At 62.5% G+C, this 113,025-nt stretch carries 110 protein-coding genes, 3 tRNA genes and 1 pseudogene (1 of these 114 cut by a window edge); 52 read left to right on the top strand and 62 right to left on the bottom strand.

The genetic code is table 11. The annotated features are described in order from the left end of the window. Positions 1–218 precede the first annotated feature (218 nt). A tRNA-Met gene (locus ACLIIZ_RS06400) sits at positions 219–295 on the bottom strand. A gap of 65 nt (positions 296–360) precedes the next feature. Continuing rightward, positions 361–1,083, bottom strand: a complete 723-nt coding sequence (locus ACLIIZ_RS06395; RefSeq protein ID WP_416691287.1) for a nucleotide-binding protein — start codon at positions 1,081–1,083, stop codon at positions 361–363. Between ACLIIZ_RS06395 and ACLIIZ_RS06390 the strand changes: the two genes are divergently transcribed. After that, positions 1,076–1,876, top strand: a complete 801-nt coding sequence (locus ACLIIZ_RS06390; RefSeq protein WP_416691286.1) for an IclR family transcriptional regulator — start codon at positions 1,076–1,078, stop codon at positions 1,874–1,876. The two genes, ACLIIZ_RS06395 and ACLIIZ_RS06390, sit on opposite strands and share 8 nt — an antisense overlap. Positions 1,877–1,879: 3 nt before the next feature. On the opposite strand, the gene ACLIIZ_RS06385 is transcribed toward ACLIIZ_RS06390, so the two are convergent. Further along, positions 1,880–1,953 (bottom strand) — tRNA-Thr (locus tag ACLIIZ_RS06385). A gap of 42 nt (positions 1,954–1,995) precedes the next feature. Between ACLIIZ_RS06385 and ACLIIZ_RS06380 the strand changes: the two genes are divergently transcribed. The 20 genes from ACLIIZ_RS06380 to ACLIIZ_RS06285 all read left to right on the top strand — a co-directional run bounded on the left by ACLIIZ_RS06380 (position 1,996) and on the right by ACLIIZ_RS06285 (position 25,953). Beyond that, on the top strand, positions 1,996–3,783 hold the full coding sequence (locus ACLIIZ_RS06380) for a GGDEF domain-containing protein (RefSeq protein ID WP_416691285.1): 1,788 nt from the start codon (positions 1,996–1,998) through the stop codon (positions 3,781–3,783). Next, the gene (locus ACLIIZ_RS06375; protein WP_416691284.1) at positions 3,780–5,252 is read left to right on the top strand and encodes an NDP-hexose 2,3-dehydratase family protein; all 1,473 of its coding nucleotides are present in this window, start codon (positions 3,780–3,782) and stop codon (positions 5,250–5,252) included. Before ACLIIZ_RS06380 ends, ACLIIZ_RS06375 begins: the two co-directional genes overlap by 4 nt. Positions 5,253–5,259: 7 nt before the next feature. Next, positions 5,260–6,246, top strand: a complete 987-nt coding sequence (locus ACLIIZ_RS06370; RefSeq protein WP_416691283.1) for a Gfo/Idh/MocA family protein — start codon at positions 5,260–5,262, stop codon at positions 6,244–6,246. Further along, on the top strand, positions 6,203–7,318 hold the full coding sequence (locus ACLIIZ_RS06365) for a DegT/DnrJ/EryC1/StrS family aminotransferase (RefSeq protein ID WP_416691282.1): 1,116 nt from the start codon (positions 6,203–6,205) through the stop codon (positions 7,316–7,318). Before ACLIIZ_RS06370 ends, ACLIIZ_RS06365 begins: the two co-directional genes overlap by 44 nt. Continuing rightward, positions 7,315–7,986, top strand: coding sequence for an acetyltransferase (locus ACLIIZ_RS06360; RefSeq protein ID WP_416691281.1), 672 nt, complete (start codon positions 7,315–7,317; stop codon positions 7,984–7,986). Before ACLIIZ_RS06365 ends, ACLIIZ_RS06360 begins: the two co-directional genes overlap by 4 nt. Positions 7,987–8,003: 17 nt before the next feature. Next, complete coding sequence (locus tag ACLIIZ_RS06355) at positions 8,004–8,243, top strand: acyl carrier protein (protein WP_416691280.1); 240 nt, start codon at positions 8,004–8,006, stop codon at positions 8,241–8,243. A gap of 16 nt (positions 8,244–8,259) precedes the next feature. Continuing rightward, the gene (locus ACLIIZ_RS06350; protein ID WP_416691279.1) at positions 8,260–9,690 is read left to right on the top strand and encodes an AMP-binding protein; all 1,431 of its coding nucleotides are present in this window, start codon (positions 8,260–8,262) and stop codon (positions 9,688–9,690) included. After that, positions 9,687–10,787, top strand: coding sequence for a LuxE/PaaK family acyltransferase (locus ACLIIZ_RS06345; protein WP_416691278.1), 1,101 nt, complete (start codon positions 9,687–9,689; stop codon positions 10,785–10,787). Before ACLIIZ_RS06350 ends, ACLIIZ_RS06345 begins: the two co-directional genes overlap by 4 nt. Next, positions 10,780–11,997, top strand: coding sequence for an acyl-CoA reductase (locus ACLIIZ_RS06340; RefSeq protein ID WP_416691277.1), 1,218 nt, complete (start codon positions 10,780–10,782; stop codon positions 11,995–11,997). The genes ACLIIZ_RS06345 and ACLIIZ_RS06340 overlap by 8 nt, the downstream gene beginning before the upstream one ends. Before the next feature lie 34 nt (positions 11,998–12,031). Next, entirely contained in the window at positions 12,032–12,805 is a 774-nt protein-coding gene (locus ACLIIZ_RS06335; protein WP_416691276.1) for an SDR family NAD(P)-dependent oxidoreductase, read from the top strand. 81 nt (positions 12,806–12,886) lie between these two features. After that, positions 12,887–15,760, top strand: coding sequence for a glycosyltransferase (locus ACLIIZ_RS06330; RefSeq protein WP_416691275.1), 2,874 nt, complete (start codon positions 12,887–12,889; stop codon positions 15,758–15,760). Further along, complete coding sequence (locus tag ACLIIZ_RS06325) at positions 15,757–19,389, top strand: glycosyltransferase (RefSeq protein WP_416691274.1); 3,633 nt, start codon at positions 15,757–15,759, stop codon at positions 19,387–19,389. The genes ACLIIZ_RS06330 and ACLIIZ_RS06325 overlap by 4 nt, the downstream gene beginning before the upstream one ends. A 158-nt stretch (positions 19,390–19,547) precedes the next feature. After that, positions 19,548–20,222, top strand: a complete 675-nt coding sequence (locus ACLIIZ_RS06320) for a flagellin (RefSeq protein ID WP_416691273.1) — start codon at positions 19,548–19,550, stop codon at positions 20,220–20,222. Between the two features lie 80 nt (positions 20,223–20,302). Continuing rightward, positions 20,303–20,728: a flagellar protein FlaG gene (locus ACLIIZ_RS06315; RefSeq protein ID WP_416691272.1), complete on the top strand. Its 426-nt coding sequence runs from the start codon at positions 20,303–20,305 to the stop codon at positions 20,726–20,728. A 29-nt stretch (positions 20,729–20,757) separates the two neighbouring features. After that, a complete protein-coding gene (gene fliD / locus ACLIIZ_RS06310) occupies positions 20,758–22,113 on the top strand; it encodes a flagellar filament capping protein FliD (protein ID WP_416691271.1) in 1,356 nt (451 codons plus the stop codon). 45 nt (positions 22,114–22,158) lie between these two features. After that, positions 22,159–22,578, top strand: a complete 420-nt coding sequence (gene fliS / locus ACLIIZ_RS06305; protein ID WP_416691270.1) for a flagellar export chaperone FliS — start codon at positions 22,159–22,161, stop codon at positions 22,576–22,578. A gap of 59 nt (positions 22,579–22,637) precedes the next feature. Further along, positions 22,638–22,883 carry a hypothetical protein gene (locus ACLIIZ_RS06300; protein ID WP_416691269.1) on the top strand — a complete coding sequence of 82 codons (246 nt, stop codon included), beginning with the start codon at positions 22,638–22,640 and terminating at the stop codon, positions 22,881–22,883. After that, positions 22,880–24,877, top strand: a complete 1,998-nt coding sequence (fliK, locus tag ACLIIZ_RS06295; protein WP_416691268.1) for a flagellar hook-length control protein FliK — start codon at positions 22,880–22,882, stop codon at positions 24,875–24,877. Before ACLIIZ_RS06300 ends, fliK begins: the two co-directional genes overlap by 4 nt. Next, on the top strand, positions 24,843–25,139 hold the full coding sequence (locus ACLIIZ_RS06290) for an EscU/YscU/HrcU family type III secretion system export apparatus switch protein (protein ID WP_416691267.1): 297 nt from the start codon (positions 24,843–24,845) through the stop codon (positions 25,137–25,139). Before fliK ends, ACLIIZ_RS06290 begins: the two co-directional genes overlap by 35 nt. A 22-nt stretch (positions 25,140–25,161) precedes the next feature. Further along, positions 25,162–25,953 (top strand): flagellar brake protein, encoded by a 792-nt coding sequence (locus ACLIIZ_RS06285; RefSeq protein WP_416691266.1) that lies wholly within the window; start codon positions 25,162–25,164, stop codon positions 25,951–25,953. An 11-nt stretch (positions 25,954–25,964) separates the two neighbouring features. Here the strand turns inward: ACLIIZ_RS06285 and fliE are convergent, their stop codons facing one another. Genes fliE through ACLIIZ_RS06270 form a run of 3 tightly spaced genes read right to left on the bottom strand, consistent with a single transcriptional unit; the run spans position 25,965 to position 28,882 of the window. Beyond that, the gene (gene fliE / locus ACLIIZ_RS06280; RefSeq protein ID WP_416691265.1) at positions 25,965–26,291 is read right to left on the bottom strand and encodes a flagellar hook-basal body complex protein FliE; all 327 of its coding nucleotides are present in this window, start codon (positions 26,289–26,291) and stop codon (positions 25,965–25,967) included. Positions 26,292–26,338: 47 nt separating this feature from the next. Then, complete coding sequence (locus ACLIIZ_RS06275; RefSeq protein ID WP_416691264.1) at positions 26,339–27,694, bottom strand: sigma-54-dependent transcriptional regulator; 1,356 nt, start codon at positions 27,692–27,694, stop codon at positions 26,339–26,341. A gap of 15 nt (positions 27,695–27,709) precedes the next feature. Continuing rightward, positions 27,710–28,882, bottom strand: coding sequence for a sensor histidine kinase (locus ACLIIZ_RS06270; RefSeq protein WP_416691263.1), 1,173 nt, complete (start codon positions 28,880–28,882; stop codon positions 27,710–27,712). 107 nt (positions 28,883–28,989) lie between these two features. On the opposite strand from ACLIIZ_RS06270, the gene fliF reads away from it, so the two are divergent. The 13 genes from fliF to fliR all read left to right on the top strand — a co-directional run bounded on the left by fliF (position 28,990) and on the right by fliR (position 40,820). Beyond that, the gene (gene fliF, locus ACLIIZ_RS06265) at positions 28,990–30,729 is read left to right on the top strand and encodes a flagellar basal-body MS-ring/collar protein FliF (protein WP_416691262.1); all 1,740 of its coding nucleotides are present in this window, start codon (positions 28,990–28,992) and stop codon (positions 30,727–30,729) included. Next, a complete protein-coding gene (gene fliG, locus ACLIIZ_RS06260) occupies positions 30,719–31,717 on the top strand; it encodes a flagellar motor switch protein FliG (protein ID WP_416691261.1) in 999 nt (332 codons plus the stop codon). Before fliF ends, fliG begins: the two co-directional genes overlap by 11 nt. Before the next feature lie 3 nt (positions 31,718–31,720). Further along, positions 31,721–32,434, top strand: a complete 714-nt coding sequence (locus tag ACLIIZ_RS06255; protein ID WP_416691260.1) for a flagellar assembly protein FliH — start codon at positions 31,721–31,723, stop codon at positions 32,432–32,434. Further along, positions 32,419–33,837, top strand: coding sequence for a flagellar protein export ATPase FliI (gene fliI / locus ACLIIZ_RS06250; protein ID WP_416691259.1), 1,419 nt, complete (start codon positions 32,419–32,421; stop codon positions 33,835–33,837). Before ACLIIZ_RS06255 ends, fliI begins: the two co-directional genes overlap by 16 nt. A 3-nt stretch (positions 33,838–33,840) precedes the next feature. Continuing rightward, positions 33,841–34,299 (top strand): flagellar export protein FliJ, encoded by a 459-nt coding sequence (fliJ, locus tag ACLIIZ_RS06245; protein WP_416691258.1) that lies wholly within the window; start codon positions 33,841–33,843, stop codon positions 34,297–34,299. Positions 34,300–34,404: 105 nt separating this feature from the next. Continuing rightward, positions 34,405–36,465: a flagellar hook-length control protein FliK gene (locus ACLIIZ_RS06240; protein ID WP_416691257.1), complete on the top strand. Its 2,061-nt coding sequence runs from the start codon at positions 34,405–34,407 to the stop codon at positions 36,463–36,465. 36 nt (positions 36,466–36,501) lie between these two features. Next, positions 36,502–37,071, top strand: a complete 570-nt coding sequence (locus tag ACLIIZ_RS06235) for a flagellar basal body-associated FliL family protein (protein ID WP_416691256.1) — start codon at positions 36,502–36,504, stop codon at positions 37,069–37,071. A 6-nt stretch (positions 37,072–37,077) separates the two neighbouring features. Then, positions 37,078–38,091: a flagellar motor switch protein FliM gene (gene fliM / locus ACLIIZ_RS06230; RefSeq protein ID WP_416691255.1), complete on the top strand. Its 1,014-nt coding sequence runs from the start codon at positions 37,078–37,080 to the stop codon at positions 38,089–38,091. A 19-nt stretch (positions 38,092–38,110) separates the two neighbouring features. After that, a complete protein-coding gene (gene fliN / locus ACLIIZ_RS06225) occupies positions 38,111–38,524 on the top strand; it encodes a flagellar motor switch protein FliN (protein WP_416691290.1) in 414 nt (137 codons plus the stop codon). 89 nt (positions 38,525–38,613) lie between these two features. Further along, positions 38,614–39,033, top strand: a complete 420-nt coding sequence (gene fliO / locus ACLIIZ_RS06220; protein WP_416691254.1) for a flagellar biosynthetic protein FliO — start codon at positions 38,614–38,616, stop codon at positions 39,031–39,033. Beyond that, positions 39,023–39,766 (top strand): flagellar type III secretion system pore protein FliP, encoded by a 744-nt coding sequence (gene fliP / locus ACLIIZ_RS06215; protein WP_416691253.1) that lies wholly within the window; start codon positions 39,023–39,025, stop codon positions 39,764–39,766. Before fliO ends, fliP begins: the two co-directional genes overlap by 11 nt. Then, the gene (fliQ, locus tag ACLIIZ_RS06210; protein ID WP_416691252.1) at positions 39,763–40,032 is read left to right on the top strand and encodes a flagellar biosynthesis protein FliQ; all 270 of its coding nucleotides are present in this window, start codon (positions 39,763–39,765) and stop codon (positions 40,030–40,032) included. The genes fliP and fliQ overlap by 4 nt, the downstream gene beginning before the upstream one ends. 2 nt (positions 40,033–40,034) lie before the next feature. Then, entirely contained in the window at positions 40,035–40,820 is a 786-nt protein-coding gene (gene fliR / locus ACLIIZ_RS06205) for a flagellar biosynthetic protein FliR (protein WP_416691251.1), read from the top strand. On the opposite strand, the gene ACLIIZ_RS06200 is transcribed toward fliR, so the two are convergent. The 12 genes from ACLIIZ_RS06200 to flgB are packed head-to-tail and all read right to left on the bottom strand — an operon-like array spanning position 40,814 to position 51,371. Continuing rightward, positions 40,814–41,257: a hypothetical protein gene (locus ACLIIZ_RS06200; RefSeq protein ID WP_416691250.1), complete on the bottom strand. Its 444-nt coding sequence runs from the start codon at positions 41,255–41,257 to the stop codon at positions 40,814–40,816. The two genes, fliR and ACLIIZ_RS06200, sit on opposite strands and share 7 nt — an antisense overlap. Then, the gene (flgL, locus tag ACLIIZ_RS06195) at positions 41,254–42,174 is read right to left on the bottom strand and encodes a flagellar hook-associated protein FlgL (RefSeq protein WP_416691249.1); all 921 of its coding nucleotides are present in this window, start codon (positions 42,172–42,174) and stop codon (positions 41,254–41,256) included. The genes ACLIIZ_RS06200 and flgL overlap by 4 nt, the downstream gene beginning before the upstream one ends. Positions 42,175–42,185: 11 nt before the next feature. After that, positions 42,186–44,198 (bottom strand): flagellar hook-associated protein FlgK, encoded by a 2,013-nt coding sequence (flgK, locus tag ACLIIZ_RS06190; RefSeq protein WP_416691248.1) that lies wholly within the window; start codon positions 44,196–44,198, stop codon positions 42,186–42,188. Between the two features lie 53 nt (positions 44,199–44,251). Continuing rightward, entirely contained in the window at positions 44,252–45,214 is a 963-nt protein-coding gene (gene flgJ / locus ACLIIZ_RS06185) for a flagellar assembly peptidoglycan hydrolase FlgJ (protein WP_416691247.1), read from the bottom strand. Between the two features lie 9 nt (positions 45,215–45,223). Beyond that, positions 45,224–46,312 (bottom strand): flagellar basal body P-ring protein FlgI, encoded by a 1,089-nt coding sequence (locus ACLIIZ_RS06180; protein WP_416691246.1) that lies wholly within the window; start codon positions 46,310–46,312, stop codon positions 45,224–45,226. Between the two features lie 24 nt (positions 46,313–46,336). After that, the gene (locus tag ACLIIZ_RS06175) at positions 46,337–46,993 is read right to left on the bottom strand and encodes a flagellar basal body L-ring protein FlgH (protein ID WP_416691245.1); all 657 of its coding nucleotides are present in this window, start codon (positions 46,991–46,993) and stop codon (positions 46,337–46,339) included. A gap of 9 nt (positions 46,994–47,002) precedes the next feature. Continuing rightward, on the bottom strand, positions 47,003–47,785 hold the full coding sequence (gene flgG / locus ACLIIZ_RS06170; protein ID WP_416691244.1) for a flagellar basal-body rod protein FlgG: 783 nt from the start codon (positions 47,783–47,785) through the stop codon (positions 47,003–47,005). A 12-nt stretch (positions 47,786–47,797) separates the two neighbouring features. Further along, positions 47,798–48,541, bottom strand: coding sequence for a flagellar basal-body rod protein FlgF (gene flgF, locus ACLIIZ_RS06165; RefSeq protein WP_416691243.1), 744 nt, complete (start codon positions 48,539–48,541; stop codon positions 47,798–47,800). Positions 48,542–48,575: 34 nt separating this feature from the next. Beyond that, complete coding sequence (gene flgE, locus ACLIIZ_RS06160) at positions 48,576–49,832, bottom strand: flagellar hook protein FlgE (protein ID WP_416691242.1); 1,257 nt, start codon at positions 49,830–49,832, stop codon at positions 48,576–48,578. Positions 49,833–49,845: 13 nt separating this feature from the next. Further along, entirely contained in the window at positions 49,846–50,517 is a 672-nt protein-coding gene (locus ACLIIZ_RS06155) for a flagellar hook assembly protein FlgD (RefSeq protein WP_416691241.1), read from the bottom strand. Between the two features lie 12 nt (positions 50,518–50,529). Further along, positions 50,530–50,946, bottom strand: coding sequence for a flagellar basal body rod protein FlgC (gene flgC, locus ACLIIZ_RS06150; protein ID WP_416691240.1), 417 nt, complete (start codon positions 50,944–50,946; stop codon positions 50,530–50,532). Positions 50,947–50,960: 14 nt separating this feature from the next. Continuing rightward, entirely contained in the window at positions 50,961–51,371 is a 411-nt protein-coding gene (gene flgB / locus ACLIIZ_RS06145) for a flagellar basal body rod protein FlgB (protein WP_416691239.1), read from the bottom strand. A 93-nt stretch (positions 51,372–51,464) separates the two neighbouring features. Here flgB and flgA point away from each other — a divergent pair, with 93 nt between their 5' ends. From flgA to ACLIIZ_RS06130, 3 genes are all read left to right on the top strand, one after another. Beyond that, entirely contained in the window at positions 51,465–52,139 is a 675-nt protein-coding gene (gene flgA, locus ACLIIZ_RS06140; protein WP_416691238.1) for a flagellar basal body P-ring formation chaperone FlgA, read from the top strand. A 63-nt stretch (positions 52,140–52,202) separates the two neighbouring features. Beyond that, the gene (gene flgM, locus ACLIIZ_RS06135) at positions 52,203–52,481 is read left to right on the top strand and encodes a flagellar biosynthesis anti-sigma factor FlgM (protein WP_416691237.1); all 279 of its coding nucleotides are present in this window, start codon (positions 52,203–52,205) and stop codon (positions 52,479–52,481) included. Beyond that, positions 52,481–52,945, top strand: a complete 465-nt coding sequence (locus ACLIIZ_RS06130; protein ID WP_416691236.1) for a flagella synthesis protein FlgN — start codon at positions 52,481–52,483, stop codon at positions 52,943–52,945. The genes flgM and ACLIIZ_RS06130 overlap by 1 nt, the downstream gene beginning before the upstream one ends. A 29-nt stretch (positions 52,946–52,974) precedes the next feature. On the opposite strand, the gene motD is transcribed toward ACLIIZ_RS06130, so the two are convergent. The 23 genes from motD to motA form a co-directional block, all read right to left on the bottom strand. After that, positions 52,975–53,769: a flagellar motor protein MotD gene (gene motD, locus ACLIIZ_RS06125; RefSeq protein WP_416691235.1), complete on the bottom strand. Its 795-nt coding sequence runs from the start codon at positions 53,767–53,769 to the stop codon at positions 52,975–52,977. After that, positions 53,769–54,509, bottom strand: coding sequence for a flagellar motor protein (locus ACLIIZ_RS06120; RefSeq protein WP_416691234.1), 741 nt, complete (start codon positions 54,507–54,509; stop codon positions 53,769–53,771). The genes motD and ACLIIZ_RS06120 overlap by 1 nt, the downstream gene beginning before the upstream one ends. Then, positions 54,502–55,257 (bottom strand): RNA polymerase sigma factor FliA, encoded by a 756-nt coding sequence (locus tag ACLIIZ_RS06115; protein WP_416691233.1) that lies wholly within the window; start codon positions 55,255–55,257, stop codon positions 54,502–54,504. The genes ACLIIZ_RS06120 and ACLIIZ_RS06115 overlap by 8 nt, the downstream gene beginning before the upstream one ends. Continuing rightward, positions 55,257–56,144, bottom strand: a complete 888-nt coding sequence (locus ACLIIZ_RS06110) for a MinD/ParA family ATP-binding protein (RefSeq protein WP_416691232.1) — start codon at positions 56,142–56,144, stop codon at positions 55,257–55,259. Before ACLIIZ_RS06110 ends, ACLIIZ_RS06115 begins: the two co-directional genes overlap by 1 nt. After that, positions 56,137–57,576: a flagellar biosynthesis protein FlhF gene (gene flhF, locus ACLIIZ_RS06105; protein WP_416691231.1), complete on the bottom strand. Its 1,440-nt coding sequence runs from the start codon at positions 57,574–57,576 to the stop codon at positions 56,137–56,139. Before flhF ends, ACLIIZ_RS06110 begins: the two co-directional genes overlap by 8 nt. Next, positions 57,573–59,657 carry a flagellar biosynthesis protein FlhA gene (flhA, locus tag ACLIIZ_RS06100; protein WP_416691230.1) on the bottom strand — a complete coding sequence of 695 codons (2,085 nt, stop codon included), beginning with the start codon at positions 59,655–59,657 and terminating at the stop codon, positions 57,573–57,575. Before flhA ends, flhF begins: the two co-directional genes overlap by 4 nt. Next, positions 59,658–60,791, bottom strand: coding sequence for a flagellar biosynthesis protein FlhB (gene flhB / locus ACLIIZ_RS06095; RefSeq protein ID WP_416691229.1), 1,134 nt, complete (start codon positions 60,789–60,791; stop codon positions 59,658–59,660). A gap of 183 nt (positions 60,792–60,974) precedes the next feature. Beyond that, positions 60,975–62,870 (bottom strand): chemotaxis protein CheA, encoded by a 1,896-nt coding sequence (locus ACLIIZ_RS06090; protein WP_416691228.1) that lies wholly within the window; start codon positions 62,868–62,870, stop codon positions 60,975–60,977. 12 nt (positions 62,871–62,882) lie between these two features. Then, complete coding sequence (gene cheZ, locus ACLIIZ_RS06085; RefSeq protein ID WP_416691227.1) at positions 62,883–63,713, bottom strand: protein phosphatase CheZ; 831 nt, start codon at positions 63,711–63,713, stop codon at positions 62,883–62,885. A gap of 10 nt (positions 63,714–63,723) precedes the next feature. Then, positions 63,724–64,119 carry a chemotaxis response regulator CheY gene (gene cheY, locus ACLIIZ_RS06080; protein WP_416691226.1) on the bottom strand — a complete coding sequence of 132 codons (396 nt, stop codon included), beginning with the start codon at positions 64,117–64,119 and terminating at the stop codon, positions 63,724–63,726. 23 nt (positions 64,120–64,142) lie between these two features. After that, complete coding sequence (locus ACLIIZ_RS06075; protein ID WP_416691225.1) at positions 64,143–65,081, bottom strand: chemotaxis protein; 939 nt, start codon at positions 65,079–65,081, stop codon at positions 64,143–64,145. Between the two features lie 17 nt (positions 65,082–65,098). Next, entirely contained in the window at positions 65,099–66,079 is a 981-nt protein-coding gene (locus ACLIIZ_RS06070; protein WP_416691224.1) for a chemotaxis protein, read from the bottom strand. A 129-nt stretch (positions 66,080–66,208) separates the two neighbouring features. Continuing rightward, positions 66,209–66,517 (bottom strand): STAS domain-containing protein, encoded by a 309-nt coding sequence (locus ACLIIZ_RS06065; RefSeq protein ID WP_416691223.1) that lies wholly within the window; start codon positions 66,515–66,517, stop codon positions 66,209–66,211. A 70-nt stretch (positions 66,518–66,587) separates the two neighbouring features. After that, complete coding sequence (locus ACLIIZ_RS06060) at positions 66,588–67,661, bottom strand: protein-glutamate methylesterase/protein-glutamine glutaminase (protein WP_416691222.1); 1,074 nt, start codon at positions 67,659–67,661, stop codon at positions 66,588–66,590. Between the two features lie 28 nt (positions 67,662–67,689). Next, positions 67,690–68,298: a chemoreceptor glutamine deamidase CheD gene (cheD, locus tag ACLIIZ_RS06055; RefSeq protein WP_416691221.1), complete on the bottom strand. Its 609-nt coding sequence runs from the start codon at positions 68,296–68,298 to the stop codon at positions 67,690–67,692. Then, the gene (locus ACLIIZ_RS06050) at positions 68,295–69,209 is read right to left on the bottom strand and encodes a CheR family methyltransferase (protein ID WP_416691220.1); all 915 of its coding nucleotides are present in this window, start codon (positions 69,207–69,209) and stop codon (positions 68,295–68,297) included. The genes cheD and ACLIIZ_RS06050 overlap by 4 nt, the downstream gene beginning before the upstream one ends. Position 69,210: 1 nt before the next feature. Next, positions 69,211–72,024, bottom strand: a complete 2,814-nt coding sequence (locus ACLIIZ_RS06045) for a methyl-accepting chemotaxis protein (RefSeq protein WP_416691219.1) — start codon at positions 72,022–72,024, stop codon at positions 69,211–69,213. A 24-nt stretch (positions 72,025–72,048) separates the two neighbouring features. Beyond that, a complete protein-coding gene (locus ACLIIZ_RS06040) occupies positions 72,049–74,406 on the bottom strand; it encodes a methyl-accepting chemotaxis protein (RefSeq protein WP_416691218.1) in 2,358 nt (785 codons plus the stop codon). A 65-nt stretch (positions 74,407–74,471) separates the two neighbouring features. Next, positions 74,472–74,972 carry a chemotaxis protein CheW gene (locus tag ACLIIZ_RS06035; RefSeq protein WP_416691217.1) on the bottom strand — a complete coding sequence of 167 codons (501 nt, stop codon included), beginning with the start codon at positions 74,970–74,972 and terminating at the stop codon, positions 74,472–74,474. Further along, positions 74,972–77,209: a chemotaxis protein CheW gene (locus ACLIIZ_RS06030; protein WP_416691216.1), complete on the bottom strand. Its 2,238-nt coding sequence runs from the start codon at positions 77,207–77,209 to the stop codon at positions 74,972–74,974. Before ACLIIZ_RS06030 ends, ACLIIZ_RS06035 begins: the two co-directional genes overlap by 1 nt. An 82-nt stretch (positions 77,210–77,291) precedes the next feature. After that, positions 77,292–77,657, bottom strand: coding sequence for a response regulator (locus ACLIIZ_RS06025; RefSeq protein WP_416691215.1), 366 nt, complete (start codon positions 77,655–77,657; stop codon positions 77,292–77,294). 84 nt (positions 77,658–77,741) lie between these two features. Then, positions 77,742–78,683, bottom strand: a complete 942-nt coding sequence (gene motB / locus ACLIIZ_RS06020; protein ID WP_416691214.1) for a flagellar motor protein MotB — start codon at positions 78,681–78,683, stop codon at positions 77,742–77,744. A 26-nt stretch (positions 78,684–78,709) separates the two neighbouring features. Beyond that, positions 78,710–79,567 carry a flagellar motor stator protein MotA gene (gene motA, locus ACLIIZ_RS06015; RefSeq protein WP_416691213.1) on the bottom strand — a complete coding sequence of 286 codons (858 nt, stop codon included), beginning with the start codon at positions 79,565–79,567 and terminating at the stop codon, positions 78,710–78,712. 177 nt (positions 79,568–79,744) lie between these two features. Here motA and ACLIIZ_RS06010 point away from each other — a divergent pair, with 177 nt between their 5' ends. Continuing rightward, the gene (locus tag ACLIIZ_RS06010) at positions 79,745–80,275 is read left to right on the top strand and encodes an NUDIX hydrolase (RefSeq protein WP_416691212.1); all 531 of its coding nucleotides are present in this window, start codon (positions 79,745–79,747) and stop codon (positions 80,273–80,275) included. Positions 80,276–80,356: 81 nt separating this feature from the next. Here the strand turns inward: ACLIIZ_RS06010 and ACLIIZ_RS06005 are convergent, their stop codons facing one another. The 10 genes from ACLIIZ_RS06005 to ACLIIZ_RS05960 form a co-directional block, all read right to left on the bottom strand. After that, positions 80,357–80,497, bottom strand: coding sequence for a DUF3149 domain-containing protein (locus ACLIIZ_RS06005; RefSeq protein WP_416691211.1), 141 nt, complete (start codon positions 80,495–80,497; stop codon positions 80,357–80,359). A 26-nt stretch (positions 80,498–80,523) separates the two neighbouring features. Continuing rightward, positions 80,524–81,030, bottom strand: coding sequence for a FixH family protein (locus ACLIIZ_RS06000; RefSeq protein WP_416691210.1), 507 nt, complete (start codon positions 81,028–81,030; stop codon positions 80,524–80,526). A gap of 13 nt (positions 81,031–81,043) precedes the next feature. Next, positions 81,044–82,456 carry a cytochrome c oxidase accessory protein CcoG gene (ccoG, locus tag ACLIIZ_RS05995; RefSeq protein ID WP_416691209.1) on the bottom strand — a complete coding sequence of 471 codons (1,413 nt, stop codon included), beginning with the start codon at positions 82,454–82,456 and terminating at the stop codon, positions 81,044–81,046. A gap of 111 nt (positions 82,457–82,567) precedes the next feature. Further along, positions 82,568–83,461 carry a cytochrome-c oxidase, cbb3-type subunit III gene (gene ccoP / locus ACLIIZ_RS05990; protein ID WP_416691208.1) on the bottom strand — a complete coding sequence of 298 codons (894 nt, stop codon included), beginning with the start codon at positions 83,459–83,461 and terminating at the stop codon, positions 82,568–82,570. A gap of 15 nt (positions 83,462–83,476) precedes the next feature. Further along, on the bottom strand, positions 83,477–83,653 hold the full coding sequence (locus tag ACLIIZ_RS05985; protein WP_416691207.1) for a cbb3-type cytochrome oxidase subunit 3: 177 nt from the start codon (positions 83,651–83,653) through the stop codon (positions 83,477–83,479). A 5-nt stretch (positions 83,654–83,658) separates the two neighbouring features. Then, on the bottom strand, positions 83,659–84,300 hold the full coding sequence (gene ccoO, locus ACLIIZ_RS05980; protein WP_465221438.1) for a cytochrome-c oxidase, cbb3-type subunit II: 642 nt from the start codon (positions 84,298–84,300) through the stop codon (positions 83,659–83,661). A 10-nt stretch (positions 84,301–84,310) separates the two neighbouring features. Further along, positions 84,311–85,738 (bottom strand): cytochrome-c oxidase, cbb3-type subunit I, encoded by a 1,428-nt coding sequence (ccoN, locus tag ACLIIZ_RS05975; protein ID WP_416691206.1) that lies wholly within the window; start codon positions 85,736–85,738, stop codon positions 84,311–84,313. Positions 85,739–86,123: 385 nt separating this feature from the next. Then, positions 86,124–86,315: a cbb3-type cytochrome oxidase assembly protein CcoS gene (gene ccoS / locus ACLIIZ_RS05970; RefSeq protein WP_416691205.1), complete on the bottom strand. Its 192-nt coding sequence runs from the start codon at positions 86,313–86,315 to the stop codon at positions 86,124–86,126. Further along, positions 86,315–88,753 (bottom strand): heavy metal translocating P-type ATPase, encoded by a 2,439-nt coding sequence (locus tag ACLIIZ_RS05965; protein WP_416691204.1) that lies wholly within the window; start codon positions 88,751–88,753, stop codon positions 86,315–86,317. Before ACLIIZ_RS05965 ends, ccoS begins: the two co-directional genes overlap by 1 nt. Before the next feature lie 56 nt (positions 88,754–88,809). Continuing rightward, on the bottom strand, positions 88,810–89,577 hold the full coding sequence (locus ACLIIZ_RS05960; protein ID WP_416691203.1) for a 3-hydroxyacyl-CoA dehydrogenase: 768 nt from the start codon (positions 89,575–89,577) through the stop codon (positions 88,810–88,812). Between the two features lie 158 nt (positions 89,578–89,735). On the opposite strand from ACLIIZ_RS05960, the gene ACLIIZ_RS05955 reads away from it, so the two are divergent. Continuing rightward, on the top strand, positions 89,736–90,713 hold the full coding sequence (locus ACLIIZ_RS05955) for a diguanylate cyclase (protein WP_416691202.1): 978 nt from the start codon (positions 89,736–89,738) through the stop codon (positions 90,711–90,713). On the opposite strand, the gene ACLIIZ_RS05950 is transcribed toward ACLIIZ_RS05955, so the two are convergent. Next, entirely contained in the window at positions 90,706–91,605 is a 900-nt protein-coding gene (locus ACLIIZ_RS05950; protein ID WP_416691201.1) for a S8 family serine peptidase, read from the bottom strand. The genes ACLIIZ_RS05955 and ACLIIZ_RS05950 overlap by 8 nt on opposite strands. Beyond that, entirely contained in the window at positions 91,605–92,057 is a 453-nt protein-coding gene (locus ACLIIZ_RS05945; RefSeq protein ID WP_416691200.1) for a hypothetical protein, read from the bottom strand. The genes ACLIIZ_RS05950 and ACLIIZ_RS05945 overlap by 1 nt, the downstream gene beginning before the upstream one ends. A 207-nt stretch (positions 92,058–92,264) precedes the next feature. Between ACLIIZ_RS05945 and ACLIIZ_RS05940 the strand changes: the two are divergent. After that, positions 92,265–92,650: pseudogene (locus ACLIIZ_RS05940) on the top strand (transposase); the annotation flags it as partial. Beyond that, positions 92,611–92,928, top strand: coding sequence for a hypothetical protein (locus ACLIIZ_RS05935; protein WP_416691291.1), 318 nt, complete (start codon positions 92,611–92,613; stop codon positions 92,926–92,928). The pseudogene ACLIIZ_RS05940 and the gene ACLIIZ_RS05935, both read left to right, overlap by 40 nt. 174 nt (positions 92,929–93,102) lie before the next feature. On the opposite strand, the gene ACLIIZ_RS05930 is transcribed toward ACLIIZ_RS05935, so the two are convergent. Beyond that, positions 93,103–93,483, bottom strand: coding sequence for a lasso peptide biosynthesis PqqD family chaperone (locus tag ACLIIZ_RS05930; protein WP_416691199.1), 381 nt, complete (start codon positions 93,481–93,483; stop codon positions 93,103–93,105). Here ACLIIZ_RS05930 and ACLIIZ_RS05925 point away from each other — a divergent pair. After that, positions 93,482–95,176: an asparagine synthase-related protein gene (locus ACLIIZ_RS05925; RefSeq protein WP_416691198.1), complete on the top strand. Its 1,695-nt coding sequence runs from the start codon at positions 93,482–93,484 to the stop codon at positions 95,174–95,176. The genes ACLIIZ_RS05930 and ACLIIZ_RS05925 overlap by 2 nt on opposite strands. A 145-nt stretch (positions 95,177–95,321) precedes the next feature. On the opposite strand, the gene ACLIIZ_RS05920 is transcribed toward ACLIIZ_RS05925, so the two are convergent. From ACLIIZ_RS05920 to ACLIIZ_RS05895, 6 genes are all read right to left on the bottom strand, one after another. Next, the gene (locus ACLIIZ_RS05920; RefSeq protein ID WP_416691197.1) at positions 95,322–95,600 is read right to left on the bottom strand and encodes a helix-turn-helix domain-containing protein; all 279 of its coding nucleotides are present in this window, start codon (positions 95,598–95,600) and stop codon (positions 95,322–95,324) included. 393 nt (positions 95,601–95,993) lie between these two features. Continuing rightward, positions 95,994–97,010: an ATP-grasp domain-containing protein gene (locus ACLIIZ_RS05915; protein WP_416691196.1), complete on the bottom strand. Its 1,017-nt coding sequence runs from the start codon at positions 97,008–97,010 to the stop codon at positions 95,994–95,996. A 286-nt stretch (positions 97,011–97,296) separates the two neighbouring features. Further along, positions 97,297–98,151: a sulfotransferase domain-containing protein gene (locus ACLIIZ_RS05910; RefSeq protein WP_416691195.1), complete on the bottom strand. Its 855-nt coding sequence runs from the start codon at positions 98,149–98,151 to the stop codon at positions 97,297–97,299. A gap of 2 nt (positions 98,152–98,153) precedes the next feature. Next, a complete protein-coding gene (locus tag ACLIIZ_RS05905; RefSeq protein WP_416691194.1) occupies positions 98,154–99,044 on the bottom strand; it encodes a hypothetical protein in 891 nt (296 codons plus the stop codon). A gap of 30 nt (positions 99,045–99,074) precedes the next feature. After that, the gene (gene cysC / locus ACLIIZ_RS05900) at positions 99,075–99,671 is read right to left on the bottom strand and encodes an adenylyl-sulfate kinase (RefSeq protein ID WP_416691193.1); all 597 of its coding nucleotides are present in this window, start codon (positions 99,669–99,671) and stop codon (positions 99,075–99,077) included. A gap of 171 nt (positions 99,672–99,842) precedes the next feature. Beyond that, positions 99,843–99,919, bottom strand: a tRNA-Met gene (locus tag ACLIIZ_RS05895). Between the two features lie 121 nt (positions 99,920–100,040). Here ACLIIZ_RS05895 and miaB point away from each other — a divergent pair. The 6 genes from miaB to lnt are packed head-to-tail and all read left to right on the top strand — an operon-like array spanning position 100,041 to position 106,142. Continuing rightward, positions 100,041–101,378 (top strand): tRNA (N6-isopentenyl adenosine(37)-C2)-methylthiotransferase MiaB, encoded by a 1,338-nt coding sequence (gene miaB / locus ACLIIZ_RS05890; RefSeq protein WP_416691192.1) that lies wholly within the window; start codon positions 100,041–100,043, stop codon positions 101,376–101,378. A gap of 21 nt (positions 101,379–101,399) precedes the next feature. Beyond that, complete coding sequence (locus ACLIIZ_RS05885) at positions 101,400–102,446, top strand: hypothetical protein (RefSeq protein WP_416691191.1); 1,047 nt, start codon at positions 101,400–101,402, stop codon at positions 102,444–102,446. Then, positions 102,443–103,423, top strand: coding sequence for a PhoH family protein (locus ACLIIZ_RS05880; RefSeq protein WP_416691190.1), 981 nt, complete (start codon positions 102,443–102,445; stop codon positions 103,421–103,423). The genes ACLIIZ_RS05885 and ACLIIZ_RS05880 overlap by 4 nt, the downstream gene beginning before the upstream one ends. Next, positions 103,398–103,844, top strand: coding sequence for an rRNA maturation RNase YbeY (gene ybeY, locus ACLIIZ_RS05875; RefSeq protein ID WP_416691189.1), 447 nt, complete (start codon positions 103,398–103,400; stop codon positions 103,842–103,844). Before ACLIIZ_RS05880 ends, ybeY begins: the two co-directional genes overlap by 26 nt. A gap of 5 nt (positions 103,845–103,849) precedes the next feature. Beyond that, on the top strand, positions 103,850–104,698 hold the full coding sequence (locus tag ACLIIZ_RS05870; RefSeq protein WP_416691188.1) for an HlyC/CorC family transporter: 849 nt from the start codon (positions 103,850–103,852) through the stop codon (positions 104,696–104,698). Beyond that, entirely contained in the window at positions 104,685–106,142 is a 1,458-nt protein-coding gene (gene lnt / locus ACLIIZ_RS05865; protein ID WP_416691187.1) for an apolipoprotein N-acyltransferase, read from the top strand. Before ACLIIZ_RS05870 ends, lnt begins: the two co-directional genes overlap by 14 nt. A gap of 4 nt (positions 106,143–106,146) precedes the next feature. Here lnt and ACLIIZ_RS05860 read toward each other — a convergent pair whose 3' ends face one another. Next, on the bottom strand, positions 106,147–107,670 hold the full coding sequence (locus tag ACLIIZ_RS05860) for a YiiX/YebB-like N1pC/P60 family cysteine hydrolase (RefSeq protein ID WP_416691186.1): 1,524 nt from the start codon (positions 107,668–107,670) through the stop codon (positions 106,147–106,149). 61 nt (positions 107,671–107,731) lie between these two features. Continuing rightward, positions 107,732–108,433 carry a transglycosylase SLT domain-containing protein gene (locus ACLIIZ_RS05855; RefSeq protein ID WP_416691185.1) on the bottom strand — a complete coding sequence of 234 codons (702 nt, stop codon included), beginning with the start codon at positions 108,431–108,433 and terminating at the stop codon, positions 107,732–107,734. Positions 108,434–108,808: 375 nt separating this feature from the next. Between ACLIIZ_RS05855 and glyQ the strand changes: the two genes are divergently transcribed. The 4 genes in view from glyQ to ACLIIZ_RS05835 are tightly spaced (at most 6 nt apart) and all read left to right on the top strand, a layout consistent with a single transcriptional unit that may run on beyond the window. Continuing rightward, positions 108,809–109,780, top strand: coding sequence for a glycine--tRNA ligase subunit alpha (glyQ, locus tag ACLIIZ_RS05850; protein WP_416691184.1), 972 nt, complete (start codon positions 108,809–108,811; stop codon positions 109,778–109,780). A 1-nt stretch (position 109,781) separates the two neighbouring features. Then, on the top strand, positions 109,782–111,890 hold the full coding sequence (gene glyS / locus ACLIIZ_RS05845) for a glycine--tRNA ligase subunit beta (RefSeq protein ID WP_416691183.1): 2,109 nt from the start codon (positions 109,782–109,784) through the stop codon (positions 111,888–111,890). 6 nt (positions 111,891–111,896) lie between these two features. Beyond that, on the top strand, positions 111,897–112,457 hold the full coding sequence (gene gmhB, locus ACLIIZ_RS05840) for a D-glycero-beta-D-manno-heptose 1,7-bisphosphate 7-phosphatase (RefSeq protein WP_416691182.1): 561 nt from the start codon (positions 111,897–111,899) through the stop codon (positions 112,455–112,457). After that, positions 112,454–113,025: the 5' portion of a lysophospholipid acyltransferase family protein gene (locus tag ACLIIZ_RS05835; RefSeq protein ID WP_416691181.1), read on the top strand. 178 nt of this gene lie beyond the right edge of the window; only the first 572 of its 750 coding nucleotides appear in the window; it begins with the start codon at positions 112,454–112,456; its stop codon lies beyond the right edge, outside the window. The genes gmhB and ACLIIZ_RS05835 overlap by 4 nt, the downstream gene beginning before the upstream one ends.

Raw genomic sequence — 113,025 nt, 5'->3', positions numbered from 1 at the left:
TCGCACCAAGACACCCACACCTATCGGTTGTCCTAACTTTTAAAGATCAATCCCGCCGCGCCGTCGCTTTCACTTCGTCATCAGCAGAGAAGCGAGATTATGAAGCAACTTCTCACTTCCGTCAAGCGTTTTGAAAAATAATTTTCAACTCACTTTTAAAACCAACTCTTTCAAACCCCAGAAACAAAACACCTGGATTTACCAAGCGCCTTACTTACTGGTTGCGGGGGCAGGATTTGAACCTGCGACCTTCGGGTTATGAGCCCGACGAGCTGCCAGACTGCTCCACCCCGCGTCCGTCAGAGAGGCCGAATTATGCCCAGCCACCGGACACTCGTCAACCCCTTTCCGCAAATTCTTTTACTCTGACAGCCAATCAAGCAGTGGAGTCCATTGTTCGACATCCCTTTTATGCCTGGCTTTTGGCGGATCGAACACCGTTCCCCCGGCAGCGGCGACGTTAACGTAATTTTGGGTATTGCGCAGATAAGCGACGATGGGAATGTCAAAATGGCGCAGGAATTCCTCCAGCATTGCTGCTGCGCGCGTCCGGGGATCAACCCGCATGGCAACGATACCAACCTTGGCGCGCGTGCCACGGATTTCACTCCTGATGGAATTCAGAAAGTCTTCCGTCGCGGCCATATCGAATACGGAAGGAACCAGCGGCACCACGACCTTATCTACAGCACGAATGTAGTCGCTCAACTTGTACCCCTGTAGGCCAGCCGGCGCATCAACAACAACCCAATCGGCGTCTCGCGGCAGGCTGAGCGTAATCTGGTTGCCACCAAAATAACCGGTAACCGGCGACAAGGACTGATCCCGGAATGCCATCCAGCGCAAAGCCGACTGCTGCCGGTCCAGATCACAAAGCGTGGTCACCTTGCCCTGGTTGGCAAAATACCCTGATAGATTGGTCGCCAGGGTGGTCTTGCCAGCCCCTCCCTTTGGATTCGCCACAAGCACAGCACGCATCTGAAACTCCCTGTTTGATTTGAGCATGATTATATTGCTCGCACCAGACGCGTCATAGATGCATAAAATAAGCACTTCACCAACCTGAAACTGCAAAATGATCACGAAAGTCGCCGGCGAACGCCAGGGTATCCAGTCCATCGAGGTCGGTTTCCGACTGCTTGACGTGCTGGCCAAGAACAACCGTCCCATGATGCTGCGCGATATTGCGAAGGGGGCTGGCATGGCGGCGGCCAAAGCCCACCGCTATCTGGTCAGCTTCATGCGTATCGGTATCGTCGAACAGGATGCCGGAACCGGGCGCTACGATCTGGGGGCTTACGCTCTGGAACTGGGGCTTTCCGGACTCGGTCGTCTCGACCCGGTCAGACTGGCCGGCCCGATCCTCGACAATCTTTGCGAGGACATCCATGAAACCGTCGCCCTCGCTGTCTGGGGAACACATGGCGCCACCATCGTCCGCATCGTCGACGCCGGCAGCCCGATCACCATCACCCTGCGCCCCGGGACGGTTCTTTCCCTGACCCGCTCGGCAACCGGACGCGCTTTCGCCGCGTTCTGTCGTTCGCCTTTCCTGAAGAAGATGATCGACAAGGAACTCCGCGAACAGGCTGACAGCAGCAAGACCGCCATCACGACCTGCCGGCGACAACTGGAAACGACGCTTACCGAAATCCGCGAGCGCGGGCTTTCACGCGCCAGCGGCAGCCTGACGCCCGGCATCAACGGCTTCAGCGCGCCGGTATACGATCACAGTGGCCGCATGGTTGCCGCCATTACTTCTTTGGGGACGATTGGCGAATTCGACGTCGAGTGGGAGAGCGATACGGCGAAACGCATGCTCGCAGCCGCAGCAGAACTATCGCATCGACTAGGCTACGGCAGTATTCAGGAATAGTGCTGGTGCCCCCGGTCGGAATCGAACCAACGCCTGATGATTACAAATCAACTGCACGACCTTCATGCTACGGGGGCTGACGCAGGGCCGGGATTATAGCCGATCGACAGAGTTCATTGATGACCACGCCGACCAATCCGTTTGAAATTGCCCGCGACACGCTCAAGCAACTGGCGCAAAAGCGTATCCCGCCGACGCCGGACAATTATCAGACCCTGTATCACGATATCGCCGGAACCAAACCCGCCAATTCGACTTTTCCCGAGCGGCAATTGCGCTCCCTGACGGAGGCCCTGCCCAGAAGCTCGCCTGATCAGCTACGTTTGGCGAGACAGCTTGACGAGGCGATCAAGCGCGCCGACTGGGATGCCTATCAGAAATGCCTGAGCACTTTCGTCGCCGGATTGGTCGAATCGCAGAAGTTGGCCTGGGGCGAACTGATCAGCGATCTGCTCCGGCAATGGGAAGCCAAGCACCAGGGACTCACCTCCGCCCGCAAACGCGAATCGCTCGAACATGTCCTGACCAGCAGCGCCAGCAACCCGGACAATCTATTCTCCCGCCTGCAGAACCTTCTGCGTTCGTGGGGCAACGGGCGGGAACACGAGGCCGGCGGTGGTCTGCCGGAAGTCTCCGAACTCGTCTCAGCGGCTCCAGCCGAAACAAAACCGCCGGCCAGTGCCAACGAACACAAGGAAATGCTGTATCAGCTCAGGGAGCTTTTCGCATTTACGCTGGAAACCGCGATCGCCACCCAATTGCTCGAGAGCCCCTCGCTTTCCAGCGATGCAAAACAACTGGCCCAGGCCATCAGACAGGCGAGAAACACGGAGGAAACGCAGGACTTCCTGGTCCGCCTCAAACGTTTTGCCTTCAAGCTCGAACTGCTCGCCGAAGACCAGCAGGAATTGCGCAAGAGCTTGCTCGGCCTGCTCCGGCTGCTGGTGGAAAACATGACCGAACTGGTCATCGACGACCGCTGGCTGCACGGACAGATCGAAGTCGTCCGCGAGATCATCGACAAGCCGCTGTCGCAGCGCAGCATCGACGATGCCGAACGCCGCCTCAAGGAAGTGCTGTTCAAGCAGAGCCAGTTGAAGGCGAGCCTGTTTGAAACCCGCGAGGCGATCAAGCAGATGCTGACCGGTTTCGTTGATCATCTGGCCAACTTTGCCGATGCCACCTCGGATTACCACGACCAGATTGAAGGCTTCGCCAACAAGATCAGTTCGGCGAACAACATTTCGGCGCTGGAAAACGTCCTCGCTGAAGTAATGCGGGAAACCCGCAGCATACAGGGCAATGCCAAGCGCTCGCGTGACGAACTGCTGGCAACCCAGCAGCGTGTCCGCGAAGCCGAAGCCCGCATCAGCGAACTGGAAAACGAACTCGCCAAGACCAGCGACCTGGTCCGCCACGACCAACTGACCGGCGCCCTCAACCGACATGGCCTCGAAGAGATGTTCGACAAGGAGCTGGCTCGTGCCAGACGCCACGATACCCTGCTCTGTGTCGCGCTGCTCGACATCGACAATTTCAAGAAGCTGAACGACTCGCTCGGTCACGACGTCGGCGACCAGGCGCTGGTCCATCTCGCTGCCGTCTGCCGCGAAACCCTGCGCCCGCAGGACACGATCGCCCGCTACGGCGGCGAGGAATTCGTCATCCTGCTCCCGGAAACCCGCCTCGACGACGCCGCCAACGCGCTGGCCCGGTTGCAGCGCGAACTGACCAAGCGCTTTTTCCTGCACGACAACGACAAGGTCCTGATCACCTTCAGCGCCGGCGTCACCCAGATGACCGCCAACGACGACCAAGGCAGCGTGATCAAGCGTGCCGACGAGGCGATGTATGTCGCCAAGCAGACCGGCAAGAACCGGGTTGTGACGAAACAGTGGACCCCATGACGGAGAGCCGCCTCGTGCCGGAAAGGAAATCGCCGCTCGCCAGCCGCCAGCATGTTCCGCTGCGCTTCCTCAAATCGTCGCTCGTCGTCGACAGCGAACTGACGCCCAACGGCGAAATCGCCGGCTGGCTGGAAGAAGAACGTCGCTCGGCCGGACTGTCGCTCGAACGCGTCCCCCTGGACCAGCTGGAAAACTGGGCGTTCACCGAAAACGGTCGCATCGCCCACCGCAGCGGCCGCTTCTTCGCGATCCAGGGCATCGAGGTGAGCACCGACTGGGGCGAGGTCCCGAACTGGGACCAGCCGATCATCGACCAACCGGAAGTCGGCTTCCTCGGCCTGATCGCCCGTGAATTCGGCGGCGTCCTGCATTTCCTGATGCAGGCCAAGGTCGAGCCCGGCAATCTCAACGCGGTCCAGATCTCGCCGACCCTGCAGGCGACCAAGAGCAATTATTCGCGCGCCCATGGCGGCAACGCGCCGCGCTACCTGGAATACTTCATCGACGCCCGGCCCGACGAAATCCTGCTCGATCAGTTGCAGTCCGAGCAGGGCGCCCGCTTCCTGGCCAAGCGCAACCGCAACATCATCATCGAGCCCGAGGGCGAACTGGCGCTTACTCCCAGCTTCAGGTGGCTGACGCTGGGCCAGATCAAGCACCTGCTGCGCCAGCCGAACCTCATCAACATGGATACCCGGACGGTCATTTCCGGGATTTCCTACGGCGAGTTCGACGATCGCGCCGAGTACTACTTCGACCTCTTCGCGCGCCACTTCTCGAGCAGCAACCTGCCCGCCATTTCGCTCCTCAGGTCTTTCCTCCACGCCGGCGACAGCCTGCACAGCATGGAAGAAATCCTGTCCTGGGTGACGCACCTGCGCTCGCGCTACGAACTGCACATCACCCGCAAGCCGCTTTCCGAACTGCGCCAGTGGCGGATCGAGCGGGATTGCATCCGCCACGAAACCAACCGCTTCTTCAAGGTGATCGGCACCCGCATCGAGCTGCACGGCCGGGAAGTGCGCAGCTGGTGCCAGCCGCTCATCGAGAGCGCCCAGGAAGGCCTGCTCGCCTTCATCATCAAGCCGATCAACGGCGTCTATCACTTCCTGGTCCAGGCCAAACTGGAGCCGGGCAATTTCGACATCATCGAGTTCGCGCCGACCGTCCAGTGCCTGACCGGCAATTTCCGCGACAACGAACCCGGGCAGCGGCCGCCCTATCTCGACTACGTGCTGTCCGCGGCACCCGAGCAGCGCCTGGTCGACACCATGCAGTCCGAAGAAGGCGGGCGTTTCTTCCAGGAACAGAACCGCAACCTGCTGGTTCTGGCCGACGACGAATTCCCGCTGGCGACCTCCGAAAACTACCGCTGGATGACCCTGAACCAGATCAAGCAGTTCATCCGCTTCAACAATTACCTGAACATCCAGGCACGCAGCCTGATTTCCGCCATTTCCTTCGCGTGATCAAGGCATGAGCATCCGCTTCGGCATCCTCGGCTGCGCCAGCATCGCCCGCCGCATGTTCGCGCCGGCCATCGCCCAGGTCGAGGAGGCAACATTGGTCGCCGTCGCCTCCCGCGATCCCGCTCGCGCCGCGCAGTTCGCCGCCGATTTCGCTTGCGCGGCGGCCAGCGACTACCACGCCCTGCTCGCCCGCGACGACATCGACGCCGTCTATCTGCCGCTACCGCCGGCCCTGCACGAAATCTGGGCCGTTCACGCGCTGGCGGCAGGCAAGCACGTCCTCTGCGAGAAGCCGCTGGCCACCGACCTTGCCGCGACCAGCCGCCTGGTCGAGGCGGCGCGCCGCGCCGGCAAGGTCCTGGAGGAAAACTGGATGTTCCTCCACCACCGCCAACTGCAGTTCATCAAGGACCGGCTCGCCAGCGGCCAACTGGGCGAAATCCGCCTGCTCCGGGCCAGCTTCGGCTTCCCGCCGCTGCCGCCGGACAACTTCCGTTACCGCGCGGCGCTGGGCGGCGGCGCACTGCTCGATGCCGGCGGTTACACCCTGCGCATCGCCCGCGAACTGCTCGGCGACCCGCTGACGCTGCTCGGCAGCCACTTGCAGACGCCGCCGGACAGCGAGGTCGACCGCTTCGGCAGCGCCCTGCTGCTATCGTCCCGGGGCATCACCGCCCAGCTCGCCTTCGGGTTCGACAGCCACTACCGCTGCGAGCTGGAAATCTGGACCGCCAACGCCAGACTGACCGCCCCCAGAATCTTCACCGCGCCACCGGGATTCAGCCCGCCGGTCCGGATCGAAACCGGACAAGGCGGCGAAGAACACACGATCGCCGCCGACAACCACTTTGCCAACGCCCTGCGCCACTTCATCCGCCGCATCGCCCGCCACGACACGGCGTGCGACGGACTGCTGCGCCAGGCCACGCTCACCGAAGCCCTGAGAACCCATGTCCGCCATCCATGTCACCAAACCGGCCCTGGCGCCGCTTGACGCTTTCGCCCGCAAGCTCGAGTCCGCCTGGGAAAGCGGCGTCCTGACGCACAACGGCCCGCTCGTTCGCGAACTCGAAGCCCGGCTCTGCGACTACCTGGCGCTGCCCCGGCTCGCCGCCGTCACCAACGGGACCATCGCCCTGCAACTGGCGATCCGCGCCCTCGGCCTGCGCGGCGAAATCATCACCACGCCGTTTTCCTGGGTCGCCACCGCCAGCGCCATCGTCTACGAAGGCTGCCGGCCGGTCTTCGTCGACATCGATCCGGAAACGCTGAACATCGACCCGGCGCAGATCGAAGCCCGCATCACCCGCCACACCAGCGCCATCCTGCCCGTCCATGTCTTCAGCAACCCGTGCGCCACCGGGCAGATCGGCGAAATCGCCGCCCGCCACCGGCTCAAGGTCATCTACGACGGCGCCCACGCCTTCAACGTCAGGCTGGGCGGCCAGCCGCTGGCGCTGGCCGGCGACGTCACCGCCCTCAGCTTCCACGCGACCAAGCTGTTCAACACCGGCGAGGGCGGCGCCTGCGTCACAGCCGACCCGGAACTCGACGCGCGCATCCGCCGCCTGCGCTTCTTCGGCCACGACGACGCGCGCAACATCGTCGACGACGGCACCAACGGCAAGATGACCGAGATCCATGCCGCGCTGGGCCTGGTCAACCTCGAATTCGCCGCCCCCGTCGAACGCAAGCGCCGTAGCGATTACGCGCACTACCTGGCCTGTCTCGGCAGCGCGCCGGCACTGCGCTTCCAGCGCATCGACCCGGAAGCCTGCAACCACAGCTACCTGCCGGTCATTTTCCCGGACGAAGACAGCCTGCTCGCCGCCGAGCAGGCGCTGCTCGCCGAGTCTGTCGTCGCCCGGCGCTACTTCTACCCGGCGCTCAACACCCTCGACCGTCTCTTTCCCTACCAGCCCTTCCCGGTCGCCGAAAGCATCTCCCGGCGCATCCTCTGCCTGCCGCTGTATTTCGAGCTCGGCATTGCCGACATCGAACGGATCAGCGGCATCGTCGTCGATTCGCTGGCCCGGCATTCCTCGGCAAAGCGCGCAACACCATGAGCCTTCCCCATCTCTTCATCTATGGCGCCGGCGCCTTCGGCAAGGAAATCCGCGATATCGCGCGACGCGCCAACCGGCAGGAACAGACCTGGGACAAGATCTTCTTCATCGACGATTTCGCACCGCCGGGCACCTGGTTCGGCGACTGCCAGTCCTTCCCGTTCACCTCGGTGCTGGAAGATTTCGACAGCGCCGCCATCGAGGTGGTGATCGCCCAGGGCGAACCGGTGCACCGCGAGACCCTGTACGGCAAACTGAGCCAATGCGGCATCCGCCTGGGCCGGGTCGTCGACCCCTCGGCGATCGTCTCGCCTTACGCCAGCGTCGGCGAAGGCGTTGTGCTGACGGCCTTCTGCAGCGTCGCCGCGGATGCTAAAGTCGGGAATAATGTCGCCGTTAATGTCCAGGCCATCATCGGTCACGACGTCGTCGTCGGCGACCATACGGTGATCTCGACGATGGTCAATCTGGGCGGCGGCACCCGCGTCGGGACCGCCACCTATATCGGCATGGGGTCGCAGGTGAAGGAACAACTGCGCATTGGCGACCGCAGCATCGTCGGCATGGGGTCGGTCGTTCACCATGACCTCGGCGACGACCTGATCGCCCTGGGCAATCCGGCGCGGGCCATGCGAAAAAACGAAACCCGCCGGGTTTTCAACAAGTAAGGAAAGGCACTCGCTCGATGAGCAATCAGGAAAAATACCAGCAGGTCTTCATCGAATGCTTCGGCGTCGCCGCCGATGCCCTCGGCGACAAATTCACCTACCAATGCGTTCCGGCCTGGGATTCGGTCGGCCACATGGGCATGATCGCGGCGCTGGAAGATACCTTCGGGATCATGATGGAGACCGACGACATCGTCGATTTCTCGTCCTACACCAAGGGAATGGAACTGCTCGGCAAGTACGGCGTGACCTTCTGAGGCAGTTGGCGTCGGCATGGACTTCATCGCCCGTCTAACCGAGTTCGCCGACCGGCCGCTGATCCAGGCCGACGACGCGAGCGTCCATCGCTACGCCAGCGTGCTCGAACTGGCGGCCGCCTTCGAACGGGCCGGCTGCGCCAGGCAACTGGTCTTCTGCCTGGCCGGCAACACGCCGGGCGCGCTGCTCGGCTACCTGGCGCTGCTGCGCTGCGGGGCGGTACCGCTGATGCTCAACAGCAGCCTGCCCGCCCCCCAGTTGAACGCGCTGATCGCCGCCTACCGGCCGGCCTTCCACTGGCTGGAGCGGCAGCGCGCCGCGGAACTGGCCGGCACCCGGGAAGCCGCCGCCCATGCCGACCATGTCCTGCTCGGCAGCGCAACGCCGGCCGACTACGCGATCCACCCGGACCTCGCCCTGCTGGTCGCCACCTCCGGCAGCACCGGCAGCCCGATGTTCGTCCGCCAGTCCCGGCGCAACCTCGCCGCCAACGCCGCGGCGATCGCCGAATATCTCGCCATCGGTCCCGACGAGCGGCCGATCACCACCTTGCCGCTGTCCTACACCTACGGCCTGTCGATCATCCACAGCCATGTCCTGCACGGCTGCCCGATCGCCCTCACCGGCAAGAGCTTCTTCGACCGCGGCTTCTGGGACTTCTTCCGGGAAGTCGCGCCGACCTCGTTCGGCGGCGTTCCCTATCACTATGAAATGCTGCGCAAGCTGCGTTTCTGGCGCATGACGCTGCCCGGCCTGCGCACGCTGACCCAGGCCGGCGGTCGCATGGCGCCGGAAATCGCCCTCGAAATGGCGGTCGAAGCCCGCCAGCGGGGCCTGCGCTACTACACGATGTACGGCCAGGCCGAGGCGACGGCGCGCATGTCCTACCTCGAACCGGAAATGAGCATCGAGAAGGCGGGCAGCATCGGCCGCGCCATTCCCGGCGGCAGTTTCAGCATGGAAGACGAGGCGGGGAACGAACTGAGCGACGCCGAAGCCAGCGGGCAACTGGTCTATCGCGGCGACAACGTCAGCCTCGGCTACGCGACGGGTTACGCCGACCTGGCGCGCGGCGACGACAACCAGGGCTGCCTGCGCACCGGCGACCTCGCCCGCCGCGACAGCGATGGCTATTACTACATCACCGGCCGCCTGAAGCGCTTCCTCAAGCTGTTCGGCCACCGCATCAACCTGCAGGACGTAGAGGACATGCTGCGCACCCGGGGCCACGACGCGGCCTGCGGCGGCGAAGACGATCATCTGGTGATCTACCTGAACGAAGCCGACGGCGCCGACGCCGGCGACCTCAAGCGCCAGCTTGCCGAGACCCTGCGCGCGCCGCCTTCGGCCATCGCCGTCGTCGGCGTAACGGCGCTGCCGCGCAACGACGCCGGCAAGCTGCGCTATGCCGAACTGGCCGGCCTGGCCGGAAAAACCCTGGCATGACGGCGGACGACTACCTGGCCGAGCTGGCGCAGTGGCTGGAAATTCCGCCCTTCGCGCTGGCCGCTTGTGACAAGACGCCCCGTCTCGCCGGCGCCCTGGCCCGCCTGACGCAACACCATCGCCGCCACTGCCCGGCCTACGCGCGCCTGCTCGACATCTTCGGCGATGACGCGACAGCCGCCGCTGGCCTTGCCGACATTCCCTTCCTGCCGGTCCGGCTGTTCAAGGAATACGAACTGGCCAGCGTCGCTCCCGACCAGGTGTTCAAGACGATGACCTCGTCCGGCACCAGCGGCCAGGCGGTTTCCCGGATCTTCCTCGACCGCGCGACGGCAGCCGGACAGAGCAAGGTGCTGGCCCGGCTGATGGCCGAGCTGATCGGCCGCCAGCGGCTGCCCATGCTGATCGTCGACGCGCCCGGCGTGCTCAGGGACCGCCAGCGCTTCTCAGCGCGCGGCGCGGCAATCCTCGGCTTCTCGCTGTTCGGCCGCGACCTCACCTATGCGCTGGACGACGACCTGCAGCCCGACCTGCCGGCGATCGAAGCCTTCCTCGCCCGCCATGCCGGCGCGCCGATTCTGGTCTTCGGTTTCACCTTCCTGGTCTGGCAGCACCTCTACCTCGGCCTGCGCGCCCTGGGCCGGCGGCTGGCGCTCGACAACGCGCTGCTCCTGCACGGCGGCGGCTGGAAAAAGCTGCAGGAGCAGGCCGTCGGCAACGCCGAGTTCAAGGCCGGGCTCAAGGCGCAGACCGGCATCGAGCGCGTCGTCAACTACTACGGCATGGTCGAGCAGACCGGCTCGATCTATCTCGAATGCCCGGCCGGCCACCTCCACGCCTCGCTGTTTTCCGACGTCCTGATCCGCAACCCGGCCGACTTCTCGGTCCTGCCGGCGGGCCAGAGCGGGCTGATCGAAACCCTCTCGCTCCTGCCCTTCAGCTACCCGGGGCACGCCCTGCTCACCGAGGATCTCGGCGTCCTGCTCGGCGAGGACGATTGCCCCTGCGGCTGGCGGGGCAAGTACTTCACCGTGACCGGCCGCGCCCCGAGCGCCGAACTGCGCGGCTGCAGCGATGTCCGGGCGAGCCATGAGTAAACGCCCGCTGCCCGCCGACCTGCCGCTGACGTACCACGCCGGTGCCGGCATCGCCGACATCGACTGCCGTCCGCTGCCGCCCTACGCGCCGCCGACGCTGGCCTTCCTCGCCGACCTTTCGCGCCGCCTGCTCGCCGACAGCGCCTGCCGGACCTTCCCCGACATCGCCGCCTTCGGCTACTGGTGCCGGCCGGCCAACCTGGCCCGCCTGGCCGCCGCGGCCGCCGGCCCGCAGCGGCGTCTCGGCCGCGGACTGGCGCTGCACATCGCGCCCGCCAACGTGCCGGTCAACTTCGCCTTCAGCCTCGCCTTCGGCATGCTCGCCGGCAACGCCAACATCGTGCGGGTACCGGCCGCGCCCAAGGAGCAGACCTTGATCCTGTGCGCCGCACTGCGCGAGCTGTTCGCCGAACCGGTGCATGCCCGCCTCGCGGCGATGAACCGCGTCGTCGGCTACCCGCGCGACGACGCCATCACCGCCGCCCTCTCGGCCTGCTGCGACGCCCGCGTGCTGTGGGGCGGCGACCGCAGCATCGCCCAGCTGCGGCAACTGCCGATGCCGCCGCGCTGCGTCGAGATCGCCTTCGCCGACCGCTACTCGCTGTGCCTGCTCGACGCGGCGAGCGTCGCGGCAAGCGACGCAGCAGCCTTGGCAAAGCTGGCCGGCGATTTCTACAACGACGCCTACCTGCTCGACCAGAACGCCTGCTCGTCGCCGCACCTGGTGCTCTGGCTTGGCGACGAGGCAACCGCCGCGCGCGCCCAGGCGGTTTTCTGGCCGGCACTGGCCGAGGTCGTCCGGGACAAGTACCCGCTGAGCGCGGTGCAGGCCGTGGACAAGCTGAGCGACCTCTGCCGGATCGCCCTCGAGCTGCCCGCCGCCGTCGCCAGCACGCGGCATGGCAACGCCATCTACCGCATCCGGCTGGCCGCGCTGCCCCCGGACATCGAACGCGTACGCGGCCGGCACGGCCTGTTCCTCGAATACGTCAGCCCGGACAGCGACTGCCTCGACGCCATCGTCGACGAGAAAACCCAGACCCTGACCTGTTACGGCGTCGACCGCGAACAGCTTGCCCAGACGATCGTCGACCGCGGCCTGCGCGGCATCGACCGCATCGTTCCCGTCGGCCGCGCGCTCGACATCGGTCCCGTCTGGGACGGTTACGATGTCGTCGGCGCGCTGTCGCGCATCGTCCATACGAAATAACAACCCAAATCAATGGATGCAGGAAAATCGATCAATGAACCCAATCCACAATCTCGTCAGTCTAGAAGGAAAGACCTGCCTCATTACCGGTGCGACAAGAGGTATTGGGCTCGCAACCGCTAGGCTGTTCGCAGAATGCGGGGCCACCGTGCTCCTCGCTGGACGCCAAGTCGAGAAGCTTCACGAAATTCGTGACGCTCTCAGAGCAAATCACGGCCCGGCACGGGCGGAAAGTTACGTTTGCGATATCAGCACTGAAAAGAATGTCAAGGCAATGTTCCAAGCGATTTTCAGCCGGGAGGGCCACCGTTTAGATGTTTTGGTTGCCAATGCAGGAATTCTCGAGGATGCACTCATCGGCATGGTGACATCTGAGCAAGTGGAACGGGTGTTTTCCACCAACGCCTTTGCCCTGATTTATTGTGCCCAATACGCCAGTCGTTTGATGGCAAAAACCGGGAACGGCGGTAGCATCATCAACATATCTTCAATCATCGGCCGCTATGGCAACGCAGGGCAAACGGTCTACAGCGGTAGCAAAGCAGCAGTAATCGGCATCACGAAATCTCTGGCCAAGGAACTTGCCCCAAAGAACATTAGAGTAAATGCGATCGCTCCGGGATTCATTGATACCGACATGGCCCGGAATCTGCCAGAAGCCAAATTCAATGAAAGGCTCGCCAACATCCGCTTGGGAAGAATTGGCAACCCGGTGGAAATTGCCTCAGCTGCGTTGTTCTTTGCCTCCGGGCTTTCAAGCTACGTTACAGGGCAGGTTCTTGGCGTCGATGGCGGTATGATTATTTGAATGGCTGCACCTCTCGTTCCTACCCTTGATCAACACGCGGTATTCCGGCGAACCGAAGTGCCAAATCAACCGGAGCAATTCATGAGCGACATTACCCACGCGGACTCACTGGTCTTGTGCGCCCCCACGGAAACTGCAGAAATTCCGACGTTTTCCCTCTCGGCAATCGGCAAAGCCCCCCTAGGACGCACCCCATATGCAAATAACTCGATTTCAAAAATATTCATTCCCTTGCTCCCGACCGACTTCACCAAAGCGGACACCCTTCGCGTTCTGCGCGAATGCCGGAGAATACTGAAACCTAAAGGAAAACTGCTGCTGTGCCATGAAGCCGTATCGACGTTGGCACTACGGGCGCAGCAATTGGATTTGCAAGAGCAGGCACACGATTGCGGGCTTGAGATATATCTTGAGGATAGCGAGCGACTGCCATTGCAGATAGCTCGAGTAAATGCGGCACATTATCTGTGCTTCGCAAAACCCCAAAAAAAACTACCCCCTCCTCGGGTCTCGATTGTAATTCCAGCCTTTCGTGTCACCTATCTTGAGAACTGTCTTGCCTCATGTTTGGCTCAGACCTACCAAGACCTCGAAATCATCGTACTCGATGATAGCCCAGACCGGGCAATCGAAACGCTTGTCGGTGACTTCATGGCCCGCGACAAGCGCATTTCCTATATGCGCAACACCCCACCATTGGGTGAAGCCGAAAATCTGACACGCGGCATACGACTAGCTTGCGGCGAATTGATCAAACCGCTGTGCGACGACGATGAACTCTACCCGCAAGCTGTGGAACGCCTGCTCGCAGCGTTTCTCAGTACGCCCGATTGCACACTGGCCAGCGGAAAGCGCCAACCCATCGATGCTAGCGGGAATTCACTGAGCCAGTACCCGATTGAAGGCCCTGCCGAAAACAGCAGCTGCATCGACGGCCGGGAGATCATCCTCAAAATCGGCGAATCGGGCATAAACTGTCTAGGGGAACCCTCGGCAATGATGTTCCGGCGTAGCGACATCCTCGCCATCCGGGAACGAAACATAATGTCCCTAGAAGGGAAAGCCTGCATCGGGCTCGGTGATGCCTGTACTGCGACCCACCTACTGTCGCGTGGCGACCTAGCCTTTGTCGCCGAACCCGTGTGCCGCTTCCGGGTACATGTCGGGCAAACACAGCGCCAGAAAGACACCCTGCGGGAATCGGAAAACACCTGGCGGCACTTCCGGGAGAGCATTGCAGCGCTTGGCTTCATGGCCGAAGGCGAGGCATTGCCGCCTCGTTCGGAACTCGAGTCGGGTATTGCCCATTTCCAAGCCGGGAATTTCGAAGCTGCGCTACACTCACTCTCTCGCTGCATTGTTACCAATCCCGACGAAGTCGAAGCCTATTTCTATCTTGCGCTGATCTGCGCGGCGCAGGGAATGATGCCGGAAAGCGCATCGTTCATTCACGAAGCCCTGATGCTGGCGCCGGAACGCAGCGATCTCCAGGCGCAGTTGGGAGAGTACTGTCTGGAGAAAGGGCATATCGAAGCGGGCCGGCAACACCTGGCCGAAGCCGTCGCCCGCCAAGCAGACCTGTTTCCCGCCTATCCCGGCCTGGCCGAAGCAATGCGTCAAAGCGGGCAACTGGCCGAAGCCGCCAAACTTCTGGAAAGCGTAGCCTCCTATCCCGGACCGGCACAATCCGCCATCGTTGCCAAACTGCTGGAGGTGCTCACACAGCAAGGTAACCTGGAGCGCATCGTGGCATGCTGCAACCGCGCCCGACAGGATCTGGCCCTGCAGGGGCTTGGTATCCGGCTGCAAACCCGGAGCGGAATCGACGCTCAGCATCTGCGCCAGGCACTGGAGCGCCTGCATAGCCGCCTCTGCCCGCCATCGCTACAAACTCCCGCGAGAAAACCGAAAGGTAACGGCTCGGTAAGAATCGCCTTTGTCCTCAGCGATTTTCAGCGCACCACGGCCGCACGACATCTCGAGCTTCTGTTGCGCCGTCTTCCCGTAAAAGACTTCCTTACCATCCTGGTCGACAACGACCCGAACACCCCTGGCAACGAACTGGCTGAACGTAGTGCGCTACTCGCTGACCGTTACATTCCCGCCAGCATGCTCGACGACGATGCCCTGGCTCAATCCCTGAACGATGCGGCACCAGACATCCTCGTCGACTTCGACGGTCCGGGCGCCCGCCAGCGACTGGCCGCCATCTGTCGTGTGAATGCACCGTTGAAGCTGTCGTGGAGCGACCTGCCCCCCTGGGGCCTAACGGGCCTGCGCCAGATGTGCGGGGAATGGCTCCAGCCGACGGAGAATGGTGGCGTGCCCCCGTTGGCACTTGACGGGCTGGGTGAGTTCCTCGAACTCCCTGCGACAGAAATTGTCCGCGCTGCCCACGAAGCCCCGCGATTCGCCTGCCTGACCCCATCCATCCGAGTCAGCGAAGATAGCTGGGACTGCTTTGCCTCCTTGCTGAAGCGCCTGCCGGACGCCCTTCTGGTCGTCAATCTGGGCGAACTGGCGGGCCCAGCCCAGCAGCGGATCGTTGACATCTTCGCCCGACGCGAAATCAATGCTGATCGGCTGCATTTCATCCGTGCTAACGACACCGAAGCACTCTGTGCAATCTGGAACGAAGTCGACGTCGGCCTCGCTCCACTGCACGGTGATGGCGACGACGCGCTGCCAACCTGCCTGTGGATGGAAAGGCCCTATGTTGCGCTGGACTCACCTCATTCCTGGTCCCGGCGCCCTGCAGCGCTACTACAACTCGCTGGCCTTGGCCATCTGGTTGCGGTCGACCGCGAAAATTATCAGAAAATCGCCGAACAGCTGATTCACACACCGCTTGCTGCGCCCGGGCGTGAGTGGCTCCGCAGATCACCGCTGACCGACGCTTCCCATTTTGTCGCCGACTTTGCCACCCGCCTTGCCAAGGCACTCATCGCATCATGAACAGTCTTCCCCGCATTTCAGTCATCATCTGCAGCATCGATGCCGGCAAGTTCGCTCAGGCCAGCCAGGGCTATCGCCAATTACTGGCGGAGTTCCCGCACGAAATCATCGGCATCCATGATGCGCGCTCACTGGCAGAAGGCTACAACCGTGGCATGCAGCGGGCAACGGGCGACATCTTCATTTTCTCCCACGATGACATCCTGATTCTCGACCGCCAGTTTGCTCGCAAGATCGTCGCCAGGCTCGAGGAATACGACCTCCTGGGTTTTGCTGGTGCCGACCGGATCATTGACGGCGCCTGGGCAATGGTTGATCTACCCTACCTGCACGGTGCCATCGCCCACGCCCCACCGGGCAGGCAGTTGCTCACGCTGACCCTGTTTGGTGCGCAGCAATGGCCGGTTGCTGCAAACATCAAGGCCATCGATGGACTGTGCATGATCGCCAGACGCGATGTCGCGCTGAACGTTGGATTCGATGCCGACACCTTTGATGGTTTTCATCTCTACGACATCGACTTCAGTTTTTCGGCCCACCGCGCCGGCTACCGGGTAGGTGTCTGTTGCGACATCCCGCTCATCCACTATTCGGAAGGCTCGTTTGATGCGGAGCAGGAGCGCTTTTCACGCCGTTTCGTCGAAAAGCATGCAGATCATCTCGATTCCGCGGCTTACGCGCGGGACAGCACAAGAAAACTGCTCGCGGCATCATTCAGCGACCCCGAGGCGCTGAAGCGTACCTGGTGCGAAGAAACCTTCAGGCGTAGTACGATTGCCATGCTGCGACGGGCAAACCTCCCCGTCCTCATGGCGAACGAAATGCCCGCCGTCGCTGCGCATGACGGAGATAACCGGCAAACGGAAACAGTACTGGAAAGCGATGCCAGCCTGCCAAACCGGCCGGAAACACAACCTACGGAAAGCCCGACGCCCCCGCCCGAGGAAGCCTATCAGCGCTGGATCGCCGCGCGCACGCTGACACCGGATGACCTCCGGCAACTGTTGCCGGTGGACGGTAGAAGTGAAATCACGACGACCACCTTCCAGATACTCCTCCAGCTTCCCCTTGGGGGCGACTCCTTGCTGGCCGACACCCTGGACAGTCTGGCCGCTCAACACACCGGCAACTGGCGGCTCGACGTGATTACAAGCCTGCCCGCCCCGGCGGGCATCGAGGAAATACCCAACATCGGCTGGCACGAAGTGGCCGCTGGCCAGCCGGTCGACATGGCAGCATTGGTGGAGGCGGCCGCCGCCGACTGGGTCCTGGAACTCCCGCCCGGCGCACGCCTCGACTCCCTGTACCTGTGGCGGATCGCCACGGAAGCCGCCCGCTCGCCCGCCACCCAGGCCTTTTTCGTCGACGACGACTGCACCGACCCGGCCGGCCAGCGCCAGGCGCCGCGTTTCAAACCGGGCTGCAACCCGTCGCGGCTGCTTGCCAGCGACCTCGCCGGCCCGCTCTGCGTGCGCCGCCCGGCCTATCTCGCCAGCGCAGCCGGTGCGCCACCGGCCGGCAGCCCCTGGTTCAGACAGCTGCTCGCCATTGCCGAACAGCACGGCTGGGCAAGCATCGGACACGTTGCCGACGTCCTGCTCACCTACCCGCAGGCCTTCCCCAGCGACACCGAGGCCTGCCTGCACGCCCTGCTCGATTTCCTCGGCCGGCAAGCGCCTGGCGCGGAAATCGTGCCGGTCACCGGCCAGGCCTGGAACATCCGCTATCCGCTGCCGTCGCCCCCGCCCAAGGTGTGCATCGCCCTGCTCTCGCAAGGGCAGCTCGACCTGCTGGCGCGCTGCCTGAACACCATCCTCAAGCTGACGCATTATCCGGACTACGAAATCCTGCTCGTCGTCGATGCCATGGCCGGCGACAGCGAACTCGACGACTGGCTGAGCAGCGACGCCACCGCCGGCGTGCCAGGGCGAATCCGCGTCCTCCGCCCGTCGTCGCCAGGCAACCACGCGACGCGCTGCAACCAGGCGATGGCGGCGAGCGACGCCGACTACGTCGTGCTGCTGCGCGAGGAAGCCGCCATCGTCCAGGAACAGTGGCTCGACGAATTGCTCCGGCCACTTCTGCAGCCCGCCGTCGTCGCCGTTGCCCCGCTGCTGATCACCCCCGGCAAGGCGGAAATCTGGGCCGCCGGCTGCGTGCTGGGCCTGATGGGCAGCCGCGGCTATCCCGAGCAACAGAAGATCACGCTCGGCCAGCCGGGTTATCTCGAACACGCCAGCGCGCCGCGCGACACCAGCACCCTGTCTTCCGGCTGCGTGCTGTGGCGGCGCGCCGACTACCTCGAGGCCGGCGGCATGGACGAGGCAGTTTTCGGCGACCATCAGGCAGATGCCGACGTCTTCCTCAAGCTGCGCGCCAGACAACGCCGGCTGCTCTTCCAGCCGGCTTCGGTCGTCGTCTTCAACGGTCCGGAAAGTCCGACACTCGATTACGATCCCGCCTACAAGGCACAGGCGGCGATCGCCGGCGAACGGGCGGAGCACGAACTCAATGCACGCTGGGGCCGCGCCGTCGCCGTCGACCCCTTGTGGAACCCCAACCTGTCGCTGACCACGACAAGCCTGCTGCCGGAAACCAAGTACCGGGCGCAATGGCAGTTCCTGCCCAGCGACCGGCCACGCATCTTTGCCTGCCCGATCCCCAACGGCCAGGGCGACTACCGCATCACCTCGCCGCTGAAAGCCGCCCGCAAACTCGGCCTGGCGAGCCAGTGCGTGTGGATGCAGAGCACCAAGAACCCGAACTACCTGACCGTCCCGGAGCTGCTTCGTCTCGCACCGGACACGGCCATCGTCCAGAACTACATCTTCGACCGTCCGCTCGCCGCGCTCGATCGCTGGCACCGGGCGCCCGGCCGACCATTCACCGTCTACGCGCTGGACGACCTGATCACCGGCCTCGACCCGAGCAATCCGTTCTTCAAGAACATCCCGGCCAACGCCCGCGCCCGCCTGCAATACGCGCTCGACCGCTGCGACCGGATGGTCGTCTCCACCGATTTCCTGGCCGACCGCTACAGCAGCTTCATCCGCGACATCCGCGTCGCGCCCAACTGTCTCGAACAGGAAATCTGGCTGCCGCTGCGCAGCCAGAAGCGCACCGGCAAACGGCCACGCATCGGCTGGGCCGGCGGTTCGACGCACCACGCCGACCTGCTGCTGCTCCGCGAAATCATCGAACGCACCCGCCACGAAGCCGACTGGGTCTTCTTCGGCATGTGCCCGCGCGAAGTCCTGCCGCTGCTCGCCGAATTCCACGACACCATCGCTTTCGAGGACTACCCGGCCTATCTCGCGTCGCTGAATTTCGACATCGCCGTCGCGCCGCTGGCGCAGACCGAGTTCAACCGCGGCAAGAGCAACCTGCGCCTGCTCGAATACGGCATTCTCGGCATCCCGGTGGTGTGTACCGACATCGACCCCTACCGCGACAGCCCGGCTTGCCGCGTTCCCAACATCGCCGACGCCTGGGTCGAAGCCCTGCGCGCCCGCATCCACGATGCCGATGCGCGCGAACGCGAAGGGGTCGCCATGCGCGACTGGGTCTGTCAGAATTACCTGCTGGAGAATCGCGTGAATGACTGGCTGGCCGCCCATCTTCCGGACTGATTTCCCGACATCGAAAGTTTTTTTGAAAATGCACTAAAGAAGTTCCGAGCCACGTCGTTAATCAACCTGTCAGCGGAACGATCTCCGCATCGGCGGGGTGTTAAAGGCCAAATCGAAACAGGGCCGACCCAGAAGATCAATTTTTCAGGAGAAAGAAAATGTCGCAAATCAACACCAACACCTACTCGCTCAATGCCCAGAAGAACCTGGCCAACAACTCGCGTGGTCTGGCTTCCGCTCTCGAGCGTCTCTCCTCCGGTCTGCGCGTCAATTCCGCCAAGGACGACGCGACGGGTCTGGCCTCCGGCATGAAGATCGATGCCTCCGCCCGCCTGACCGCCGTTGAAATCCGCCAGCAGTCCGACACCATTTCGTCGGCGCAAATCGCTGACGGCGCGCTGTCGGTAGTCGGCGATATCATGGCCCGCGTCATCGAGCTGAACAAAATGGGTGGCGGATCGGCCGAAATCGCCAAGCTGACCGCCCAGGCTTCCACCATCCAGAGCGACGCCAACGCCGCCATCCAGACCTTCGGTGGCACCACCTTCACGACCGTCGCCGTGGCCGGTACGGAAACGGCAGCCTCGGCACTGACTGCGGTTTCGTCGGAACGGACCAATCACGGCGCGACGATGAACAACGCCGAATTCGCCATCCAGGCCAAGCGCGCCGCCTACGAAAATCAGCAGGCCGCCCGTAGCCGGATCATGGATGCCGACTTCGCCGAAGAAACCTCGCGTCTGTCCCGCTTCCAGGTGCTGCAACAGGCTGGTACGGCGATGATCGCTCAAGCCAACGCGCTCCCGCAAAACGTACTTTCCCTGCTCCGCTAACTAGTTCGGGTCAGTAGTTTTGAGGTGTGGTGGCTTGCAAAAGCCCCACACCTCTTTGTGCTTTAACTCGGGAGCATGAAATGACGATCGAATCCATCAGTACCAACGTCGCGGCGCCGCCCATCTCCGGAGCGATGGGCAGTGCAGGCGCAGCCGTCAGACAGGCGCCCGCGCAGACGTCGGGTACAAGCGCCCAGACCCGGTCGGCGCAAACGGCAAATGCCAGTAGCCAGACGACGCAGAGTGTTGCGCAAGCACAGGATCGCAAACCGCAGAGTCTCAGCGACACGCCGCTCGAAGACGCCGTGAAGAAACTCACCGACTTCGTTTCGACCATCCACTCGGAGATCAGCTTCTCGGTAGACGAAGCCTCGGGAACGCGCGTAGTCAAGGTTCTCGACAGCCAGTCCAAGGAAGTGATCCGGCAAATCCCCTCCGAGGAAGCGATCCAGCTGGCCCAGGCACTGGACAAGCTGCAAGGCCTCTTCGTTCGCGATAAAGCCTGACCCGTCCGATCTTTTCGGAGTAAAACATCATGGCAAGCTATAGCTCACTCGGTATCGGCGCGGGGGTTGACCTGCAAAGCATGCTGACCAAGATCATGGACGCGGAAAGAATTCCGTTGAACATGCTGGAAAGCAAGATCACGACGACCGAAACCAAGCTTTCGGCGTGGGGAACGCTGAAGTCGAAACTGTCGACGCTGGAAACCAGCAGCACCACGCTCAGTTTCGAGTCCAGCCTGCAACGCCGTTCGGCCACCGCAGCCGACACCTCGATCGTTTCGGCCAGCGCCTCCTACAACGCTGCAGTGGGCAGTTACGGGATCGAGGTTACGCAACTTGCCAGCGCCCAGAAAAGTTTCACCAACGAGTATGCCGCTGGAACGACCTTCGGCCAAGGCGACCTCAACTTCACGATCGCCGGCCAGGCCAAATCGATCAGTCTGACCGGGCAATCAAGCTACACCCTCGAAGAAGTCGCCAACCAGATCAATGAAAACAAGATCGGCGTAACGGCTACCGTCATCACCACCGCCTCCGGTACACAACGCATGGTGCTCAGCGGCGACGACACAGGCGCCAGCAACGCCTTCAGCCTGGACTCGACGATGACAGCGTCCGGCGGTCAGTCCTCCCTTGGCAGCTTCGATACGAGCACCGTCGGTCTGGCCCGCACCGACGCCCAGAACGCGCTGATGAAAATTGACGGCATTGATGTCAGTTCGAGCACCAACAGCTTTTCCAGTTCGATTACCGGATTGACCATCAACGCCACCAAGGTCGGCAGCACGACGCTGACCGTGGCCACCAACAAGGACAGCATCGTCTCGTCGGTTCAGTCCTTTGTCGATGCATTCAATGCGGTCGTAGACGACATCAAGGGCAACTCCACCTACGATGCGACGACCAAGGTCGGAGGTGCATTTTCGGGAGACAGCGCGGCGCGCGGCATTCTGTCCAGCCTGAACGAGGCCAGGACCACCGAACCGGCCGGGGTCGCCGACAGCAGCTTCAAGACGCTGTCCGATCTCGGAATTTCCATCCAGTCGAACGGCAAGCTGTCGCTGGATAGCACAGCGCTACAGGAAGCACTGAGTGAGAATTCCGGCGATGTCATCAAGACACTGAACGCCTACGGCAACGCCTTTGGCGATGTTCTCGCCGACTTCCAGGGAAGCGACGGCATCGTCAGCAACCGGGTCAACGGTCTGACCTCCGCCTCGGCAAAGTTCGCCGACGACAAGGAAGCCATGGAATTGCGCCTTGAACTGATCGAAAAACGCTACCGCGCGCAATTCACCGCGCTGGACACATTGGTATCGTCGATGAGCACGACCAGCAGTTATCTGACGCAAACATTCGCGGCCCTGAGTTCATCGAGCAGCTAACTCTCGCTATACTGTCGCAACCCTGCTTCAATGAGCCAGTAACCCATGTTTGCCAGTTCCCCCAACGCCTACAAACAGATCGGGCAGGATGCCGATATTCTGGGCGCCGATCCGCACCGTCTGATCGTCCTGCTGTTTGACGGCGCCGACGCCGCCTTGCTCAAAGCCAGGGCCTGTCTCGAACAGAAGGATATCCGCGGCCGCTCGGACGCACTGATCAAGGCCATCGACATCATTTCCCATGGTTTGGCGGACAGTCTCAACCTTGAGCATGGCGGCGATCTCGCCAAGAACCTGAGCGCACTTTACGAATACATGGTCAGCCGCCTGATCTATGCCAATATCCACCAGGACGAGCGCGCCATCACCGAGGTGCAGAAGCTGCTTGGAGAAATTGGCGGCGCCTGGCGCGAAATGGGCGACAACCTGAGAAAGCAGGCTGCGGCTGGAGGACCCAAGCCCTGAACGAAAAAACCCCGCAAGGGAACACCGCCTTCAGCGACCTGTCGGCAGCGCTGGACGCCTTGCTCAACCTGCTCCGCCAAGGCAACTGGGAAGCCATCGCCGACCAGCAGACGGCTCTCTTGCCGGCGCTCGAAGCCGTCAGAAACCCGGCCCTGGCTCGGGAAAAGGCCATCTCTCCCGTTCAATTGGCCAGTTTGCAGGAAAAGCTTCAGCAAGCCATCGGCGAATGCCGCGAACGTCAGGCGCAAATCGCGCCTTTGGTAGAAGCCTTCACGAAAAACCGCCCGCCGCAATCTAGCTCATGATTCCGCCGGATGTCGCCAGTTCGCTACGCTCGGTATTGACCGAGTCGCAGAACGCGACCCAACAGCCCCAGCAAACCCAACCTGTCGCGGCGATCCAGCGCATTGCCGACGTTCTCGGCAACCTCGTGCCAGGACAGCGGATCATGGCCGAAATCCAGGGCATGCAGGCCAACGGCACCTACCGGGCGATGGTCGGCCAGCGGGAAATCACCCTTTCCCTGCCGTTTTCGGCCAAAGCCGGCGACAGCCTGGAACTCGAAGTCACCGAATCCGACGGCAAGCTGGCTCTCGCCTTCGTCGCCAATCGTGGCGAACCCGCCGCCAAAGGACAGCCGGTTTCGGTTGCCACTTCGCTGAGCAATACCGGCCGCATGATCGGCGATCTGCTGCAGGAACTGACGGTGGACGGCAAGCGGGCACCGGCCGCGCCGCTCAACGGCAACCAGGCGCTGGTACAGAGCATGCCGAAAGATGCCGCACAACTGGTTCCCGTACTGAGACAGGCCCTGACGCAAAGCGGCATGTTCTACGAAGCCCACCAGGCGCGCTGGGCCTCTGGTCGGCTGCCGACCGAGCAATTGCGCCAAGAGCCGCAAGGCCGGCTCCCCGCACCGGCCAATCCGCAAAATCAGGGAAGCAGTCCCGCGCCGACCGCTTCGCCCCCTCAGCCCGCAGGCGGACCAAGCCCGGCGGCGCCAGGCCTCCCCGGCGGGGCTGCGATGAACAGCGCCCCCACCCTTCCCGGTTCTAACGGAGCCGCGCCCCCTGCCCCCGGCGGCAGCGCCCCGGCCGTCAGCGGCATCCCAACTCCGACGGCGCCTCCCCTCGCCGACAGCACGCCCCCCACGGCCAGCGCCAACCCGGCCAACCAAGCCCAGCCATCCCTGCCCCCGGAGCGCCCGCAGACATCCCCAACACCCCCTCAGCAAGCTCAGGCGCTTGCCGGCCAGACGGCAACGCCACCCGAAGCGCCATCCAGCGCTGCAAGCCCCCCGCAAACATCGACAGCGGCGCCTTCTACCCCAGCCAATCCGGGGTCAGGCTCAGTTCCCGCGAACAGCGCTACGCCAACCGCACCGAATCAAGCCCCACCTACTCAGGCCGCACCTGTTCAGACCGCAGCTGCTCAGGCGGCGCCACCAGCCAGCACCACCCCGACATCAGCGGCAATAGCAAGCGGCCCCAGCCAGACCCCGCCCTCTAGCCCGCGAACGAGCTTGCCCGAAAATACCCGAGCAACCCCCGCCCCCTTGCCGCCACCGCTAATCAGGCAAGGCAATCTGACCTACGAAGCGTTTCCGCCACGAAACGCCTGGCTGCCCCAGGGGGCTGAAACGCAGATGCCGGCCACTGCGTCCGCAACCACACCACCTCCTCCCCAGCCATCGCCGCCTCCCGCCAATGCCCAGCGCGCCGAGGCTGGTCAGCCGAGCCTGGCATCGCCGGCTACCCCCCCGCAGGACGAAGCGGCACCTGTCAAAACAGGCAGCAGCCCCGCCAGCCCTGCCGAGATCAGCCGGGACACCGGTCGAACTCCGATCGTCTCCACCGCAGGCACGGAGAAAGCCCTAGCACCAAGCCCGCCGGCTGGCCCGGCAGGCATTCCGCGTGACATCGCACCGCTCGTCCAGCAACAGCTCGACGGCCTGGCCAACCAGAATTACGCCTGGCAAGGCCAGATCTGGCCGGGGCAAAACCTGTGGTGGGAAATCGGCGAAGATCCGGAAAGCCGCGGCGGCGGCGACGAGGAAGGCAAACGCTGGCAAACCCGCCTGAAACTGACACTCCCCGTTCTCGGTGAGGTTGACGCCAGTATCTCGCTGCAAGGCTCGGGGCAGATCAGCCTGCGCCTGGCCGCCGGCGATGCGGCAAGCGCGACGCAGTTGCAGGAACGCCTCGCCGAGTTGCGTCGGCAATTTGAAACCGCCGGTCTGTCGATTGGCCAGATGCGTGTCGATCATGAGCCCCACCGCGAAGCCGAACCCGCTGCGTGAAGCGGTTGCACTGGCCTACAGCCAGACCGAAGCCGCGCCCCGCGTTGTCGCCAAGGGCAAGGGGCTGATCGCCGAGCAGATCATCGCCAAAGCCAGGGAACACGGGGTTTACGTCCACGAATCGGCCGAACTGGTCGCCTTGCTGACCCAGGTCGATATTGACGAACACATCCCGCCGCAGTTATACATGGCCGTCGCCGAACTACTGGCCTGGCTGTACCGGATCGAACAAGGCGAGCATCCGGAACCACCCAAGGTCTAACCCGATCGAGCAAAGCGCCACCATGCCCACCGTCAGCAACACCGCTTCCACGACCTTATTCGAAATCGACCAACCGGACCAGTTCGGCCAGTTCATCCAGAGCAACCCGCTGGAAATCCTGCGCAATCTGCACGCGCTGACCAGACAGGGGGGATTCGTCAGTGTTTACTTTGATCGCGGTGAAAAATTTTTCCTGAGCACGATACTGGCCGTCGACGAAAGTCGACGCAGCATCGTGATCGATGCCCCACGCCAAGCGGAAGTCCTGCAGCAAGCGATGCACGCCGACATCGCTACCCTGTGCGCCAATCTGGAACGGATCAAGATTCAGTTCCATCTGCAGCGTCTGCAGCCAAATACCTGGGAAGACCGCGAAGCGCTGATCAGCCCCCTGCCGGAAAAAATGCTGCGCCTGCAGCGCCGCGAATTCTTCCGTATCCAGACACCGCTACTCAATCCCCTGCGCTGCCGCCTGATTCGCCAGCACGGCGATGGCCGTAGCGAGGTTTTCGAGTTCCCGCTGCACGACATCAGCGGCGGCGGCGTCTGTCTGATCGCACCGATAGAGATGGCGGAAAAATTTTCCCTGGGCGAACTGTTTGCCGATTGCCGCCTGGACATTCCCGGCGAAAGCGTGCTCTCGGTCAATCTCCGGGTGCGCGAACTGGCCCAGCTGGAAATGCACGACGGTCAGCCGCAGCTAAGACTGGGGTGCGAGTTCTTCAACCTGCCGGGCACCCGACTAAGCCTGATCGAGCGCTACATCACCCGGCAGGAACGCGAGAACAAAGCCCGACTCAACGGCTACGTCTGATCGGCCAGCGCTCAGACCTGCATGTTCATCACGTCCTGATAGGCCGTGACGAGCTTGTTGCGGACCTGAACCATCTCCTGGAACGAGACACTGGCGCTCTGCAGGGCGATCATCACTTCGTGCAGATTCTGGTTGCTGTCACCGGCGGCAAGTTTTTCCGCCATCTGGTTGGCCGATTTCTGGGCCTCGTTGACCTTGTCGATGGAGTTTTTCAGCACCTCGGCAAAATCGGTCACGCCGGCCGTCGTGCCGGAATTCCCGGCAGCGGGCAGGCCAGAGGCCTGCGCGGCGGTTGCCCGCAACGTGCTCAACATCTGTTCGATACCCTTGGTGTCCATCTGTCACTCCTTTTCGCAGGCAATTCAGAGCAAGAAGCAGGCCAATATCAGTCCTGATAGTGACCTTCCTCGCGATACTGCTGCAACTTGTAGCGCAAGGTCCGCTCGGAAATCCCCAGACGCTCGATCGCCAGCTTGCGCGAACCGCCGACTTCGGCCAGCGTCTGCAGGATGTGCTCGCGTTCGAGATCCTTGATGTTTCTATTATCGCCGTTTTTCGCGGCGACCGGCTGCCCGGCGCCAACCGCCGTCGTCGCCGCCGGCACCACCGCGTTAGCCGGCAAGTTCAAATGTTCCGCCGCGATTTCCTGCCCCGGCGCCAGGATCAGCGCGCGCTGGATGACGTTTTCCAGCTCCCGGACGTTGCCCGGCCAGGCGTGCACAGTGAGCGCCCGCTCCGCCGCCGGCGACAGGCGCATGCCGGTGCGTCCGAAACGACTGCCATGCTCGGCGATGAAATGGCGGGCGATCGGCACGATATCGAGCGGCCGCTGGCGCAAGGCCGGAATCGCCACCGGGAAGACGTTGAGCCGGTAGTAGAGGTCTTCGCGAAAGACCCCGCGAGCCACCGCTTCCGCCATGTCGCGGTTGGACGTGGCGACGATGCGGATGTTGAGCGCCACCGGCTTCTTGCCGCCGACCCGCTCGACTTCCCTTTCCTGCAGCACCCGCAGCAGCTTGGCCTGCAGCCCCAGCGGCATTTCCGTGACTTCGTCAAGTAGCAGGGTACCGTCCTGCGCCTGCTCGAACTTGCCGGCCTGGGCCTGCTGCGCCCCGGTGAAGGCGCCTTTCTCGTAGCCGAACAAGGTCGCCTCGAGCAGACTGTCGGGGATCGCCGCACAGTTGATGGCGACGAAAGGCCCGTCGCGCCGGGCCGAGTTCCGATGAATGAAGCGAGCGACCACTTCCTTGCCAACCCCGGATTCTCCGGTAAGCAAAACCGTCGCATCGGTCTGGGCGACGCGCCCGGCGATGGCAAACAGGTCGCGACTGGCCGGGTCTTCGGCGATCACCCCGGCATCACCGCGGGCGGCCGCCAGCTCGTACTTGTTGATATGCGCGAGCAGCGCCTGCGGCTCGAAGGGCTTGAGCAGGAAATCGCAGGCACCGGAGCGCATCGCATCGACCGCCTTGTCCACTTCCGCGTAGGCAGTCATCAGGAGCACCGGCAGGTGCGGCAGGTGGGCGCGGATTTCCTTGAGCAGGGTGATACCGTCCATCGGCATCATGCGCACGTCGCTGACGACGATCGAGAAGGCCTGTTCGTCGAGCGCGCGCAAGGCCGCCTCGCCGCCATCGACGGCGCGATAGCTGCGGCCGGCAAGTTCCAGCGTGTCGCCGATCGCCTCGCGCAGGCTGGGATCGTCCTCGACGACGAGAACCGGCAGGTTATGTTCGCTCATTGCTTCACTTTCATTTCAGTCTGCCGCCACCGGCAAGGTCATCACGAACTCGGCACCCTCGCCGCTCGCCGGCGCGATCTCTATCGTCCCGCCATGCGCGCGCGCGACACCGAGGGCGATGGCCAGGCCAAGACCGGTGCCTTGGCCCTTGGTCGTATAAAACGGCTCGAAGATCCGCCCCCGCTTCTCCGGCGCAATACCCGGCCCGGCATCGCGCACCGACAAGCTCAGCCAGTCCTTGCAAAAATTGCCGGTCAGGCAAATTTTGCCGCCCGCCGGCGTCGCCTGCAGTGCATTTTCCAGCAGGTTGACCAGGGCGCCGAACAGCGCCTTGCGGCTGCCGACGATTCTCGCATCGCCACATTCGTCGACCAATACAAATTCGATGCCATGTTCGCGCATCAGGGCGTCCATGGTCTGCGCCGCGTCCGCCAGCAGTTCGCCAGCCGGGATGATGTCGTGACCGATGCTCTCGCCGCGCGCGAAAAGCAGGACATCCTGGATCAGCCGTTCAAGTCGTCGCAACTGGCCGGTCGCCTTCTCCGAAAAACGGCTGCGCGCCTCGTCGCTGATCCCCGGCTGGCCCAGGTTGGAAGCGTGCAGCAGTGCCGCCGCCAGCGGCGTGCGCAACTGGTGCGCCAGCGATGCCGCCATTTCGCCCATTGCCGCCAGGCGCTGGCTGCGTTCCAGTTCTTCCTTCATCCGCTGCGCCGAGGTGATGTCGTGGATCAGCAGCAACTTGCCGTCGCCGGAAGGCAGCGTACTTTCGGCGATCGACACGCGCGCCTCGCCGAGCAGCCATTCACCGACGGTCAGCGTCGGCGCCAGCGACTGGCTGACCACGTCGCCCCAGTGCTGCCCCACCACCGCCTCGCCGAACATGGCGATGGCGGCGGGATTGACCGCGGTGACCCGGGCGCCCTGGTCAAGCAGGACGACCCCCGCCGGCAAAGCGTCGAGCAAAGAGGACAGGCGCTCCGACAAAGCCTCCTTTTCCCGGTACTGGCGACGTAATTCGCCATTGGCGACGGCCAATTCCTCGGTCAGCGAAGTCACCCGCGACTGCAGGGCTTCATAGGCCTGGGTCAGCTCCGCCGAGACCTGGTTGAACATGGCGAATGCCCGCTGCAATTCGGCGGCTTTATCGGCCGCAACGGGTTCGGCGGCCTGGCTTGGAGGGTTTGTCATTAAAATGATCGGGTGCATTCGGCGCCGGTAATAGTAGAATATTTCTAGGAAAATTTGGCTTCCCGATTGATTCTTCTTCTGTTTCTCTTTGATCGACCCGGCACTTGATGGCAGCAACCACCGATACCACCGCAGGAAATGCACCCCCTGAAAACCAGGTGCAGCGCCTGCGCGAGGCCTTCAACCGCCTCAGCGAGCGGCAGAAGATCGGGCTGGCCGTCGCCATCGCGGCGATCGTCGCGCTGATCGTCGGCTCCATCCTGTGGAGCCGTCAGCCGGACTACAAGGTTCTTTTCTCCAACCTCGACGAGCGCGACGGCGGCAACATCGTCGCCACGCTGGAACAGCAGAACATCCCGCACCGCATGTCGAGCACTGGCGCCATCATGGTGCCGGCCGAGCGCGTGCACGAAGTGCGCCTGAAGCTCGCCTCGCAAGGCCTGCCGCGCGGCGGCATGATCGGCTTCGAGCTGATGGAAAACCAGAAGTTCGGGATCAGCCAGTTTGCCGAGCAGGTCAATTACCAGCGCGGGCTGGAAGGCGAACTGGCGCGCACCATCATGTCGATCGGCTCAGTGCAGGCGGCGCGCGTGCACCTGGCGATCCCCAAACCCTCGGTTTTCGTCCGCGAAGAGCAGAAGCCGACCGCCTCGGTGATGCTCAGCCTCTATCCTGGCCGCACCCTCGACAGCGCCCAGGTCGCCGGCATCACGCATCTCGTCTCGTCGAGCGTGCCGCAACTGCAGCCGGGCAACGTCAGCATCCTCGACCAGAACGGCAGCCTGCTGTCGACGCTGAAGAACAAGCTGACCGAAGCCGGACTCGACGCCACCCAATTGAAGTATGTCCGCGAAGTCGAGAACGGCATCGTCGCCCGCATCGAGGACATCCTGAAGCCGGTGCTCGGCCCCGACAACTTCAAGGTCCAGGTAGCGGCCGACATCGACTTCTCGCAAAGCGAACAGACCGCCGAAACCTACCGCCCGAACGCGACACCGGAGACGACCGCGATCCGCAGCCGGCAGAACAACGAGACCGCCAGCGTCAACGAAGCCACCGGCGGCGTGCCCGGCGCGCTGACCAACCAGCCGCCGGTCCCCGCCACCGCGCCGCTGACCGCCCCGGCCACTGGCAACACTGCCGCCGCCGGCCAGCGTCCCGGCAATATCCCGGGCAACATCGACGCCGCCGGCATCACGGCGCCGATCAACGCCGCCGGCCAGCCGATCAGCACGGCCAAGAACTCGACCGTCAATTTCGAACTCGACCGCACCATCCGTCACACCAAGCAGGGCATGGGCGCGGTGCGCCGCCTGACCGCGGCCGTCGTCGTCAACCATCGCAAGGATGTCGACGCCAAGACCGGCAAGGAGATCACCAAACCGCTCGCCGACGCCGAGATGAAACAGATCAACGAACTGGTCCGGGAAGCGATGGGCTTCAGCCAGGAACGCGGTGATTCGATCTCGGTCGCCAACGCGCCGTTTACCGCCGTCGAGAAGGAAGAAATCAGCCTGCCGGTCTGGAAGGATCCGGAAATGCTGGGCGTCGGCAAGGAAATGCTGCAATACCTGTTGATCGTCGGCATCATCGCCTTCCTCTACTTCAAGATCATCCAGCCGGCGCTCCAGACCATGTTCCCGCCCCCGCCGAAGGCTGCCGAAGCCGCCGCCACCGCTGGCGCGGCCGGCCACCTGGGCGCCGCTGGCGAGACAGGCGAGGAAGAGGAAAACGTGGAAATCGACCACTACGCGATCAAGGTACAGAAGGCCCGCGACCTGGCGCAGAACGACGCCAAGGCGGTAGCCAACATCATCAAGGAATGGATGGGCGCCAATGCCAGCTGACGACGGACTGGAAAAGAGCGCGACCCTGCTCATCGCGCTGGGCGAGGACCACGCCGCCGAAGTGCTCAAGCACCTCGGCCCGCGCGAGGTGCAAAAGCTCGGCCATGCGATGGCCGCCCTCAAGTCTGTGCCGCGGACCACGGTCGAGGCCGTGCTCGACAACTTTCACAAGGACATCGAGGAACATTCGGCCGTCCATGTAGACACCGATAACTACATCCGCTCGGTGCTGACCAAGGCGCTCGGCGACGACAAGGCCTCCAACCTGATCTCGCGCATCCTGCAGGGCGGCGAAACCTCGGGCATCGAAGGCCTGAAGTGGATGGACGCACAGACCGTCGCCGACCTGATCAAGAACGAGCACCCGCAGATCATCGCCACCATCCTCGTCCACCTCGAACACGACCACGCCAGCGAAATCCTCAACCACTTCACCGAGCGCCTGCGCAACGACGTGGTGCTGCGCATCGCCACCCTGGAAGGTATCCAGCCTTCGGCGCTGCGCGAGTTGAACGAGGCGATGCTGCGCATCCTCTCCGGCTCGGCCAGCATCAAACGGACGGCGATGGGCGGCGTGCGCACCGTCGCCGAAATCCTCAACTTCATCGGCACCGCCAACGAAACCTCGGTGGTTGACGCGATCCGCGAGTACGACCCCGACCTGGCGCAGAAGATCCTCGACGAGATGTTCGTCTTCGAAAACCTGATGGACATCGACGACCGCTCGATCCAGATGATCCTGCGCGAAGTCCAGTCCGACTCGCTGGTGCTGGCGCTGAAGGGCGCCTCGCCGGAACTGCGCGAAAAGATCTTCAAGAACATGTCGCAGCGCGCCGCCGAAATGCTGCGCGAGGATCTCGAATCGAAGGGTCCGGTCCGCCTCTCCGAAGTCGAGGCGGAACAGAAGGAAATCCTCAAGGTGGTCCGCCGACTGGCCGACGAAGGACAGATCGTCCTCGGCGGCGCCGGCGGCGAGCAGATGATCTAAGGCATGGCCGGCGTCATTCCCAAGGAACAGTTGGCGGCGTACCAGCGCTGGCAGGCCAACGCCTTCGACGCTCCGGCCGCGCCGCCGGCGGCGCCCGCGCGCGAAGCGGAAGCGGCGCCGGGCGCAACGCTGCCGGAAGCGGAAGTCGAAAGCGTCAGCGCTGCCGCCTTCGCCCTGCCGACCGCCGACGAAATCGAGCAGATGCACGAACAGGCCCATGACGAGGGCTACCGCGCCGGTTACGAAGAAGGCCTGCAAGCCGCCCAGGCGGCAACGCTCGCCGCGCGCGAGCAGGAGGTCGCCCGCCTGGCGGCGATGACCGGCGCCCTGCGCGAGGCGCTGAACCGCCTCGACCAGGAAGTCGCCGAGCAATTGCTCGACCTGGCGCTGGAAGTAGCCGCGCAGGTCGTCGGCAGCAGCCTGAAAACCCAGCGCGAGCTGCTGCTGCCGGTGATCCGCGAAGCGCTGCAGGCGTTGCCGCTGCATCACGGCAGCATCGCCCTGCACGCCAACCCGGACGACCTTGACCACCTGCGCGACGCGCTCGACGAGCTGGTCGCGCAGAGCAATCTGAAGCTGGTGCCGGACAGCGGCATCGCCCCCGGCGGCTGCCTGCTCAAGGCCGGCCACAGCGAAGTCGATGCCAGCCTGGCGACGCGCTGGAAGCGGGTGCTCGAAGCGATCGGCGTCGATCCCGACAAATGGCTGCTGCGTTGAACGAAACCCCGATCGACCACGGCGGACGCTGGCAGAAATTCCTCGACGGCTGCCGGCTCGCCGCCGGCAATGCGCAGCCACTCTGGCCAAGCGGCCGCCTGACCCGGATCAACGGCCTGGTCATGGAGGCCTCCGGGCTCAAACTGCCGCTCGGCAGCACCTGCCGCATCTATCCGACTATAGGCGCCCCCGTTGAAGCGGAAGTCGTCGGCTTTGCCGGCGAAAAACTCTACCTGATGCCGTCCGACGAAGTCTTCGGCCTCGCCCCCGGCGCCCGCGTCGTTCCCTTCGACGCCCCCAGCCCGGCCCCGCAGATCGACCAGCCCGGCCACCTGAAACGGCGCGCCATCGACCGCGCCAAGCAGGTACCGGTCGGCGACGAACTGCTCGGCCGCGTCGTCGACGGCGTCGGCCGCCCGCTCGACGGCCAGGGACCGCTGCACGCCGCGCACGCCCGGCCGCTGCAGAGCCGGCCGATCAACCCGATGAGCCGGGCGGCGATCGAACACCCGCTAGACGTCGGCATCCGCGCCATCAACGCTCTGCTCACCGTCGGCCGCGGCCAGCGCATGGGCCTATTCGCCGGTTCCGGCGTCGGCAAGTCGGTGCTGCTCGGCATGATGGCGCGTTACACCGAAGCCGAAGTGATCGTCGTCGGCCTGATCGGCGAGCGCGGTCGCGAAGTCAAGGAGTTCATCGAGCAGATTCTCGGCGAGGAAGGCCGGCGCCGTTCCGTCGTCGTTGCCGCCCCGGCCGATACCGGACCGCTGATGCGCCTGCAGGGCGCCGCCTACGCAACGACGATCGCCGAATACTTCCGCGATCAGGGCCGCCAGGTCCTGCTGATCATGGACTCGCTCACCCGCTACGCCATGGCGCAACGGGAAATCGCCCTGGCCATCGGCGAACCGCCGGCGACCCGCGGCTATCCGCCGTCGGTTTTCGCCCGCCTGCCGCAACTGGTCGAGCGCGCCGGCAACGGGCCGGAAGGCGGCGGTTCGATCACCGCCTTCTACACCGTACTTGCCGAAGGCGACGACCAGCAGGACCCGATCGCCGACTCGGCGCGCGCCATCCTCGACGGCCACATCGTGCTCACCCGCAGCCTGGCCGATGCCGGCCACTACCCGGCGATCGACATCGAACAGTCGATCAGCCGCGCCATGGTCAACCTGATCGACAACCACCAGCTCGACAACATCCGCCGCTTCAAGGTCCTGTTCTCGCGCTACCAGCGCTCGCGCGACCTGATCGCGGTCGGCGCCTACGTTCCCGGCTCCGACCCGGTGCTCGACCAGGCCGTGGCCAACTATCCGAACATGGAAGCCTTCCTGCAACAGCGGATCGACGAGAAATCCGATTTCCCGACCGGGGTCGCCCACCTCGCCCAGCTTTTCATGTAAGCCATGAGTTCCACCTTCTCCCTGCAGCCCCTGCTCGAACTGATGCAGGAAAAGACTGACGAAGCCACCCGCCGCCTTGGCCAGCTCATCGCCGCCGAGCAGAACGCCCGCAGTCGCCTGCAGATGCTCGAGAACTACCGTGCCGAATACGCGGAGCGGCTGCGCCAGGCCATCTCGCAAGGGATCACCCGACAAGTGCTGGCCAACTACCAGGACTTCCTGGCCCGCATTGACGAGGCGATCCTGCAACAGCGAAAAATCGTCAGCCAGTCGGAAAACAACACGGCCCGCGGCCAGCAGGACTGGCAGGAAAAGAACACACGTCTGAAGGCGATCGGTACACTCTCCGACCGCCACGACGAACGCGAGCGGCGCAAGGAAGACAAGAGGGAACAAAAGCTGCTGGACGAATTCACCACCCGGAAATTCGCCACCCGGTCGAAAGACGGCACGCCGGAATAGCGGGCGGGCGCAATCGGCGGCGGAGAACGCGGTTGAGCGGGACAAGCCCGCGACCCGGCACGTTAATTGCTGAAACCCTGGTGCAAGCATAAACCAGGAATCATCATGGGCATCGAAGCCTTACTGCACTCGACCATCCACGGCCGCCACGGCAAAAACACCGGCAATTCCCAGGGCGCCGGTGGGGAATCACTGGCCGGCGGCTTTGCCGGGCTGTTGCAAGGCCACCTGAGCAGCCCCCTGGGCCCAAGCGAAGCCACGGACGGCAAGTCCTCGCCGCTGATGATCGACGACGAGTCGACGCCACTACTCGCCGACACTTCGCTTGCCGACCCCGCCCTACTCGCCACCATCATTCCGGCGGCCGGCAGCACGGAGCCTCGCCCGTCCCGCCCCGTCGATGCAAAAGCGCCCGCGGCAAACGACCAACCCGCGCCGACAGAGAGCAGCGGTGCAAGGCGGAGCGACCCGCAAGACGCCCTGGCTGCCGCCGCCTCCGCCCTCGACGCGATCACGCCGAGAAACGCTGCGCCGACCGACGGCGCGGCCGAAAGCACAACGCGCATCGCGCCTTCGAGCAACGCTCCCCGCACCCCTGCCGCCCCGGCAACGCCGATCGTCGATAGCGGGCGCTTCACCGACCAACTCGCCCTGGCAAGCACCCGCACTGCCGCCCCGACCGCGGCACAAGGCGACAGCCAGGCAAACCGTCAGGCCAGCACCGGCGAGCAGACACTGACTACCGAGATACCCGCCGCAACGAGCGCCACAACCTCGAGCGTGAGCAACGACAACAACGCCCGAGGCACTGCACGGAAACCTGCCACCGTCACGCCCGCCGCGCCACCGGCCACCTCGCCCGCGCAGCAAACGCAGCAAAACATGGCGGAAAAGCCAGCGCCGACCCAGCGCAAGGCCATTGACCAGGCTTTCACCAGCGACCGGCGAAATCTCGCCACAGCCCCGGCAAACGCCCCGGCAAACGCATCGGCCGACCCGCTGGCATCGGCCACCCGCGCGGCAAGTCCGACCCAGCCGGCGACGACCAGCAACGACACTCCCTTGCCCGTCAACAACCAGGCGAGAGGCATTGCCACCGGGATCGAGCGCATGCCAGAGACGCCGAGCGCGCCGACGCCTGCGTTCGAGTTTGCAAGCGCGCAGCGCCCTGCGCCGCGCCCGCTCCCCAGCGCCCAGCCTGCTGTCAGTTCGCAGCCGACGCCGGACGTCGATACCGCGCCGGAAGACCCGACACCCGTTCTCGCCAAAACCACGCAGAACCAGGTCCAGACATCGTCGGCACCGCTCCCGAGCGTCCCGTTGAGCAGCGCGACGGCGGCACCGGCCATCGTGACGGCTGCCACCACCGAATCCCTGTCCGGGCGCCGAGCAGCGATCCGCAACACCGTTCAGGAAAGTCGCGGCACACCTCCTTCCCCGCTTGCCGCGGCAAGCGATGCTGGCGATGAAGCCTTCGCCGTGCCCCAAACCGGGCAAGCGATCCGTGGCGCCGCCAGCGCATCGCCAGTCGCCGCAAGCCAAGCACAAAGCGCTGCGATCGCGGTAACGACCGACGTCAAACCGGAGAACACGGACGGCTCCAGCGTCCCGAGTGACTCGGCAAAACTTGCCGCCATGCCGGCAGCGCCGGCAAATACCGCGCCCCCGGCTGGACTTGCCGTGAGTGGCGAAGCGAGCGCAGCGCAGCATCCCGAAACCACCCTCCAGCTAGCCACCCATCTGCGCGATCCGCGCTGGGGCGAACAGCTTGGCGAACGTGTCGTGGTCCTGGCCCAGGGAGAAAAGAACTCGTCGGCGCAGATCGATATCAACCCGGCCCAGCTCGGGCCGATCCGGGTCAAGATCGACATGAACGGCGACCAGGTCTCCGTACAGTTCTCCAGCGCCTCGTCGGAAGTCCGCCAGGTACTGGAAGACGCCTTGCCGCGTCTGCGCGAACAGCTGGCGAACTCGGGCATCCAGCTTGGCCAGGCCAACGTCGGCTCGCAGTCGCAGCAAACGCCGCGCGAGGCTTTTGCCCAATCCACACCCTCGCCCCGTTCCCCTGGCGAAGGCGCTATACTTCCCGCTGAATCGCCGCTGGAGGCACAATCCTCCGGTCGCTTGATCCAGAGCGGACGTGGTCTGGTTGACCTGTTCGCCTAAAGAAGATGACCCGAGGGTAAAAGGAGAGGGAGAATCATGGCGAAGGATGCGAAGCCAGCCGAAGAGGGCAGCGAAGCCCCACCGAAGAAAAGCAAGAAACTGATCATCATCATCGTGGCGGTCGTCTTGCTGCTGGTCATCGCCGGCGGCGCCGCGGCGCTTCTGCTGAAGAAGGATGCCGACGCCGAGGCGGGCGACGAGGAAGTGGCGGAAGAAACCGAGAAGCCGGCGAAGAAGGCGGCCAAGAAGAAGGATCACGGCGCGCCGCCGGTCTTCGTCAACCTTGACGCCTTCACGGTCAACCTGGTCCCGGAAACCGGCGACCAGTACCTGCAAGTCGTCCTCTCGCTGGAACTCGACAATCCGGAAGCGCAGGCGCAACTGACGCAACTGATGCCGCGCATCCGCAACAACGTGACCCTGCTGCTGTCGAGCAAGAAGGCTTCCGAACTGCTACCCAAGGAAGGCAAGGAAAAGCTGGCTGGCGAGATCATGAACGAAATCAATTCGGCGATCGAGCCGCCGACCAAGAACAAGAAGGGCGAAGTCGTTCACGCCGAAGGCCCGGTAATCTCGGTGCTGTTCACCTCGTTCATCATCCAGTAAGGAGCCATGGCTGGCGACTTTCTCTCCCAGGACGAAGTTGACGCCCTGCTCAAGGGCGTCACTGGGGAAACCGACGATCCGGAAGAAGGCGGCGGGGACGAATCCGGGATTCGCGCCTACAACCTGGGCACCCAGGAGCGCATCGTCCGCGGCCGGATGCCGACGCTGGAACTGGTCAACGAGCGTTTCGCCCGTTACCTGCGCATCGGCCTCTTCAACTACATGCACCGCAACGCGGAAATCTCGGTCGGTCCGATCCGCGTGCAGAAATACAGCGAGTTCATCCGCAACCTGGTCGTCCCGACCAACCTGAACCTGGTCGCGGCCAAGCCGCTGCGCGGCACGGCGCTGTTCGTCTTCGACCCCAATCTGGTCTTCCTGGTCGTCGACAACATGTTCGGCGGCGACGGCCGCTTCCATACCCGCGTCGAGGGGCGTGATTTCACCGCCACCGAGCAACGCATCATCCAGGGCCTGCTGGGCGTCGTCTTCGCCGAATATTCGAAGGCCTGGAAGCCGGTGCACACCATCCAGTTCGAGTACATCCGCTCGGAGATGAACTCGCAGTTCGCCAATATCGCGACGCCATCGGAAATCGTCGTTTCGACCTCGTTCACGCTGGAATTCGGCGGCGCCACCGCCGACATGCACATCTGCTTCCCGTATTCGATGCTCGAACCGATCCGCGACCTGCTCTACAGCACGATGCAGAGCGACCAGCTATCGACCGACAAACGCTGGATCAGCACCCTGCGCAAGCAACTGCAGGGCGCCGAAGTGGAAATCGTCGCCCAGCTCGGTTCGGGCAAGGTTTCGCTGCGCGAGATCCTGCGACTGAAACCGGGCGACGTCATTCCCATCACCATCCCGACCAGCATCGAAGCGCTGGTGGACAACGTGCCGTTGATGGAATGCAGTTACGGCCAGCAGAACGGGCAATACGCGCTGAAGGTCGAAAAATTCATAGCCTCACCCCCCGAATTGAGCGGCGACCCCGCCAAGGGAGACAAGAATGTCTGAAGAAATGCAGGACCCCGGCATGGCCGACGATCAGATCAGCGACGACGACTGGGCCGCCGCCATGGCCGAGCAGGCCACCATCGATGCCAACGGGGCGGCCGCCCAGCCAGCGGCGCAACCGGCCGATATCTTTCCTTCCTTCGCCGCGCCACCGGCAACCGGCGGCGTCATGAACGAACTCGACATGATCCTGGATATCCCGGTCCAGATCACCGTCGAACTCGGCCGCACCAAGATCACCATCAAGAACCTGCTGCAGCTCGCCCATGGCTCGGTCGTCGAACTCGACGCGATGGCCGGCGAACCGATGGATGTCCTGGTCAATGGCACCTTGATTGCCCAGGGCGAAGTGGTGGTGGTCAATGACAAGTTCGGCATCCGGCTGACCGACATCATCACGCCCTCGGAGCGCATGCGCAAGATCAACCGCTGAGCCGGCGCCCCCAGCTGCACCGTCAGAAAGCCAGCGGCCGGGGTTTTGGGTTTAAGATAGCGCACTTTCCTTACCTGCCGCCTGCCGCCTTGCCGCGCCTTCTCCCGATTTCCGCTTTTCTGCCACTACCGGCGCTCGCCGCGGAAACTGCCGCCCCCGGCATTTCCAGCGGCACTTACGTGCAGGCGACGCTGGCGCTGATCTTCATCGTCGGCCTCCTGTTCCTCGCCACCTGGGCGGCACGCAAGGTTTCCGGCGGCAAGCGTTTCGGCCAGGGCAACATGAGGGTGATCAGCGGCATCGCGCTCGGCCCCAAGGAGCGTATCGTCCTCGTTGAAGTCGAGGAGCAGTGGCTGGTCATCGGCATCGTCCCCGGCCAGATCCGGACCCTGCACACCCTGCCCAAAGGCGTTGCCGAAAAGGCCTCGGGTGATGGCCAAGCGCCTGCCACGCCGCCTTTCGCCGACTGGCTGCAACGCATCCGCGAGCGACGCGACCATGCGGAATAAGCTGCCCCTGGCCCTGCTCGCGCTGACTATCGCCGGCCCGGTATTCGCCCAAGCCACCGGCCTGCCGGCGGTCACCAGCACGCCGGCCGGTGGCGGCGGGACGACTTACAGCCTGACCATCCAGACGCTGGTCCTGCTGACGGCGCTGACCTTCATTCCCGCCGCCGTCCTGATGATGACCAGCTTCACCCGCATCGTCATCGTCCTTTCGCTGCTGCGCCACGCGATGGGTACCCAGACCGCGCCGCCCAACCAGGTCCTGGTCGGGCTGTCGCTGTTCCTGACCTTCTTCATCATGGCGCCGACCCTCGACCGCATCTACGAGGAAGCCTACGTACCGCTCGCCGAGAACCGCATCGACATCATGCAGGCCGGCGAACGCGCCGCCGTTCCCCTGCGCAGCTTCATGCTCAAGCAGACGCGGGAGGCCGACATCGCGCTGTTCGCCGGCATCGCCCGCATCGACAAGATCGAGAAACCGGAAGATGTGCCCTTCCGCATCCTGGTGCCCTCATTCGTCATCAGCGAACTGAAGACCGCGTTCCAGATCGGCTTCATTCTCTTCATCCCCTTCCTGGTCATCGACATGGTCGTCGCCAGCATCCTGATGTCGATGGGGATGATGATGATGTCGCCGATCATGGTCGCCCTGCCGTTCAAGCTGATGCTGTTCGTCCTCGTCGACGGCTGGCATCTGGTCATCGGCTCGCTGGTCCAGAGCTTCAACCCATGACGCCGGGGACCGTGATGGAAATCGGCCGCCAGGCCATCGAGGCGGCATTGATGCTGTCGGCGCCGCTGCTCCTGGCGGCGCTGGTGGTTGGCCTGATCATCAGCATCTTCCAGGCGGCGACCCAGATCAACGAGGCGACGCTGCAGTTCGTCCCGAAACTGGTGGCGATCTTCCTGGTCCTGATCCTGTTCGGCCCCTGGATGCTGCAATACATGGTCGATTACATCCAGCGTCTGTTCGGCAGCATCCCGCAGCTGATCGGCTGATCATGCTGAGCCTGAGCACGGCGCAGATCGATGCCTGGATCGTCTTCTACGCCTACCCGCTGGCCCGCACGCTCGGCCTGATCGCCACCGTCCCCCTGTGGAGCACCGCCGGCATTCCGCGCCGGACGCGCCTGATCCTCGGCCTGGCGATCGCCGTCGCCATCGCCCCGGTGCTACCGGCGATGCCGGCGGTCGCCCCCGGTTCGCTCGACGGCCTGTGGATACTGGCGCAGCAGATGCTGATCGGCATCGCCATGGGCTTTGCCGCCCGCGTCGTCTTTGCCGCCGTAGACATGGCCGGCACCTACATGGGCTTCCAGATGGGCCTCGGCTTCGCCACCTTCTACGATCCGCTGGAAGGCGCCCAGACGCCGGTGCTTTCGGAGTTCATCGGGCTGCTGTCGCTGTTGCTGTTCATGGCGCTGGATGGGCATTTGCTGTTCGTTTCCACCCTGGCCCGCAGTTTCGAGTTGATCCCGGTGGCGCCGGAAGCGCTGTCGCCGAATAGCTGGCGCAACCTGGCCGAACTCGGCGGCAAGATCTTTTCCGCCGGTCTGCTGCTCTGCCTGCCGGTGCTGATCGCGCTGATGATCACCAACATCGCCCTCGGCGTGCTGAGCAAGGCTGCGCCGCAACTGAACCTGCTGGCCCTCGGCTTCCCGTTGACGCTGATCGGCGGTTTCGTGGTGATTGGCCTGAGCCTGCGCTACCTTGCCGTCCCGTTTCAGGAACTCTACGACTTCGCGATCCGGGCGATGCTGGAATTCGCCCAGCCGGCGCTTCAGTAGGCGCCGTTCAAGGCGAAGGAGTCGGCGGTTTCGCCCTTGACCAGGCGGATCGTTCCCTCGGCGACGCGCTGGGCGATCGGCGTCTGCGATTCGATGCCCTCGCTGTAACTGGCAATCTGGTAGGCGGCAAAGCCGTTCTTCTCCTGCAACTGCTGCGCCCGTCGCTTGAGGACCTGCAAGGCCTCGCCCGAGCCGCCGGTGTGGAAGCGCTTCATCTTCATCGATAGCCGGTAGCTGTCGTCGGCAAGCTTGGCTTCCTCGATTTCCCAGTTCGGCGCCAGCGGATCGTAGATCAGGTAAACCGCGGCGGCGGCGGCGAGCGCCATGCCGAGCTTGACGTTGGTGTTGGCGGCCAGCGAGAAGGTGCCGGTGCCCGCCGTGCTGCAGCCGCCGAGGGCGACGCAACAGGCCGCGACGAGGAGGATCGAAGGTTTCACAGGATACTGAACAGACTCATCTGGCTGGATTGCTTGAAGGTCAACTGCGCCGCCTGCAACTGCAACTGCAGTTGCGAGAACTGGGAGATGGCCGCGGTGTAATCAACTTCCTGCAGGTCCTGAAGACGGGTGGCGTACTGCAGGTCGAAATCCTTGCTCGCCACCTTCAGGTCGTCTAGCGTGTTGAGTCGGGTGCCGACCGAAGCGATGCGGTTCGCCACGTGGTCGATGGAAACGCTCAATTGATCCTGCAACTGCGCCCGCGTCGTTTCGTCGAAAGGAACGCCGCTGGTCGGATCGAAGATGTCGATCAGGTTCTGGACCGTCTCGAAGATCGAACTGCCGGTCTGGTTGCCCTGTGCATCCTTGACCTGCATGAAGACATCGAAACCGTTGTGTCCCATCTCCATGACGTTCGACGACGACACCCGAAGCTGCTGCTGCCCCTGGTCGCCGGCATAGGCGATACCGCTGCCGGAGGCTGTGAACGGCTTGGTCGACGACATGGTGCCGCTGTAGATGTAATTGCCGGTCCCGTCCTTGGCGTTGGCCAGGGTCAGGACGTTCTGCAACAGCTCCTCGAGTTCGGGAACCAGTGCCGCCCGTTGCGCGTCCCCCTTGCCCTTGCCGGTGGCGGCGAGTTCGTAGATCCGGGCCAGGCCATCCTCGAGATTGGTGAGGTTGGCTTCCATGTACGACAGTCGCGAGACCGCCGTGTCCTGGTTGCTGATGTACTGGTTGTTGATCGACTGCGACTGGCTGACTTGCTGTGCCTCCCAGGCGCCGATCGGGTCGTCGGACGGGGTCAGGATACGGCGCCCGGTCGACATCTGATTCTGCAGCTTGAACAAATCGGACTGCAAATCCTGCAGCCCCTGCGTTCCGGTGCCGAAGAGCATCGAGGTACTTATGCGCATTTTGCTCTCCCTTAGGATTTGAGCGACAGCAAGGTGTCGAACAGGGTGGTGCCGACCGACAGAATCTTGGCTGCCGCCTGGTAAGCCTGCTGGTACTTGATCAGGTTGGCCGCTTCCTCGTCGAGATTGACCGCCGACAGCGAATCGCGCGACGCCGTTGCCTGGTCGAGAACGGCGGTTTGCGCATCCATGCGGATTTTCGCCTCGCTGGTCTGGATCCCGTTGTCGGCGACGAGTTTGGAATAGGTCGACTGATAGCTGGCGGTGCCGCCGGACATCGTCTTCGTCGTCTGCAGGTTGGCGAGCTGCAGCACGTTGCGGCCGTCCTGCACACCATTGGTGTTGCGCGCGATGGTGAACTGGTCGCCGACCGCCGGCGTACCGCTGACGGAAAACGACATCCCGGAAAACTCGATGTTGTCGAGCGCCTTCCCCGCGTTGCTCAAGGGAATGCTGCCGCTGCCGGTGACTGCCGTACCGTCCGCATAAGTTGCGGTCCAGCTACCGGTCGCACCGTCCAGCGAACTGGCCGATGCCGTCAGCGTCTGCGGCAGGGAAGCGGCCGAGTAGCCGACGCCGACGCTGCCCTGGCCGATCAGCATGTTGCCGGTGTTGGCCTGCGCCTGGCTGACCCGCACCGGTGCCGCCGCCGCGATCAGCTTGGGATCGGCAACGATCTTGCTGTTGACGGCGAGACTGTCGATGCTGTTGCTGTAAGGCTTGACGACGAAACGATCGCCTTCGGCGCCAACCGCGTTGATGTCGAAGCTGAGTCCTTCGTCGGGCAGGGCAACCGTACCGCTGCCACTGCCGGTGGCGACAACCTCGTTGTCGCTCAGGCGGGTGATCGTATAGGCGCCGGCGGCGCCGAATTTCACCTGGTAATCAGACAGTTTGAGATTGGTGTAAAAACCGCCGTCGTTGGCCGTGCTGGCATTCGCCTGGGGCGCCAGGAAACTGACGGCGATAGCGCCACTGCCGGTATTCTTGGCATTGGCCAGCACACTCGGCGTGCCCAGCGTGAAGAAGTCGCTTTGCAGGCTGCCACCGTCGGCGGCGATGTTACCCAGCATGTCCTGGCCCAGCGCGTGCTGGGCATTGAAAGTCAGCGCCAGCGAAGTGGCGATCATGCCCAGTTCCGCCTTCGTCTTGTCGAGCGAACCACTGCGGAATTCCAGCAGGCCGCCGAGTTCACCGCCGACGATCGACGACTCGGGCAGCTCCAGCGAGACGTTCTTGCCCTGCAGACCGACCACGGTCCGCGACGCATCCGCCTGTGAAGGCTGTGCGGTCAAGGTCATCGCGCTGGTGCCGACCACCAGTTGCTGACCGTTGCCGAAAAAGAGGTTGACCGAACCATCGCCATTGTCGGTGGGGGTGACCTTGATCAGCTTGTTCAGTTCGTTGATCACCTGGTCGCGCTGGTCCAGCAAATCGTTGGCCGGCTGTCCGTAGGCGCCCTGCGCCGCGACGATGCGCTGGTTTAAGGAAGCGATTTCCTTGGCATAGCTGTTGATCGTCGAAACCGTATTCTCGATCCGGCTGTTGATCTGCTCGGACATATCCGAAAGACTGGTGTTCAGCTGGTCGAAACGGGAAACCAGGGTCTGGGCGGAACTGACCATCGACTGCCGGGCCGGCGCCGACGACGGATCGGAAGCCACCGACTGCACACCGGTAAAGAAGCTCTGCAAGGCCGGCGACAGACCAGCGCTGGAATCTGCAAACAGGTTGTCGATCTGCGATAGCTGGGTGTGCAGTGCTTCGAGTTCGCCGACACTGGACTGCGCGGAATTGACATGACCGGACAGGTAATTGTCGTACATCCGCTTGACCGTGTTGATCTCGACGCCCTGGCCGATAGCGCCCTGCCCGGTGTACACCGCGCCGCTCGTCGACTGCACCGTCATCTGGCGCGAATAGCCGGCGGTGTTCGCGTTGACGATATTGTGCTCGGTCGCCAGCAGACCCATTTGCGACACCTTGATGCCGCTGACGCCGATACTGAAAAGTCCTGTTGCCATCTTTCACCTCTAGGAAGGTCTACGGCCTCCCGACCAGAAAGTTAAGGCGGGTATCAACCGATCAGTGCTTGCCGGAGCGTCGGACCGTTGATGATGCTGGCCAGCTTCTCGGCGTATTTGGGATCGGTGGCATAGCCTGCCGCCTGCAACCTTCTCGCAAACTCCGTGCCATCCTGGGTGCCAATGACACCACCGTAACGCGAAGAATTGCGCAGCAGGCCGGCGTAATCGCGGAAGGCCTCGGCGTAGGACGAATAAGCCCGGAAATTCTCGACGACCTGTTGCGGCTTGCCGTCAACGTACTCGGTCGTCGTCACCGCCACGCTATCGCCGGTCCAGCCGGCCCCGGCCTTGATGCCGAAGAGGTTGTACGAGGAAGTCCCGTCCGCCTTGCGGATCTCGTTCTTGCCCCAGCCGCTCTCGAGCGCCGACTGGGCCACCAGGAACTGCGGCGGGATGCCGGTGGCGCGGGAAGCCTCGACCGCATGCGGCCAGACCTGACTGACAAATTCCTTGGGCGTCGTCGCTGCCGTCGCCTTGCTGCCGGACGCGGCCGCGCTGCTGGCAGCTGGCGCCGGATAGGCCGCCGAGGTCGGCAGGCGGCTCGGCACTTCGAGATACTGCAGATTCGTCGCCGCCGGCAAGTCCTTGCCGGCAAGGATTGCCGACAGATCGTCGCCGGCTGCCGCGCCGTCGGTCGGCGCGTACTGGCGGCCCAGTTGCTGTTCGATCAGCCGCGCGAAGCCGACACCATTACCGGACGACGCCATGTTCTGGGCCATCTGCTGATCGAGCAGGCTGTTGTAGAAACGTGTCTGGTCACTTTGCAGCAAGCCGTCGCTGGGTACGGTATCGCGCATGCTCTTGAGGACCATCTGCAGGAACAGGGTCTCGAATTGCTGCGCCGCCGCCTTCAGGCCGGCCTGCGGGTCCTTGCGCAACTGCTCGCGCAGGTCCTGCGTCGCTCCCACATCGAAAACCGCGCGATTGGGCGTGTTCTGAACCTTGATCGACATGGCGGCGACTCAGATCACTTCCAGTTCGGCACGTAGCGCGCCGGCCGCCTTCATCGCCTGGAGGATGGCCAGCAGATCCATCGGGTTTGCCCCCAAGGCGTTGAGCGCCTTGACCACGTCGGCCAGGCTGGTGCCGGCCTTGACGCTGACCAGGCTGCCGGCATCCTGATTGACCTGAATATCCGGACTGCCGCCGCCGGCGCCATCGACCACCACCGACAGGTTGCCGTGCGCCACCGCGCAAGGCAGCAGGGCGACTCGCTGATTCATGACCACCGAACCGGTACGCGGATTGACGACGACCTTGGCCTGCGCCGTTGCCGCGCGCACTTCGAGATTTTCCACGCGGCCGAGAAAAGCCACCCGCGCATCGGCGCTTTCCGGGGCACGCAGGGCAATGCGGCGACCATCGATGGCCTGCGCCGTCCCGGCGCCCATCGCCTTGTTGATCGCTTCGACCATGCTCATCGCTGTGCCGAAATCGCTTTCCGCCAGTTCGTAATAAACGAAACCACCCTGGCCGAGCGCCGTCGCCACGGCGCGTTCGACCGTCGCCCCGCCAGGAATCCGGCCCGCCGACAGATGGTTGACCGTAACGCTGGCGCCGCCGGCACCGGCGCCGACACCGCCGACCATGACGCTGCCCTGGGCCATCCCGTAAATTTGCCCGTCGGCGCCCTTGAGCGGTGTCAGCAGCAAGGTGCCGCCGCGCAGGCTCTTGGCGTTGCCCATCGACGACACCGTGACATCGATCGTCTGCCCGGGCTTGGCAAAAGGTGCGAGATTGGCGGTAACCATCACCGCGGCGACGTTCTTCAGTTGCAGCTTGCTGGTCTGATCGGCGGTCAGATTGACCCCCATCTGCGACAGCATGTTGCCGATGGCCTGCGTCGTGAATGGTGTCTGCGTCGTCTGGTCGCCGGTTCCGTCGAGGCCGACCACCAGCCCGTAGCCGATCAACTGGTTGTTGCGCACGCCCTGCAAGGCCGCCAGATCCTTGACCCGCTCGGCCTGCGCCGGCAAGGCGAAGAGCGGGCCGAGGCAACAGGCAAGCAGCGCCAGGCGCAGATTCCTGGTAGCGACAGAGAGCAGTTTCATGAGCGGTTTTCCCCGGCGGACGGACTAGAACGGCAAGACACTAAGAAAGAAGCGTGCCAGCCAGCCCATGACCTGGCCATCGGCGACCTGCCCGGACGACTTGTACTCGATCCGCGCGTCGGCGATCTTCGCCGAATCGACGGTGTTGGAAAAATCGACGAAAGAGGGATTGACGACGCCGGAGATGCGGATGAATTCCTGCTCGGCACCGATCGCAATCTGCTTTTCGCCCGATACCAGCAGGTTGCCGTTGGGCAGTACGTCGATCACGGTGACCGTCAGATTGCCGGTGAACACGGCATTGTTTGCCGCCTCGCCCTTGCCGTTGAAGTTGGTCGAGCTGGTGGCGGCCATGTCGAGGCCGCTCAGACCGCTGACCGGCATGCCGGCGAAGGCGGTGATGGCCGCCTTCTGGCTGTTGCTGCGGTCAAGCTTGTTGCTGGCCTTCTTCGACGCCGAGGTGTTCTCGGTGATGCGGACGGTGATCGTGTCGCCGACGAAGCGCGCCCGCCGGTCCTCGAACAGCGGTCGGGCAGCAGCGGCCTGATAAATGGCGCCGTTGGCCGCCGGCGCCAGTTGCCGCACTTCCGGACGCACCGTCATCGGCTGGTGCACGTTGGTCGGCGGCACGCTGGAACAGGCGGCGAGCAGGAGACAGGCAAGGGAAACAAGGACTTTCATGATTGCACCTCACAACTGCGTCAGGCGTCCCAGCATGGCATCGGAAGTGGAAATCACCTTGGAATTGAGTTCGTAGGCCCGCTGGGTCTGGATCATCGTCACCAGTTCTTCCGCCACGTTGACGTTCGAGGTTTCGACATAGCCCTGGCTGACGACGCCAGCGCCATTGCTGCCCGGCGTGTTCGGGGTTGGCGCGCCGCTGGCGGCGGTTTCCAGGAAGAGGTTCTGGCCGATGCTCTGCAGGCCGCCCGGATTGACGAAGGTGGCCACTTGTATCGTGCCGAGTTCGGTGGTCGCCGAACTGCCCGACTGGGTGATGCTGACGATCCCGTCGTTGCTGATCGTCAGCGAGGTGGCGTCAGCCGGGATGGTGATGTTCGGTTGCAGCGGATAGCCCTCGGAGGTGACGATCTGTCCCTGGTTATCCTTCTGGAAGGAACCGTCGCGGGTGTAACCGGTGGTGCCGTCGGGCAACTGGATCTGGAAGAAACCGGCGCCGTTGATCGAGACATCGAGCGTGTTTTCGGTTTTCTGCAGGTTGCCCTGGGTGAAGATACGCGCCGTGGACACCGTCCGGGCTCCGGTACCGAGCTGCAGACCGGTGGGGATCTGCGTCTGCTGCGAACTCTGCGCCCCCGGCTGGCGGATGTTCTGATAGAGCAGGTCCTCGAATACCGCGCGGGCGCGCTTGAAGCCGTTGGTACTGACGTTGGCCAGGTTGTTGGCGATCACGTCGAGCTGGGTCTGCTGAGCATCGAGACCGGTCCGGGCTATCCACAGGGAGCGAATCATCTGGTTTTCCTATCAAGCGCTGAGCGACAGCAACTGGTCGGCGCGCTGTGCGTTCTGGTCTGCGGTCTGCATCATCTTGATCTGCAGTTCGAATTGCCGGGAAAGGCTGATCAGGTTGACCATCGCGTCGGTCACGTTGACGTTGCTGCCTTCCAGCGTTCCGGAAGCGACCCGGACGTTCTCGTCGGCTGGCGCCGGCTGGCCGCTGCGCAGACGGAACAGGCCGTCGTCGCCACGCACCAGTTCGCCGTCGCCCGGATTGACCAGCTTCAGACGACCGACCGGGTTGACGTTGTTCGGCGTGCCGAAGGTGGAAATGATCGAAACCGTGCCGTCGGGCGCGATCTCGATGTTGTTGTCGGGCGGAATGGCGATCGGACCGCCGTCGCCCATCACGGTATGACCGGACTTGGTCTGCAGTTCACCATTGACGTTGACGTCGAGGCTGCCGGCCCGGGTATAAGCTTCGCTGCCGTCCGGCAAGCGGACCGCCAGCCAGCCGCTGCCCTGCACCGCGACATCGAGGCTGCGCCCGGTGAACATCAGCGGACCGGCGTCGAAGACGTCGGCCACCGAGGCATCGACGACGAAGGCGCGAGTCGGCATGGTATTGCCCTGGACCTCGACGGCGCGGAAGCGGTGCTCCTGCGCCTTGAAGCCGATCGTGCTGGCGTTCGCCAGGTTGTTCGCGGTGCCGGCCTGCTGCATGAAGACATGCTTGGCGCCGGTCATCGCGGTATAGATCAGGCGGTCCATGGCAATTCCGTCAGTGCAGCCTCAATACCCTCGATCAGCGCATGCTGATCAGCGTCTGCAGCAACTGATCCTGGGTCTTGATCGACTGCGCGTTGGCCTGGTAATTCCGTTGCTGGATGATCATCTGCACCAGCTCCTGGCTCATATCGACGTTCGATTCCTCGATCCGTCCCGAGCTGATCGTGCCGTTCAGCCCCTCACCCGGCGCGGCGACTGCCGGACTGCCGGAATCGATCGTCTCGCCCCAGAGGTTGTCGCCCAGCGAGGAAAGACCGTTCGGATTACGGAAGGTGGCAAGGATGACACGACCGAGTTCGCGCGTCTGACCATTGGTGTAGCTCGCCTGCATGATGCCGTCGGCCGAGATCGAAACGCTGGCCACTTCTCCCGGCGGCGAACCGTCCTGGGTCGTTTCATAAACCGCGGAATCGGCACGCCGCTGCGTGAATTGCGACAGGTCGTAATCGAAGGTCAAATCGGCAGCACCGGTACCCAGTGTGGCCGAGGGAATGCTGATCGTCCCTTCCCCACCCGACTCCCAGGCGCCCGTCGTCGAGTCGAAGACGATGTCGCTCTGCGTGGTCGGCGCGCTGTTGTCGAAGGTGGTGTAAACCCCCCAGGTATTCGACGTCGTCGGCGCCTCGCGCACGAAATACATGTTCAGGGAATGCTGGTTGCCAAGGCTGTCGTAGACCGCAACCGAAGTTGCGAAACTGTAGGAATCCGGATCATTGACATCGAATGGCGAAGTCGCCGGCACTTCGAGCTGCGAGTCGAGGTTGGCGCGCACCGTCACCGCGGCGCCGGTGTTACCGGTCGCCTTGGCGGCGATCCCCTGCGGTGGCACGTAGAGCGGGCGCGGGGTCGTCGAACCGATATAGGACACCATGCCGTCGGAACCGACGCTCTGGTAGCCCATCAAACGCTCGCCGAGCGCCGTCACGACGTAACCGTTCTTGTCGAGGTCGAACTGCCCGTTACGCGTGTAGGCGACCGTGTCGTTGCCGCGCTGGATGACGAAGAAGCCGTTGCCGCCGATCGCCATGTCCAGCGAATTGCCGGTTGCAGTGACCGCGCCTTGCGTGAAGCTTTGCCGGACCGCCTGATTGACGCTGCCCATGCCGACCTGCGCGGAGGTGGAACCACCGCCCATGGCCGATGCGAATGCATCCGCGAACACGGTGCTGCTTGCCTTGAACCCCGCCGTCGCGGCGTTGGCCACGTTGCTGGAGATCACGTCAAGCGCCCGCGCCGACGAGTTCAGCCCGCTAAGTCCTTGTTGAAATGCCATGATCTTTCTCCACTCAGTTCAGTATTTGCCGGATGTCTGTGTAGCTGACGCTCTTGTTGCCGTTGAGCACCAGCGCAGCACCGGAGGACAGCATGGTTACAGCACTAATCGTGCCAGCTTCCAGGGATTCGCCCTTGACCTTGGTCGTTCCCTTGGTCGCTTCGAAAGTGAAGTTGTAGGTCCCCTCGGCCGCCTTGGTCCCGTCCGCCTTCGTGCCGTCCCAGTAGAAGCTGCCGATGCCGGCCGACATGGCGCCGATGTCCTGGGTCGTCACCAGATTTCCGTCGCTGTCACGGATCTTCACGGTAACGCTTTCGGCGGCACTTTCGAGGTTGAAGCCGGCAATCGCCCCTTCGCTGCCAAGTTCCATTTCGTTGCCGGCAATAAATACCGTTTTGCCGATCATTGCTGCCGCCTGCATGTTCTGGACGGCGCTATAGCTGCTCAGCAGCTTTTCCATCGTCGTGTTCAGCTTCTCGATGCCGCTGACCGTACTGATCTGCGATAGCTGCGCCGTCATCTGATTGGCATCGGTCGGATTCAGCGGGTCCTGATTCTTTAGCTGCGTCGTCAGCAGCGTCAGGAATTGGGTCTGCATGTCATCGGCGGCCGAAGTCGTCTTGGTCGTCGTCTTTTCCTGGTACAGGGGATGCGTCGTGGAAGAGGTTACGCTTTCAGTGCTCATGTCAAACTCCGGTTATTGCCCCTGGCCGATCTGCAAAGTCCGCATCATCAGACTCTTGGCGGTATTCATCACTTCCACGTTGGCCTGGTAGGAACGGGAAGCCGAAATCATGTTGGTCATTTCCTCGACGACATTGACATTCGAATAGGACACATAGCCCTTGGCGTCCGCCGCCGGATTCTTCGGGTCGTAGACCATGCGCGCCGGGGCCGCGCTTTCCACCACCTGGCGGACGCGGACGCCGGTGGATACCGAGGCGTCGCCACCCATCGGCGTCGCTTCGAAAACCACCTGCTTGGAGCGATAGGCCTTGCCGTCCGAGGTGACGATGCTGTCGGCGTTGGCGAGATTTGAAGCCACCGTGTTGAGGCGCATCGACTGCGCCGTCATGGCGCTCGAAGAAACCTGGAAGATGTTGAACAGGCTCATCCGTATTCTCCTGTTTAGCCTTGAGTGCCGCTCATCGCGGTACGCAGGCCGCTGAACTTGTCGCTGATCAACTGGGTCAGTATCTGGTACTGGATCGCGTTGTCGGCGATCTGCGCGCGCTCGACGTCCATATCGACGGTATTGCCATCGACCGCCGATTGCGCCTCGCCACGGTACTGCAGGCGCACGCTGCCGGCGCCATTGCCAGCACCGAGATGCCCGGCGGAAGTCCGCGCCAGCGGCAACGCGCCATCCGACGGCCGGCCGGCCATGGCCTGCGCCATCGCCTGGCTGAAATCGAAGTCGCGCGCCTTGTAGTTCGGCGTATCAGCGTTGGCGATGTTCGAGGCGAGCACCTGCTGGCGCTGCGCCCGCAGATCGAGCGCTTTGCTATAGACCCCAAGGTGACTTTCAAGATTGGCCATCTGCCTTATCTCCGAAGATTTGCAGCAAACAAAAGCAGATAACGTGCCAGACAACAGCTTCACCCGGACACCCGGCTGGGGCACAATGACGCAATGCCTGCATTCCTGCTCCTGACCCTGTTGCTGCTGGTGACACCACCGCTCGCTGCCAGCGAACCGCAAGCGATCCTGAAAGCGGCGGAAGACCTTGCCCGCAAACTGGCTACCGGCCAACCCGGCGAAGTTCAGGTGGTCGCCGGACCAATCGACAGCAGCCAGCTACCCGCCTGCAGCGCGCTGGAAACCAGCCCGCCGGCCACCCCGCGCAACCTCGGACGCATCCACGTCGGCGTGCGCTGCCTGGCGCCGGTCGAATGGAGCATCCTGGTCCCGGTACAGATTTCGGTGATCGCCGACTATGTCGTCACGCGCAAGGCGCTACTCGCCGGCAGAAGCATCCAGAGCGATGACCTGGCGTTCAACCGCGGCGATCTCGCCGCCCTGCCGCCTGGCACCCTGCTCAGGCCCGAGCAGGCGCTGGGCAAGACCCTGCGCAACTCGATCGGCGCCGGCCATCCGCTACGCGCCAACCAGTTGCGCTCGCCGTTGATGGTCCGCCAGGGACAGGCGGTGAGGGTCATTGCGCGAGGCAAGGGCTTCGAAGCCAAGGCCGAAGGCAAGGCCCTCAACAATGCCGCCGCTGGCGAAGTGGTGCGAGTCCGGATGAGTTCCGGCAAGACGCTCGGTGGCGTCGTACAGGAAGATGGCTCCATTCTTTTGTCGAATTAGGCTAAAGTTCAGGCCAGAGCAACCGTAATCACGAACAAGATCAAAAGCACACCGGGTTTCATCATGAAAATCGACACCTCGACCTTCAGCGCCGCTTCCGTGCGCACGGGGGGCTCGCCGGCAAAAACCGGCAACGCCAGCCGCAGCAACGAAGCAGTCAGCCTCAGCGCCGCCTCGACCGCGCCCCTGGATTCGCCGCAGGCGCCGCCGGTCAATGCCGCGAAGATTCAGGAAATCAAGCAGGCCATCGCTCAGGGACGTTTCGAGATCAATCCCGAAGCCATCGCCGACGGTCTGCTCGAAACCGCCCGCGATCTGGTCAACAGCCAGCGCAAGGCCTGATGTCCACGCTGCGCGAACTCCTGCTGCAGGAAAAGGAACTGCTTGACCGGTTCATCACCTGTTTACATGAGGAAGCCACGGCCCTCAAAGATATCCGTCCGGAAGCGCTGGACGCTATCGGCCAGTCGAAACTGGCACTGACCCAGCAACTCGACACCGTCGAAAATCGGCGCAACGCCTTGACCTCCGTCCCTGGCAGCGCCACCGGACGTGCCGCGATGCAGCAATGGCTGAGCCGCCATCCCGAGGAAGCGGCGAGCAATGCTTTATGGACCGAAGTTCTCGCCCTGGCCACCGAGGCCAAGCGGCTACACAATCTGAACGGCGAATTGATCGCCATGCACCTGAGCAAGACCAGCGAAGCCATCGAGATTCTCTCCCAGCGGCTGCGCGACAAACCGCTCTATGGCAGCGACGGGCAAAGCACCGGCAGCACCGGCTGCCGTATCGTCGACTCGGCCTGACGCCGTTTCCGCCCCACCCATACTCGCATTTATTGCAGCGGTTGCGCCGATAACTCGGTTGGGCGCTCCGGACGTTCCGAATCGATCAGGATGCTCACACGGCGGTTTCTCGCCCGCCCTTCCACGGTCGTGTTCGTTTCGACCGGCCGGGTGTCGCCGTAACCGATCGCCGTCAGCCGCTCGGCGCCAACCCCGGCATCGTTGAACAGGCGCAGCACGGTAGTTGCCCGCATCGCCGACAACTCCCAGTTGGAGGGAAACTGCGGCGTCGCGATCGGCACGTTGTCGGTATGGCCTTCGATGGTGATCGGAAAATCCGAATCCGCCAGCACTGCCGCCACCGCCTGCAAGGCGCTGATCGACGCCGGTTGCAGGTTGGCCTGACCAAGAGCGAAGAGGATGCTGTCGTTGATTTCTATGGTGACGCCGCGGCTGGTCTCGAGCAGCCTTACCTTGCCTTGCGCGACCAGTGGTTGCAAGGCACGCATGATTTCCCCCGCGACATCGCGCATCGTCTCCCGCTGCGCCACCCGGGCCGCCTCGACCTTCGCCGCCGCGACCCGGTCAGGCTTGGTCACCGGTTTCGGCGGCATCACCGGCGCCCCCTGAATCACCACCATCGGCTGTCCGCCGGGCGAACCGGTGGTGTTCTTGAAGGCGTTGACCAGCGAATCGGACAGCACCCGGTACTTGCCTTCATTGACCGAGGAAATGGCGTACATGACGACGAAGAAGGCGAACAGCAGGGTGATGAAATCGGCGTAGGAAACCAGCCAGCGTTCGTGGTTCTCCGGCTCTTCCTCGCGTTGTCGCCGCCGCGCCATCAGTGCAGATAGCCCTTCAGGCGGCTTTCGATGATGCGCGGATTGTCGCCGACGGCGATGCCGACCAGGCCATCGATCAGCATTTCGCGTACCGAAACCTGACGAGCGATGTAGTACTTGAGCTTGCCGGCGATCGGCAGATAAATCAGGTTGGCTAGGCCGACACCGTAGATGGTTGCAACGAAGGCGACGGCGATTCCGGAACCGAGCTTGGTCGGGTCGGAGAGATTTTCCATGACGTGGATCAAGCCCATCACGGCACCGAGGATGCCGATCGTCGGCGAGTAGCCGCCGGCCGATTCCCAGACCTTGGCTGCCTGCCGCCATTCCTGCTCGTAACTGTCGATATCGACTTCCAGCAAGTCACGGATTCGCTCGGGGTCGGCGCCATCAACCAGGAGCTGCAACCCCTTGCGGGTGAACTCGTCCTTGACGCCGGGCAGATGATTCTCCAGCGCCAACAGGCCTTCGCGCCGCGAAAGCTGGCTCCATTGAAGAATCTGCTCGATACTCCGCTTCTGGTCGAAGGTCGGCGGAAACCAGACCCAGCGCGCCATCTGCACGCCGCGCCTGAAAACGGGAAACGGATTCTGCAGCAACACCGCGCCCAGCGTGCCACCAAAGACGATCAACAGCGCCGTCGGCTGCACCAGCGAACCGACATGGCCGCCCTCGAGCAGTTGTCCTCCAACGATGGCCAGCAAGCCAATCGCCAGCCCGGCCAGGCTGAGCTTATCCAAGCGACTTCTCCTTGCGCCGGCGCCCGACGGCCTGCTTGACCTCGCCGACCAGTTGCCCGCGCAAGCGGGCGATCGCCTGGCTATGCAACTGGCAGACGCGGGACTCGGTGACGCCCATGACTTCGCCGATCTCGCGCAGGTTGAGATCCTGTTCGTAGTAGAGGGCCATCATCAGCTTCTCGCGTTCGGGCAGGCGGGCGATCGCCTTCACCAAATTCTCCCGGATGTCCTTGTCTTCCAGGATACCGGCCGGATCGCCATCACTATCGACGAAATGGCGCTCGAGAAAGTCGGCATCCTCTTCGTCGCCGAAATCCTCGTAATAGACGAGTTGATGGCCGCGCGCATCCTGCAGCAGTTTCTGGTATTCGCTCAACCCCATGCCCAGCGCGTCGGCCAGTTCCTGCTCGGAAGGGGCGCGACCGTGCTGGTGTTCGAGCTGGTTGATCGCCTGTTCGATGCGCCGCAGTTCGCGCCGCAGGTTACGCGGCAGCCAGTCGTTGGCACGCAGGCCATCGAGCATCGCACCGCGCACGCGCTGGGTGGCGTAGGTCTCGAACTGGGCGCCGAATCCTTCCTGGAAACGGTCGATCGCATCGAGCAGGCCGATCATGCCGTTCTGCACCAGATCCTCGAACTGCACGTTGGCCGGCAAGCGCGCCAGCAGGTGATAGGCGACACGCTTCACCAGCGGCACGAAGCGCTGAACCAACTCGTTCCGGTCTGGCTGCCCCGCGGCGGTGTACATCAGGCTCGTAAGACGTTCGGTGTTATGCGTTGGCTCAAGTGTAACAGTTGCTGAAGGAATTGTTCGACCCCGCCCTGGCCGGCATCGCCCTGCTGCCAATACTGCATGTCCGCCGCCAGATCGCGGAAGGCGTTGGCCGCCGGCGAGTCCGGCACCTGGAAGAGGACCGGCCGGCAGAGCTGGCTGGCGGTGCGCAGCGCCTCGTCGTAGGGAATGGCACCAGCATAGTCGAGCGTCGCCACGCCGCGTTGCGTCGCCACCTGGGCGATGTTCTGGTAGATCGAGCGGGCGTCGTCGAGGCTGCGCACCTTGTTGACCAGGATGCGAAAATGGCGCCGCGAGAAGGCGTGACTGACTTTCTTGATCAGTGCGTAGGCTTCGGTGATCGACGCGCTGTTGCCGGAGAGGACGACCACGGTCTCCTGCGAGACCAGGCCGAAAGGCGAGAATCCCGCCGGGTGGGCGATCGTCGCATCGACCAGGATGACATCCACCGAGCGTTCGAGGCCGGACATCGCATCGACCAGCGTCTGCTGCTGGTGCAGGGACAGCCGTCCCAGCTTGCGTACCGCCTTTGCCGCCGGCAGGATGGAAAGGCCGCTCATCGGTCGCAGCAGGACCTGCTGCAACGGCAGTTCGCGCTGCACGACGTTGAGCAGGTCGTAGGCGCCCTGCATGCCGAAGGTCGCGGCGATGTCGTCACCCGGCGCATGTTCGTCGATGATCAGCACTTCCTTGCCCAGACGGGCCAGGGCGACACCGAGATTGGCAACGGTGACGCTGCGGCCGACGCCTTCGCAACCAGCAACAAAAGTCACCACCTGCAGCCCGTGGCTGCCGAACAGACGGCGCAGGCCGGCCGCCTGGTCCACGCGAAAATCAGCCACGACGTCCTCCCACGGCCATCATGCCGGCATTGGCCATGATCAGGCCGGGTTCGACGCCGTTGTACTTGTGCGGCGAGGTTTCCGGCACGTCCTTGAAAGCCCGGTGCAGCAGGTAGCTGCGGTTGGGCAGATGGAGGTCTTCCGGCACGCGCTGGCCATTGGAGACGTAGTAGAGCGGCAGGCCGTGGCGCATGATGACGTCGAGCGGTGCCGCCAGGCTGGCTGCCTCGTCGATCTTGGTCAGGATGCAGCCCGCCAGGTTGTAGCCGGCGTAGGCGCGGATCACGTCGTCCAGGGTGTCGCCGCGCGAGGTCGACGACAGCAGCAACAGGCGCTGCACGTCGCAGCCGGCCAGCATGTCGTTCATCTCGGGAACCAGCTTGTCCTTCTGGCTCATCCCCATGGTGTCGATCAACACCATGTGCTTGTGTTGCAGTTCGATCAAGGTCTGGCGCAGTTCCAGCGCGTCCTTCACCAGATAGACGGCGACGCCGAGAATCCGGCCGTAGATGCGCAGCTGTTCGTGGGCGCCGATCCGGTAGCCATCAGTGGTCACCAGCGCGACCTTGCTTGGCCCGTGGCGCAGCACGCAACGCGCGGCAAGTTTTGCCGTGGTCGTCGTCTTGCCGACACCGGTCGGCCCGACCAGCGCATAGACGCCGCCGCGGTCGACGATGTCACCGTCGCTGCCAACGATGGTCAGCGAGCGGTCGGCCGCCCCCTTGACCCAGGCCATCGCCTGCCCGGCATCCATTTCCGGCGGCAGGTCGGTGAGCAGGTCGCGCGCCATCTGCGGCGAAAACCCGGCGTCGAGCATCTGCCGCAGGACTTCAGTCTTCACCGGCTCGGAACGGGCGGTCTCGCCCCAGGCGAAGCCGGCCAGGTGCTGCTCGACGATCTTGCGCAGCGAGCGGATTTCGTCCATCACCGCCTGCGGCACCACTTCAGCCTCCGGGCGCCTGGCTGGCGCGGCCTGCGTCTGCGCTGGTGCGACTTGCGGCTGGGGGCGTTGCGGCGGCGTGGTTGGGCGCGGCGGCACGTCCGCCTGACGTAGGGCGCCGGTACGCGGAATGCCGGCATTCACCTGTGCCGCCTGCCGTTGCTGCGGCGCTGCCGCCTGCGGCCGAGGTGCCGGCGGCGACTGCGGCTGAACCGGTGGCATCGTCCCGCTGATCCGGGCGCGGGCAGAACTGAGCATGACCCGGTAATCGTCATCGACACTCGGCGCAGCGGGCCGCTCGACCGGTGGTGGCGTGATATCGCCAGCCGGCGTCGGCACGATCATCGCCATGTCGCGCGCGGCCACCGCCATGATCTCGACCCCGCCCGGCACACCGCGGTTGGACAGGATGATGGCGTCGTTGCCAAGGGTTTCCTTGACTTTTCTCAAGGCGTCCCGCGCATTGGCGGCAATGAATTTTCTGACGTTCATGTTCTACCTCCGATGATCGAGGTCACCTTGATGATTCGATTCTCAGGAACTTCGTTGTGCGACAGCACCTTCAGTTGCGGTACGGTACGGCGCAGGAATCTGGAGAGCAGCAGGCGCAGGCTGGACGGCACCAGGAGGACGGCCGGCAGTCCCAGCCCTTCCTGACGCCCCGCGGCGGCGGCGGTTTCGCGCACCAGGGTGTCGGCGAGACCCGGCTCGAAACTGGTATTTTCCGATCCGCCGGCAACCGCCTGCGCCAGCAGGCGCTCGAGCGTCGGATCAAGCGACATGACCTGCATTTCGCCGTTGCCCGGGAACAGCTGCTGGACGATCGCACGGCCGAGGGCGATGCGCACCTGGACGATGAGGTCGTCGGCACTTTGCGTGCGCAGTGCGTGATCGGCGACGGTCTCGATGATTGTGCGCATGTCGCGGATGTGCACGCCTTCGTCGAGCAGGCCCTGCAGGATTTTCTGCAGGCTGCCCAGCGGCAGGACCTTGGGCACCAGGTCCTCGACCAGCTTGGGCATTTCCTTGGCCAGATGGTCGAGCAGTTGCTGCACTTCCTGGCGCCCGAGCAATTCGGCGGCGTGGGTCAGGATCAGGTGGTTGAGGTGGGTGGCGACGACGGTCGACGCATCGACCACGGTGTAGCCGTAAGCCTGTGCCTGGTCGCGCTGCATGATGTCGATCCACACCGCCGGCAGACCAAAGGCCGGGTCCTTGGTCGGCGTGCCGCTCAGGGTGCCGGCAACGCGCCCCGGATTGATCGCCAGGAACTGGCCGGCATAGGCTTCGGCGGCGCCGACCTCGACGCCCTTCAAAAGGATGCGGTAGGCATTCGGCTTCAATTCGAGGTTGTCGCGGATGTGCACCGGCGAGACCAGGAAGCCGACTTCCTGAGCGAACTTCTTGCGGATGCCGCGGATGCGGCGCAGCAATTCGCCATCCTGACTCTTGTCCACCAGCGGGATCAGGCGATAACCGACCTCCAGACCGAGCACGTCGAGCGGCGCAACATCGCTCCAGCTGGCTTCGATGGCTTCCGGAATCGGCGGCGGCGCCACCTTGACCGGCGTACTGACGGTCTGTTGTTGTTTGTTGGCGAGGCGCCAGGTAAACCAGGCCAGGCTGCCGGCAATGAGCAGGAAAACCAGGTTGGGCATGCCCGGAATCATGCCGAGCAGGGCGATGATGCCGGCAGTGATGCCGAGCACCTTGGGATTGCTGAAAATCTGGATGACGAACTGCTGCCCCATGTCGCGATCGTCGGAAACCCGGGTCACCACCAGACCGGCGGCGATCGAGATGATCAGCCCCGGGATCTGGGCGACCAGGCCGTCGCCGATCGCCAGCAGGGTGTAAACCCGGCTCGCTTCGGCGATCGCCATGTCGTGCTGCGCCATGCCGACGATCAGGCCGCCGACGATGTTGAGCAGCATGATGACGATGCCGGCGATGGCGTCGCCGCGGACAAATTTCGACGCACCGTCCATCGAACCGTAGAACTCGGATTCGCGGGAGATGTCGCTGCGCCGCCGCCGGGCCTCTTCTTCGCCGATCAGGCCGGCGTTGAGGTCGGCGTCGATCGCCATCTGCTTGCCCGGCATCGCATCGAGAGTGAAGCGCGCGGAAACTTCGGCGACGCGCCCGGCGCCCTTGGTGATGACGATGAAGTTGATTACCACCAGAATCATGAAAACGATGATACCGACCGCGAAGTTGCCGCCGACCAGAAAATGCCCGAAGGCCTCGATCACCTTGCCGGCCGCATCCGGACCGTTATGCCCTTCGAGCAGCACGACGCGGGTGGAGGCGACGTTGAGCGACAGGCGCAACAGCGTCGTCACCAGCAGGACGGTCGGAAAAACCGAGAAATCCAGCGTTTTCTGGGTGTTCACCGCAACCATCAGGACCAGCACGGCGATCGCGATGTTGAAGGTGAAGAAGAGATCGAGGATGAACGGCGGCAACGGCAGGACCATCATGGACAGGACCATGAGGATCAGGATCGGCGCCGCCATCTGGACGACGTTCAGCCGTCCGAGCAGGTTTTGCAGACGCATCGAACCGGCCGCCATTTACGCAGCCTCCGGCACGAGTTCGGGCGGCACCGGCAACTGCTGCGGCGGCACCGGATAGGCACCACCCGTTTCGCGCCAGCGCGCCAGTTGGTAGATGTAGGCGAGAACTTCGGCGACCGCGGCGTAAAGCCCGCCCGGAATCTCCTTGTCGAGATCACCATGCTTGTACAGGGCGCGTGCCAGCGGCGGCGCTTCCAGCGTCGGCACCGCATGCTCGGCGGCCAGTTCGCGGATCTTCAAGGCGATCACGCCGGTTCCCTTGGCCACCACTTTCGGCGCCGCCATGCCGGCCTTGTAGGCGAGGGCGACGGCGTAGTGCGTCGGGTTGGTGACGATCACGTCGGCCTGCGGCACCGCCTGCATCATCCGACGCCGCGCAGCCTGCATCTGCAGGCTGCGGATGCGCCCCTTGACCATCGGGTCGCCCATCATTTCCTTCATTTCCTGCTTGACCTCGTCCTTGGTCATCTTCAGCTTGTGGTAGTACTGCCAGAGCTGGAAGGGAACATCCGCCGCGACCACGATGAGCAGCGTGAGAACGAGCATCAGGAAGGAAAACATCAGCATGTCGCCGGCGTGCGCCAGTCCGCTTTCCAGCGGCTCGGCCAGGAGACCGAAGATCGCGTCGCGCTGCCGCGAAATCAGCAGCACGGCGACGCCACCGACCAGCGTCGCCTTGAGTACCGCCTTGCCGAGCTCCATCAGGCTGTTCCAGGAGAACATCCGACCCAGACCGCTCAGCGGATTCATGCGCTGCAGATCGGGAACCAGGGCCTTCGGCGCGAACACCCAGGCATTGAGGAAGAACGGCGGCAGGATCGCCGCCACCAGCAGCAGGCCGAATAGCGGCGAGAAAACGAAGAAGGTGTCGGCAAACAATTCGACCATCCGCGGGACGATCATCGCCGGCTCGAGAAGGTGGTGAATTTCCGGGGTAAAGGCCTTGCGCCCCAAAGCCAGACTGCGGTCGAGAAACCAGCCACCCATCATCCAAAGCGTCATGGCGGCAACGATGAGCACGGTGAAAGTACCGAGCTCGCGCGAATGGGGAATCTGCCCTTTTTCGCGCGCCTGCTCGATACGCCTACCGGTTGGCTCTTCAGTTTTCTCGAGATCGCTGTCTTCAGCCATGACCATTATCTGTACAGGGTATGGCTATTATAGAAAAAAACCAAAGAAATTAAATAGGTAGCGCGTCTTTTTTAATCAGTTTCGAGGTAAACGGCGCAAGCCAATGACAAATAGCAAAACCCGAAAAAAGGGAGGAGGCCTCAGCCTCCTCCCTAACTCGTTGACCGGCAAGGAAATCGTCGTTCAGGAGAATTCGAAATTGCGGATCGCCGTTCCCATTTCAGCGTGCTGGCCGTAATCGGCAAGCAACTCCTTCATGTCGAGGATGAGCACGATCTGTCCGTTCGACAGCGTGGTCACGCCCGCCACCCCCTTCGGCCGGAAATCTTCCAGCGACTTGATGACGGCATCGTCGCGACCGGCGAAGCTGTCCACCCCGAGGATGAAGCTACGTTCCGCGGTCTGCATGAAGACCCCGTATTCAGGTGGTCTGACGATTTCCCAGCCGAGCAGCTTGGCCAGCGAAATCACCGGCAGCACTTCGCCGCGTACCACCAGGGTTTCCTTGCCGCCGACTTCCTGGATGCGCTGTTGATCGATCGGCAGGATTTCCCGAACCAGCGACAGCGGCAGGGCGAACGGCTGATCGCCGAGCAGCACCAGCAGGACCGGCAGGATGGCCAGGGTCAGCGGCAGGGAGATCAGGAAGACCGAGCCCTTGCCCGGTTCCGAGCGAATCTCGACCGAACCGTTGAGCTTCTGGATGTTGGTCTTGACGACGTCCATGCCGACGCCGCGTCCGGAGACGTCGGAAATCTGCGTCTTGGTCGAGAAGCCCGGCAGGAAGATCAGGTTCAGGCTCTGCCGCTCGTCGAGGGTATTGGCCTCTTCTTCCGAAATCAAACCCTTGTCCACCGCCTTGGCACGAATGCGCTCGGCGCTCATGCCACGACCGTCGTCGGCGATGATCAGGACAATGTGATCGCCCTCCTGGCGCGCTTCCAGGCGAACCAGGCTCTTCGCCGGCTTGCCGGCGGCCGAGCGCTCTTCGGGCATTTCGACGCCGTGGTCGACCGCATTGCGGATCAGGTGGATCAGGGGATCGGCCAGATCCTCGATCATCGTCTTGTCGACTTCGGTTTCCTCGCCGGCCAGCACCAGTTCGACATCCTTGCCGAGCTGCCGGGCCAGGTCGCGGGCAATCCGCGGATACTTCTGGAACAAGCGGCCGATCGGCTGCATCCGGGTCTTCATCACCGAGTTCTGCAGATCGGAAACCAGCAGATCGAGCTGGCTGACCGCCTGATCGAGCGCATGCAGGGTCTCGGAATCGTTCTTGCCGGCCAGGATGTCGGCGCGCAGGCTGGTCAGGCGGTTCTTGGTGAGGCCGATTTCGCCGGACAGGTTGAGTACCTGATCGAGACGCGAGGTATCGACCCGGATCGTGTTCTCCCGGCCGCGCTCTTCCGCCCGTCGCGAGCTCGCGCCCGCAGCCGACGGACGATCGCTAGCCCGCCGCCCGAACGGCGACGGCGCCGCCGCCTTGGCCGATTTGGCACCAACCGGGGCCGACTCGGCACGCGTGATCAGTTCGCCTTCAGCGGCCTGCGCCACCTGGGCAGTCTCGCCGGTTACCGCCGCCTGCAACGCCGCCCAGTCGGGCTCGCCGGCTGCGGCCGGGGCTGCGGCCGCCGCGACCGACGGCTTGGCGGCCACCGGCTGGACAACCGGCTCGGCTGCTGGCATCTCGCCATTGAGCGCCCCCTGCAGGGCGGCAATCACCCGCCCATCGGCAGGCTGCGGCTGCACCCCTTGTCCAAGTTCGCCGAACATTTCGCGCACACCGCGCGTGGCGTCCATGATCACGTCCATCAGTTCGGCGGTCAGTTCCAGCTCGCCATTACGCAAACGGTCGAACAGATTTTCAGTGAGGTGACACAAGGTCACCAGCTCGGTTGCATTAAGGAAACCGGCACCGCCCTTGACCGTGTGGAAACCACGGAAGATATCGTTCAACAGGCCTTTGTCGTCGGGCGTCTTTTCCAGATCGACCAGCTTGTTATCGACATCGGAGAGCAGATCGTGGGCTTCCTGCAGAAAATCCTGCAGCAGATCTTCCATGCCAGAAAAGTCGCTCATCTCAGTTCCTCCTCAGAACCCTAGACTGTCGAGCAGATCGTCCACCTGCTCCTGATTGACGACGACGTCGGAGCGCCCCTCGGCATTGACCACAGGACCGTTCATCAAGCTGGTCACTTCGTCGGTCTTGCGGGCATCGGGCAAGACCTCGATAAGCAGCCCCATCAGGCCGCTCTCGAGTTCCTGCGCCAGAGTGACGATCTTCTTGATCACCTGCCCGGTCAGATCCTGGAAGTCCTGAGCCATCATGATTTCGGTCAGCTGGGCATGCGTTGCCCGTGCTTTTTCCGGTAATTGCTGCTTCAGGAACTCCCGGGTCTCGATCGCCAGTTGCCGGAACTCCGCCGGACTGGTCTGGTTGGCGAATACCTTGTCCCAGGCCTGACCAAGGCTCTGCGAGCGGCTTTCCATATCATCGACCAGCGGACCAGCAATGTCGGTCGCGTTGAGAACGCGGCACGCCGCCTGTTCGGTCAGGTTGGCCACATAAGCCAAGCGGTCCTTGGCGTCCGGTATTGCGGCAACGGTTTTCTCCAGCAGCTTGTCGTAACCGAGCTGCCCCAGCGTGTCGTGCAACACGCGCGCCATCTGGCCAATCCGGTTGAACACGGCTTCCTGTTGCGGCCATTGCCCACCCGAGTCGTCGGCGGCCTTGTCCGGCTGGCTGGCCGAACTCTGCGCCGCAACGCTGTCGAACAGCGCCTGCAGCTCGTCGTTATCGCCGTCCACTGCGACCTTTGGTGTGGCGGGCGGCGGCACTGGCGCCGCTGGCGCGGTGGCGTAATCCGCTGCGATCGAATCGAACAGCGCTTCGAGGTCGGCGGAATCGTTACTGGCTGACATGCTATTCCCCTTAACCCTGGCCGAGTTTTTCGAAAATCTTGGTCAACTTCTCGGACAGGGTGCCCGCCGTGAACGGCTTGACGATATAGCCGCTGGCCCCCGCCTGCGCCGCCGCGATGATGTTTTCCTTCTTGGCCTCGGCAGTGATCATCAGCACCGGCAAGTGTTTCAGGTGCGGCGTCGCCCGGATCGTCTGCAACAGCGTCAGGCCATCCATGTTCGGCATGTTCCAGTCAGTGACGACGAACTCGAAACCGCCGCCTTGCAGCTTCTGCAAGGCGATGGCCCCGTCTTCCGCTTCATCGACGTTGGTAAAGCCCAACTCCTTCAGCAGGTTGCGAACAATGCGGCGCATGGTCGAAAAATCGTCCACCACCAGAAATCGCGTTTTGGGATCAGCAGCCATGCAAAACTCCAGTATTCATTCCGTTATCGCTCGATCAACGGGCGCAGCGTGTCCGCCAGCGCCTCTGCGTCAAACTTCGCCACATAGGCATCGACTCCGACCGCCTTGCCCATCGCCCGATTGGCCTCCGACGACAGCGACGAGTGCATCACTACCGGCACGCCTTCGAAACGCGGATCGGCCTTGATGTTCTTGGTCAGCACGTAGCCATCCATCTCCGGCATCTCGGCATCGACCAGGATGAGGCGAATCTCGTCGCGCAGGACGCTGCCGATCTGCTGCGCGTGGGCAGCGATGGCCTGCAGGCGGGTCCAGGCTTCCATGCCGTTGGTCGCGTGCTTGTGCCGGACGCCGAGCTTGTCCAGCACTTCCGAGATTTTCCGCCGGGCGACGATCGAATCGTCGACGAAAAACACGCTGGTATCCGGATCGACCTGCGCCGGCAGGATATCGACAACCAGGGCCTCGCCGAAGGCATTGGCCAGGATCTGCTCGACATCGAGGATCGACACCAGACCGCCACCTTCGAGTTCGATGACCGCGGTGATCAGACCGTGGTTGGCGCTCAGCACACTTTCCGGCGCCTTCACCCGGTCCCAGTCGACGCGGATGATGCGATCGACTTCATGGACCAGGAAACCGAGGGTCCGTTTGGAATATTCGGCAACCATCATGGTCTTGCCCAGCCCTGGCGGGACGCCTTCCAACTGCAGGAAAGGCGCCAGCGAGAGCACGGGAATGACGTTGCCGCGCAGGGAAATCAGCCCTTCGACGCCACGCGGCATGTTCGGGGTCTTGGTGATGTGCGGCGTGCGCCCGACTTCCCTGACCTTGAACACGTTGATGCCGAAGATTTCCCGGGTCCCCAGGGAAAACAGCAGGATTTCCATCTTGTTCGAGCCCGCCAGGCGCGTACGCGCGTCGACGCTATCGAGCAAGTTCTTGTTTTCGACCAGATTCATTATCGTCTCCCGGCGGCTCAACGCGTGGCAATCGCCCCGGCTTCGCCTTCGCTCTCGCCCTTCAGACGGCGGGCTAGGGTTTCCGACAGGCGCTGCGGTTCGAACTTGGGCACATATTCATCGACCCCGACCGATTGGCCGAGCTTCTGATTGGACATCCCGGACAAGGAGGAGTGCATGATGACCGGGATATTGGCGAAACGCGGATCGGACTTGATCTTCTTGGTCAGGATGTAGCCGTCCATTTCCGGCATTTCGATGTCGGTCAGCACCAGGCTGATCAGCGACGACGCCGGCTTGCCGACCGACTTGGCGTAGCCTGCCACCTTCTCCATTTCATCCCACATCTGCCGGCCATTGAGCGCCCCCAGTCCGCGCACGCCCATCGCTTCCAGGGTGCGCTCGATCTGCTTGCGGGCGACACTGGAATCGTCGCAGTAGAAAACCGTCGCATCCGGACGGTCGACCGGAACAACGCTACGGAACATGATTTCGTTGTCGATGCTGGTGGTTTCCGCCAGCACCTTTTCGACGTCCATCATCATCACCAGGCGGTTGTCCTCGAGTTCGGTCACCGCGGTGACCAGACCGCCGGTCTGCGCCGTCAGCATTTCCGGCGGCACGCGCATCTTGCTCCAGTCGAGACGAAGGATGGTGTCGACCCCCTCGACCAGAAAACCCTGGGTGTGCCCGTTGTACTCGGTGACGATCATGATTTCGCGCGGCGTATCGGCGGAAATCCCGGTGTACTTGGCCAGATCGATCACCGGCACCAGCGCGCCGCGCAGGCTCACCATCCCCTCCACCGAAGGCGGCATGTCCGGTGCAGCCGTGATGGCGGGCGTACGCATCACCTCACGCACCTTGAAAACGTTGATGCCATATGTTTCGCGACGCCCGGTCCGCTGGTCGACCCCGAGGAAGAACAACAGGATTTCAAGCTTGTTGGTTCCCGCCAGCTTGGTTCGCGCATCAATATTTTTCAGTAGTTCCGACATTCTTTTCCCCTCGCCCGGGACGGTGCCCAGGTTCCGTATCGGGCAAAACTACCATGCAACTGGCCGTTCAGCCAACCTCGACGCCCGCAGTGGCGAAGACCGCCCCGGACGGACCACATGACCGATGAATCAAACAATGCGAAACAGTTTGCTGAAGTTGGCAATTTCCAGAACCTGCCTGACGCTTCCCTGCACCCCGGACAACACGACATCCTTGCCGCAACCGCCCATCTTGTCGCGCAGCATCAGCAGCATGCCGAGAGCGGAACTGTCCAGATAATCGACACCCGAAAAATCCACGGTCACCGCCCGCACCGCATCGTCGCTGACCAAGGGCTCATACGCGGCGCGGAAATCCCGGTGGGTGTTGAAATCAAAACGACCGGCCAGCGCAATCGTTGCCATCCCCGCATCCTGCCTGATAGTTGCCTGCATCATGATTCCTAAAAATATCAAAAACAACACAAGTTTAATACTTCCGGCGATTCTAGCAAGCCCTTTATGGATCTCACCGCACCGCAGCCATCACCTTGCGCGCCATCTCTTCCAGCGGCCACTGCTCTTCCACTGCACCAATCAGGAAAGCCTCCCGCGGCATGCCGTAGACAACGCAACTCACCTCGTCCTGGCCGAAGGTCCTGGCCCCGGCCTGACGCATGCGCAGCATGCCCAGAGCACCATCCTTGCCCATGCCGGTGAGGATGACCCCCACCGCCTGCCGGCCAACCACTTCGGCGGCGGAATCGAACAGCACATCCACCGACGGGCGATGCCGGTTAACCGGCTCGGCCCCCGACAGCTCGGTCAGCAGATTGCCGCCGCTACGCCGGATACGCAGATGGGAATGCCCCGGCGCAATATACACTGTGCCCGCCTCGACCCTTTCGTTGCCTTGCGCCTCGATCACGCGCGGCGCGCAAAGACCGTCCAGACGGCGGGCAAAGGAAGTGGTGAAAGACTCCGGCATGTGTTGCACGATCAGGATCGGCGGACAGTTTTCCGGAATGCCGAGGAGGAACTCCTTGATTGCTTCGGTCCCGCCCGTTGACGCACCGAGAAAGATGATCTTTCCGTTGCTGCTCGAATACGGGGAAGCGCCGTTCGTAGCCTTGGCCGCCGTCATCGCACGAGAGCTCCTGGCAATGCCGGCGCTGGCGGCGGGCGCAGGAGCGCCGCGCAGACGCGCGCTTTTCGCTGTCCGGATCTTTTCTGCCAGTTCTTCCGCATAAGCCTCCATCGAATTGGGAAAGTCCGAGCGCGGCTTGCCGATGAAATCGACGGCGCCCAGTTCCAGCGCACGCAGCGTCGTTTCCGATGTCTCGCCGGTATAAGAGGAAACCATCACCACCGGCATCGGCCGCAAGCGCATCAGGCGTTCGAGGAATGCCAGGCCATCCATGCCCGGCATGTGAACATCGAGGGTCAACACATCGGGCGCCAGAGTCTTGATCAACTCGCGCGCGCTCGACGCATCGGGCGCCGCGCCGACCACCTCGAGATCGGCAAAACCGTTGATCATGGTGGTCAGCAGCGAGCGCATCAACGCCGAGTCGTCCACGATCAGGACACGCGTCTTTTTCATTTGCCGCCACCATCGTACTGATCAAACATCAGATAAAAAGCTCCACATCGCCGCCCATGCTTGCGCCAGACAGTCTCTCCTTGTAATCCCGCTCACGACTGAACAGGGTTTCGTTGTGGACGCGATGCAACTTCTTCACCAACACGCGCCCTGTCTGTGAAAAGTAATATACCTTGCGCGGGTAGGAATCCAGCAAGTCCTTGGCGACGACGGGAATTTTTTCGGTCTTCAGGTAATTGAGCACAAATTCCGCGTTGCGCACCCCGACATTGCTGCTCGAAAGGCTGGACATCACCGCCCCTCCGCCGAAGACCTTGGCCTCCAGCCGACTTTTGCGCGCGCCCATCTTCAGCAGGTGGTTGATCAGGACTTCCATGGCATACGAGCCATAACGCGCCGAAGTGCCGACCGTTTCGGAGCGCCCTCCGTCGTCGGGCAGCATGAAATGGTTCATGCCGCCAATACCGGCATCAATATCGCGAATGCAGGCGGCGACGCAGGACCCCAGCACGGTGACGAGCAGCATTCCCTGATCCGAGACGAAGTACTCGCCCGGCAGTATCTTGGCGGCTTCGCTGGAAAAATGCCGGTCGAAATAGCGATTGGCCGCCAGGTTTTCGTTATAGGCGTGATTCACGCGCGTCCCTGGCGAGCCCCGGCAAGGACATAAACCGTCTTGCCTTGCGAACGGAAAAGATCGGCGGCGTGCAGGAAGCTCTCGGAATGCCCGGCAAACAGCAGGCCATCGGGCTGCATCAACGGTGCGAAGCGGGAAAGGATCTGGTACTGCGTCGGCTTATCGAAATAAATCATGACGTTGCGGCAGAACAGGATGTCGAGCGGCCCCTTCACCGGATAGCTGGCGTCGAGCAGGTTGATGCGCCGGAATTCGATCATCCGCTTCAACTCCGGGCGCACGGCGGCAAAGCCCTCCTGGCCGCCGGTGCCGCGCAGGAAAAAGCGGCGCAGACGCTCCGGCGACATCTTTTCCAGCCGGTCCATCGCGTAGACGCCTTTCTGGGCCGTCGCCAGCACGTTGGTATCGAGATCGGAAGCAATGATGCTGACATGCGAGGCATCGGCGCCGCAGGTTTCGGCGACTGTCATCGCGATCGAATAGGGCTCCTCGCCGGTCGACGCTGCTGAACACCAGATCCGCACCGGTCGCCGGTTGCCGATCTGACGCAGATGTTCGGCGAGGATGGGGAAGTGGTGCGGCTCGCGGAAGAAGGAGGTCAGGTTGGTGGTCAGCGAGTTGACGAAACGCTCCCATTCGTCGCCGCCATGGCGCTCCAGGCTGTCCAGGTACTCGGTGAAGGAATGCTTGTTGAGCGCCCGCAAACGGCGTGCCAGCCGCGAATAGACCATGTCCTTCTTGACTGGCGACAGGGAAATCCCCGCATGCTGGTAGATCAGTTTGCGCACGCGCTCGAAATCGGCGTCGGAAAACTGGAATTCGCGCACCCCGGTGTCTTTGGGCAGAACCCGGTTGAGGTCGTTACGCAAGCTACCCAAGGACGGCAGCGGACGCTTTGGCTCTATGGTCATGTCAGAACTCTTCCCATTCGTCGTCCAGACTGAGCGCCGGCGACGGATTTTTCGACCGCCCCCCCGGCTTGCGTGTCGGCGAAGCCAGGGCCAAGGGCTTGGATACCGGCACCGCCCCCTCGGCCAGCTTGAACACGGCAACCCCACGCGCCATCGATTCCGCCTGCTCTTCCAGGCTCTCGGCGGCGGCGGCCGCCTGTTCGACGAGGGCGGCATTCTGCTGCGTCACCTCGTCCATCTGGCTGATCGCCAGGCTGACCTGCTCGATCCCGGCGCTCTGCTCGCGGCTGGCTTCGGCAATGTCGGTGACGATCCGCGCCACGCGCTTGATGCTGCTCATGATCTCGGTCATCGTCGCCCCGGCCTGGTCGACCAGCTTGCTGCCCGCTTCGACCCGTTCGACCGAATCGGAAATCAGACTCTTGATTTCCTTGGCGGCGGCAGCACTGCGCTGGGCGAGGCTGCGCACTTCGGTGGCGACGACAGCGAAGCCCCGCCCCTGTTCGCCGGCCCGCGCTGCTTCGACGGCGGCGTTGAGGGCAAGGATGTTGGTCTGGAAGGCAATGCCGTCGATTACCCCGATGATGTCGGCGATCCGCGCGCTGGCCTGATTGATCGAGCCCATGGTCTCGACCACCTTGCCGACCACTTCACCACCCTGCTCGGCGATGCGCTGGGCGTTGCCGGCCAGTTCATTGGCCTGACGGGCGTTGCTGGCGTTCTGCTTGACCGTGGCGGTCAACTCTTCCATGCTCGAGGCGGTTTCCTCGAGACTGCTCGCCTGCTCTTCGGTCCGCACCGAAAGATCCTGATTGCCGGAGGCAATCTCCTTCGACGCGACATTGATCGTTTCCGCGGAATACTGGATGCCACCAACCAGTTCGCGCAAGCGCATGACGGTCTGGTTGGCGTCATTCTTCAACTGGCCGAAGGTACCCTGATAATCGGCTTCGACCGTGTGCATCAGGTCGCCGGCGGCGATCCGCGACAACAGCCCGGCGATCTCGCCGACCGCCGAACCGGTGGTTTCCAGCAAGCGGTTGATGCCACGCCCCAGCTCGCGGTAGAAGCCTTCCAGGGCGTCGGCGTCGAGCCTGGCTTCCAGATTGCCGGCGGCGGCGTGCTCGATCAAGTCGGCGACCAGTCGCTGGGCGTTGATCTCGGCGGTGCGGTCCAGCCATTCACCAACGGTACCCAGACGCTCGCCCCGCTCATTGACGATGGGATTGGTGACGACGTTGAAAATCCGCCCGCCGATTTCCATTTCGGTATTGCGCGTGCTCTGCAGTTCGCGCAGACCGCGCAGTGCCGCCTGCGGATCGGCATAGAAATCGCCGATGCTGCTGCCGATGAAACGGTCGACCGAGAAGTTGGGCTGCCGCTCGCGCAGCGCCGGCTCGATCCGCCGCAGCGTGCGCTGCAGGCCCTTGTTGGCGTAGATCACCGTGCCGTCATCGTCGGCGATGCGCAGGTTGGCATTGACGCAATCGAGGGCAATGCGGATGCGCAGGTTGTCGTTGGCCAACTGCTGCGCCTCGGCGACGCTGAAGCCCTGCTGGATCTGCATCGACATCAGCCCCTGCAGCACCTTGCCCATTTCGTCGTCGCGGGAAACATCGACGTTGCTGGTGTAATTGCCGTTCGCCAGTTCGCGGAAGGCGGCGATGACTTCGCCGATCGGCCGGGTGATCGAGCGGGTGATCGCCACCGCGATCCACAAGCCAAGGGCTAGCGCCAGGACGGTCAGGCCAATGCTCCAGGCCAGCGTCGTCGCGTACAGCGCCTGACTGTGGGCGACCAGCGCCCGGGCGCCTTCCTCGCGAGCCAGGAACAATGCATCCGCCTTGGCGGCGGCCTTGGTATAGGCAGGATTGATCTTGTTGAGCAGAATCAGGTTGGCATCGTCAAAACGCCCCTCGAGCAAGGCGGCCTTCGCCGGCAGAAGGCCTTCCTGCACGAAACGCTCGCGCGCCTGCTGGAACTCGGCAGCCATTTCCTGTTGGGCGCCGGCCTCGACATGCTGCTGATAAATTTCCCACTGCCGGCTGATTTCGGCGATGTTGGCATCGATCTGCCGCAGGTGGAACTGGATGTCGTGATCGTGCAGGCTGGCGTAGCCCCCTTGCGGGTTGTGCTGCAGGCTCAGCATGATCTGGCTGCGGTTTTCCGCCATCAGGCGGCCAATCACTGCCAGCGACTGGATCGGCAGGACGCCATCGTCGTTGATGCGCACCGCGCTGTCGTAATTGCGCCCGGCGCCCCAGGCACCGATCCCGGCAACCAGGGCGGTCGCCAGCAGCAAGGTGGCAAAGCCGGCAAACAGCTTCTGCCGCAACGACCAGCCAGCAAACCAGCCAGGACCGCCATTGACCACGGCACCATGGCGAATCCGCAGGCCGCCGGCGCGCCGTTCGCGGAACAGGCGATAGGCGCTTTCTGCCGCGGTCACCTGTTCGCGCGTCGGCCGCCGTCGTACCGACAGGTAACCGACCAGCAGATCGTTCTCCCACAATGGCGTGACGGTCGCCTGGACCCAATAGAAATCGCCGTTCTTGCAGCGATTCTTGACCATGCCGGTCCACGGCCGGCCGGCCTGCAGATCGTGCCAGAGATCGGCAAAAGCCTCGACCGGCATATCGGGATGGCGAACGATGTTATGCGGCTGGCCGAGCAGTTCCGACTCGGCAAAACCGCTGATATCGATGAATGCCTTATTGACGTAGGTGATCAGTCCCTTCGGATCGGTCCGGGAGACGATCAGCGTATCGGCGCCCAGGAGCACCTCGTTCGCAGTGACAGGTTGGTTGTTGCGCATGAATCTGCCTTTCCTGGGAAATGATTAGAACTCGGCCCAGTCGTCAGCCTGGCCGGAGGGCACGGAGACATTAGCGGCGAGCATTTTTTTGGGAAAATCGGCGGTCAGCGCCGCCGCGCGTTGTTTTTTTTCGCCCGGCAAGCGCAGCCCTGACTGACGCGCTGCCACCGTGTTTGCTGGTGCCAACCCGAGTGCCGGAACCACCTCGGCGCCCAGGTGGAAGGCTGCCACCGCAAGCGCCAGTCGCTGCGCCTGACCGCGCAGGCTTTCCGCGGCGGCGGCGGCTTCCTCGACCAATGCGGCATTTTGTTGGGTTACTTCGTCCATCTGATTGATCGCGCGTCCCACCTGCTCGATGCCTGAGCTCTGCTCACGGCTGGCTTCGGAGATTTCCGCCATGAGCCGCGCCACGCCCTGAATGCTGGAAACTATCTCGGTCATCGTCGCGCCGGCCTGATCGACCAGCCGGTTGCCGGCGTTGACCTTGCTAACCGAATCGGCGATCAATGCCTTGATCTCTTTCGCAGCGGCTGCACTACGCTGCGCCAGGCTGCGCACCTCGGTCGCCACCACCGCAAAGCCCCGGCCCTGCTCGCCCGCCCGCGCTGCCTCGACCGCGGCATTGAGGGCAAGAATATTGGTCTGGAAGGCGATCCCGTCGATCACCCCGATGATGTCGGCGATCCGTGCACTCGCCTTCTGGATGGCGCTCATCGTCACCACAACCTGATCGACGACGTTGCCCCCCTGTTCGGCGACGCGCTGCGCTTCGCCCGCCAGGTCGTTGGCGCGCCGCGCATTGTCGGCATTTTGATGCACGGTGCCGGTCAGCTCTTCCATGCTCGACGCCGTCTCTTCCAGACTGGACGCCTGCTGTTCGGTGCGACCGGAGAGATCCTGGTTGCCCTGGGCGATCTCGCGGGCCGCGGTGTTGATCGAGTCGGTGGCTTCCTTGATCGAGAGAACGATTTCGCAGAGACGATCGACGGTGCTGTTGGCGTCGTCGCGCACCTTGCCGAGCAGCCCCTGGTAAGGCGTCTCGATCTTTTCGGTGAGATCGCCCTTGGCCAGGCGGGCGAGCATGCAGCCGACTTCCTCCAGCGCCTGGCCGTTGGCATCGAGCAGGCTATTGACGCCTTCGGCCAGCTTCAGGAAGAAACCGTGCTTGTTGCTGCTGGAGATGCGCCGCGAGAAATCACCGGCTGCCGCCGCGTCGATGATGCCACTGACCTCCTGCTCGATCGCCACTTCCCCGGTCCGGTCCTGCCATTCGATCACCGTGCCGAGACGAGCGCCCTCCCCGCCAATCACCGGCGTCACCACTAGGGCGAAGGTCCGGTTAGCGATCCGGATCACGCTGCGCTGCGGTTCGACGAGCGCGCCGAGCTGCTCGCCGGCGAGCGCCGGGTTCAGCTCGCGAACGGAGAAATCCGCACTGCGGATCGCCGCCGCACGAAACTCGGGCAACTGTTGCTGGATGTCGGCCTCCGCCTCGCGCATCATGCCGAACAAGGCGTCGTTGCCATAGATGATCCGCCCGTCGGGACCGAGCAACATGACGCAGTTGGAACCGACATCGAGTGCCACCTTGATGCGCAGTGCCTCTGCGGCGATCCGCCGCTCGCTGGCGCTGCGCTCCTTGAGGTCGGCCTGCATCCGCGCCAGGGTCCGCAACAGGTGCGCCGGTTCGTCGTCACCGCCCGGTTCGATGCGGTTGTCGAAGTTGCCGGCGGCTACCGACTCCGCCACGTCGACGGCTGCCGACAGCGGGTTGGTGATGCCCCGAGTCACCCAGATACCAGAAGGAATCATCACCACCACCGCCAGGACGATCAAGCCGAACAGCAGGTTCTGCACCGTCGAGCGGATGGTCGCGATTTCTTCGAGCGCACTCGAGGTTTCCGCCTTTTGCGCCAGATTCAGGGTGTCAATGGCTTCCTGCCAGGCCCGGAGACGCGGCCCCAGGTGATTTTCGAAATGACTTTCCAGCACCGGCCGATTCCCCTCGGCGAGCAGCGCAAACAACTGCTTGAGCGAAACTGCCGCATCTTCGCGCAAGGCCGGCAAACGTTCCATCACATCGCGGGCAGCCGGCGGCAGATTGGCGCCGAGCTGCTTTTCGAGCAGTTGCAATTGGGCGAGGCTATCGGTTACGCCTTGCGCCGCTTCGCGCTGGCGGAGCAGCTCTTCGAACAACAGGGCATTGCGCGCATGCAGGCCGAGGCTGTCCACATCGCGGCGCATGGCGCTGGCAAGCTCCATGCCCTGCGCATTATCGACCGCGATCGTCTGCACCTTCTCGCCGATCATCCCCAGGCTGATCAGGGCGACGACGACGAAAGCGATCATCAGCGACAAGGCTCCAACCGTTGTCGCGATCAAGCGGCTGCCAATCCTGAAATTGCGCATGTTCAACATAGCGTCCCCCCTGCTCCCTTATTTGCGGTTCATTCAACTGCGGCTTCGACCAGTTCCATATCCGCGCTGCTCATCAGCCGTTCGATGTCGGTAACGATCAGCATCCGCTGCTCGACACTGGCCAGACCAAGGATGTAACGGGTGTCGAACGAGCCGGAGAAATCCGGCGCCGGCCGGATCTGCGACGACGTCAAGGACAGCACGTCGGAGACGCTGTCGACGACGACACCGATCACCCGACGGGCGATATTGAGGATGACGACGACAGTAAATGGGGTGTATTCGATCTTGCCGAGATTGAACTTGATGCGCAGATCGACAATGGGAACGATGGTCCCGCGCAGATTGACCACCCCCTTGATGAAGGGTGGCGCATTGGCGATCAGGGTCGGCGTCTCGTAGCTGCGGATTTCCTGAACCTTCAGGATGTCGATCGCGTACTCCTCGCAACCCAGGGTAAAGGTCAGGAACTCGCTGGCCACCGAGTCATCCTCCGCCAGCGCGCCTGCCTGCTGCTTGGTGATTTCCATCATTCGCTCCTCAACGGCCCTGCGTCGGCCTTGTGCAGATGATTCCTGGCCATTGTCGCAATGGCCGAGACATCCAGGATCAATGCAACATGACCATCGCCCATGATGGTCGCGCCGGAGATGCCCGGCACTTTCCGGTAATTCGCTTCGAGACTCTTGATCACCACCTGGTGCTGCCCGAGCAGGGCATCGACGAACAGGGCAACGCGGATTCCGTCGGCATCGAGCACCACCATGATGCCCTGGGTGAAGTCGTTCCACACCGACTGCAGCTTGAACATTTCGTGCAGGACGAGAACCGGCAGATATTCGCCGCGTACCTGCACCACCCGCGCCTGATTCGACAGGGTACGGATTTCACCGGGCGTCGGCTGCAGCGATTCGAGCACGTAGGACAGAGGCAGGATGTAGATCTGGTCGCCGACGGCAACCGACATGCCGTCGAGGATCGCCAGCGTCAGCGGCAGACGTACCGTCATCCGGGTGCCGATGCCGGCCATCGAGTCGATTTCGACCCGCCCGCCCATCGACTGGATATTGCGGCGGACGACATCCATGCCGACGCCGCGGCCGGAAACGTCGGTGACCTGCTCGGCGGTCGAAAAGCCGGCTTCGAAGATCAGGTTGAAGACTTCCTGGTCGCTCATCTGATCGGAAACTGGCAGGCCGCGTTCGCGTGCCTTGGCGAGAATCTTGTCGCGCGGCAGGCCGGCGCCATCGTCGCCGACTTCGATGACGATGTTGCCGCCCTGATGGTAAGCCTTCAGGGTGATCGTCCCGACCGGGCTCTTGCCCGCCGCAATCCGCCGCTCCGGCGATTCGATGCCGTGGTCCAGACTGTTGCGGATCAGGTGAGTCAGCGGATCGGCGATGCGCTCAATCAAGCCCTTGTCGAGTTCGGTCGTTTCACCCATCGTCTTCAGCTCGACCTGCTTGCCGAGCTTCGCCGACAGATCGCGGATCACCCGCGGGAAGCGGGAGAAAACGAAGGAGATCGGCAGCATCCGGATCGACATCACCGCTTCCTGCAGATCCCGGGTGTTGCGTTCCAGTTGAGCCAGCCCGGTCACCAAGCGCTCCGGCGCGGCGTCGAGCATCTGCGACGAGGTCTGCAGCAGCATGGCCTGGGTGATCACCAGCTCGCCGACCAGATTGATCAACTGGTCGACCTTCTCGACGCTGACGCGGATCGAGGAATCGTTCGCCGCGTTGGCCGGTGGCGCCTTCTGGCGCGCCTCTCCGTTCGCGACCGCCGGCAAGGACTTCGTCTCGACCGCCGCCTCGCTGGCGGGTATCTCGGCAACAACCGGCGGCGCTGGAAGTGGCGCAAAGAATCCGAAACCTTCGCCGCCCTCGGCGACTGGGGGTGCCTCGACAGGTGCCGGCAAGGGCTCGAAGAACCCGTAGCCGGGGTCCTCTTCCGCCGGCTTCTGGACCGGCAAGGGCTCGAAGAAGCCATAGGCCTCGACCGGCGGCGCGCCGGGTGCATCGGCAAAGATGCCGAAATCGGCGTCATCGGCGGCTGCGGGCTCGGCTTCCCCGACATACCACGCACCACTTTCCGCGACGAAGTCGACCTGATCGGCAAAACTGTCCCGTACCGCCGCCGTCGTCAGCCGCAACAACCATTGGCCGATACTGCCTTCCGGTAGTGGACGCTGGACGATCTCCAGTTCGCCGAGCTTGCGCAACTCGTCGAGAAGATTGCCCAAGCCTACGCCGCTGACCGCCTGAGCAGTCGGCACGAAGCCGATTTCGTAACAGGTCCGGGTTGCCACGGGCGCTGCAGTATCCGTTGCCAGCGGCGCCGGCTCAGGTATCGCGGCGACGGTGGCCGGCACCGCCCTGTTGCCATCGGAAAGCTGACGCAAACGCTGGCATAGCGCATCCACGGCGGCCTGATCGACACTGCCCCGCCCCTGATGGGTATCCAGCATGCTGTGCAAGACATCGCCAGCTTGCAGGCAGGCATCGACCATCTCGGGACGCAAGGCCAGATCCCCTTTGCGGATGCGATCCAGGAGGTTTTCCAGAATATGCGTGGTTTCCGCGAGGTCGGAAAAACCGAAGGTACCGGCGCTGCCCTTGATCGAGTGAGCTGCCCGGAAAATCGCGTTCAGTTGCTCGGCGTCCGGATGCGCAACATCCAGTGCCAGCAACAGAGACTCCATTGCAGCCAGATGTTCTTCGGACTCTTCGAAAAACACCTGGTAAAACTGACTCATGTCGATAGACATGCTTCCTCCTCAAACGCGCGGATGGCGGCGCCGGCTGCGACAATCGCCCCGCGCGAGAAGATTTCAGGCGGACACGGGAGACTCAGCCGATGACTTTGCGCACGACTTCGATCAACTTCTGGGGATCGAAGGGTTTGACCAGCCAGCCGGTTGCGCCGGCAGCGCGACCTTGGGACTTCATCGCGTCTGAAGATTCGGTCGTCAGCATCAGGATTGGCGTGGTGGCATATTGCGGCATCGCCCGAAGGTTGCGGATCAGGTTCAAGCCATCCATGCGCGGCATGTTCTGATCGGTCAGCACCAGATTGATGCTGCGCGACTTGGCCTTGTCCAGACCATCCTGACCGTCCACCGCCTCGACCACCTCGTATCCGGCACTCTTCAATGTAAACGAGACCATCTGGCGGATGGATGCAGAATCATCAACTGCAAGAATGGTTTTGGCCATTTTTTCCTCTAGTTTCAATCACACATTAGCCGCCGCTGACGCCACTCCCCAAGCATCAGCGACCAATACGCCTGTTTCCGGCAACTACTGCGCCCGGAGCTTGTCTGTCCCGGGCAACTCAAGCGCGCCGGGCGAATCGCCATCAATCTCGACTTCGTCGCCGGACTCTTCGTTGAGTATGGCTTTTTCCGTCTGCTGGTTGAGCACCACGATGCTGATCCGGCGGTTGACCGGATTCAGCGGGTCATTCTTGTCGAACAACAGGGTCGATCCGAGACCGACCACGCGCAATACCTTGTGCGCTTCCATCCCACCTGCGACCAGCTCTCGTCGGGAGGCATTGGCCCGATTCGCCGATAGTTCCCAGTTGGAAAAGCCCTGGACGCCGCCGACGAAAGGTGCGGCGTCAGTATGGCCAGCCAGGCTGATGCGGTTGGAAACACCGTTGAGTGCCTGGCCAATCTGCCGCAGCAGATCGCGAGTATAGGGCTTGACCACATCGCCACCGGAATCGAACATCGGCCGATTCTGCTCGTCGACGATCTGGATGCGCAGCCCTTCGGAAGTTATGTCGAGCAGCAACTGCTTCTTGAACTGCGCCAATTGCGGGCTGCGTTCGATCATTTTCTCGATTTCGGTCTTCAGCTGCTCCAGACGCTCGCGCTCCTTGCGCTGGAACTCGAGCTTGGCCTCCTTGGAAAAACTTGTCCGCTTGGCCTCGATATCCCCTTTTTTCACCTGCCCTGACTGCCGGGTCAGGTCCTGGCCGCCGCCCTTGAGGATGCTGGTTGCATCGCCGGAACCATCGCCCCCTGACATTGCGACTTTCATCGGATTCTGGAAATAATCGGCAATGCCCTGCAAATCCCCCTTGGCCGTGGAACCCAAAAGCCACATGAGCAGAAAGAAAGCCATCATCGCAGTGACGAAGTCGGCGTAGGCGATCTTCCAGGCACCGCCGTGGGCGCCACCAGCGACAACCTTCTTGCGCTTGATGATTATCGGGCGGGTGGAGTCGTCACTCATCGTGTTCCATTCTGCAAGGCTCGGCCTTATTTGCCCTTGCGAGCCTTCAGCTCTTCCTCGAGTTCGCTGAAACTGGGGCGATCGTGGGCGCCAAGCGTCTTGCGTCCGAACTCGATGGCGACCTGCGGCGCATAGCCCGACATGGAAGCCAGCAGAACCATCTTGATGGTCTTGAAAATCGTCCCCGACTCCTGCGCGCGCTGGTCGAGCAAACCCGCCACCGGCGCGACAAAGCCGTAGGAAACCAGAATACCGAGGAAGGTACCGACCAGCGCACCGCCAATCATCTTGCCCAGGACCGCAGGCGGCTCGCCCACCGACCCCATGACGTTTACCACCCCCATCACCGCGACAACGATACCGAAAGCCGGCGTCGCGTCCGCCACCTTGGAAACCACGTGGGCAGGTTCGACCGCTTCATGGTGATGGGTTTCGAGCTCGACATCCATCAAGCTTTCGATCTCGACGGTATTGAGATTGCCGCCCACCATCATGCGCAGGTAATCGGTCATGAATTCGAGAACATGGTGATCGGCAACGATATTCGGATACTTGCCGAAGATCGGGCTGGACTCGGGGTTTTCGACATCCCCTTCGATCGACATCAGCCCCTCCTTGCGAACTTTCGAAAGAATTTCGAAGAGCAAGGCCAATGCGTCCACGTAGTAGGCCTTGTTGTAAGGAGAACCTTTCAGGACCCCGGGCACGGCGGCAACGGTCGCCTTGATCACCTTGATGTTGTTGCCGGCAACGAAACCGCCGATGGTCAAACCAATGATGGCCAGATATTCAAGGGGAACCCACAGCGCCAGCAGGCTGCCGTGCACGGAGTAAGTACCGAGCGAAGCAGCCAGGATGATGACATAGCCGACGATCAAAAACATGTAGAACCCCTTTTAGCGCCGCTCACGACCTTACGGCTGACCCGTTTATTGGTTGCCGCTATTGTAGCCACAGGCCTTCGCGAAGCGCAAAGGAAGTATAAGCATATCCGTGATGTACACAGGGTCAGCAATTTTCACAGTGATAGACTCGTGGGATCGAGTCAGCTCCTTCACACCATGTCCTTCTGCATCGCATGCGGCACTCAAGCCATCCGCCGGATACCCGACGGCGACAACCTCCCTCGCCTGGTCTGCCCCGCGTGCGGTCACATCCATTACGAGAATCCCCGTCTGATCGTCGGCTGCATTGCCGAATGGGAGAACCGAATCCTGCTTTGCAAACGGGCAATTGAACCGCGCCTCGGCTACTGGACGCTGCCTGCCGGCTTCATGGAGAACGGTGAAAGCACTTGCGAAGCAGCAATCCGCGAAACCTGGGAAGAAGCCGGCGCCAGGGTAACGATCGACGCCGCGTTCGCGATGGTCAATATCGCCCACATCAATCAGGTTCATCTGTTTTATCGCGGCAAGATGTCCGATGGCGCATTTTCTGCCGGCGAAGAAAGTCTTGAGGTAAGACTATTCGAAGCGTCGGAAATCCCCTGGAATGAAATCTCCTTCCGCAGCGTCCGCAGTTGCCTCGAAACCTACCTAAGAGAACGCAATCACGGCAACTACGGCTTTCACGAATTCTCGCTCACGCCCTGACTCCCGCAAGCGACCACCAACGCAAGAAAAATCCCCGCGGCCGAATCGGCGACGGGGATTTTCCGGATGGCACCGAGGCGCTTACTTGCCTTTGGCGTTCAACTCTTCGTTCATCTTGCTCGAGTAGACCTTGCCCATGTAGGCACCGATCACGACGACGCCCACGATGACGACCAGACTCATCAAGCCGATATCACTCGTAAACAACAGATTCCAAGCCATAAATCACCTCCCAATCACAAAAACAATCAATCCGCCTTTGCATTCAAGCGTAGCGGCTCGTCAAGACTGGCATGCCACTCCCCATGAAGACGCCATTGCCCCGCAGGATCTTCAAGTGTGACATACCAGCGTCCGGCCACTTCACTGGCCAGCACTCCTCCAAAGAAACCCGCCCCTTCGGATTTCATTTCGATCAGTTGATCCTTTACGTTCAGTGTCGGGTGCGCCAGACGCAGAGTCAGGACCTCGGGCATGGCAAGCCCCTCCCGGGTTGTCACCAGCAGGCGCAAATTCTGTCCGGAGCGCATCAGGTCGGCGTGCAAGCCCAGCTTGCTTGCCTCGTGGTCACGCTGCAAGCGCTGGTTAACCGCCAAGCCCTGCTTGTAATAGTCGTCGGTCACCAGACCATCGTTGCTGACCACCGCCAACCAGATGGTGACGATCGCGGCAATGATCACAAGGCCGGGGCCAAGCATCAACAACCACGGCCAAGGCTCCTTGTACCAAGGTTTGCCATCATTTTTCAGTGTCATGCTTGCGCTCATGTCAGGGCATCAGGAAAGAGGCTTTTTCACGCACGGCAATCTTGTCGTCGCTTTCGGCCTTGATGTTGAAATAGATCGTGTTCGCCCCCTTCTGACCGGACTCCGGCGGGACGCGTACGACCACGGTGGATTCGTGGTTCTTGGCGCTTTCAACCTCAACCACCAGCTCATCTTCGGCAAGTTTCACGCCGGCAAGGCCGTCAACCGTAACTCGGTAGCGCTGCGAAGCCTCAGTGGTATTCATGAACTTCAGGTTGTAAACATTCTCGATCGAGCCATCGTCCGCTTCCCGGGAAAGAACCGAGCGGTCACGGATGACGTCGACCATCAGCGGCACCCGGTTGGCGAGTGACCACGCCGCCGCCAAACAGATCAGCAGCAGGATGGCCGAGTAAAGGATGATGCGGGGGCGCAAAATATGCCCCATCACCTCGGATGCCCCAAAATGCTTGGCCAGCGCGTTCTCGGTTGTATAGCGGATCAGCCCACGGGGCTTGCCGATCTTGTCCATCACGGGATCGCAGGCGTCAATACAGGCACCGCAGCCGATGCACTCGTATTGAATTCCCTTGCGGATGTCGATCCCGGTCGGACAAACGACGACACACAGATTGCAATCGACACAGTCCCCCAGCTTCTCGTTGTCGCCCCCTTTCTTTCTCGCCCCGCGGGGCTCGCCACGCTCGGGATCGTAAGTGATCACCAGCGTATCGGGGTCGAACATCACGCCCTGGAAACGAGCGTACGGGCACATGTACTTGCACACCTGCTCCCGCAGGAAACCCGCCTGCATGTAACAGAAGCCGGCGTAGAAAAGCGTCCAGAACAACTCCCAACCGGAGAGATCAAAGGGGAAGGCCGCCAGCAACTCGCGCATCGGCGTGAAATAAGCCACCAGAGTAAACCCGGTCCACAGGGAGAGCACCAGCCACAACGCATGCTTCAAGACCTTGCGCCCCAACTTGTTGGGCGTCATCGGTCCCTGATCGAGCTTCATCCGCGATGAACGGTCGCCTTCGATGCGGTTTTCGATCCACATGAAGATTTCGGTATATACCGTCTGCGGACATGCATAGCCACAGAACAAGCGCCCGGCGATTGCGGTGAACAGGAACAGGGCGTAGGCAGAAACGATTAGCAGCACCGCCAGATAGAAGACATCCTGCGGCCACAACACCAATCCAAACAGGTAGAACTTGCGCTCCACTAGATGGAACAGGATCGCCTGGCGATCGTTCCACATCAACCACGGCGTCCCGTAGAAGAGGATTTGCGTCAGCCAGACAAAAACCCAGCGCCATGTTGCCCACCACCCCTTCACTTCCCGGATGTAAATTTTCCGGTGTTTCTCGTAAAAGGATGCCTTCGCCAAATTCGCCCCGTTTTCGGGCTTGTTCTCTTCTTTGGAGTTCATTGAAGCCTCTTTATCAGAATGATGCTGCTCCGCACAACACCATTTTGATAAGTATGCCTTGAGCCAGACGAAAAAGGGGAGGCCATCCGGCCTCCCCCTGACAGTCGCCGATTACTTGGCGCTGAGGCTGGTCACGTAAGCAGCCAGCAGATGGACCTTGGCGTCGCCGAGGAAGTCCTTCCAGGCCGGCATCTTGTTGGTACGACCATTGGTGATGGTTTCGATGATGGTCGCTTCGGAAGAGCCATACAACCAGATCTTGTCGGTCAGGTTCGGCGCACCCAAGGCCTGCATGCCGTGAGCGTCAACACCGTGGCAACCGACACAGCCCGCTTCGTTGAAAGCAGTCTGGCCCTTGCCGGCGCGGACCGCGTCATGCGGCAAGCCGGACAGCGAACGAACGTAGTTGGCGAGATCCTTGATGGTTTCACCACCCAACTGGGCGTGCGGAGGCATCACCCCCATACGGCCAGCAGAGATGGTCTCAACAATCTGTGTGGACTCACCACCCCATTGCCAATCGCTGTCAGTCAGGTTGGGGAAGCCCTTCGCACCGCGTGCATCAGCACCATGGCATTGCATGCAGTAGGTAAGGTAGAGGCGCTTGCCCATTTCCATGGCTTGCTTGTCGCCAGCAACCGCCTTGACGTCCATCGCCAGATACTTGTCGTAAAGCGGCTTGACAGCGGCGTCCATCTTGGCCACTTCAACCGTATGCTGGCCAGCAGAAGTCCAGCCGAGCATGCCCTTGAAATTGCCAAGCCCAGGATACAGAGCCAGGTAAACCAGCGCGAAGATCACGGTGATGACGAAGAGCCAACTCCACCACTTCGGCATCGGGTTGTTGTACTCCTCCAGGGTTTCATCCCAGACGTGGCCGGTAGGCACACCCGGGGTAAAGGTTGCTTTACTTTGCAGGAGCAGGAAGACCCAGCATCCCACAACACTGACCAGCACGATCACAATGACGTACAGGTTCCAAAATTGGCTAACGAAATCGCTCATTTGCTTTCCTTTATTTCAGCGCCGGTGCGACGCGTTTTCCGCCGCACCGTCATCATCATCCTCTGCGAACGGCAGCTTGGCAGCCTCGTCGAACCCCTTTCGACTGCCCTTTCCGTAAGCCCACCCAACGATCGCCAGAAAGCAGAGCAAGCCGGCAACCGTAATGATGGAACGCAGATCGTTGATGTCCATGGCCATTACTTCATCGAGCTCAGTGCCGTACCCATACCCTGCAGGTAAGCAATCAGAACGTCCATTTCGGTCATGTCACCAATCGCGGCCTTGGCACCCTTGATATCGGCATCGGAATAGGTCGGCAGGTTACGCATGTTCGCGAACATCTGCATGACCTGCATCTTCTTCTCGATATCGGCACCAACCGTGGTCTTGGCCTTGGTATTGGCCAGGAAAGCGAAGGCGGGCATGTTGGATTCCGGCACGACGTCACGCGGATTCATCAGGTGGGCGCGTTGCCATTCATCCGAATAACGACCGCCGACACGATGCAGGTCCGGACCGGTACGCTTGGAACCCCACTGGAACGGATGGTCATAAACATACTCACCCGCCACCGAGTAGTGGCCATAGCGTTCAGTTTCGGCGCGGAAGGGACGAATCATCTGCGAATGGCAAAGATAGCAACCTTCCCGGATATAAACATCGCGACCGGCAAGACGAACAGCGTCATAAGGCTTGGTGCCTTCCACCGGCGTCGTCGTGGACTTCTGGAAGAAGAGCGGAACGATTTCCAGCAGACCACCGACGCTGACCACCAAAAGGGTCAGAACGATCAGCAGGGCAACGCTCTTTTCAATTTGTTCGTGTTTCAACATTGTTATCTCTCCCAAATCAGGCGTGATGACCAGCCGGAGCGATCACCGGCACATCCTGAATCTTGCCACCGGCCATGGTCTTGAACATGTTGTAAGCCATGATCAGCATGCCCAACAGGAACAGAACGCCCCCCAGCCAACGGATCGCCCAGAACGGGTAAGAACCCTTGACCGACTCGACGAAGCTGTAAGCCAGCGTGCCGTCGGCGTTGACCGCACGCCACATCAGGCCCTGCATCACACCGGCGATCCACATCGAGGCGATATAGAGAACGGTACCAATGGTGGCAATCCAGAAGTGAGCCGTAACCAGCGACGTGCTGTACATCTCCTTCTTGCCAAACAGGCGCGGCAGCAGGTAATACATCGCACCGATCGAAACCATGGCCACCCAGCCGAGCGCACCTGAGTGAACGTGACCAACGGTCCAGTCGGTGTAGTGGGAGAGCGCATTGACGGTCTTGATCGACATCATCGGGCCTTCGAAGGTAGACATACCGTAGAAGGAGAGCGAGGTAATCAGGAACTTCAGGATCGGATCATCGCGCAGCTTATGCCAGGCACCCGACAGCGTCATGATGCCGTTGATCATGCCACCCCACGACGGCGCCAGCAGGATCAGCGAGAACAGCATACCGACGGACTGGGTCCAATCAGGCAGCGCGGTGTAGTGCAGGTGGTGCGGACCCGCCCACATGTAGGTGAAGATCAGCGCCCAGAAGTGCACCACCGACAGACGGTAGGAATACACCGGACGACCAGCCTGCTTCGGCACGAAGTAGTACATCATGCCGAGGAAGCCGGCGGTCAGGAAGAAGCCGACCGCGTTGTGGCCGTACCACCACTGGACCATCGCATCTTGAACCCCTGCATACATGGAGTAGGACTTGGTCAGTGTGACCGGCATTTCCATGCTGTTGAAAATATGCAGCAGCGCGATGGCGATGATGAAGGCGCCGTAGAACCAGTTAGCCACGTAAATATGCGAGGCCTTGCGAACGGCGATCGTTCCAAAGAACACCAGCGCGTAAGCAACCCAGACCAAGGTGATCAGGATGTCGATCGGCCACTCAAGCTCGGCATATTCCTTGCCGGTGGTAATACCCAGCGGGAAGGAAAGCGCAGCCAAGACGATGATCAGTTGCCAGCCCCAGAAGGTGAAGGGAACCAAGGGGCCACCCCAGAGGCGGGCATGGCTGGTACGCTGAACGCACCAATAAGACGTTGCAAAAAGCGCAGAACCACCAAACGCAAAGATCACCGCGTTGGTATGCAACGGACGCAGGCGCCCGAAGTGCAACCACGGGCCGATATTCAACTCCGGCCAGACAAGTTGTGCTGCAATAATGACACCGACCAGCATGCCGACGATGCCCCAGATGACGGTCATGAAGGCGAATTGCCGTACGACCTTATCATTGTATGTGGTTTGTGTTCCAGACATGAACCCACCTCTCGTTAATAAAAAACGGAATGCCCACCTTCCCTGAACCCAAGGGGGCACTTGAAAGCGGATGGTATTCTAGTTGCGGAGGGGCGTTTTGACCTAGATCAATCTAGCGATCATCTACCGCCGAAGCGGGCAAGACCCTGCCGGCACAAAGCAATCTGCCGCCAAGACAGGCACAAAACAGCAAATTTGCGACACGCAAAAAGCCTGCTTGCGCAATAAAAAATTCATCAATATCGCCATCGGGGCAAGGAATTTTTTTCCAAAAAAAAGGGTGCGTCGCAACGCACCCCAACCCCAACAGAGAATCAACGCAAGACCATACGCCTTGCATGGACACCATCTTGCCCGCTTCATCACCCTGTCACATTGATACAGGTCAAATCTTTTCTTTTTTTTCCTCCTGTTCCGCAAGTTTCCCCTTGGGTGCTTCATCGTCTTCCATAAGAACCTTGAAACCGGGCCCTTCCAGATCGTCAAACTGGCCACTTCTGACCGACCACCAGAATGCACCGGCAATTCCGAAGACCAGGACTACCGAAACCGGAACCAGCAAATAGACGCTTTCCATCACTCACACTCCTTACGCTGAATGCGCAACGAATTCAGGACCACCAGCAGCGAACTCAGCGACATGCCGATTCCAGCCAGCCACGGCGTCACATAGCCAGCGATCGCCGCTGGCAAGGCGACAATATTGTAGAAAAACGACCACCAAAGATTCTGCCGAATAACGAGCAAGCTGAAACCGGCGCGCTTAAAACCCCGATTCAGGTGCGCAAGATTTTCCGAGAGCAAGATCAGGTCCGATTGTGTCCGGGCCAACTGCGCACCGCCCCCCATCGCGATCGAAACCTGCGCCTGAGCCAAAACCGGCGCATCGTTAACCCCATCCCCCACCATCGCAACGACTGCACCATTCGCCTGCAAAGAGCTGACGCACTGGTGCTTGCCCGCGGGCGTAGCCCCGGCCCTGACATCCTTGATCCCCAACGTCTCGGCAACGCGATTGGCAACGGATGGCGCATCACCGGTCAACAGAGTGACTTGGCGGCCGGCCTTACGCAAATCGTCGATCAATCGTCGGGCTTCGGGACGCACCTCGTCGCCAATGAGAAACAAAGCCAGACAACGCTCCGCGTCCGCCAGCAGGATGGCGGTATCACCACTATCCAGCCATGCCGCAGCCCCGTCGGGCAATGCTAAACCACCGAGCGCCAACGCGTAATCGGGACGGCCGATACGAAAACGGCATCCATCGACAACCGCTTCAACCCCTTGTCCCGGCTCGCTGATCGAATCACTCGCCTGGTATTTTGCTGACGGCACCGCATGCCGCAAGGCCAACGCCAGTGGATGTTCCGAGGCCTGCTCCAAGGCAGCCGCCAGTTCAAGACAATCTTCCCGCCCCAAGCCGGCGAATGGCACAACATCGAGAAGGTGCATTTTCCCGGTTGTCAGCGTACCCGTCTTGTCAAATACGAAATGCGTCGCCCGGGCCAGGGTTTCAATCGCATGCCCACGTGTCACCAGTAGACCGTCCCGGGCCAGCGCCCCGGAGGCAACGGTGAGCGCAATCGGCGTCGCCAGGGAAAGGGCGCACGGGCAGGTCACCACCAGCACGGAAACAGTAATCCACAAAGCCTGCGTCGGATCGACCAGATACCAGCCGACGGCCGTCAGCACGGCAACCACGAGAAGTGTCCCGACAAAATAGCTGGCAATCCGATCGGCAATTTCGACGATCCTGGGCTTATCCAGCGACGCCCGCTCCATCAGTTCGATGATCGCCGACAGGCGTGTCCCCTCGCCGACTTGTTCGACCCGCACGACGAGCGGACTCTCGGCATTGATCGAACCGCCGGTGACGATATCGTCCGGTCGTTTGGCAACCGGCAGACTTTCACCGGTCAGCAGGGCTTCGTTGGCGTAACTCACCCCTTCGACCACCTTGCCATCGGCCGGAATGATCTCCCCCGGGCGGACCAGGACATAATCGCCCACCGTCAGATCGGCAACGACCACCTGCACTGGCTCACGATCGACCGGGAAATTCGGCATCTTCTGGGCGAACGCCGGCAACAATTTGGTCAGCGCCTCGGTCACGCTCAGCGCCTTCTGGCGCGCATTCATTTCCAAATAACGCCCGCCGAGAAGGAAAAAGACGAACATGGTCACGGAATCGAAGTAGACCTCGCCCGCCTGGGTCAGCGTCGCCCAGCAACTGGCCAGAAAGGCAACCCCGACCCCGAGCGCCACCGGCACATCCATACCGACACGGCGCAATCTGAGATCGCGCCAGGCATTGCGAAAAAATGGTGCTGACGAGTAAAAAACCACAGGCAAAGTCAGGACCAGACTGGCCCAGCGCATCAGCGACTCGATGTCGGCAGACATGTCGCCGTTGGCGATGTACACCGGATAGGCATACATCATGACCTGCATCATGCCGAAACCGGCGACCCACAGGCGCCACATTGCATCGCGCCTCTCGTTGCGCGAAATTTCCTCGTTTTTCGCGGCATCGTAGGGAAACGCCCGATAGCCTATCGCGGCTACCGCCAGCAGGATATCCGACAGCTTGATGCGGCTATCGTCCCAACGTACGCGAGCCCGTCGCGACGCGTAGTTGATGTTGATGGCGGTGACACCGGGCAGTTTGCCGATGTGCTGCTCGTTTAGCCAGATGCAGGCGGCACAAGTGATCCCTTCCAGCATCAAGGAGGCTTCACGCTCGTTTTCCCCCAGTTCCTTGACGAAACTTTTCTGGAAGTCCGCATGATCGAAAAGGGCGATCTGCTCGAGGATCGTTGGCATGGCTTCGCGCGGCGACTCGGGCAACGCATCGCGGCTACGGTAATAATCCTCCAGGCCGTTATCGACGATGGACTGGGCTACTGCCTGACATCCGTAACAACACATTGCCCGCGGCTCGCCGTTGATCGTGACCGACAATTCGAGATCGTCGGGAATAGGCAGACCGCAGTGATAGCAGGAAGCTTGGGACATGCAACAAAAAAGGCACCGAAGTGCCTTTGCGGATCAGGACGGGGGACTAGTATAGTTTATTTGGTCCCCATCCGGATGGCGCCATCCAGGCGAATGACCTCGCCGTTGAGATAGGCGTTCTCGGCGATATGCCGCACCAGCGCGGCATACTCGGCCGGCTTGCCCATGCGCGTCGGGAAAGGCACCATCTTGTTCAGCGAATCCTGGACTTCCGGCGGCATGCCGAGCAGCATCGGCGTTTCCATGATCCCCGGCGCGATCGTCATGCAACGGATGCCGCTACGCGCCAACTCGCGGGCAACGGGCAAAGTCAGCGCAACAATCCCGCCTTTCGAGGCGGCATAGGCGGCCTGTCCAAGTTGCCCCTCGAAGGCGGCAACCGAAGCGGTATTGATGATGACACCGCGTTCACCACCGGCATCCGGCGTGTTTTTCATCATGGCCTCGGCCGCCAGGCGCAGCATGTTGAAAGTACCGACCAGATTGATATTGATGACTTTGGCAAAGCTCTCCAAGCGATGCGGCCCTTCCTTGCCCAGAACCTTCTCGGCTGGCGCGACGCCGGCACAGTTCACCAGTCCATGGACGGCACCAAAACAGGACAGCGCCGCCTGAACCGCTTCACGCCCGGAAGCCTCGCTCGTCACATCGGTCTCGACGAAGCGGGCCGCAGGACCCAACTCATCCGCCAGCCCCTGACCGGCCTCACGATTCACATCGACCAGGACAACGCGCGCCCCCGCCTCGACCAAGCCGCGCGCGGTGGCCGCGCCCAGGCCGGAACCTCCGCCGGTGACGATGAAAACCTTGTCGTTCAATTGCATGTGCTTTCTCCTTGATTTGTTATATCGCGTACAACTCCAGACGGTAGCGTATGGAGCAGTGACGGATATTACCTCGCCCCCGCTCGACGAAAAAGTGAACGGCTAGCCGACGGGGCTCGGTGCTATGATTTGCCCTCATCATTTTCTGCCAGCCCCCGATGCCTGCCGGAAAGTACGAAATCCTCGTCGTCGACAGTTCCGCTGCGAATCGAGCGCTGCTGGGCGAGTGCCTTTCCCAGCTCGGCGATGTCGACGTCGCCTTCGCCCAGGATGGCGGCGAGGCGATTCAGCAGATTGCGGCACGTTCGCCCAGCCTGGTTCTCATCGACATCCATCTGCATGACGGCAACGGCATCGAACTCGTCCGGCGCATTCGCAATCGTGAGATCCTCAAGGACGAGTCCGAATTTTCGCTGTGGATGCCCGTGATTTTCCTGTCACCGCTGATCGACGATGACATGGTCGCCCGCGGCATCATTGCCGGCGGCGACGATTTCCTGCACAAACCGGTATCCGAAGTCATCCTGCTGGCCAAGGTCCGCGCCATGCTGCGCATCGTCGGCATGCAGCGCGAGATCCACGCCGCCCATCGCCGCCTCAAACAGATATCCACGCTCGACGGCCTGACCTGCATTCCCAACCGCCGCTACTTCGACGACACCCTGAACACCGAATGGAAACGCTGTCAGCGGACCGGCGCGCCACTTAGCCTGATCCTCTGCGACGTAGACTATTTCAAACAATTCAACGACATCTACGGCCACCAGGCAGGCGACCTTTGCCTCAAGGCCGTCGCCAACGCCCTCAGCGAATCGTTGTTCCGTGTCGAAGACAGCGTTGCCCGCTACGGCGGCGAAGAATTCGCCGTTATCCTGCCCGGCACCGATCTACGTGGAGCGAACGCCGTCGGCGAACGCATGCGAACGGCCATCCGCGACCTGCGCATACCACACACGCAGGGCATCAAAGCTTTCGTCTCCTGCAGTTTCGGCGTAGCCGCCAGTCGGAACTTGAGCGACTGCCCGGCGGAACAACTGCTCCGAAGCGCCGACCAGAGCCTTTATCAGGCCAAGAAGCGGGGACGGAACCGCGTCGAAACGCTCGCCCCCGCTGCGCAGATGGCCAGCCTCACCTGATGCTCACCGGCGCCAGCGCCCGCGTCAGGCTCGCCTCTCCACGACCGTAAACACTGGCGCGGTAATTGCGCAGCGTATCGGTACGCGCTGTCGTCAGTAGCTGATTGGCAATCTGCGTCGGCGTCGCTGCCGTGAACTTGCTGCCGATCACGGCTGCGTAACCACTGATGATGGGTGCGGCAAAGGAAGTCCCGTACAGGCCGGTAGTATCGCCTTTCACCCCGACCACCAGGAAGTTCTTCTGGATCGCGCTGTCGCTGCCAGCGTAATTCGAATAGGAAGCCAGGCTGGCTTTTGCCGTCGTGCTTCCATTGCTGCTCAACGCGCCGACGTAGATCGCCGATGGCGCCCCCTTGAGCGCAAGATTCAGATAATCGACATTGCCGCTCCGATTCGCCCGCCCCACGGCGACTGCATCGTTGCCCGCCGCCTTGGCAATCACCGCTGCCCCGGTTTTTGCATAATTGATGATGGACTGCTCCTGCCCGGACCAGGAAATGCGATTCACGCCATAGCCGGAACGCGCATACATGCCGTAACTCATGTTCAGCACATTCAAGCGATCTTGCGTCAGGGCGACCGCTTCCGAACCCCAGTTTCGCTGCACCACCATCGCCTCCGGCGCGATCATTGAAGCCTGCAGCGCAGTCCAGTCACCATGCCCCTGCAATTGCCCGCCCGTTCCGAGATTGCCGGAAAATGGCGAGTCTCCGGAAAAGTCATCGACTACCGTGATTGTCGCCCCCTGACCTTTGTAGCCCGAATCCCAGGCTTTTCCGACATCCGGACTCATCCAAGAATAAGTACTTTGCCCCTGAACCGAAAACGCCGCTGCCAGCAAGCCGACGGTCAATGACATTTTCAGACTGGCATGTAAATCGACAGGCTTCATCAGAATTCCTTTCTATACTCGATTGAAATGAAATTGCGGTCCTCGGGCTTTTCGTTGAAGTTGAAACGTAGCGTCTCCTCAGGCGCCATCGGCGAAGCCGCCAGTCGGCAGTTCACCTCGCGCACCCCAGCGATTTCGCCATAATCTGCAGAGCAGGTCTTTTCCCTGAGCGCGCCGGAAAAAACGTGATAGGCCTTGATGGTCAGACGCCCCTTACCCCACGACCGGATGCCATAGAGCAAGCCCAGCTTGAAGCTGGGGGCGATGGCGTACTTTTCCCCCTTTTCCCCGGTGCTCACGCCCCAGATGACACTGACCCTGGCGGATAACGACGATCCCTGACGCAGGTCAACCAGATGAGTCGCCTCGAGAAAATCGAAGGCACGAACCGAGGCAAAGCCTCCCAACGGAGGAAAGAAAAAGCATAGCAAGAAGACTGTGAGGTAGCGCACGGTGCTGATCCCGCCCCATGGAAACTTCGAACAAACCCGAATGACATAATATATGCATTTAGCAAGACCAGCCCGGGAGTTTCGTCAGATAAGCAGGCGTTCACAACTGACATTCGGTAGCTGATCACGTATCGCGATCACAGCGCCTCAGCATCCATGTCGGTGACAATCAAGTCGTGGCTGCGGACAAATTTTTATCAAGAGGGGCCGACCTCATTGGGTCGGCCGCAGGCACTGGCAGCGGACACAGGGTTTTATAGGACCAGAAATGTTGAAGCCCGCACGACGCACGGTATTGATCCGTTCATTGCAATCGAGTGGGATCAACATCATCCCGCACCACTGGGACGCTTTACCGAGCCGGGGGCTTTGCCGTCCGACGCAACGCCTTGGCGCACGAATTGAAGACGAAGGCGGGACGACCCCTCTATGCCCCGCACAAGCAAAGCATCGAACCCGTATTCGGCATCATCAAGTCCGCACTCGGCTTTCGTCAGTTCTCCCTGCGCGGCCTGAAAAAGGTCACGGGGGAATGGACCCTGGTTTGCCTCGCATGGAATCTAAAGCGCATGGCCGTATCGCGCCCACAGTAGAAAACAAGGGGAAATCGTGCGCCTTCAGACAGAAACCAGCGGATTTCAGCCTTCCAACCCCAATTTCAGCAGCCCGCTTGGGTCAAGGTCGCCAGGCTACTAGTGAATTTCTGGCTCCGATCAGGTCGGACTCAATCCTGTTTGGTCCGGTTGCGTCATGGGGAAAACAGGTTCCGCCCCATCGCTTGCGCATCATCAAGCTCTCGCAGGCGGCTGATCTGAAGAAGGAAAAGCCATCCGAGACCCGTCTGTTTTCTTGTTTTCTGGTCAATGCCTGATCAGAGTGGGGTAGAACGCTATCGACGTGCATCCAGCGCCATACAAGCAGCGGAGCATGCCGTCCAGTCACCCGCCTTCGCAATTAGAAGAGGGGGCTTATCAGTCTTGGGGCGTGAAGATGCTCTTGAGTCGAAATTCAATTGGAACAAGAGGCTGATTTTTGGTCAATCCTCTCAAGCGATATCCGCCGTCTCAATCAACCCGAGAACTTTCAATTCGTTAATAAAACGCTCCATGTCGGCTTGACAGACTGAAGGAGCAACGTCGAATTCGGTACAGACCACTTCAACCAAATCCAGCACCGAAATGGGTTGCGCTAACAGGTCCCAGACCCGGGACCCGACCCCCCCGATACCATAATACTCTCCTCGCTCAATGCTCATTATGACCGTATCACCGTCCATGTCGGCGGCAATCAGGTCAGGGTTGCGGACAAAAACAGTTTTTTTTTCGGCATGGGGCATCATGGGCGATAAACTTTGCAACAAAATCAGCGTTCGCCAAATCGTTGCGGATACGATAGGCAGCTCATAATTTTCCAACAAGAGCAGCATGTTAACATCCTCTGACGATATTCAGATCACCATCTCCGGACATATCCACAACCTTTCTGACCTGTGCACCAGACTGGGAATTGCGAAAGCGCAAGCGTGCACAACCAGGGTGCTTGTTTTGGCATGGCGCCATTGGGGAGAAGCGATGGCGGAGCATCTCGTTGGCGATTTTGCGCTGGCTCTGCATGACAATCTGCGCGGGGTCACCTATTTGGCCCGAGACCCCTTGGGCGTCAAACCGCTGTACTACCACATTGAGCGCCAGCAATTGCACTACGGCTTCAGCGTACCAGAGTTGAAGCGCCTCTCTCCTCGCCCCTTGACCAAGGACGCGGATTGGGCGGCGACTTATCTTCTCGATTTATCCTTTAGCCAAACCGAGAGCGCCTACAAGGAAATCAAGAAGCTGGCGCCTGGCTGTTGGGCTCGATTCGACGCCGAAGGGCGCGTCAATATCCAACGCTACCATCGCTGGCGGGACGATCCACCTTTTTCCACCCATTGTGACTCGCGTTGGGTTGATGACTACCGCGAAATACTGGAAGAATCAATCCGCTGCCGCATGGAACCGCACCACCCCATGGGCACGGAAAACAGCGGAGGGATTGATTCGGCTACCATTACGGCTTACCTTGCCCACTTCCTCGGTGAACCAGGTGACCGCCTCCATAGTTTCAGTTTTGCCCTGTGCGAACACGAACCAGCCTATATTCTGGAGACCAGCCAGGCAAAACGCATACGCCACAACTATGTGATAACGGATCGTTATGGTCCGGCAGATCAAGAATCGCGGGTTGCCCAAAGCCTAGCCGCCATAGGTTATCCAGAAGAGCATGCCAACGCGAGCGGGCACATTCCCTTTTATGAGGAATGTCAAAAACGTGGGATACGTACCCTATTCTCTGGATTCGGCGGGGACGAAATCGTAACCAACACAGGACAACATTTGCGTTTTGAGTTGCTGGATCGCCACCAGTATGGTGCTTTGTGGAAAACGCTACAAGGCAACCCTCTCATGCGTACGCTGCGTTTATTGAAAGCGGCCACAGTGAGTCGCAGAAGCCCCAGCGCCAACCTCAACTTCATTAAAGCCTGGACCCAACGTTGGCCGCAACAGTTGCTGCGTCCTGAAATCGTGCAACGCCTCGAACTGTACGAACGCTACATGGAAGCTGCGGTTTATGACGCTCCCTACCGGCGTACCAACGACTTCATTCTCCAACACCACTTAGGGCGGATGCAAATAGCCGCTCGCCTGGAGAGCTGCTGCGTCATGGCGGCGGCGTACGGTGTCGACTATCGCTGGCCGCTGTGGGACGCTCGCTTGGTCCAGCAGTACCTCTCAACACCAAGCATAGAAAAATTCGGCCCCAAGGGCATCGGCCGCTATTTGCACCGCCGCGCCATCGACGGCATCGTGCCCAAGCGGGTGGCCTGGAAACAGAGCAAAGATATGGGGTACGCTCTATTGCATCAGAAAAAGAATGGTGCGGACATCCAACAGCTTGCCAAGCAAGCGCAAACCTTGGAATCTCGCCTTCATCCCGCCTTGGAAGCACTCATCGACCGCCAAAAGTTCCGGGGTCAGATAGCTCGCGCTGAAAAAGGTAGCGTGGATAACGAATTTGGTTTCATGTTCCGGCGCAGCTTTGCAACTTTATCGAGGCTCAATGAATGGCTGGATGGCCTATGAGCGAATGCCATCCGGGCAAGCACACGAGGAAACGCTGTCTGTCACACACTGACACGATAGCCATGGCGAATCCAGCCATCCAGCAATCGGCGATTCACCGGATGGACTTTTTGCTATCCGTGCTCCAGTGCGTCGCCTCTTCGGGCTAGCTCTGGGTGGTCAGTTCCACTAGCTGCGCCAGATCCACCTTTTTCGGTGGCGCACCCCGCGGCAAGTCGCGCTCAATCCCGGCAAGCCGCATCTGGGCATAGCGCCCACGCCAGCGGGCCACTTGAACCCGCCCAATGCCCAATTGCTCCGCAATCTGTTGGATCTGCAGTCCGTCGGCGGCCAGCAGCACGATCCGAGCACGTTGCGACAATCTCACGCTCGTCTGCCGAGAGGCCGTCAGATTGGCCAGCTCCGCTCGTTCTTCCTCACTCAATTCAATCTCGGCCGCAAATCGAATTCAACCCTCCGCCTTGCATGCATGACGCATTGTAGCGGTAGTCGCCAAAAGTCTTTTCAAGAACGCAGCACTACACCAGCTTGGCGCATTTAGGTCAGAGAAGTGCAGACCAAGGGGCCAACGGCACACCGTAGGATTAGGAAGGAGCGACGGAATCGGTGACCTCGGGACCTGTGACAGCCTTACCGGCGGTAGCCGGGGTGACGAGCACTTCCACATGGGGAGGACGGTATGGAGTCCGCGTGTTGGCATCCAAGGCGTATCCCTGCTCGATGCTAGGATTGACTTGAGTGTTGAGCGGTCGAGTGTTCATCGGAAATAGTCCATGAGTAAATGTTGTGACTGGATCAATGGTAACAGGATTTCTGCCTAAGGGTCTGGGCGTGCGAAACCAAGGCCAGGGCGTATGAGCTGGGGAACAGAGCACCCCCAGCCAACATTTCCCTCCAAAAGCACAGGCCCCTTCGGCGTCAGAACCCAATCCCAGGCCACGGCGCGCACACCTAACGCGTACCGCCGGTGGGCTGAGCAAGAGCTCTCTACGATGCGCAGCCATTCTGGCAGCGCATCCAAATTGCGTGCGTCTCGGGCAACTCGCGCGGTAGCGGCCCGTATGTCTGGCGGTTCAGCCACGCCACAAATAGGAGCCCCGACCCCGCCAGTCGCCGGAGCGATAGGCAGAATCGCGTAATACAGGCGACCTTCTTGATCCATTCCTGCCGGCACCTCCAGCGTAGCGCATAGACAGGAGAGAGAAGCGGAGGGGGAATTGATGCCCCGCTCCTCCCATTGACTGATGAAACGCACGGTAATGACTTCGCCATTAAATGACAAGGGCGCAAGTTTGGGGTGATTGGTCAAACAAGGCTGAACAAGGGCATCATCGAGCTTTAGCAACTCAAGCCAAGCAGATTCAACGGCGAGGGTGTCTGGCAAGGATTGACCGGTGAAGCGGCAGCCGGCCAGCCCCGTTGAAGTCAGCCAGGCGGAAAAAGCGCCCTGCCCCTGATTGCCGCTGTTCATTTTGCAAAAAACACGCCCAGCCTGCTTAAGGCCTTCTTTCAGCGGCAGCGTATCTAGCCGCCCCCGGGAGGCATAAGCCAGGATCGGCGCCATCGTAATGCCCTGCGACTGCATGGCAGCGGTAAATGCGGCTTTGTCCTTCAGTAACCTGCGGGACGCCAGTGAACATCCCAGCCCTTCACTGCGCCAAGCGTGATAAGCCGCGCACTCGTGGTCGTAGACGTAATCGAGTGCTTGCTCGGGGTTCCGGTATAACCTGAACTGACAAGCTTGCGCCGGAGGAATGCACCATAGCAGCGCAAGTTTAACGATGCGCCAAGCTTGAACATGACGCGGCAGTCGTTCTTCTGCTTCGATGTACACACCATGGCTGCGGAGGACACGAAAGCAAGCCAGGGGCGCATGCCAGGATACCCAACGCAACCAGAGACCGGCCTGCAACAGCAACCACAGGGGGCGAGGCCAGAGCGTTGGGCCTTGCCACCATAATCGACGGTGCAGACGGATGCGCTCGTCCTGACCGGGCCAGAGATAACGCAGGCTCAACAAGCCATGCGGCAGACGACGCTGCCACACTTCGCGCCGAAAGTGGCGAAATAGGCGGAAGAAAAAACTCAGTGGAGACAACCTAGAGCTCAACTCAGCAAAATCAGACAGGATTGCCTGATAAATCGAGATAGCCGAATCGTCGCATTACCTCACCGTGATCCGCGATTACTCGAGCGATTTGTTGCGGAGTAAGCCCGCCCCGCCAACCGCCACTTCTTCCTTGCCGAAAGAACTGTCTAGCGCCCAGAGGACGCTCCTTGAATCCCTTTTCCAACTCCTGGCGGGATAACTCCCTGAAATCGCTGAAACGGAGGGCTTTCTCTATCTGCCCGAACGCATCGGGCAGTTGTAGAAAGCGCGTAGCCTCGGTAAAGATGCTGAGCGAGGAGCTCAGCATGTCTTCGTAGCGTATAACCTTGACATTCAACCCTGGGGCATCGACCCAACTCAAAACATGCTGTGACCAAGTCAGTATCTTCTGACTGACCTGATCGGGCAGCCCGCTGCGCCCCCGGGCCAGCGTCGTCCTCACATCTCCCATGCGCTCTATGGTCTCATCCACATCAAGGTGCCAGTGATTGGCCGCCGACAGCGCCACATCGAGTGGGTTGCGCAGGATGTACAGCGCACCTAGAGTAGCCTCCCGACTGACGATAGGTTCGCCACGGGCAGTCAGCGTGTAGGCGTCGTGGATCTTGTAATAGCTGATAACCTCGTCCCGCAAGAACCAGCGATAAACATCCGGGCGCAATTGTTCAATCTCTTCCGGAGCCAGTTCGGCGGTATCAAACCCCAAGACCTCGTCCAGCCAACAGCGACTGCTGGCGATGCCGCCAGTGTTCAGGTCGTTGATATCGACCGGCCGGTCTCCGTCATTGATCAAATTTTTCAGGTAAGCACGAAACCAAGTATTGCCAGATTTTGGGTAGGAGGCCAACCAGTAAATCCCCCCCATGGTCAGGGATGCTCCGCAATGTCGGCCAAGATACGATTGATCATCTGGACAAGACTGAAGCCTGTACGAGGGCGAGTTACCCTTGCAAGGCGAATCTTGCCGGCCAACTGACCGCAAAGTTGTAAATGCTCCGCCTTCAAGGCCGTGCCATGCAAAAACCGCACGCGGTAAATATTGCCATGAAGCGGCTGAAAGCGATGCATGCCCTGAATGGGCTCAAGTCTTAATGTATCGTTTTGATCACTACCAAGGATGTAGACCCATCGAATCGGCAAGGGATGCGGACTTGCCGGCGGCAAGGGGTAGTTGAACTTTTCGGTGTTGGGGCGAATCCGGCGCAGATCGCCAGTATCGATATTCAATTGATCCGCCATGTCCCGCCAAAGCTTGATGCGCGGAAAACCGGGGAGCGCACGACACTGGGCATCGACCGGAACAATGTCATCCGCCAGAATTTCATAGCCTCGCTGCAAAAAGCCAGCGGCGAGCGTTGATTTTCCGGCACCAGACGGCCCGACGCAGAGCATGCATGCATCTCCAATCCGAATAGCGTTGCCATGCAGAACGAGATGACCGCGTTGCAAGAGCAGCGCGCCAAAAGAGGATCCCAGCAAGAAAACACGGACGCTATCTTCATCCACACCGACCTCCGGATCGCACCATATGGAGGTGCCGCTCTGAACAAGGAAGCGCGCGACACCGGGAACTTGCAGCCAGAAGGTATTCTGGCCTACCCATAAATACGGCCCGAGTTGTCTGCCGCCAGGCAATCCGCCGGCGCCAACCGTGCCCAGTCTGACAGTGACATCCGGCGCTACGCTTGGAAACGATCTCTCCAGCTCTGGCAAGTCCAGTTGACTCTGAATAGTTAAGCCATAGGCGGTGTAAAACATTTTCGATCTCTCCTTATCCCCAGGCGATGACTAGCCGCTACCGAAGCCGCGACGCTGCAAGAGGGCAAAAATTGTTGAGACCGACTGGTCTACGGTTTGCCGTGCGGTGTCAATAGAAAGCTCGGGCGCAACTGGTGCCTGGTAAGCCGAAGAAACCCCGGTAAACTCCGGAATAAGTCCTTGCCGCGCCTTCTTGTACAAGCCCTTGACATCCCGGGCTTCGCAGACATCAACAGGCGCATTACAGTAAATTTCAAGAAAGTCTCCGGCTGAAAACAAGGCGCGAACTCGCTGCCGATCATCTGCAAACGGAGAGATGAAGGCAGCCAAGGTAATCACTCCGGCTTCCAGAAACAACTTGGCCATTTCGCCCACGCGGCGGATGTTTTCATGGCGATCGCTCGTGGAAAATCCCAGGTCGCGACACAGGCCAAGCCGGACGTTATCGCCATCCAAAACGAAAGTGCGGCAACCAGCCAAATGTAATTTTTCTTCGACAGCGCGGGCCAGCGTGGATTTTCCGGAACCAGACAAGCCGGTAAACCAGATGACAAGACCACGATGCCCTTGCAGCTCTTCCCGCATGACGCGTGAGACCATAAAGCCAGACGGTGTCAGATTCATCATGTCAATTCAAGGATTCACATGGACAGTACTTTAACCGAGTTGACATGAGATTATCGGCACAGACTCTCGGAGAGTTGGCGGGATCAAGGAGGCAAGAAATTCGCCTGCCGGGATTTTGTCGCCGCAGAAACGACCAGGGCCAGCATTTGCTGGCCCTGGTCGTAGGATCTTTGGTGGTGATGGGCAGAATCGAACTGCCGACCTATGGGTTATGAATCCATCGCTCTAACCGTCTGAGCTACATCACCACGCTTGGAGGGCGCGAATTATAGTTGGCGGCTGGCAGCGCGGTCAACCGCGTTATAATGCGCAACTTTTCCGCGCCCTGCTTGCCGAAGCGGCGCCACTGATTTTAAAAAGATTTCCCCCATGCCCAAGAAACTATTCATCCGCACTTTCGGGTGCCAGATGAACGAGTACGATTCGGACAAGATGGCCGATGTGCTCAATGCCGCCGAAGGTATCGTCAAGACCGACAACCCCGAGGAAGCCGACATCATCCTGTTCAACACCTGTTCGGTGCGCGAGAAGGCGCAGGAGAAGGTGTTCCACGATCTCGGCCGGGTCCGCCACCTGAAGCAGAAGAACCCCGACCTGGTGATCGGCGTCGGCGGCTGCGTCGCCAGCCAGGAGGGCGACGCCATCGTCGCCCGCGCCCCCTACGTCGATGTCGTGTTCGGGCCGCAGACGCTGCACCGACTGCCGCAACTGATCGCCGAGCGCAAGGCGAAGGGCAAGGCGGCGGTCGACGTTTCCTTCCCCGAGATCGAGAAATTCGATGCGATGCCGCCGGCCGAGGTCAAGGGCGCCAGCGCCTTCGTCTCGATCATGGAAGGCTGCTCCAAGTTCTGCACCTTCTGCATCGTCCCCTACACCCGCGGCGGCGAAGTGTCGCGGCCGTTCACCGACATCCTCACCGAAGTCGCCGACCTCGCCGCGCACGGCGTTAAGGAAGTGACGCTGCTCGGCCAGAACGTCAATGCCTACCGCGGCGACATGGACGGCACCGACGAGAAGGCCGACCTCGCGCTGCTCATCGAGTACATCGCCGAGGTGCCGGGGATCGAGCGCATCCGCTACACCACCTCGCACCCGCGCGAGATGAGTCAGCGCCTGATCGACACCTACCTCAAGGTACCAAAGCTGGTCTCGCACCTGCACCTGCCGGTGCAGTCCGGTTCCGACCGCGTGCTGGCGGCGATGAAGCGTGGCTACACGGCGCTCGAATACAAGTCGGTCGTGCGCAAGCTGCGCGCTGCGCGACCCGACATCTCGCTGTCGTCCGACTTCATCGTCGGCTTCCCGGGCGAGACCGACGAGGATTTCGAGAAGACGATGAAGCTGATCGACGATGTCGCCTTCGACGCTTCGTTCTCCTTCATCTACAGCCCGCGCCCGGGCACGCCGGCGCTCGAACTGGAAGACAGCACCCCGGCCGAGGTCAAGTCGGCGCGCCTGGCCCGCCTGCAGAAGCGGATCGACGAATTGGCGCAGGCGGTCAGCCAGGCGATGGTCGGTAGCGTCCAGCGGGTACTGGTCGAAGGCCCGTCGAAAAAAGACCCGAACGAACTGGCCGGGCGCACCGACAACAACCGGATCGTCAATTTCGTTGGCAATGCGCGATTGGTCAATCAATTCGTCGATGTTAGGATTTTGCAATCCTTGTCGCACAGCCTGCGAGGCGAAATTGTCATCAAGGAAGACTGATCCGGGGGGATACCAATGCAGATGATCTTTCAAAGAACCACCGTCAAGGCCGCTCCGGCCTTTGTCATCGCCGCCCTGCTGGCGGCCCCGGTCGGCGCCCAGCCGTCCGGTTACAAGCTGGGCGGCGGCGATGTGCCGGTTGGCGGCTCGGCGAGCACCGAAGGCGCCAGCGGCGAAGCGATGCAACTCGAGAAATGCAGCGCGCCGGTCGGCGCGCTGGCCGTCGCCGAACCGCAGGAATACGTCGGCAAGGCGCTCAACGAAGTCGGCCTCTCCTCGCCGACCGGGCTGATCCGGCTGATGATCCAACAGTCCAACTGCTTCGTCGTCGTCGAGCGCGGCGTCGCCATGCAGAACCTGATGCAGGAACGCCAACTGGCGCAGAGCGGCATGCTGCAGGGCGGCAACAACATGGGCGGCGGCCAGATGCTGACCGCCGATTACGTGCTGACGCCCGACGTCGTCTTCTCGCAGAGCGATGCCGGCGGCGTCGGCGGCGCGCTGGGCGGCATCGGCGGCGTCTTCGGGGTCGGCGGCATGATCGCCGGCGCCATCGTCGGCGGCGTCAAGTTCAAGCAGGCGCAGACCTCGATGCTGGTTGCCGACGCCCGCTCCGGCGTGCAGATCACCGCCGCCTCGGGCAGCGCCGAGAAGTCCGATTTCGGCCTCGGCTTCCTTGGCGCCGGCGGCGGCGGTTTCGGCGCCCTCGGCGGTTACGCCAACACGGCGCAGGGCAAGGTCGTCGCCACCTCCTTCCTCGACAACTACAACAAGATCGTCATCGCCATGCGCGACAACCCGGCGCTCAAGCGCACGGCGACGACCACCGCGCAGCAGGCCGGCAACGTCCGCCAGGCCGGTGCCGTCTTTGCCGCCGGCGACGTGCTGGTGCCGAAGATCGGCGGCATCAAGCTGTACGCCGCCCCGACCGGCCAGGGCAAGCCGCTGAAGACGCTGGCCAAGAGCGACGAGATGGTGGCACTGGGCGAGGAACAGGAAAAATTCATCAAGGTGCAGGGCGCCAACTTCGAGGGCTGGATCGACAAGACCATGCTGCGCAAACAGTGAACACCCGGCGCCCGCGCCCCGCTCGACCGGTCGAGATTGCCCTCGCACCGGTCGACAACGCCCAGCTCGCCAACCTGTGCGGGCCGCTCGACGAAAACATCCGGCAGATCGAGACCGGCTTCGACGTCGTCATCCGCCGTCGCAACGAGCGCTTCTCGATCACCGGCGACCAGGCCCAGCTCACCGCCGACGCCTTGCGCCACTTCTACGCACTGGCGCGCGCGCCGCTGTCGGTGGACGAGATCCAGCTCGGCCTGATCGAACTGACCAACGCCCCGGTACGTCGCATCGGCGCCGCCGAAACGGCGCACGACGGGCCGCAACTGGTCACCCGCAAATCCGAACTGCACGGCCGCACACCGCGCCAGGTCGCCTACCTGAAGGCGATCCAGGAACACGACATCACGTTCGGCATCGGTCCCGCCGGCACCGGCAAGACCTATCTTGCCGTCGCCTCCGCCGTCGACGCCTTCGAGCGCGACCTGGTGCAGCGCATCATCCTGACCCGGCCGGCGGTCGAGGCCGGCGAACGGCTCGGCTTCCTGCCCGGCGACCTGACGCAGAAGATCGACCCCTACCTGAGGCCGCTCTACGACGCGCTCTACGACCTGATGGGCCACGACCGCGTCGCCAAGCTCTACGAGAAGCACGCCATCGAGATCGCGCCGCTCGCCTTCATGCGCGGGCGCACGCTGAACCACGCCTTCATCATCCTCGATGAAGCGCAGAACACGACGCCGGAACAGATGAAGATGTTCCTGACCCGCATCGGCATCGGCGCCAAGGCCGTGGTCACCGGCGACGTCACCCAGATCGACCTGCCACGCGGCCACAAGAGCGGCCTCAAGGAAGCCGTCGACGTGCTGCACGACGTGCGCGGCATCGCCTTCACCGAATTCAGAAAGGAAGACGTCGTGCGCCACCCGCTGGTCGCCCGCATCGTCGAAGCCTATGAAAACCGCCAGCAAACGACTTAACCTCTCCGTGCAATACGCCTGTAACCGCGACGGCCTACCCTTGCGAGCGGATTTCGTGCGCTGGGCAAGGGCGGCTCTGGACGGCGGCGGCGAGGTGACGATCCGCCTGGTCGAGCCCGACGAGGGACAAGCCTTGAACGCCGAGTACCGCGGCAAGGATTACGCGACCAACGTCCTGTCCTTTCCCTACGAGACGGAACCCGTGGTCATGGGCGACCTCGTCATCTGTCCCGCCGTCGTCGCCCGCGAGGCCGCCGAGCAGGGCAAGTCGGCGGCGGCGCATTACGCCCACCTGACGGTGCATGGTATGCTGCATCTGCAGGGCTGGGACCACGAGGACGACGCGGAAGCCCGCGCCATGGAAGACGAAGAGAGGAAAATTCTAGCCGCACTGGGTCATGCCGACCCATATGCGGATTGACCATCATGGACAGTGACAGTAAACCCGGTTTCATCGAACGCCTGACTTCCCTGCTGCTGCGCGAACCCGAAGACCGCGCGCAGCTCATGCAGACCCTCCACGCCGCCTACGAGCGCAACCTGATGGACGCCGACGCGCTGACCATCATCGAAGGTGCGCTCGCCGCCTCGGAAACCCGCGTCACCGACGTGATGGTGCCGCGGGCCCAGATGGACGTCATCGACATCGACGATCCGCTGCTCGAAACCCTGCCCGAAATCATCGAAGCCGCCCACTCGCGCTTCCCGGTCATCGACGGCGACCGCGACAACATCCTCGGCATCCTGCTCGCCAAGGACCTGCTGCGCCTGCATACTGAAGAACACTTCGAACTGCGCGACTGGCTGCGACCGGCCGTCTTCATCCCGGAATCGAAACGCCTCAACGTGCTGCTGCGCGAATTCCGCGTCTCGCGCAACCACATGGCGATCGTCGTCAACGAGTACGGCGGCGTCGCCGGCCTGGTCACCATCGAGGACGTGCTCGAACAGATCGTCGGCGACATCGAGGACGAATACGACTTCGACGAGGCGCACGACAACATCCGCCTCGATTCCGCCGGCCGCTACCGGGTCAAGGCGCGCACCGAGATCATCGACTTCAACGCCGCGTTCTCGACCAGATTCTCCGACGAGGAATTCGACACCGTCGGCGGCCTCGTCCTGCGCCACCTGGGGCGCGTTCCCAAACGCAACGAGAGCGTCGACATCGACGGCGTCCGCTTTCAGGTGCTGCGCGCCGACAGTCGCCGCCTGTACACCCTGCTCGTTGACCTGCCGAAGCCCGCCCCCGCCACTGCCGATGCCGCTGACTGAGGCGTACCGCCGCCACCTGGCGGCGCTGCTGGCAGGTGCCGGCGGCGTCCTCTGCTTTGCCCCGTTCGACCTGTTCTGGCTGGCGCCGCTGCCCTGGCTCGCCTTCTTCCTGTTGCTGCGCCGCACCGCCGGTCCGCGTCAGGCGGCGCTGAGCGGTTTCCTGTTCGGGTTCGGCTTCTTCCTCGCCGGCGTCTCCTGGGTGTACGTCAGCCTCTCGGTCTTCGGCGGCATGCCGTGGTGGCTGGCCGGCCCGGCGACGCTCATCTTCTGCGCCTCGCTGGCCCTCTACCCGGCCGCCGCCGGCTGGGCCTTCCGGCGCTGGCAGCCGGCCGCCTTCTGGCGCCAGGTGCTGTGGTTCGCCGTCCTCGTCGCCGGAACCGACTGGCTGCGCGGCTGGCTGTTTACCGGTTTTCCCTGGCTGGCGCTCGGCTACAGCCAGGCACCGCCCAGCCCGCTGGCCGGCTTCGCGCCGCTGCTCGGCGTTTATGGCCTGTCGCTGAGCGTCGCCCTGATCGCCGCCAGCCTCGCCCGCTGGCGCAGCGGCCTTCTGCTGCTGGCAGCGTTTGCCGCCGTCGGCTTCGGCCTGCGCCAGGTGACGTGGACGACACCGGTCGGCGAGCCGGTCAGCATCGCGCTGATCCAGGGCAACATCCCGCAGGACATGAAGTTCAGGCCGGAAGCCTTTTTCCGCACGCTGACGCTGTACCGCGATCTGATCGCCGCCCATCCGGCGCAACTGACCCTACTCCCGGAAACCGCGCTGCCGACCTTCGTGGACCGCCTGCCGGCGGAATACCTCGACGAACTGAAGACGCTGGCCGCCCGCCACGGCGGCGACCTGATCGCCGGCACCCTGACCGGCGATGTCGAGGGCGCCTACTTCAACAGCGCCGTCAGCCTCGGCGCCTCGCCGCTGCAGGTCTACAGCAAGCAACACCTGGTACCTTTCGGCGAATTCATCCCGCCCGGCTTCGCCTGGTTCATGGCCCAGGCCAACATCCCGATGTCGTCGTTCAGCGCCGGCCCGGCGCGACAGACGCCGCTCGCCGTCGCCGGCAGCGCGGTGGCGATCAACATCTGCTACGAAGACGTGTTCGGCGAGGAGATCATCCGCGCCCTGCCCGCCGCCGGCATTCTCGCCAACCTGTCGAACACCGCCTGGTTCGGCCACTCGCTGGCGCAGCCGCAACATCTGCAGATCGCCCGCCTGCGCGCCGTCGAAACCGGCCGCCCGATGCTGCGCGCGACCAATACCGGGATGACCGCGATCATCGCCGCCGACGGCAGCCTGAGCGGCGTGCTGGAGCCCTTCACCAGCGGCGTCCTCGAAGGCGAAGTGCGGGCGCATCAAGGCGCCACGCCCTACAGCCGCTGGGGCAACCTGGGCGCCCTCGCCCTCATCGTCCTGCTCGCGCTCGTCGCCCGCCCGCGCCGGCGCGATTGAATTTTCAGCGGGCGCCGTCGCCGCCGCGCGCCATCCTGACGACATCGGACTTCAACAGGCCGCGCACGAACTCGCCGCGCCCGGCGGTCTGCTCCCTGCCGTCGTGGTAAAGCAGTTCGATGGCGAAGGCGCCGTTGCCGGTGGCTTCGGCGGCGACGTTGTCGGGACTGATGGTGACCCGGCCGAGTTGACGCTTGGTCGGCCAGCGCACGTCGCCGTAGGCGTGATAGACCAGTTCCGAGCAGACGATGCGATCGGTCGATTCGACGTCGAAATTGAAGTCGTAAGCCTTGCCGACCTGGCGCAGGGTCTGCAGCACGGCTTCGGCGCGTACCGTGTCGGCCATCTGGCGCGGGCGCAGGACGGCGAGATCGTCGATGTTGAGGAAATGCCGCAGCGTGTTCATCTTGACCCCCGAACGCAGCGCCTCGACGACGCCGCGACCGGCCCGGATGTTGGCCTGGTAGGGACGCACCACCGGATGCTCCCAGATGCCGAGGCGGCGCAGTTCCGCCTCGCTGCCGACCCACACCGCGACGTGGCCGTAATGACCGGGAATGAAGGTATCGGTGAGGCGGAACGGCGTCTTCTCGAGCAGCACATCGCCCGCCTGCACCGTGCCCGCCAGCTTCTCGAGCACCGGCGCCTGGCCGTCGAGCTTGCCGCGCCGGGTCTCGACCAGGCCGGCGGCGTTGCCGAACAGGAGGCTGGAGAGATTGACGCCTTCCTTCTTCAGGCGGTTCAGCGTATCGATCGAGAAGGCGCTGAAGAAATTGAGCATGCTGCCGACGTAACCGAGCGGCTGCACCTGACGCACCATCTGGTAGGACGGGCTCTGCTCGATCAGCGCCGCCAGGTAACGCTCACCGTCGGCCGGCGAACTGGCGAGCACGCGGCCATGCGCTTCGTACCATTCGAGGGCGCGCCGGGTGCGGGCGCGGTTGACCGCCGAATTGAAGGACAGCGAGATACGATCGAGCGCTCCGCTCGGAATCGCGAAACCGCTGTCGCGGCTGTTCAGGTGCTGGCGCAGGAAGGGGTTGGCGCGGTAGAGGCCGACCGCCGACAGGTAGTTGTCGTAGAGCAGCAACGCCGCCGACAGCGACATCGCCACCCCGGCCGCCAGCACCCGCGCCCGCGTCGGATCGGCGGGAATCGGCTGGTCGAGCCAGCATTCGCGCTCGGTGGCCACCGCCAGCAGGCGCCGCCGCTGGTCGAGCAGGCTCGCCGCGCCCTCGTTGAGGCGCCGCAGGTCGGCGCCGGACAGGGCCTCGCCGCGCGCATCGCGGGCTTTCAGGACCTCCAGGTAATCGATCGCCCGCGCCCGCAGGCTCAGCACTTCCTCGGTCAAGGCCTGATAGTCGGCGATCCGGGTCGCCATCTCGAACGGCGCATCGAGCGCCAGCGGCGCGCCGCATTGCGGCAAGGGCGTCAGGCCGACGCCGAGGCCATCCTCGGCTTGCGCCGGCGCCCCGGCCAGGACGCCGCAGCAGAGCGCCGCGGCCACAGCAAGCGAAACAGATTTCATCGTCACCCCCGGAAAGAGGGCTCTGATATTACATTGAAATATGCCCGCCCGACATCGCCGTTCAGGCGGTCTGCCGCGTTCCCTGGCGGATCGCCGCCTCGAGCCGGCGTCGCTCGGCGAGTACCTTGCTCGCGTAGCGCTGCGCCGGATCGTCGATGGCGCCGCCGAACTGTTGCAGGCCGGGAATCAGGCCGCCATTGCGGGCGATCGACTCGCGCAGGACGCGGGTACCGACCTGGACGTTGGTCACCGGGTCGAAGAAAGGCAGCTCGCCCGCGTCCTGCGGCAGCTTGTCGCTGTGGAAACGCGGCATCACCTGCATCAGGCCCTGGGCGCCGACAACGCTCTGCGAGAACGGGTTGAAGCCCGATTCGACGCCGATCACCGCCACCACCAGCAAGGGGTCGAGCCCCTGCTCGCGCGCGCTGTCCTGGGCGGCCAGAAAGATCGGCAGCAGGGCCTCGCGCGACACCCGGTAACGGCGGGCGACGTCGTTCAGCGCCTTCAGCATCGACGGCACCAGGCGTCCCGTCTCGATTTGCGCCACCACCTGCACGGCCTCCGCCGTCGGCGTTTCACTGGCGCTGACACCGGCCGGGAACATCGCCTGCAAACCTTGCAGGAAACCGGCCTGCCCCTGGAAGGAACCGGCCAGGCCGAGCAAGAAAACCAGCCCGGCCAACATCAGAAACTTGCGGACGACGTGCGAGACGGCCGCGACTACCCGCTGAACTGCGGGGAAAAGGAACTGCGAAGCGAACATGCGCCCTCCTTCACTGTGCCACCGACAAAAATACATCGGCGAACGGTTACGGGGGGTACGACACCGGGCCATTCCTCCGTGGGAGGAAGCTAGGTTTCCACCAGGCCGAGTCTGGCCGGAGACGGGGAAACAACGGTGTTGCACCGCAACAAAGCAGGGCGCATTCTATTGATTTATTTGAACAAGTCAACAAAGCCGGGCGTGCGCACCCGGGCCAAGCGTTGTATCGCCACAACACTTATGCCGGAAGAATCCCCGCCCATCCCCCCGCATCCATCGTCATCGCGGGCCTTGGCCGGCATTCCCCCGGCAAGCTGCCGGGGGTCGGCAAAAGATTGTAAAATCGCCACTTTCCGTCTTACCGAGTGCGTCCCGATGACCACCTGCAACACCCCGAACGCTTCGCCGGCCGCCGGCAAACCGACCTTTCAGGAAATCATCCTGCGTCTGCAGCAATACTGGAGTGCCCAGGGCTGCGCCCTGCTCCAGCCGTACGACATGGAAGTCGGCGCCGGCACCAGCCACACCGCCACCTTCCTGCGCGCGATCGGCCCGGAACCCTGGAAAGCCGCCTACGTACAGCCGTCGCGCCGGCCGAAGGACGGTCGCTACGGTGAGAATCCGAACCGCATGCAGCACTACTACCAGTACCAGGTGGTGTTGAAGCCGGCGCCGGACAACATTCTTGAGCTTTACCTCGGCTCGCTCGAAGCCCTCGGCTTCGACCTGAAGAAGAACGACGTCCGCTTCGTCGAGGACGACTGGGAAAACCCGACGCTCGGCGCCTGGGGCCTCGGTTGGGAAGTCTGGATGAACGGCATGGAAGTGACGCAATTCACCTACTTCCAGCAGGTCGGCGGCATCGACTGCAAGCCGATCACCGGCGAAATCACCTACGGCATCGAGCGCCTCGCCATGTACCTGCAGGGCGTCGAAAACGTCTTCGAACTGACCTGGACCGACGGCCTGACCTACGGCGACGTCTATCACCAGAACGAAGTCGAGCAATCGACCTACAACTTCGAACACTCCGACGTCGATTTCCTGTTCCACGCCTTCGCCGCCCACGAGAAGCAGGCGCAGCACCTGATGGGCGCGCAACTGGCGCTGCCGGCCTACGAACAGGTGCTGAAGGCGGCCCACACCTTCAACCTGCTCGACGCGCGCGGCGCCATCTCGGTCACCGAACGCGCCGCCTACATCGGCCGCATCCGCAACCTGGCCCGCGCCGTCGCCCAGGCCTACCTCGAATCGCGCGCCCGCCTCGGCTTCCCGATGGCGCCCAAGGCCTGGGCCGCCGAAGTGCTGGCCAAGCTCGAAGAACAGAACGCCAAGAAAGCCGCCTGAGATGACTGCCAAGAACCTCCTCGTTGAACTGTTCGTTGAAGAACTTCCGCCGAAGGCGCTGAAGAAGCTCGGCGAAAGCTTCGCCGCCGCGCTTGCCGCTTCGCTGAAGAAGGACGGCCTGGCCGCCGATGGCGCGCAAGTGACCGCCTATGCCTCGCCGCGCCGCCTGGCCGCGCACGTCACCGACGTTGCCGCCGTTGCCGCCGACAAACCGGTGGTGCAGAAGCTGATGCCGGCCTCGGTCGGTCTCGACGCCGCTGGCAACGCCACGCCGGCCCTGTTGAAAAAGCTCGCCGCACTCGGCGCCGACGAATCCGCCGTCGCCAGCCTGCGCCGCGAAAGCGACGGCAAGGCCGAAATCCTTTTCTACGACAGCCTGGCCAAGGGCGCGACGCTGGCCGACGGCCTGCAGAAGGCCATCGAAGCCGCGCTGGCCGCGTTGCCTATCCCGAAGGTGATGAGCTACCAGCTGGCCGACGGCTGGAGCAGCGTCAACTTCGTGCGTCCGGCGCATGCGCTGGTCGCCCTACACGGCAGCGACGTGGTACCGGTTTCCGTGCTCGGCCTGCAATCGGGCAAGGCCACCAAGGGCCACCGTTTTGAAGCGGCGGTCGATCCGGTGGTGATCGCCGACGCTGACAGCTACGCTGAAACGCTCAAGCGCGACGGCGCCGTAATCGCCTCGTTCGCCGAGCGCCGCGCCGAGATCGCCCGCCAGCTCGCCGCCGCTGCCGCCCAGGCGGGCGGCAAGCCGATCGACGACGACGCCCTGCTCGACGAAGTCACCGCGCTGGTTGAGCGCCCGAACGTGCTGGTCGGCCAGTTCGAGGAAGAATTCCTCGCCGTGCCGCAGGAATGCCTGATCCTGACCATGAAGGCCAACCAGAAGTACTTCCCGCTCCTGGATGCCGCCGGCAAGCTGACCAACAAGTTTCTCGTCGTCAGCAACATCTCGCCGGCCGACCCGAGCGCGGTGATCGGTGGCAACGAGCGCGTGGTGCGCCCGCGTCTGGCCGACGCCAAGTTCTTCTTCGACCAGGACCGCAAGAAATCGCTGGAATCGCGCGTCATCGGCCTGTCCAAGGTCGTCTACCACAACAAGCTGGGCACCCAGGGCGAGCGCGTCCAGCGCGTCGCGGCGATTGCCCGCGCCATCGCCGAAGCGCTCGGCGGCGGCGAGCTGGTGCAGCACGCCGAACAGGCGGCGCTGCTCGCCAAGGCCGACCTGCTCACCGACATGGTCGGCGAATTCCCCGAGCTACAGGGCATCATGGGCCGCTACTACGCCCAGCACGACGGCCTGAATGCCGACGTGGCGGATGCCATCGAGGACCACTACAAGCCGCGCTTCGCCGGCGACAGCCTGCCGCGCGGCAAGGTCGGCACGGTCGTCGCGCTGGCCGACAAGCTGGAAACCCTGGTCGGCATGTTCGGCATCGGCCAGATCCCGACCGGCGACCGCGACCCGTTCGCGCTGCGCCGCCACGCGCTGGGCGTCATCCGCATGCTCGCCGAGGGCGACCTCAACCTCGCCGTCGACAGCCTGCTCAACGGCGTTTTCGCGCAGTTCAACGGTATCGAAGGCTTCGCCCCGAACCCGCAGGCACTGGCCGACTTCATCTACGACCGCCTCGCCGGCAGCCTGCGCGAGCAGGGTTACACGGCGCAGGAAGTCGATGCCGTGGTCAGCCAGCGGCCGCAGCGCCTGGGCGACATCGTCAAACGCCTGGCCGCCGTGCGCGCCTTCTCGGCGCTGCCCGAAGCCGCCGCGCTGGCCGCCGCCAACAAGCGGGTCGGCAACATTCTGAAGAAGGCCGACGGCGCCGTCGAAGCCCGCGTCGATGCGGCCCTGCTGCGCGAAGCCGCCGAAAGCGCGCTGCACGCGGCGCTGATCGACGTCGTGCCGCAGGCCGACGCTGCTTTCCTCACCGGCGACTACAGCGAATCGCTGCTCGCCCTGGCGGCGCTGCGCGCACCGGTCGATGCCTTCTTCGACGGCGTCATGGTCAATGCCGACGATCCGGCGCTCAAGGCCAACCGGCTCGGCCTGCTCGCCATGCTGCACGCGGCGATGAACCGCGTCGCCGATCTTTCCCGGCTTTCGGCGTAAGCGGCGATGGTGGCCAAGCTTGTCATCCTCGACCGCGACGGGGTCATCAACCATGACTCCGCGCAGTTCATCAAGAGCCCCGAGGAATGGAAGCCGATCCCCGGCAGCCTGGAGGCGATCGCCCGCCTCAAGCAGCACGGCTACCGGGTGGTCGTCGCCACCAACCAGTCGGGCGTCGGGCGCGGCCTGTTCGACATGGATACGCTCAACCGCATCCATCGCAAGATGCACAAGGCCGCCTGCGAACTCGGCGGACGCATCGACGCGATCTTTTACTGCCCGCACACCGCCGATTCGAAATGCGACTGCCGCAAGCCGAAGCCGGGCATGTTCCGGCGCATCGCCGACACCCTCAACACCGACCTCAAGGGCGTCGCCGCCATCGGCGATTCGCTGCGTGACCTGCAGGCCGGTGCCGCCGCCGGCTGCCAGCCGATCCTGGTGCTCACCGGCAAGGGCGAAAAAACCCGCGACGACGGCGATCTGCCTGCCGGCACGCTGATTTTCGCCAACCTCGCCGCAGCGACCGATCACCTGCTGGCCCAGGAAAGCAAGGAAAAGAAATGAGCGCCGTCCGTTCCACCCTGTTCATGATCTACGCCATCGTCTGGTCGGTGTTCAGCGCGCCGCTGGTGGTGATCGCCGGGCCGCTGCTCGGCGGCATCTGGGCCTACCGCTTCGGCCGCGTCTGGCGCCTCGGCACGCAATGGGGTGTCGAGAACCTGCTCGGCATCCGGCCGCGCATCATCGGCCGCGAGAACATGCCGGCCGAACCCTGCGTCATCATGTCCAAACACCAGTCGGCCTGGGAAACGATGACCCTGCAGGACTGCGTGCCGGCCGGCGCCTACTGCGTCTTCGTGCTGAAGAAGGAACTGCTCAAGCTACCCTTCGTCGGCTGGGGGCTGGCGGCGATGAAGATGATCTCGATCGACCGCGGCGCCGGCAAGAACGCCCTCGACCAGGTCGTCACCCAGGGCCGCGAGCGCCTCAAGCAGGGTTTCTACGTCATCATCTTCCCCGAAGGCACGCGCGTGCCGCCGGGCGAAAAGCGCCGCTACAAGCCGGGCGGTGCCTACCTGGCGACGCACGTCGGCTGCCAGGTGGTGCCGGTCGCCCACGACGCCGGCGAACT

The sequence above is a fragment of the Azonexus caeni genome (assembly GCF_048146105.1).
In the GTDB taxonomy this organism is placed as follows: Bacteria; Pseudomonadota; Gammaproteobacteria; order Burkholderiales; family Rhodocyclaceae; genus Azonexus; species Azonexus aromaticus_B.
The sequence above is the reverse complement of the archived record's forward strand: the minus strand, read 5'-3'. Positions and strand labels throughout refer to the sequence as shown.

Coding starts and splice junctions, on each gene's coding strand:
- ACLIIZ_RS06390 (WP_416691286.1), top strand. CDS start 1,076: ATGATCACGAAAGTCGCCGGCGAACGCCAGGGTATCCAGTCCATCGAG.
- ACLIIZ_RS06380 (WP_416691285.1), top strand. CDS start 1,996: ATGACCACGCCGACCAATCCGTTTGAAATTGCCCGCGACACGCTCAAG.
- ACLIIZ_RS06375 (WP_416691284.1), top strand. CDS start 3,780: ATGACGGAGAGCCGCCTCGTGCCGGAAAGGAAATCGCCGCTCGCCAGC.
- ACLIIZ_RS06370 (WP_416691283.1), top strand. CDS start 5,260: ATGAGCATCCGCTTCGGCATCCTCGGCTGCGCCAGCATCGCCCGCCGC.
- ACLIIZ_RS06365 (WP_416691282.1), top strand. CDS start 6,203: ATGTCCGCCATCCATGTCACCAAACCGGCCCTGGCGCCGCTTGACGCT.
- ACLIIZ_RS06360 (WP_416691281.1), top strand. CDS start 7,315: ATGAGCCTTCCCCATCTCTTCATCTATGGCGCCGGCGCCTTCGGCAAG.
- ACLIIZ_RS06355 (WP_416691280.1), top strand. CDS start 8,004: ATGAGCAATCAGGAAAAATACCAGCAGGTCTTCATCGAATGCTTCGGC.
- ACLIIZ_RS06350 (WP_416691279.1), top strand. CDS start 8,260: ATGGACTTCATCGCCCGTCTAACCGAGTTCGCCGACCGGCCGCTGATC.
- ACLIIZ_RS06345 (WP_416691278.1), top strand. CDS start 9,687: ATGACGGCGGACGACTACCTGGCCGAGCTGGCGCAGTGGCTGGAAATT.
- ACLIIZ_RS06340 (WP_416691277.1), top strand. CDS start 10,780: ATGAGTAAACGCCCGCTGCCCGCCGACCTGCCGCTGACGTACCACGCC.
- ACLIIZ_RS06335 (WP_416691276.1), top strand. CDS start 12,032: ATGAACCCAATCCACAATCTCGTCAGTCTAGAAGGAAAGACCTGCCTC.
- ACLIIZ_RS06330 (WP_416691275.1), top strand. CDS start 12,887: ATGAGCGACATTACCCACGCGGACTCACTGGTCTTGTGCGCCCCCACG.
- ACLIIZ_RS06325 (WP_416691274.1), top strand. CDS start 15,757: ATGAACAGTCTTCCCCGCATTTCAGTCATCATCTGCAGCATCGATGCC.
- ACLIIZ_RS06320 (WP_416691273.1), top strand. CDS start 19,548: ATGTCGCAAATCAACACCAACACCTACTCGCTCAATGCCCAGAAGAAC.
- ACLIIZ_RS06315 (WP_416691272.1), top strand. CDS start 20,303: ATGACGATCGAATCCATCAGTACCAACGTCGCGGCGCCGCCCATCTCC.
- fliD (WP_416691271.1), top strand. CDS start 20,758: ATGGCAAGCTATAGCTCACTCGGTATCGGCGCGGGGGTTGACCTGCAA.
- fliS (WP_416691270.1), top strand. CDS start 22,159: ATGTTTGCCAGTTCCCCCAACGCCTACAAACAGATCGGGCAGGATGCC.
- fliK (WP_416691268.1), top strand. CDS start 22,880: ATGATTCCGCCGGATGTCGCCAGTTCGCTACGCTCGGTATTGACCGAG.
- ACLIIZ_RS06290 (WP_416691267.1), top strand. CDS start 24,843: ATGAGCCCCACCGCGAAGCCGAACCCGCTGCGTGAAGCGGTTGCACTG.
- ACLIIZ_RS06285 (WP_416691266.1), top strand. CDS start 25,162: ATGCCCACCGTCAGCAACACCGCTTCCACGACCTTATTCGAAATCGAC.
- fliE (WP_416691265.1), bottom strand. CDS start 26,291: ATGGACACCAAGGGTATCGAACAGATGTTGAGCACGTTGCGGGCAACC.
- ACLIIZ_RS06275 (WP_416691264.1), bottom strand. CDS start 27,694: ATGAGCGAACATAACCTGCCGGTTCTCGTCGTCGAGGACGATCCCAGC.
- ACLIIZ_RS06270 (WP_416691263.1), bottom strand. CDS start 28,882: ATGACAAACCCTCCAAGCCAGGCCGCCGAACCCGTTGCGGCCGATAAA.
- fliF (WP_416691262.1), top strand. CDS start 28,990: ATGGCAGCAACCACCGATACCACCGCAGGAAATGCACCCCCTGAAAAC.
- fliG (WP_416691261.1), top strand. CDS start 30,719: ATGCCAGCTGACGACGGACTGGAAAAGAGCGCGACCCTGCTCATCGCG.
- ACLIIZ_RS06255 (WP_416691260.1), top strand. CDS start 31,721: ATGGCCGGCGTCATTCCCAAGGAACAGTTGGCGGCGTACCAGCGCTGG.
- fliI (WP_416691259.1), top strand. CDS start 32,419: ATGGCTGCTGCGTTGAACGAAACCCCGATCGACCACGGCGGACGCTGG.
- fliJ (WP_416691258.1), top strand. CDS start 33,841: ATGAGTTCCACCTTCTCCCTGCAGCCCCTGCTCGAACTGATGCAGGAA.
- ACLIIZ_RS06240 (WP_416691257.1), top strand. CDS start 34,405: ATGGGCATCGAAGCCTTACTGCACTCGACCATCCACGGCCGCCACGGC.
- ACLIIZ_RS06235 (WP_416691256.1), top strand. CDS start 36,502: ATGGCGAAGGATGCGAAGCCAGCCGAAGAGGGCAGCGAAGCCCCACCG.
- fliM (WP_416691255.1), top strand. CDS start 37,078: ATGGCTGGCGACTTTCTCTCCCAGGACGAAGTTGACGCCCTGCTCAAG.
- fliN (WP_416691290.1), top strand. CDS start 38,111: ATGGCCGACGATCAGATCAGCGACGACGACTGGGCCGCCGCCATGGCC.
- fliP (WP_416691253.1), top strand. CDS start 39,023: ATGCGGAATAAGCTGCCCCTGGCCCTGCTCGCGCTGACTATCGCCGGC.
- fliQ (WP_416691252.1), top strand. CDS start 39,763: ATGACGCCGGGGACCGTGATGGAAATCGGCCGCCAGGCCATCGAGGCG.
- fliR (WP_416691251.1), top strand. CDS start 40,035: ATGCTGAGCCTGAGCACGGCGCAGATCGATGCCTGGATCGTCTTCTAC.
- flgL (WP_416691249.1), bottom strand. CDS start 42,174: ATGCGCATAAGTACCTCGATGCTCTTCGGCACCGGAACGCAGGGGCTG.
- flgK (WP_416691248.1), bottom strand. CDS start 44,198: ATGGCAACAGGACTTTTCAGTATCGGCGTCAGCGGCATCAAGGTGTCG.
- flgJ (WP_416691247.1), bottom strand. CDS start 45,214: ATGTCGATCAAGGTTCAGAACACGCCCAATCGCGCGGTTTTCGATGTG.
- ACLIIZ_RS06180 (WP_416691246.1), bottom strand. CDS start 46,312: ATGAAACTGCTCTCTGTCGCTACCAGGAATCTGCGCCTGGCGCTGCTT.
- ACLIIZ_RS06175 (WP_416691245.1), bottom strand. CDS start 46,993: ATGAAAGTCCTTGTTTCCCTTGCCTGTCTCCTGCTCGCCGCCTGTTCC.
- flgG (WP_416691244.1), bottom strand. CDS start 47,785: ATGATTCGCTCCCTGTGGATAGCCCGGACCGGTCTCGATGCTCAGCAG.
- flgF (WP_416691243.1), bottom strand. CDS start 48,541: ATGGACCGCCTGATCTATACCGCGATGACCGGCGCCAAGCATGTCTTC.
- flgE (WP_416691242.1), bottom strand. CDS start 49,832: ATGGCATTTCAACAAGGACTTAGCGGGCTGAACTCGTCGGCGCGGGCG.
- ACLIIZ_RS06155 (WP_416691241.1), bottom strand. CDS start 50,517: ATGAGCACTGAAAGCGTAACCTCTTCCACGACGCATCCCCTGTACCAG.
- flgC (WP_416691240.1), bottom strand. CDS start 50,946: ATGAGCCTGTTCAACATCTTCCAGGTTTCTTCGAGCGCCATGACGGCG.
- flgB (WP_416691239.1), bottom strand. CDS start 51,371: ATGGCCAATCTTGAAAGTCACCTTGGGGTCTATAGCAAAGCGCTCGAT.
- flgA (WP_416691238.1), top strand. CDS start 51,465: ATGCCTGCATTCCTGCTCCTGACCCTGTTGCTGCTGGTGACACCACCG.
- flgM (WP_416691237.1), top strand. CDS start 52,203: ATGAAAATCGACACCTCGACCTTCAGCGCCGCTTCCGTGCGCACGGGG.
- ACLIIZ_RS06130 (WP_416691236.1), top strand. CDS start 52,481: ATGTCCACGCTGCGCGAACTCCTGCTGCAGGAAAAGGAACTGCTTGAC.
- motD (WP_416691235.1), bottom strand. CDS start 53,769: ATGGCGCGGCGGCGACAACGCGAGGAAGAGCCGGAGAACCACGAACGC.
- ACLIIZ_RS06115 (WP_416691233.1), bottom strand. CDS start 55,257: ATGTACACCGCCGCGGGGCAGCCAGACCGGAACGAGTTGGTTCAGCGC.
- flhF (WP_416691231.1), bottom strand. CDS start 57,576: ATGAACGTCAGAAAATTCATTGCCGCCAATGCGCGGGACGCCTTGAGA.
- flhA (WP_416691230.1), bottom strand. CDS start 59,657: ATGGCGGCCGGTTCGATGCGTCTGCAAAACCTGCTCGGACGGCTGAAC.
- flhB (WP_416691229.1), bottom strand. CDS start 60,791: ATGGCTGAAGACAGCGATCTCGAGAAAACTGAAGAGCCAACCGGTAGG.
- ACLIIZ_RS06090 (WP_416691228.1), bottom strand. CDS start 62,870: ATGAGCGACTTTTCTGGCATGGAAGATCTGCTGCAGGATTTTCTGCAG.
- cheZ (WP_416691227.1), bottom strand. CDS start 63,713: ATGTCAGCCAGTAACGATTCCGCCGACCTCGAAGCGCTGTTCGATTCG.
- cheY (WP_416691226.1), bottom strand. CDS start 64,119: ATGGCTGCTGATCCCAAAACGCGATTTCTGGTGGTGGACGATTTTTCG.
- ACLIIZ_RS06075 (WP_416691225.1), bottom strand. CDS start 65,081: ATGAATCTGGTCGAAAACAAGAACTTGCTCGATAGCGTCGACGCGCGT.
- ACLIIZ_RS06070 (WP_416691224.1), bottom strand. CDS start 66,079: ATGTCGGAACTACTGAAAAATATTGATGCGCGAACCAAGCTGGCGGGA.
- ACLIIZ_RS06065 (WP_416691223.1), bottom strand. CDS start 66,517: ATGATGCAGGCAACTATCAGGCAGGATGCGGGGATGGCAACGATTGCG.
- ACLIIZ_RS06060 (WP_416691222.1), bottom strand. CDS start 67,661: ATGAAAAAGACGCGTGTCCTGATCGTGGACGACTCGGCGTTGATGCGC.
- ACLIIZ_RS06050 (WP_416691220.1), bottom strand. CDS start 69,209: ATGACCATAGAGCCAAAGCGTCCGCTGCCGTCCTTGGGTAGCTTGCGT.
- ACLIIZ_RS06045 (WP_416691219.1), bottom strand. CDS start 72,024: ATGCGCAACAACCAACCTGTCACTGCGAACGAGGTGCTCCTGGGCGCC.
- ACLIIZ_RS06035 (WP_416691217.1), bottom strand. CDS start 74,972: ATGGAAATCACCAAGCAGCAGGCAGGCGCGCTGGCGGAGGATGACTCG.
- ACLIIZ_RS06030 (WP_416691216.1), bottom strand. CDS start 77,209: ATGTCTATCGACATGAGTCAGTTTTACCAGGTGTTTTTCGAAGAGTCC.
- ACLIIZ_RS06025 (WP_416691215.1), bottom strand. CDS start 77,657: ATGGCCAAAACCATTCTTGCAGTTGATGATTCTGCATCCATCCGCCAG.
- motB (WP_416691214.1), bottom strand. CDS start 78,683: ATGAGTGACGACTCCACCCGCCCGATAATCATCAAGCGCAAGAAGGTT.
- motA (WP_416691213.1), bottom strand. CDS start 79,567: ATGTTTTTGATCGTCGGCTATGTCATCATCCTGGCTGCTTCGCTCGGT.
- ACLIIZ_RS06010 (WP_416691212.1), top strand. CDS start 79,745: ATGTCCTTCTGCATCGCATGCGGCACTCAAGCCATCCGCCGGATACCC.
- ACLIIZ_RS06005 (WP_416691211.1), bottom strand. CDS start 80,497: ATGGCTTGGAATCTGTTGTTTACGAGTGATATCGGCTTGATGAGTCTG.
- ACLIIZ_RS06000 (WP_416691210.1), bottom strand. CDS start 81,030: ATGACACTGAAAAATGATGGCAAACCTTGGTACAAGGAGCCTTGGCCG.
- ccoG (WP_416691209.1), bottom strand. CDS start 82,456: ATGAACTCCAAAGAAGAGAACAAGCCCGAAAACGGGGCGAATTTGGCG.
- ccoP (WP_416691208.1), bottom strand. CDS start 83,461: ATGAGCGATTTCGTTAGCCAATTTTGGAACCTGTACGTCATTGTGATC.
- ACLIIZ_RS05985 (WP_416691207.1), bottom strand. CDS start 83,653: ATGGACATCAACGATCTGCGTTCCATCATTACGGTTGCCGGCTTGCTC.
- ccoN (WP_416691206.1), bottom strand. CDS start 85,738: ATGTCTGGAACACAAACCACATACAATGATAAGGTCGTACGGCAATTC.
- ccoS (WP_416691205.1), bottom strand. CDS start 86,315: ATGGAAAGCGTCTATTTGCTGGTTCCGGTTTCGGTAGTCCTGGTCTTC.
- ACLIIZ_RS05965 (WP_416691204.1), bottom strand. CDS start 88,753: ATGTCCCAAGCTTCCTGCTATCACTGCGGTCTGCCTATTCCCGACGAT.
- ACLIIZ_RS05960 (WP_416691203.1), bottom strand. CDS start 89,577: ATGCAATTGAACGACAAGGTTTTCATCGTCACCGGCGGAGGTTCCGGC.
- ACLIIZ_RS05955 (WP_416691202.1), top strand. CDS start 89,736: ATGCCTGCCGGAAAGTACGAAATCCTCGTCGTCGACAGTTCCGCTGCG.
- ACLIIZ_RS05950 (WP_416691201.1), bottom strand. CDS start 91,605: ATGAAGCCTGTCGATTTACATGCCAGTCTGAAAATGTCATTGACCGTC.
- ACLIIZ_RS05935 (WP_416691291.1), top strand. CDS start 92,611: ATGGAATCTAAAGCGCATGGCCGTATCGCGCCCACAGTAGAAAACAAG.
- ACLIIZ_RS05925 (WP_416691198.1), top strand. CDS start 93,482: ATGTTAACATCCTCTGACGATATTCAGATCACCATCTCCGGACATATC.
- ACLIIZ_RS05930 (WP_416691199.1), bottom strand. CDS start 93,483: ATGCTGCTCTTGTTGGAAAATTATGAGCTGCCTATCGTATCCGCAACG.
- ACLIIZ_RS05910 (WP_416691195.1), bottom strand. CDS start 98,151: ATGGGGGGGATTTACTGGTTGGCCTCCTACCCAAAATCTGGCAATACT.
- ACLIIZ_RS05905 (WP_416691194.1), bottom strand. CDS start 99,044: ATGTTTTACACCGCCTATGGCTTAACTATTCAGAGTCAACTGGACTTG.
- cysC (WP_416691193.1), bottom strand. CDS start 99,671: ATGATGAATCTGACACCGTCTGGCTTTATGGTCTCACGCGTCATGCGG.
- miaB (WP_416691192.1), top strand. CDS start 100,041: ATGCCCAAGAAACTATTCATCCGCACTTTCGGGTGCCAGATGAACGAG.
- ACLIIZ_RS05885 (WP_416691191.1), top strand. CDS start 101,400: ATGATCTTTCAAAGAACCACCGTCAAGGCCGCTCCGGCCTTTGTCATC.
- ybeY (WP_416691189.1), top strand. CDS start 103,398: ATGAAAACCGCCAGCAAACGACTTAACCTCTCCGTGCAATACGCCTGT.
- ACLIIZ_RS05870 (WP_416691188.1), top strand. CDS start 103,850: ATGGACAGTGACAGTAAACCCGGTTTCATCGAACGCCTGACTTCCCTG.
- lnt (WP_416691187.1), top strand. CDS start 104,685: ATGCCGCTGACTGAGGCGTACCGCCGCCACCTGGCGGCGCTGCTGGCA.
- ACLIIZ_RS05860 (WP_416691186.1), bottom strand. CDS start 107,670: ATGAAATCTGTTTCGCTTGCTGTGGCCGCGGCGCTCTGCTGCGGCGTC.
- ACLIIZ_RS05855 (WP_416691185.1), bottom strand. CDS start 108,433: ATGTTCGCTTCGCAGTTCCTTTTCCCCGCAGTTCAGCGGGTAGTCGCG.
- glyQ (WP_416691184.1), top strand. CDS start 108,809: ATGACCACCTGCAACACCCCGAACGCTTCGCCGGCCGCCGGCAAACCG.
- glyS (WP_416691183.1), top strand. CDS start 109,782: ATGACTGCCAAGAACCTCCTCGTTGAACTGTTCGTTGAAGAACTTCCG.
- gmhB (WP_416691182.1), top strand. CDS start 111,897: ATGGTGGCCAAGCTTGTCATCCTCGACCGCGACGGGGTCATCAACCAT.